The organism is Romboutsia faecis, assembly GCF_014323405.1.
GTDB lineage: Bacteria > Bacillota > Clostridia > Peptostreptococcales > Peptostreptococcaceae > Romboutsia_E > Romboutsia_E faecis.
The window spans coordinates 519,041-627,411 of record NZ_JACRWE010000002.1 but is presented as its reverse complement, the minus strand read 5'-3'; the positions used below and the strand labels follow the sequence as shown (position 1 = coordinate 627,411).

General features: G+C 27.0%; 117 protein-coding genes, 1 tRNA gene, 1 riboswitch and 1 other annotated feature (1 of these 120 cut by a window edge). Of the genes, 37 read left to right on the top strand and 81 right to left on the bottom strand.

The window, feature by feature from the left end; genetic code table 11:
* From H8923_RS06385 to H8923_RS06245, 30 genes are all read right to left on the bottom strand, one after another.
* Positions 1-182 (bottom strand): hypothetical protein (locus tag H8923_RS06385; protein WP_187127864.1); only part of this gene is annotated, 182 nt, incomplete at its 3' end.
* A 13-nt stretch (positions 183-195) separates the two neighbouring features.
* Positions 196-612 (bottom strand): hypothetical protein, encoded by a 417-nt coding sequence (locus tag H8923_RS06380; RefSeq protein WP_153971993.1) that lies wholly within the window; start codon positions 610-612, stop codon positions 196-198.
* Between the two features lie 13 nt (positions 613-625).
* Positions 626-1,783 carry a siphovirus ReqiPepy6 Gp37-like family protein gene (locus tag H8923_RS06375; protein WP_153971994.1) on the bottom strand — a complete coding sequence of 386 codons (1,158 nt, stop codon included), beginning with the start codon at positions 1,781-1,783 and terminating at the stop codon, positions 626-628.
* On the bottom strand, positions 1,762-2,385 hold the full coding sequence (locus H8923_RS06370; protein WP_153971995.1) for a hypothetical protein: 624 nt from the start codon (positions 2,383-2,385) through the stop codon (positions 1,762-1,764). Before H8923_RS06370 ends, H8923_RS06375 begins: the two co-directional genes overlap by 22 nt.
* Positions 2,386-2,395: 10 nt before the next feature.
* A complete protein-coding gene (locus H8923_RS06365; RefSeq protein ID WP_317982814.1) occupies positions 2,396-3,259 on the bottom strand; it encodes a phage tail family protein in 864 nt (287 codons plus the stop codon).
* A 6-nt stretch (positions 3,260-3,265) separates the two neighbouring features.
* Complete coding sequence (locus tag H8923_RS06360) at positions 3,266-6,292, bottom strand: phage tail tape measure protein (RefSeq protein ID WP_153971996.1); 3,027 nt, start codon at positions 6,290-6,292, stop codon at positions 3,266-3,268.
* A 14-nt stretch (positions 6,293-6,306) separates the two neighbouring features.
* Entirely contained in the window at positions 6,307-6,498 is a 192-nt protein-coding gene (locus H8923_RS06355; protein WP_207707764.1) for a hypothetical protein, read from the bottom strand.
* 71 nt (positions 6,499-6,569) lie between these two features.
* On the bottom strand, positions 6,570-6,908 hold the full coding sequence (locus H8923_RS06350; RefSeq protein ID WP_153971997.1) for a hypothetical protein: 339 nt from the start codon (positions 6,906-6,908) through the stop codon (positions 6,570-6,572).
* A gap of 47 nt (positions 6,909-6,955) precedes the next feature.
* Positions 6,956-7,501 carry a hypothetical protein gene (locus H8923_RS06345; protein WP_153971998.1) on the bottom strand — a complete coding sequence of 182 codons (546 nt, stop codon included), beginning with the start codon at positions 7,499-7,501 and terminating at the stop codon, positions 6,956-6,958.
* Positions 7,502-7,505: 4 nt separating this feature from the next.
* Entirely contained in the window at positions 7,506-7,835 is a 330-nt protein-coding gene (locus H8923_RS06340) for a hypothetical protein (RefSeq protein WP_153971999.1), read from the bottom strand.
* Entirely contained in the window at positions 7,825-8,217 is a 393-nt protein-coding gene (locus H8923_RS06335) for an HK97 gp10 family phage protein (protein WP_153972000.1), read from the bottom strand. The genes H8923_RS06340 and H8923_RS06335 overlap by 11 nt, the downstream gene beginning before the upstream one ends.
* Positions 8,204-8,518 carry a phage head closure protein gene (locus H8923_RS06330; protein WP_153972001.1) on the bottom strand — a complete coding sequence of 105 codons (315 nt, stop codon included), beginning with the start codon at positions 8,516-8,518 and terminating at the stop codon, positions 8,204-8,206. Before H8923_RS06330 ends, H8923_RS06335 begins: the two co-directional genes overlap by 14 nt.
* 1 nt (position 8,519) lies before the next feature.
* Entirely contained in the window at positions 8,520-8,807 is a 288-nt protein-coding gene (locus tag H8923_RS06325) for a head-tail connector protein (RefSeq protein ID WP_153972002.1), read from the bottom strand.
* Between the two features lie 9 nt (positions 8,808-8,816).
* On the bottom strand, positions 8,817-10,751 hold the full coding sequence (locus H8923_RS06320) for a phage major capsid protein (RefSeq protein WP_172976731.1): 1,935 nt from the start codon (positions 10,749-10,751) through the stop codon (positions 8,817-8,819).
* Positions 10,744-11,988, bottom strand: a complete 1,245-nt coding sequence (locus tag H8923_RS06315; protein WP_153972004.1) for a phage portal protein — start codon at positions 11,986-11,988, stop codon at positions 10,744-10,746. Before H8923_RS06315 ends, H8923_RS06320 begins: the two co-directional genes overlap by 8 nt.
* Before the next feature lie 20 nt (positions 11,989-12,008).
* A complete protein-coding gene (locus tag H8923_RS06310) occupies positions 12,009-13,730 on the bottom strand; it encodes a terminase large subunit (protein ID WP_153972005.1) in 1,722 nt (573 codons plus the stop codon).
* Positions 13,730-14,197: a phage terminase small subunit P27 family gene (locus H8923_RS06305; RefSeq protein ID WP_153972006.1), complete on the bottom strand. Its 468-nt coding sequence runs from the start codon at positions 14,195-14,197 to the stop codon at positions 13,730-13,732. Before H8923_RS06305 ends, H8923_RS06310 begins: the two co-directional genes overlap by 1 nt.
* Positions 14,198-14,407: 210 nt before the next feature.
* Positions 14,408-14,797, bottom strand: coding sequence for an HNH endonuclease (locus H8923_RS06300; RefSeq protein ID WP_147516490.1), 390 nt, complete (start codon positions 14,795-14,797; stop codon positions 14,408-14,410).
* 34 nt (positions 14,798-14,831) lie between these two features.
* Positions 14,832-15,311: a DUF4236 domain-containing protein gene (locus H8923_RS06295; protein ID WP_153972007.1), complete on the bottom strand. Its 480-nt coding sequence runs from the start codon at positions 15,309-15,311 to the stop codon at positions 14,832-14,834.
* A gap of 234 nt (positions 15,312-15,545) precedes the next feature.
* Positions 15,546-16,007 (bottom strand): sigma factor-like helix-turn-helix DNA-binding protein, encoded by a 462-nt coding sequence (locus H8923_RS06290; protein WP_147516492.1) that lies wholly within the window; start codon positions 16,005-16,007, stop codon positions 15,546-15,548.
* A 15-nt stretch (positions 16,008-16,022) separates the two neighbouring features.
* The gene (locus H8923_RS06285) at positions 16,023-16,391 is read right to left on the bottom strand and encodes a VRR-NUC domain-containing protein (RefSeq protein ID WP_153972008.1); all 369 of its coding nucleotides are present in this window, start codon (positions 16,389-16,391) and stop codon (positions 16,023-16,025) included.
* 42 nt (positions 16,392-16,433) lie between these two features.
* Positions 16,434-16,568, bottom strand: a complete 135-nt coding sequence (locus H8923_RS17470) for a hypothetical protein (protein WP_263457698.1) — start codon at positions 16,566-16,568, stop codon at positions 16,434-16,436.
* Between the two features lie 30 nt (positions 16,569-16,598).
* Complete coding sequence (locus H8923_RS06280) at positions 16,599-16,754, bottom strand: hypothetical protein (protein WP_153972009.1); 156 nt, start codon at positions 16,752-16,754, stop codon at positions 16,599-16,601.
* Between the two features lie 12 nt (positions 16,755-16,766).
* A complete protein-coding gene (locus H8923_RS06275; protein WP_153972010.1) occupies positions 16,767-16,943 on the bottom strand; it encodes a hypothetical protein in 177 nt (58 codons plus the stop codon).
* Positions 16,918-17,067: a hypothetical protein gene (locus H8923_RS06270; RefSeq protein ID WP_153972011.1), complete on the bottom strand. Its 150-nt coding sequence runs from the start codon at positions 17,065-17,067 to the stop codon at positions 16,918-16,920. The genes H8923_RS06275 and H8923_RS06270 overlap by 26 nt, the downstream gene beginning before the upstream one ends.
* Positions 17,054-17,650: a sigma-70 family RNA polymerase sigma factor gene (locus H8923_RS06265; RefSeq protein ID WP_153972012.1), complete on the bottom strand. Its 597-nt coding sequence runs from the start codon at positions 17,648-17,650 to the stop codon at positions 17,054-17,056. Before H8923_RS06265 ends, H8923_RS06270 begins: the two co-directional genes overlap by 14 nt.
* Before the next feature lie 16 nt (positions 17,651-17,666).
* Positions 17,667-18,560: a replication protein gene (locus H8923_RS06260; RefSeq protein ID WP_187127863.1), complete on the bottom strand. Its 894-nt coding sequence runs from the start codon at positions 18,558-18,560 to the stop codon at positions 17,667-17,669.
* 108 nt (positions 18,561-18,668) lie between these two features.
* Complete coding sequence (locus H8923_RS06255; RefSeq protein ID WP_153972013.1) at positions 18,669-18,809, bottom strand: hypothetical protein; 141 nt, start codon at positions 18,807-18,809, stop codon at positions 18,669-18,671.
* Positions 18,809-19,636, bottom strand: a complete 828-nt coding sequence (locus H8923_RS06250; RefSeq protein WP_153972014.1) for a recombinase RecT — start codon at positions 19,634-19,636, stop codon at positions 18,809-18,811. The genes H8923_RS06255 and H8923_RS06250 overlap by 1 nt, the downstream gene beginning before the upstream one ends.
* Positions 19,636-20,625, bottom strand: a complete 990-nt coding sequence (locus H8923_RS06245; RefSeq protein ID WP_153972015.1) for a YqaJ viral recombinase family nuclease — start codon at positions 20,623-20,625, stop codon at positions 19,636-19,638. Before H8923_RS06245 ends, H8923_RS06250 begins: the two co-directional genes overlap by 1 nt.
* Before the next feature lie 346 nt (positions 20,626-20,971).
* On the opposite strand from H8923_RS06245, the gene H8923_RS06240 reads away from it, so the two are divergent.
* Entirely contained in the window at positions 20,972-21,232 is a 261-nt protein-coding gene (locus tag H8923_RS06240) for a hypothetical protein (protein ID WP_153972016.1), read from the top strand.
* 126 nt (positions 21,233-21,358) lie between these two features.
* On the opposite strand, the gene H8923_RS06235 is transcribed toward H8923_RS06240, so the two are convergent.
* The 5 genes from H8923_RS06235 to H8923_RS06215 form a co-directional block, all read right to left on the bottom strand.
* Complete coding sequence (locus H8923_RS06235; protein WP_153972017.1) at positions 21,359-21,568, bottom strand: hypothetical protein; 210 nt, start codon at positions 21,566-21,568, stop codon at positions 21,359-21,361.
* Between the two features lie 60 nt (positions 21,569-21,628).
* Positions 21,629-21,823 (bottom strand): helix-turn-helix domain-containing protein, encoded by a 195-nt coding sequence (locus H8923_RS06230; protein WP_187127862.1) that lies wholly within the window; start codon positions 21,821-21,823, stop codon positions 21,629-21,631.
* Positions 21,824-22,433: 610 nt separating this feature from the next.
* Positions 22,434-22,742, bottom strand: coding sequence for a hypothetical protein (locus H8923_RS06225; protein WP_153972018.1), 309 nt, complete (start codon positions 22,740-22,742; stop codon positions 22,434-22,436).
* A 33-nt stretch (positions 22,743-22,775) separates the two neighbouring features.
* Entirely contained in the window at positions 22,776-23,642 is an 867-nt protein-coding gene (locus H8923_RS06220; protein ID WP_153972019.1) for an ORF6N domain-containing protein, read from the bottom strand.
* Between the two features lie 37 nt (positions 23,643-23,679).
* Positions 23,680-23,895 carry a DUF739 family protein gene (locus tag H8923_RS06215; RefSeq protein WP_153972020.1) on the bottom strand — a complete coding sequence of 72 codons (216 nt, stop codon included), beginning with the start codon at positions 23,893-23,895 and terminating at the stop codon, positions 23,680-23,682.
* A 204-nt stretch (positions 23,896-24,099) separates the two neighbouring features.
* On the opposite strand from H8923_RS06215, the gene H8923_RS06210 reads away from it, so the two are divergent.
* Both H8923_RS06210 and H8923_RS06205 read left to right on the top strand, forming a co-directional pair.
* A complete protein-coding gene (locus tag H8923_RS06210; protein ID WP_153972021.1) occupies positions 24,100-24,570 on the top strand; it encodes a helix-turn-helix domain-containing protein in 471 nt (156 codons plus the stop codon).
* A 20-nt stretch (positions 24,571-24,590) separates the two neighbouring features.
* Entirely contained in the window at positions 24,591-25,031 is a 441-nt protein-coding gene (locus H8923_RS06205) for an ImmA/IrrE family metallo-endopeptidase (RefSeq protein WP_153972022.1), read from the top strand.
* A gap of 45 nt (positions 25,032-25,076) precedes the next feature.
* Here the strand turns inward: H8923_RS06205 and H8923_RS06200 are convergent, their stop codons facing one another.
* Positions 25,077-26,588 carry a DUF4041 domain-containing protein gene (locus tag H8923_RS06200; protein WP_153972023.1) on the bottom strand — a complete coding sequence of 504 codons (1,512 nt, stop codon included), beginning with the start codon at positions 26,586-26,588 and terminating at the stop codon, positions 25,077-25,079.
* 496 nt (positions 26,589-27,084) lie between these two features.
* Complete coding sequence (locus H8923_RS06195; protein WP_153972024.1) at positions 27,085-27,228, bottom strand: hypothetical protein; 144 nt, start codon at positions 27,226-27,228, stop codon at positions 27,085-27,087.
* Positions 27,229-27,420: 192 nt separating this feature from the next.
* On the opposite strand from H8923_RS06195, the gene H8923_RS06190 reads away from it, so the two are divergent.
* The 3 genes from H8923_RS06190 to H8923_RS06180 all read left to right on the top strand — a co-directional run bounded on the left by H8923_RS06190 (position 27,421) and on the right by H8923_RS06180 (position 31,497).
* A complete protein-coding gene (locus H8923_RS06190; protein ID WP_153972025.1) occupies positions 27,421-28,626 on the top strand; it encodes a Fic family protein in 1,206 nt (401 codons plus the stop codon).
* A gap of 93 nt (positions 28,627-28,719) precedes the next feature.
* Complete coding sequence (locus H8923_RS06185; RefSeq protein ID WP_153972026.1) at positions 28,720-30,201, top strand: recombinase family protein; 1,482 nt, start codon at positions 28,720-28,722, stop codon at positions 30,199-30,201.
* A 69-nt stretch (positions 30,202-30,270) separates the two neighbouring features.
* Complete coding sequence (locus tag H8923_RS06180) at positions 30,271-31,497, top strand: glycoside hydrolase family 18 protein (protein ID WP_153972027.1); 1,227 nt, start codon at positions 30,271-30,273, stop codon at positions 31,495-31,497.
* A 62-nt stretch (positions 31,498-31,559) separates the two neighbouring features.
* Here the strand turns inward: H8923_RS06180 and H8923_RS06175 are convergent, their stop codons facing one another.
* Positions 31,560-32,159 (bottom strand): ribonuclease H1 domain-containing protein, encoded by a 600-nt coding sequence (locus H8923_RS06175; RefSeq protein WP_153972028.1) that lies wholly within the window; start codon positions 32,157-32,159, stop codon positions 31,560-31,562.
* Between the two features lie 184 nt (positions 32,160-32,343).
* A riboswitch (Lysine riboswitch) is annotated at positions 32,344-32,516 on the top strand.
* A gap of 116 nt (positions 32,517-32,632) precedes the next feature.
* Between H8923_RS06175 and nhaC the strand changes: the two genes are divergently transcribed.
* Entirely contained in the window at positions 32,633-34,081 is a 1,449-nt protein-coding gene (gene nhaC, locus H8923_RS06170) for a Na+/H+ antiporter NhaC (RefSeq protein ID WP_153972029.1), read from the top strand.
* Between the two features lie 76 nt (positions 34,082-34,157).
* On the opposite strand, the gene H8923_RS06165 is transcribed toward nhaC, so the two are convergent.
* Complete coding sequence (locus H8923_RS06165) at positions 34,158-35,108, bottom strand: calcium/sodium antiporter (RefSeq protein WP_153972030.1); 951 nt, start codon at positions 35,106-35,108, stop codon at positions 34,158-34,160.
* A gap of 165 nt (positions 35,109-35,273) precedes the next feature.
* On the opposite strand from H8923_RS06165, the gene H8923_RS06160 reads away from it, so the two are divergent.
* A complete protein-coding gene (locus H8923_RS06160) occupies positions 35,274-36,125 on the top strand; it encodes a hypothetical protein (protein ID WP_153972031.1) in 852 nt (283 codons plus the stop codon).
* 119 nt (positions 36,126-36,244) lie between these two features.
* Here the strand turns inward: H8923_RS06160 and H8923_RS06155 are convergent, their stop codons facing one another.
* Both H8923_RS06155 and H8923_RS06150 read right to left on the bottom strand, forming a co-directional pair.
* On the bottom strand, positions 36,245-37,846 hold the full coding sequence (locus tag H8923_RS06155) for an AbgT family transporter (RefSeq protein WP_153972032.1): 1,602 nt from the start codon (positions 37,844-37,846) through the stop codon (positions 36,245-36,247).
* A gap of 354 nt (positions 37,847-38,200) precedes the next feature.
* A complete protein-coding gene (locus tag H8923_RS06150) occupies positions 38,201-41,311 on the bottom strand; it encodes a helicase C-terminal domain-containing protein (protein ID WP_153972033.1) in 3,111 nt (1,036 codons plus the stop codon).
* 206 nt (positions 41,312-41,517) lie between these two features.
* Here H8923_RS06150 and pdaA point away from each other — a divergent pair, with 206 nt between their 5' ends.
* Positions 41,518-42,351, top strand: a complete 834-nt coding sequence (pdaA, locus tag H8923_RS06145) for a delta-lactam-biosynthetic de-N-acetylase (protein WP_187127861.1) — start codon at positions 41,518-41,520, stop codon at positions 42,349-42,351.
* Between the two features lie 55 nt (positions 42,352-42,406).
* Here the strand turns inward: pdaA and H8923_RS06140 are convergent, their stop codons facing one another.
* Positions 42,407-42,910 (bottom strand): hypothetical protein, encoded by a 504-nt coding sequence (locus H8923_RS06140; RefSeq protein WP_153972034.1) that lies wholly within the window; start codon positions 42,908-42,910, stop codon positions 42,407-42,409.
* A 124-nt stretch (positions 42,911-43,034) separates the two neighbouring features.
* On the opposite strand from H8923_RS06140, the gene H8923_RS06135 reads away from it, so the two are divergent.
* Entirely contained in the window at positions 43,035-44,021 is a 987-nt protein-coding gene (locus H8923_RS06135) for a zinc dependent phospholipase C family protein (RefSeq protein ID WP_172976732.1), read from the top strand.
* Between the two features lie 98 nt (positions 44,022-44,119).
* On the top strand, positions 44,120-45,562 hold the full coding sequence (locus tag H8923_RS06130) for a CehA/McbA family metallohydrolase (RefSeq protein WP_153972036.1): 1,443 nt from the start codon (positions 44,120-44,122) through the stop codon (positions 45,560-45,562).
* An 11-nt stretch (positions 45,563-45,573) separates the two neighbouring features.
* On the opposite strand, the gene H8923_RS06125 is transcribed toward H8923_RS06130, so the two are convergent.
* From H8923_RS06125 to H8923_RS06110, 4 genes are all read right to left on the bottom strand, one after another.
* A complete protein-coding gene (locus H8923_RS06125) occupies positions 45,574-46,548 on the bottom strand; it encodes a SpoIVB peptidase S55 domain-containing protein (protein ID WP_153972037.1) in 975 nt (324 codons plus the stop codon).
* 163 nt (positions 46,549-46,711) lie between these two features.
* Entirely contained in the window at positions 46,712-46,969 is a 258-nt protein-coding gene (locus tag H8923_RS06120; RefSeq protein WP_153972038.1) for a hypothetical protein, read from the bottom strand.
* A gap of 16 nt (positions 46,970-46,985) precedes the next feature.
* A complete protein-coding gene (locus H8923_RS06115) occupies positions 46,986-47,771 on the bottom strand; it encodes a GNAT family N-acetyltransferase (RefSeq protein ID WP_153972039.1) in 786 nt (261 codons plus the stop codon).
* Between the two features lie 108 nt (positions 47,772-47,879).
* Positions 47,880-48,704, bottom strand: a complete 825-nt coding sequence (locus tag H8923_RS06110) for a MerR family transcriptional regulator (protein ID WP_153972040.1) — start codon at positions 48,702-48,704, stop codon at positions 47,880-47,882.
* 270 nt (positions 48,705-48,974) lie between these two features.
* On the opposite strand from H8923_RS06110, the gene H8923_RS06105 reads away from it, so the two are divergent.
* Positions 48,975-49,127 carry a hypothetical protein gene (locus H8923_RS06105; protein WP_172976733.1) on the top strand — a complete coding sequence of 51 codons (153 nt, stop codon included), beginning with the start codon at positions 48,975-48,977 and terminating at the stop codon, positions 49,125-49,127.
* 74 nt (positions 49,128-49,201) lie between these two features.
* Here the strand turns inward: H8923_RS06105 and H8923_RS06100 are convergent, their stop codons facing one another.
* Both H8923_RS06100 and H8923_RS06095 read right to left on the bottom strand, forming a co-directional pair.
* Positions 49,202-49,852 (bottom strand): Dph6-related ATP pyrophosphatase, encoded by a 651-nt coding sequence (locus H8923_RS06100; protein ID WP_153972041.1) that lies wholly within the window; start codon positions 49,850-49,852, stop codon positions 49,202-49,204.
* Between the two features lie 126 nt (positions 49,853-49,978).
* Positions 49,979-50,407, bottom strand: a complete 429-nt coding sequence (locus tag H8923_RS06095) for a DMT family transporter (RefSeq protein WP_187127860.1) — start codon at positions 50,405-50,407, stop codon at positions 49,979-49,981.
* A 143-nt stretch (positions 50,408-50,550) separates the two neighbouring features.
* Here H8923_RS06095 and H8923_RS06090 point away from each other — a divergent pair, with 143 nt between their 5' ends.
* Positions 50,551-51,093, top strand: a complete 543-nt coding sequence (locus H8923_RS06090) for a hypothetical protein (protein ID WP_153972043.1) — start codon at positions 50,551-50,553, stop codon at positions 51,091-51,093.
* A gap of 111 nt (positions 51,094-51,204) precedes the next feature.
* Here H8923_RS06090 and H8923_RS06085 read toward each other — a convergent pair whose 3' ends face one another.
* Both H8923_RS06085 and H8923_RS06080 read right to left on the bottom strand, forming a co-directional pair.
* A complete protein-coding gene (locus tag H8923_RS06085) occupies positions 51,205-51,774 on the bottom strand; it encodes an ANTAR domain-containing response regulator (protein ID WP_153972044.1) in 570 nt (189 codons plus the stop codon).
* 32 nt (positions 51,775-51,806) lie between these two features.
* Positions 51,807-53,126 (bottom strand): glutamine synthetase family protein, encoded by a 1,320-nt coding sequence (locus H8923_RS06080; protein WP_153972045.1) that lies wholly within the window; start codon positions 53,124-53,126, stop codon positions 51,807-51,809.
* Positions 53,127-53,520: 394 nt separating this feature from the next.
* Here H8923_RS06080 and H8923_RS06075 point away from each other — a divergent pair, with 394 nt between their 5' ends.
* A complete protein-coding gene (locus tag H8923_RS06075) occupies positions 53,521-55,611 on the top strand; it encodes a glutamine synthetase III family protein (protein WP_153972046.1) in 2,091 nt (696 codons plus the stop codon).
* 80 nt (positions 55,612-55,691) lie between these two features.
* On the opposite strand, the gene H8923_RS06070 is transcribed toward H8923_RS06075, so the two are convergent.
* Entirely contained in the window at positions 55,692-57,245 is a 1,554-nt protein-coding gene (locus H8923_RS06070) for a VanW family protein (protein ID WP_153972047.1), read from the bottom strand.
* Positions 57,246-57,441: 196 nt separating this feature from the next.
* Between H8923_RS06070 and H8923_RS06065 the strand changes: the two genes are divergently transcribed.
* Positions 57,442-58,383, top strand: a complete 942-nt coding sequence (locus H8923_RS06065; protein WP_153972048.1) for a TIGR01212 family radical SAM protein — start codon at positions 57,442-57,444, stop codon at positions 58,381-58,383.
* A gap of 55 nt (positions 58,384-58,438) precedes the next feature.
* Here H8923_RS06065 and H8923_RS06060 read toward each other — a convergent pair whose 3' ends face one another.
* Together H8923_RS06060 and H8923_RS06055 are read right to left on the bottom strand one after the other, a co-directional pair.
* Positions 58,439-59,365, bottom strand: coding sequence for a DMT family transporter (locus H8923_RS06060; RefSeq protein WP_153972049.1), 927 nt, complete (start codon positions 59,363-59,365; stop codon positions 58,439-58,441).
* A gap of 174 nt (positions 59,366-59,539) precedes the next feature.
* Positions 59,540-60,106, bottom strand: a complete 567-nt coding sequence (locus tag H8923_RS06055; protein ID WP_153972050.1) for a DJ-1 family glyoxalase III — start codon at positions 60,104-60,106, stop codon at positions 59,540-59,542.
* Positions 60,107-60,354: 248 nt separating this feature from the next.
* Here H8923_RS06055 and H8923_RS06050 point away from each other — a divergent pair, with 248 nt between their 5' ends.
* On the top strand, positions 60,355-60,942 hold the full coding sequence (locus tag H8923_RS06050) for a zinc dependent phospholipase C family protein (protein ID WP_153972051.1): 588 nt from the start codon (positions 60,355-60,357) through the stop codon (positions 60,940-60,942).
* A gap of 8 nt (positions 60,943-60,950) precedes the next feature.
* On the opposite strand, the gene H8923_RS06045 is transcribed toward H8923_RS06050, so the two are convergent.
* From H8923_RS06045 to H8923_RS06035, 3 genes are all read right to left on the bottom strand, one after another.
* The gene (locus tag H8923_RS06045) at positions 60,951-61,736 is read right to left on the bottom strand and encodes an HAD family hydrolase (RefSeq protein WP_153972052.1); all 786 of its coding nucleotides are present in this window, start codon (positions 61,734-61,736) and stop codon (positions 60,951-60,953) included.
* A gap of 18 nt (positions 61,737-61,754) precedes the next feature.
* The gene (locus tag H8923_RS06040) at positions 61,755-62,990 is read right to left on the bottom strand and encodes a competence/damage-inducible protein A (RefSeq protein ID WP_153972053.1); all 1,236 of its coding nucleotides are present in this window, start codon (positions 62,988-62,990) and stop codon (positions 61,755-61,757) included.
* A gap of 189 nt (positions 62,991-63,179) precedes the next feature.
* Positions 63,180-63,253, bottom strand: a tRNA-Cys gene (locus H8923_RS06035).
* A 229-nt stretch (positions 63,254-63,482) separates the two neighbouring features.
* Between H8923_RS06035 and H8923_RS06030 the strand changes: the two genes are divergently transcribed.
* From H8923_RS06030 to H8923_RS06020, 3 genes are all read left to right on the top strand, one after another.
* A complete protein-coding gene (locus H8923_RS06030) occupies positions 63,483-64,382 on the top strand; it encodes a D-alanine--D-alanine ligase (protein WP_153972054.1) in 900 nt (299 codons plus the stop codon).
* Positions 64,383-64,418: 36 nt separating this feature from the next.
* Positions 64,419-65,882 carry a MocR-like pyridoxine biosynthesis transcription factor PdxR gene (gene pdxR, locus H8923_RS06025; RefSeq protein ID WP_330596618.1) on the top strand — a complete coding sequence of 488 codons (1,464 nt, stop codon included), beginning with the start codon at positions 64,419-64,421 and terminating at the stop codon, positions 65,880-65,882.
* A 130-nt stretch (positions 65,883-66,012) separates the two neighbouring features.
* Entirely contained in the window at positions 66,013-66,435 is a 423-nt protein-coding gene (locus H8923_RS06020) for an HIT family protein (RefSeq protein WP_153972055.1), read from the top strand.
* A gap of 90 nt (positions 66,436-66,525) precedes the next feature.
* On the opposite strand, the gene H8923_RS06015 is transcribed toward H8923_RS06020, so the two are convergent.
* Positions 66,526-67,299 (bottom strand): sugar phosphate isomerase/epimerase family protein, encoded by a 774-nt coding sequence (locus H8923_RS06015; RefSeq protein ID WP_153972056.1) that lies wholly within the window; start codon positions 67,297-67,299, stop codon positions 66,526-66,528.
* Between the two features lie 178 nt (positions 67,300-67,477).
* On the opposite strand from H8923_RS06015, the gene H8923_RS06010 reads away from it, so the two are divergent.
* The 3 genes from H8923_RS06010 to H8923_RS06000 all read left to right on the top strand — a co-directional run bounded on the left by H8923_RS06010 (position 67,478) and on the right by H8923_RS06000 (position 70,883).
* Entirely contained in the window at positions 67,478-68,179 is a 702-nt protein-coding gene (locus H8923_RS06010; protein WP_243139954.1) for a M15 family metallopeptidase, read from the top strand.
* Between the two features lie 35 nt (positions 68,180-68,214).
* Positions 68,215-70,137, top strand: coding sequence for an ABC-F family ATP-binding cassette domain-containing protein (locus H8923_RS06005; protein ID WP_153972057.1), 1,923 nt, complete (start codon positions 68,215-68,217; stop codon positions 70,135-70,137).
* Positions 70,138-70,340: 203 nt separating this feature from the next.
* The gene (locus tag H8923_RS06000; protein WP_153972058.1) at positions 70,341-70,883 is read left to right on the top strand and encodes a GerMN domain-containing protein; all 543 of its coding nucleotides are present in this window, start codon (positions 70,341-70,343) and stop codon (positions 70,881-70,883) included.
* An 87-nt stretch (positions 70,884-70,970) separates the two neighbouring features.
* Here H8923_RS06000 and H8923_RS05995 read toward each other — a convergent pair whose 3' ends face one another.
* Positions 70,971-71,786 (bottom strand): tetratricopeptide repeat protein, encoded by an 816-nt coding sequence (locus H8923_RS05995; RefSeq protein ID WP_153972059.1) that lies wholly within the window; start codon positions 71,784-71,786, stop codon positions 70,971-70,973.
* A 249-nt stretch (positions 71,787-72,035) separates the two neighbouring features.
* Positions 72,036-72,256: a binding site (T-box leader), on the top strand.
* Between the two features lie 93 nt (positions 72,257-72,349).
* Between H8923_RS05995 and H8923_RS05990 the strand changes: the two genes are divergently transcribed.
* Positions 72,350-73,729, top strand: coding sequence for a YjiH family protein (locus tag H8923_RS05990; protein ID WP_153972060.1), 1,380 nt, complete (start codon positions 72,350-72,352; stop codon positions 73,727-73,729).
* 222 nt (positions 73,730-73,951) lie between these two features.
* Complete coding sequence (locus H8923_RS05985; protein WP_153972061.1) at positions 73,952-74,596, top strand: isochorismatase family cysteine hydrolase; 645 nt, start codon at positions 73,952-73,954, stop codon at positions 74,594-74,596.
* Positions 74,597-74,670: 74 nt separating this feature from the next.
* Here the strand turns inward: H8923_RS05985 and H8923_RS05980 are convergent, their stop codons facing one another.
* On the bottom strand, positions 74,671-75,261 hold the full coding sequence (locus H8923_RS05980; RefSeq protein ID WP_153972062.1) for a DUF3867 domain-containing protein: 591 nt from the start codon (positions 75,259-75,261) through the stop codon (positions 74,671-74,673).
* A 300-nt stretch (positions 75,262-75,561) separates the two neighbouring features.
* Positions 75,562-76,470, bottom strand: a complete 909-nt coding sequence (locus tag H8923_RS05975) for a S66 peptidase family protein (RefSeq protein WP_153972063.1) — start codon at positions 76,468-76,470, stop codon at positions 75,562-75,564.
* Between the two features lie 113 nt (positions 76,471-76,583).
* Between H8923_RS05975 and H8923_RS05970 the strand changes: the two genes are divergently transcribed.
* A complete protein-coding gene (locus H8923_RS05970; RefSeq protein WP_153972064.1) occupies positions 76,584-77,378 on the top strand; it encodes a M55 family metallopeptidase in 795 nt (264 codons plus the stop codon).
* Between the two features lie 99 nt (positions 77,379-77,477).
* Positions 77,478-77,945: a regulatory YrvL family protein gene (locus tag H8923_RS05965; protein WP_187127872.1), complete on the top strand. Its 468-nt coding sequence runs from the start codon at positions 77,478-77,480 to the stop codon at positions 77,943-77,945.
* A gap of 79 nt (positions 77,946-78,024) precedes the next feature.
* On the opposite strand, the gene H8923_RS05960 is transcribed toward H8923_RS05965, so the two are convergent.
* On the bottom strand, positions 78,025-79,311 hold the full coding sequence (locus H8923_RS05960; RefSeq protein WP_153972065.1) for a Gfo/Idh/MocA family protein: 1,287 nt from the start codon (positions 79,309-79,311) through the stop codon (positions 78,025-78,027).
* Between the two features lie 190 nt (positions 79,312-79,501).
* On the opposite strand from H8923_RS05960, the gene H8923_RS05955 reads away from it, so the two are divergent.
* Positions 79,502-79,846 carry a RidA family protein gene (locus H8923_RS05955; RefSeq protein ID WP_147540003.1) on the top strand — a complete coding sequence of 115 codons (345 nt, stop codon included), beginning with the start codon at positions 79,502-79,504 and terminating at the stop codon, positions 79,844-79,846.
* A 108-nt stretch (positions 79,847-79,954) separates the two neighbouring features.
* Here the strand turns inward: H8923_RS05955 and glpK are convergent, their stop codons facing one another.
* Positions 79,955-81,472, bottom strand: coding sequence for a glycerol kinase GlpK (glpK, locus tag H8923_RS05950; RefSeq protein WP_153972066.1), 1,518 nt, complete (start codon positions 81,470-81,472; stop codon positions 79,955-79,957).
* A gap of 333 nt (positions 81,473-81,805) precedes the next feature.
* On the opposite strand from glpK, the gene H8923_RS05945 reads away from it, so the two are divergent.
* Positions 81,806-82,261 (top strand): hypothetical protein, encoded by a 456-nt coding sequence (locus tag H8923_RS05945; protein ID WP_153972067.1) that lies wholly within the window; start codon positions 81,806-81,808, stop codon positions 82,259-82,261.
* A gap of 50 nt (positions 82,262-82,311) precedes the next feature.
* Here the strand turns inward: H8923_RS05945 and H8923_RS05940 are convergent, their stop codons facing one another.
* Positions 82,312-82,572: a TIGR03905 family TSCPD domain-containing protein gene (locus H8923_RS05940; RefSeq protein WP_153972068.1), complete on the bottom strand. Its 261-nt coding sequence runs from the start codon at positions 82,570-82,572 to the stop codon at positions 82,312-82,314.
* 680 nt (positions 82,573-83,252) lie between these two features.
* Here H8923_RS05940 and H8923_RS05935 point away from each other — a divergent pair.
* Entirely contained in the window at positions 83,253-84,008 is a 756-nt protein-coding gene (locus H8923_RS05935; protein WP_153972069.1) for a peptidylprolyl isomerase, read from the top strand.
* Between the two features lie 68 nt (positions 84,009-84,076).
* On the opposite strand, the gene H8923_RS05930 is transcribed toward H8923_RS05935, so the two are convergent.
* A complete protein-coding gene (locus H8923_RS05930; protein ID WP_153972070.1) occupies positions 84,077-84,487 on the bottom strand; it encodes a CBS domain-containing protein in 411 nt (136 codons plus the stop codon).
* Between the two features lie 174 nt (positions 84,488-84,661).
* On the opposite strand from H8923_RS05930, the gene H8923_RS05925 reads away from it, so the two are divergent.
* Positions 84,662-85,435: a hypothetical protein gene (locus H8923_RS05925; protein WP_153972071.1), complete on the top strand. Its 774-nt coding sequence runs from the start codon at positions 84,662-84,664 to the stop codon at positions 85,433-85,435.
* Positions 85,436-85,519: 84 nt separating this feature from the next.
* Here the strand turns inward: H8923_RS05925 and H8923_RS05920 are convergent, their stop codons facing one another.
* On the bottom strand, positions 85,520-85,720 hold the full coding sequence (locus H8923_RS05920) for a cold-shock protein (RefSeq protein WP_122639566.1): 201 nt from the start codon (positions 85,718-85,720) through the stop codon (positions 85,520-85,522).
* A 174-nt stretch (positions 85,721-85,894) separates the two neighbouring features.
* Positions 85,895-87,016, bottom strand: a complete 1,122-nt coding sequence (locus H8923_RS05915) for an amidase domain-containing protein (RefSeq protein WP_408639060.1) — start codon at positions 87,014-87,016, stop codon at positions 85,895-85,897.
* Between the two features lie 261 nt (positions 87,017-87,277).
* Here H8923_RS05915 and H8923_RS05910 point away from each other — a divergent pair, with 261 nt between their 5' ends.
* A complete protein-coding gene (locus H8923_RS05910; RefSeq protein ID WP_153972073.1) occupies positions 87,278-88,096 on the top strand; it encodes a pyridoxamine kinase in 819 nt (272 codons plus the stop codon).
* Positions 88,097-88,320: 224 nt separating this feature from the next.
* Entirely contained in the window at positions 88,321-88,641 is a 321-nt protein-coding gene (locus H8923_RS05905) for a YlbF family regulator (RefSeq protein WP_153972074.1), read from the top strand.
* A gap of 50 nt (positions 88,642-88,691) precedes the next feature.
* Here the strand turns inward: H8923_RS05905 and H8923_RS05900 are convergent, their stop codons facing one another.
* From H8923_RS05900 to H8923_RS05890, 3 genes are read right to left on the bottom strand one after another with little or no spacing between them, the layout of a single operon-like run.
* Positions 88,692-89,519 carry a metal ABC transporter permease gene (locus tag H8923_RS05900; protein WP_243139955.1) on the bottom strand — a complete coding sequence of 276 codons (828 nt, stop codon included), beginning with the start codon at positions 89,517-89,519 and terminating at the stop codon, positions 88,692-88,694.
* 16 nt (positions 89,520-89,535) lie between these two features.
* Complete coding sequence (locus tag H8923_RS05895; RefSeq protein ID WP_153972075.1) at positions 89,536-90,258, bottom strand: metal ABC transporter ATP-binding protein; 723 nt, start codon at positions 90,256-90,258, stop codon at positions 89,536-89,538.
* A gap of 7 nt (positions 90,259-90,265) precedes the next feature.
* Complete coding sequence (locus H8923_RS05890; RefSeq protein WP_153972076.1) at positions 90,266-91,207, bottom strand: metal ABC transporter substrate-binding protein; 942 nt, start codon at positions 91,205-91,207, stop codon at positions 90,266-90,268.
* Positions 91,208-91,490: 283 nt separating this feature from the next.
* Here H8923_RS05890 and H8923_RS05885 point away from each other — a divergent pair, with 283 nt between their 5' ends.
* Positions 91,491-92,894, top strand: coding sequence for a DUF3329 domain-containing protein (locus tag H8923_RS05885; protein WP_153972077.1), 1,404 nt, complete (start codon positions 91,491-91,493; stop codon positions 92,892-92,894).
* Between the two features lies 1 nt (position 92,895).
* Positions 92,896-93,837 carry a glycosyltransferase family 2 protein gene (locus tag H8923_RS05880; RefSeq protein ID WP_153972078.1) on the top strand — a complete coding sequence of 314 codons (942 nt, stop codon included), beginning with the start codon at positions 92,896-92,898 and terminating at the stop codon, positions 93,835-93,837.
* Between the two features lie 70 nt (positions 93,838-93,907).
* On the opposite strand, the gene H8923_RS05875 is transcribed toward H8923_RS05880, so the two are convergent.
* The gene (locus H8923_RS05875) at positions 93,908-94,315 is read right to left on the bottom strand and encodes a GtrA family protein (protein ID WP_153972079.1); all 408 of its coding nucleotides are present in this window, start codon (positions 94,313-94,315) and stop codon (positions 93,908-93,910) included.
* Positions 94,316-94,512: 197 nt separating this feature from the next.
* Positions 94,513-95,811 carry a hypothetical protein gene (locus H8923_RS05870; protein ID WP_153972080.1) on the bottom strand — a complete coding sequence of 433 codons (1,299 nt, stop codon included), beginning with the start codon at positions 95,809-95,811 and terminating at the stop codon, positions 94,513-94,515.
* Positions 95,812-96,064: 253 nt separating this feature from the next.
* Here H8923_RS05870 and H8923_RS05865 point away from each other — a divergent pair, with 253 nt between their 5' ends.
* Positions 96,065-96,403 carry a hypothetical protein gene (locus H8923_RS05865; protein WP_153972081.1) on the top strand — a complete coding sequence of 113 codons (339 nt, stop codon included), beginning with the start codon at positions 96,065-96,067 and terminating at the stop codon, positions 96,401-96,403.
* 83 nt (positions 96,404-96,486) lie between these two features.
* Here H8923_RS05865 and H8923_RS05860 read toward each other — a convergent pair whose 3' ends face one another.
* The 6 genes from H8923_RS05860 to H8923_RS05835 form a co-directional block, all read right to left on the bottom strand.
* A complete protein-coding gene (locus tag H8923_RS05860; protein WP_153972082.1) occupies positions 96,487-96,996 on the bottom strand; it encodes a hypothetical protein in 510 nt (169 codons plus the stop codon).
* Positions 96,997-97,089: 93 nt separating this feature from the next.
* Positions 97,090-98,112, bottom strand: coding sequence for a DUF4097 family beta strand repeat-containing protein (locus H8923_RS05855; RefSeq protein ID WP_172976734.1), 1,023 nt, complete (start codon positions 98,110-98,112; stop codon positions 97,090-97,092).
* Positions 98,105-98,857 carry a DUF1700 domain-containing protein gene (locus H8923_RS05850; protein WP_153972084.1) on the bottom strand — a complete coding sequence of 251 codons (753 nt, stop codon included), beginning with the start codon at positions 98,855-98,857 and terminating at the stop codon, positions 98,105-98,107. The genes H8923_RS05855 and H8923_RS05850 overlap by 8 nt, the downstream gene beginning before the upstream one ends.
* A 15-nt stretch (positions 98,858-98,872) precedes the next feature.
* Positions 98,873-99,184: a PadR family transcriptional regulator gene (locus H8923_RS05845; protein ID WP_172976735.1), complete on the bottom strand. Its 312-nt coding sequence runs from the start codon at positions 99,182-99,184 to the stop codon at positions 98,873-98,875.
* Positions 99,185-99,370: 186 nt separating this feature from the next.
* Positions 99,371-100,402 (bottom strand): M42 family metallopeptidase, encoded by a 1,032-nt coding sequence (locus tag H8923_RS05840; protein ID WP_153972085.1) that lies wholly within the window; start codon positions 100,400-100,402, stop codon positions 99,371-99,373.
* Positions 100,403-100,457: 55 nt separating this feature from the next.
* Positions 100,458-101,777: a hypothetical protein gene (locus H8923_RS05835; RefSeq protein WP_153972086.1), complete on the bottom strand. Its 1,320-nt coding sequence runs from the start codon at positions 101,775-101,777 to the stop codon at positions 100,458-100,460.
* 147 nt (positions 101,778-101,924) lie between these two features.
* On the opposite strand from H8923_RS05835, the gene H8923_RS05830 reads away from it, so the two are divergent.
* Entirely contained in the window at positions 101,925-103,058 is a 1,134-nt protein-coding gene (locus tag H8923_RS05830) for an MGDG synthase family glycosyltransferase (RefSeq protein ID WP_153972087.1), read from the top strand.
* A 48-nt stretch (positions 103,059-103,106) separates the two neighbouring features.
* Here H8923_RS05830 and H8923_RS05825 read toward each other — a convergent pair whose 3' ends face one another.
* From H8923_RS05825 to H8923_RS05815, 3 genes are all read right to left on the bottom strand, one after another.
* Positions 103,107-103,799: a hypothetical protein gene (locus tag H8923_RS05825; RefSeq protein ID WP_153972088.1), complete on the bottom strand. Its 693-nt coding sequence runs from the start codon at positions 103,797-103,799 to the stop codon at positions 103,107-103,109.
* Positions 103,800-104,048: 249 nt separating this feature from the next.
* Entirely contained in the window at positions 104,049-104,894 is an 846-nt protein-coding gene (locus tag H8923_RS05820) for a M23 family metallopeptidase (protein WP_153972089.1), read from the bottom strand.
* A 112-nt stretch (positions 104,895-105,006) separates the two neighbouring features.
* Entirely contained in the window at positions 105,007-106,905 is a 1,899-nt protein-coding gene (locus tag H8923_RS05815) for a glutamine synthetase (RefSeq protein WP_153972090.1), read from the bottom strand.
* A gap of 306 nt (positions 106,906-107,211) precedes the next feature.
* Here H8923_RS05815 and H8923_RS05810 point away from each other — a divergent pair, with 306 nt between their 5' ends.
* On the top strand, positions 107,212-107,997 hold the full coding sequence (locus H8923_RS05810) for a 3'-5' exonuclease (protein ID WP_153972091.1): 786 nt from the start codon (positions 107,212-107,214) through the stop codon (positions 107,995-107,997).
* 140 nt (positions 107,998-108,137) lie between these two features.
* Here H8923_RS05810 and H8923_RS05805 read toward each other — a convergent pair whose 3' ends face one another.
* Positions 108,138-108,371 carry the 3' portion of a PTS sugar transporter subunit IIA gene (locus H8923_RS05805; RefSeq protein ID WP_153972092.1) on the bottom strand. 279 nt of this gene lie beyond the right edge of the window, so only the last 234 of its 513 coding nucleotides appear in the window; its start codon lies off the right edge, out of view — the gene reads right to left on this strand; the stop codon is at positions 108,138-108,140.

Sequence of the window (108,371 nt, the reverse complement as noted above, 5' to 3'; positions counted from 1 at the left end):
GAACTCCCATCTGGTTTTATTACACATAGAGCTACTATAGCTTTATCTATATTAAATAGTTCTCCGCCTCGTGTTATTCGCATAAAAAAATCAGATGTATCGTTATCAAACTCATCAAACTTCATGACTGAGTTATTACACCTGAATTGTAAATCTAGTCTTAAATTATACTTTCTATCCATCTAAGCACCACCTTTAATAGCCTAATATAAACACCTTGAACCTAAATCTATTATTTGCCACTGTGTTGTTTTCTGTTCTGTAGTAAAATTTCGCACTATTTAAATTCCCAACATCAGCATAAGAAGATGTAAAATATGAAATATAAGTTGAGTCATTTCTAGTTATGTTATAACAACATTTAGCATCAGCGTAAACTACTTTATTAAGTAAAGGAATAGGGAAGTTAAATACAAAGTTACAAGTAACTCCATTTGTAAAGTCAGCTTCAACTTCCCCCCACATTATAACTAGTCCTCCGGGTAACTTCCTATATCCATTAGATTTAAGTGTTTGTTGCTGACCTACTAACATATCTTCACTAGTTTCAAAGTGATAGGTATCATAGTCAACTCCGTTAAATATTTTATACTGAGATTTTATATCAGCCATTTTATCACCTCTTTTATTTAGTCTTTATCCATACTTTACCTTTATAACTATCTGAAGGCATATCTTTGCCTATAAATTGTTCTTTATTTTCAAAATTTCTATTTGATATTTGTTTTAATTTTTTAGAAAAATCTGTAAATGTATTTCCGAATGTAACTTCAACATCAAAATTATCTTCATAAATTTCTTTAACTTCAATGATTTGTGCTTTTTGAGTTACTTCGATTTCATCATTTCTTATAGTTCCATAATCACCAAGTTCCCATAATACTTGATAATCTTTAGCGTTTATAGAACACTCATGTGATTTAACTTCTTTATGCTCAGCAAGTTTTTCTTTTGCTCTGTCTATCAAATTAGTATTTTCTTCCTGATTTTCTAAATCTCTCGCATCAATAAATATCTCTTTCCTATTAATACCTGATAAATTATCATTTACATATTCTATTTGCCTATCAATACCTTCTCCTTGTCCACCAACTATTGCACAATTTTTATAGTCTATATCACTATCTGTGTAAGTTTCACTAAGTATATTATCAAGTTTTCTTGAGAATAAAGCATATGAATTTATATTTTGTTCTGTAGATCTGTCTACTCCCTCTACAACTTTAAATATAAATTGTTTATTTTTATAATCTAAGTCTACTCTAAATCCTAACTCGGATAACTCACTTAACTTTGTAAGTTCATCTAATAAACATTCATATCTAGTTTGAAATATTACTTTACTACCTTTGTTAGAATATTGTTTGGTTGTTAAATAAGGTATTTTTCTATTTATGTGTTCTGGATTTATAGCATTTTTAATTACAAGTTGTATCATTATATTTTCTATGTAATCATTATAATAATCATATGTTTTTCCACTTGGAGGATATGTTACTCTATCAATAAACAATCTTGTCAATCCAAATCCTTTAACTAAGATATCTTTATCATCTTCACTAACTACTTGAATATGCTTAATAACACCAATTTTAGAGGGGTCATTATTTAACATTATTATATTATCTTTTTTAAATAACTCTTTATTATAATTAGTGACATGAAACTCAAACTCATTATATGAATTCCATTTTCTGATATAAAAAAGAGAAGTATAGTTATCTACTTCTCCTATAAAATTTATATCTTTATCAAATATTCTTATATTAATTTTTTTATCCATATGCTACCCACCACCGAATCAATAGGTTTATTTTGTTGAATATAAATATTCCTCCATCCCTTTGACTGCTGACTATTAAACCACTCATCAAATTGAGTTTGAAATTGAGTTACCATATTATTATATTCTGTAAGATTCTTAGGTCTTATAGCTCCACAAAGATCATTACTAAATCTTTCATCAATTATAGATATATCTCCTCCTGAAGTAACTTTTACTTGGCATAAACTTAATTCATAAATAAGGTTATCTCTTTGTAACGATGGAACAACAGGATTACTACCAGCTACACCTAATTTTTGTTCTATAGATACTTTTTTAGAACTTAAATTAAGTCTAAGTACAATTCTATCTATTCTAGTATAATTACTATCTTTAGTTATAATTATAGTTTTATTACTATCATTATATAGATAAAAACCTTTTATTATTGAAAATCCAGGTTCTATTATTATATTATTGCCACTAATATGACAATTAAGAGTCATGTCTCCATTTTCGCTAATAGAAACACCACTCTCGTAAATATTGCTAAAATATCTATTAAATTCATCTTGGCCATATAAATAATCACCATCAAAGAATCCACTATACTCTGCCATAATGCACCTCCTATATTCCTATATATCTATTCCTATATCTTATCTCAACACTTTGAGGAGTAAGATTATTTTCTGTTGTATATTCAATAAGGTTGTCTCCCACCCTCAATTTAAAAAAGGTACTATCTAAGTCTATATAATTAAAAGCATTAGTTCTTACACCATTTCTTTCAATCTCAACTGTCTTATTACTAAATTCAGTATTTATAATTAAAGTATCATCACTTGTAAGTTCTCTATTAACTTTAATAAATTCTCCTGTAGAGTGATTTATTACACAAGGATTATTTGCTGGACCTTTAAAATATATTTTTATAGGTGTCTCAACATGCCCATTATTGTAAATATTTTGCTTAGTTTCGCCACGCTTTTTAAAACTAAGAGGCAGACTAAATTTAAAACTCATTCCTCCTACCCAAGTACATATCTCTTCTCCATATTCCATTACATCTTTCATATAAGGATCATGTGCTAATAGAACAACCTCGCATTCAGCAAATTTGGTATTAGATTTTATAGGCATAGTTGGGGATTCATCAGGTACAAGTTTGATACTTCTTTGTATATCTCCATATGAGTATATTAGTTCTCCTTCTCCAGCTTTAGGATTGATAACTCTTAAGATTTTATTTCTGTAATTAATATAATCTTCATGACTATTTCCGATAAGTAAAAATTTTATTACTATTTCTTTTTTATTTAAATTACTTTTCTCATACTTTTCACCATCTTGATTTATGTATTTAGTAGTTGTATGCTCAGCTTTAGTTTCACTTAAGCCAGTTATCGATTGTAATATTATAGGTTCAGAATTTTTAAAGTCTATTTCTCCTAAAGATGATATATATTTTATTTTTTGATAAATATTACTCACCTCCACTTAAATATTCATTTCTAAAACTAATCTTCTTTGTGCATTCTTAGTTTGTCTAGCAATTTCATTTGGAGTAAGAGGATTAGGACTGTATATATTTTGAGTTATACTAATATCTCTATTTCCTTGATTATCATTTATATTACTATTTATATTATTCATTAAGTTCGGATATAGTATTGAACTTTTAATGTTACTGTCATTAGTTAAACTTTGTACTTCAGATACCATAGATGTAAGTTTTGTCTTTAAATTTGTGTATAGATTAGGCATTTCATTATCCATACCACTATCAACACCTTCAATTATTCCTCCACCTACAGGGTACATTACTTTTGCAGGTGAATTTATTTTTAATGCTGATTTAAACCCGTTTACTATACCAGAACAAAATCCACTAATTTTATCTTTTATCCATCCGCTAGCGCCTGTTATACCATTCCAAATACCTTCGACTGCTGATTTACCTATATTGACTAACTTCCCAGGTAAAGAAGTAAATCCATTAACAATAGAATTAACAACATTTGAAGCAGCAGTTTTACCTTTACTTACCATGTTCGAACCCATTTGAACGATTTTTTGAATCGCTTGGCTTAACCATGACCATAAACGACTTGGCAGTTTACTAAAATAATTAACTATACCATTTATAGTGTTACTAGCAGAAGTTTTAGCTTTGCTATAAGTTTGAGAACCCCAACTAGTAATCTTTTGTATGGCTTTAGATAACCATGACCATATACGCCCTGGTAATTGGCTAAAGTATTTAACTACATTATTTATCCAAGTAGGTACGTTTGTTGATAGATAAGTCCATGTATTAACTCCCCAATTAATTATATTAGCTAAAATAGAACCTAACGCAAATCCAATTTTATATGGTAATTGATTGAACCATGTAACTATATTAGTTATTAATTGCGGAATAGTTGTTGTAAAAAATGTACTTACATTAGTACCCCACTGATTAAATATATCCATTGTCATAGTCCATAAATTACTAAACCAATTCGGAATTCCTTGTAAGAAAGTAATACATGAATTCCAAGCATTAGGTATAGTTTCTGTAAAAAAGTCACATATAGATCCCCAGCATTTAGACGCAGATTCTTTTATAGCTTTCCATGCTGAAATAACTTTATTCCTAAATTCTTCATTTGTATTCCAAAATACTATAAGCCCAGCTACAACCCCAGCTATTGCTGCTCCTACCCATACCATAGGATTTGCTAACCAAGTACTATTAAATAATTTGGTCGCTGCATTTGCAAGTGTTAATCCACCTTCGAGTGCTTTTATTCCTTTAACAAAATTAAATATTTTTTCAGCTACAAGTATACCCTTTAATATCATAAATGAAGTTGCTAATCCACCAAGTATACCTGCTATAGTAGGTCCATTGTTTACTATAAATGATACTATGTCGCCGATTACATCAGCAATATCCGATAGAATATCTTTTATAGTTGGAGCATTATCTTGCACATAGCTTATAGCTTCCTCTACAACAGGTTGCAGTTCCTCCCCAAGAGGTTTTATAACATCAGTATTTAAAGTCCGTCCAAGTCCAGCAAGTGCTGACCCTATATCATCATATTTTTGGCTATTAATAGTTTCTAACGTATTAGATGCTCTGTCAGCCTCCCCTTGAATATTCATTAATGCTTCTATACCTTTAGGTCCTAAGTCTTCAAACATTGTCCCAAAAAGAGCTACGCCTATTTCATTTTGTTTTAAAGGATCCTTGACTGAGAACAACGCATCTATGATTTCTTCCATAGCATCTGCTCCAACTTCTCCGCCTTTGGCGAATCGTTTGGTAACACTATCTACGTTTAAACCTAATTCTTTAATAGATTCTGATGCACTACCATCTTTCATTCTTATTCCAAATTCTTTTACTGCATCCCCTAATTTATCTACCGAGAAGGTGCCTGCATCAGTCCCATTTTTCAATGAATTAAACATCTCTTCTGCACTATACCCAGCTTGCTCAAAATGAACAGAGTATTCATTTATTGTATCTAATAAGTCTCCATTTTTATCTAATCCCATTTGTGCACCTTGTGCAATTAGGTTATAAGCTTCATCTGAAGATAGTCCAAATTGGTCCATTAACATTTTAGCTGCTCTAGTAGACTCATTTACTTCAAACTCAAAAGTATCTCTTAATAAGAGTGCATTTTCTGTAGCTTTTTCAAGTTCTTTTCCTGCTAGATTTGTAGTAACTTTTACTGTCCCCATACTTTGAGCAACATCTTCTATTGATTCTCCAAAATTGTTTTTATAGATATTTTCCATAGAAGTATTCAAACTATCAAATTCATCTTTACTAGCACCAGTTCTTGTTATTAGTGTATTAAATGCTTTATCAAATTCTGTAGATAACTTTAAAGCATACCCTGCTCCAGTAGCAGTTGCCGCTCCAACTGCTAGAACTCCTGCACCAATAACTTTAGCTGAATCTAATAGTTCATCTTTTTGCTTTTCTAGTTCTTCAGTTGACTTTTTAACAGCTTCTGCATGCTCTTTTTGCTCTTGTTCTGCACGTTTTAAAGCTTCTTTTTCTTCTGCTAATGCTTTATTTTGTTCTTCAATAGTTCTAGAAAGTTTTTCAGCTTCTTCTTTCGCAACTCCGTTATTATCTCCAAATTCTTCTAAATTGCGAGTAGCTACTTTATATGAGTCTTTAATATTATTTAATTCTTGTTCTGTCTTTATAAGTTCTCTTTGAAACTCTCTATATTGTTCCTCGCCTATATCTCCTTTTTCAAATTGAGCTTGTACTTGTGCTTGCGCTGCTCTTAGTGAATTTAATTTTTCTTCTGTAGAATTAATAGATTTTCCTAAAAGTTCTTGTTTCTGAGCTAATAGTTCTGTATTTGTAGGATCTAATTTAAGTAACTTTTCAACCTGTCTTAATTCAACTTGTAAAGATCTACTTCTTTTATTTACATCTCCTAGCGCTTTATCTAAAGGTGCCGTATCTCCTCCAATTTCAACTGTAATTCCTTTAATTCCTTTGGCCATACTATTCCTCCTTTCTATAAAAATTGTTTTAACTTCTGCCTATCTGGCTTTGTTTGTTCTAATCTAAAAGCATTCTCCAAATACTCTACACCGCTCTCAGTTTGAGACTGTTTATATATAAATGCATCTCTTCTATACTGTAAATAATCTATATAATCTAACTCTTCTACATCTAGCATATTTAATCCAGTATATTCAGAAACCATATGTTCCCAAAATGTTGTGATATCATAATTAAATCCCCTATTATCATCATCAATTGGATAATAAGGGATTTTTAGTTTTTTCCTTTAATTCTAGAGCCGACAAACTCCATATATTTACTTAAGAAAAATTGAACATCATCTATATCAAATATTTCTTCTAATAGATCCTTTCCAATATTTATTCCACCTTTGTTTCTACTCATTACTACTGAACAAGTTTCATATAATATATTTATCTGTTCATCTTCAGATATATCATTAGATTCATCATCAATCAAATCTTTTATCTCTACTAACTTATTCATCACCTTTTTACTAGGGCTTAAAATCATAATAGTTGTTTTTTTATCATCATTAAGTGTTATAGTTAAATACTTTTTTTCTCTTGAATTAAAATCTATACTGCTCATAAATTCCTCCTAAAGTAAAATAAAAGAGGGATATCCCTCTTTTACCATTATTCTGTTATTGTACTATCAAATTCTTGGTATTTTATTAATGTTCCTTCACTATCCTGTGGTAGTGCTTTAAATTCAGCATCAATTACAGTTTCTTTATCTTTAGCAAAAGCCAATGAGAAACCAGCTTGGTTTTTACCTACTATAGTAATTCTTATATCTCCATCAACTGGATCTTTATGTACAAAGTGAATTATATAAGATTTCCCATTAGCATTTCCTGGGCCACCAATTTTTACAGTTCTTATATGTTTGGAACTATCTTCTGTAACTCTACCAGTTTCGCATAATACTTCTAGTGTTTTTCCGTTAAATGTCATTATCCCGCTTTTTAAAATAACTTCTTCCTCTGTAAGTATAGTTTTAACAACTACACCTAAATCATCTTTAGCCTCATAGTATGTAGGCTTATATTCTAGTGTCGCACCACCACTTATATATCCAAGTCTATTTTGCTCTGTTTCTATAGTTTCATTTTCAGGTATTTCTCCTGTGAATTCTTTATAATATAAATTTCCGCTTCCTAATGTTATTCTTTCTGACATATACTTATCTCCTTTTCTTATCTGAGAATTCAAAATCATATACAGTTAAATAATGTTCTTCACTGTCAATCCAATCTCTACGTCTCCTATAGTCAGTCCCTAATATATTTAATATTAAATTCTCAACTTTATCTGAGGACTCATCTTGATTTATTGTTTTAGTATATAACTCAAGAGACACAGTGTGTTTAATAATAAGAGCTTTCTTATTATCTGAACCATAACAATGTTGTTCATCATTAAACACGATATATGGATAACCAGGTGGTTTTAAGAAACGAATTTCTTTAGACTTTATATTAGTTTCATCTGTAATAATATCTTTAAGATCCATCCTTAACCACTCTTTCTATTTTAGTTTCTAATTCTTTAATTGCTATTTTTTCATTTTTAGTTATATGGTTATCTCCTTTTACAAAACCGCCATCTTTACTTTTATGACCATGATTAAGAAGATGTGCTAATCTATGTTCAGGTTGTTTAACATACCAAACCTTAATTTTTTTATATTTATTTTCATATTTAGTTTTACTAGCTATAGCTTTTTTATATTTACCTCTTCTTCTTCCTATCTTTGCATCCGCTTTAGTTCTCTTAACTAAGTCCACCGCAACTTCTTCGGTAATCTTTTTTACACTTTCTGTAACATCTTCACTATAGCTTTTAAGCTCTTTATATAAAGTATCAGCTAAACTATTTAAATTACATTTGCTCATGCCTTCCAGCTCCTAAAAGTTTTACATTCTTATGTTTTAACATATAATCATCATAATCTTCTATATCATAAATAACATCTTCAAATACTATTCTGTATTGTTGTGTATTTAACGATATTTCTTTTAATGGAGTACAGTATCTCACATTAAAAACAAGTTCCTGAGAATATTGAACTGTACCTGATGATAAATATTCAGAGCCTTTTGATTTATTAATAGAAGAGCGGAGCCTTAAATAATCGCTCCACTCCTCTGTATCTTCATTGAGTTTTTGTATTATAATCGGTCTATTATAAACCATTTTAACCCTTCTTTCGCTTCATATCACACTTTATTTGTAAAGAAAAATCATTAATTAATCTTCTTACATTTCCACTTACCTTATCGTTAAGGCTATGATTATCATAGAGATCTTCAATTATAATTAATGCTATTTCTTTAACTCTTTCATCTTCTTGAGGATAATCTATACCTAAAGCACCTTCTAAATACAGATCAGCTACTCTTTTTAGATGTTTTAGTCTAATTGTTATAGCTAAATCTTCATAATCTATACCAAGATAATCTTTTATATCTTCAATAGTAATCATAGTTTATACCTACTCAGCAATAGTTATATATCCATTTACAATCGAATCTTTATCTTTAACTTTATAATCATCTCTTATGATAGCTCTTAGTAAGGTCATATTTTTAGCATATGCATTAAATGAACCTAAAGTTGCTACATTAGATGCCATTATACTCATAGATTGGCGATCAAACTTTTTTACATAATCAAATAAATTACCAATTATAAATGGTACTTTTTGTGTGTTAGTTGGAAATACTTTATTAGGTAGTACTTTAATATTTAATACAGTAGTTCCGCATCTTAATTGCATTTGTGATGGTGCAGTTGGATCTGGGTTTAATAAAGGGCGACCAGTAGTATCTTTTAATGTGTCCAAATAATTTAAACCATCATCGTTAGTATATATTTTAGCTCCATTCTTATAAGCTTGCCCTAATGTAACATTAAGCGCTTTTTTAATACCATCAACGTCCTTTAAGTCTACTTCATCTTTAGTAGCAACTAATTCTAATATTTTTTTATTAGACGTTGCAACATCCGCTTTACCTAGCCACTGTGATACTATATCTATAATATTAGAATCACTATCATTTATTAAGTCATTTGATACAGGCATAAATCCAGCTCTATCTTGTATAGTATAATTTAATCTTTCAAAAGTAGGTGCTTCAATTTCTTCTGTTATTTCTCCATTTTCATCTATATCAACAAAAGTATCTACTTCTCCTTTCTTTTGATAAGTTCTTGATCCTTTATTAGTACTTACTTTTTCAACATCTATGTCTTGTAATAAAGAATAATCAACATCCTTATAGTACTCTACTTTAGTAGACACATCTACAGGTACTGTATAACCACCATTAGCATCTACACTTTCTACCAACCCTTTACCTGTAATAAAACTTCTTAATGCTTTTGTAAAATTCTTTAATTCATCTTCTTTATTTTTATCAGATTTAACTTTTTCTAAATCATCATCTGTCGGTGTATTTTTTTCTTTTTCTGATTCATACATTTTTTTTGCTAGATCGAATTCTTTTTTTAGCTCCTCAACTTCTTTCCATAAAGTATCTGCCTTTGCTAAGTCTTTATTTTCTCCATCTTCCATAAATCCTTTTGCCATTGCTTCTTTTTGCTCTATTTTAGCAAATATTTCTCTCATTTTCTTATTCATAACTAATCCCTCCGTATTATTTTTTATAAATAAAAAAGAATCTAATGCTTTAAGTTTTAACTTAAGTTCAGATTCTTTGTTTATATCATTATTTTTTTTATTTTCTTTTTCATTTTCATCAATAAAATCTTTAATTTTAGCACCATAGTTTTTAGTTGTACCAGCTCTTGGTTGGGCTGGAACTGCAACTAAAGATAACTCATATGCTTCTTTTGCACCATCTAAGGTAAAATAACATATTTTTTTACCTTCTACCGTATTGTACTCTTTACCCCAATAATGATTACAATAGGTTGTAACATTATCAGTTCCACAAATACTACAATAAGCATGTTTTGCTTTACATCCAGTAGATACTTCTTTTTTAATTCCACCTTTAATTTCTGCTATTAGGTCTTCATTCTTTGAAGTTTTTATCATATATTGCTTTGTTACTAATTTAGTATATATTTCTCCTGCTCCTGTTAATTTTGAAGCATCTTGAATTAATTCTGTGTCAAATATCCTTGCAACTTGATTATCTGCACTTCTTCTATGATCTTTTATTACTGTTTTACCAATATATAATTTCTTTAAATCTTTTAATGCATTTAAATTAAATGGTTCAAAGTTTCTATCGTCTAACTCATTATCTCCTACTACAGTTTTAAATACATATACTTCCTCTGCAGTCACTGGAGATAGTGTAAACTTATTTATTTTCTTTAGATCTTCTTCTGTAACTTCACAAGTTTCCACATTTGCTGCTTTAAAAATAAAATCTTTTTCTATTTTTTCATCATTCATTTGTATCATCTCCTTTCTGGTACTGTATTCCTGCTAAATTAACAGGTATACTCGCTCCATTTCCTAGTAATTTATCTCCACCTTCTTTCGCTTCCATGTCTAATAGAGCTCTAGCTTCATTTGGTGTATATATAAAATTACCTACTGCAGTACTCAACGTTTCTATTTGAGTTTTTAAGTCTGCTCTTAGTATTACAGATATATTAAACTTAAAATGTAACCCTTGATCTAGTTCATACTGACTTAATAATTTATAACTTATCTCTTCTTCATACTGTTTAAGAATATATAACAAAGTATCAACGTAAAAACTTAATTGTTGTGCTTCAGCACTTGCATAACTTGACTTTGTATAATCTCCTATTTGGTAAGGTTTAATTCCAAATGCACTAGCTATTTGAAGCGCACTATATTGCTTAACTTCTATAAATTGATTATCAGCAAGTTTAATATTTAATGGTGTAAGTGTTGCTCCAAGTGGCATAGGTATTATATTTCTAATACCTTCATTTTCGAGTTTGCCTGTTGCATAGTCTTCTATACCTGATATAAATGTTTTTACATTATCATCACTTAAAGAACCTGTATATTGTACTACTGCCTTCGCGGTAAACCCATTTTCATACATTTTATTAAGTAATTCTTGAGATTTTAAGTTCCCTTGTATGCTTGTTTTTAATTGTTGTCGTACTGATACACCTGTTATCCCATCAAATGTATGACTTGTCTTAAAATGGAGTATCTCTTCTGAACCAAATTTATAAAACTTAGATCCACTTGAATATAAATAATAAATATCAGCATTTTCACCTAATAATCTAGCATCATCATACCAAATTTGCATTTTTCTATCATCTAAAATCCATAGCTTGGTATCTTCTCCTGCTCCATCTATTAATATATAAGCATTCCCAAAGTGATTTCTATTATACTCAACTGTACTCCAAAATGTACTTGCAGTCATATATGGATTAGGTCTTTCTTTTAAAATTCTATATAATGGATGATCTCTAGCGGCTGTAACACCATTTTTATCTGTATATTTTAATAATTTCAATGGGAGTTTCCCTATTGATTCACTAAGTACTTTAAGACATGCAAAATATGTAGCTTCACTTAGATCATCTTTATTTACACCTTTTAACCCTAAAAAGTCTAAAAGATGCTCTAGTTCTATATCTGCTGAATTATTTTTAAATGCTTTATAGGCATTCTTAAACCTTTTAGTAATTTTCATTTTATTCACCTCCTCTCAAATTATTTTTTCCATCCCATTTTTGCTAAGTACTTATCAAGTTCTGTCTCAACATTAACAACTTCTTTAGTCTTAATTTTCATTTTCACTGTTCTAGCATCTATACACGCATCGACTGGGTCTATACGCTTAAACTTCGCTCTAGGTTCTTTATCTACTTTGATTTCTCCAAATGAGTTTTTAACTGTTTTGGCATTAGTAAAACTCCATGTTAGTAGTTCGTTACGCCTATCATACTCAACCTTCCCACTTTTTACAGCTAATTGCATATCTACAGTAGCATCATTTAAAAATTTAGCTGACTGAGTAATCAATAGTACTGGACATCCAAACTCCTCTAAATCAGAAAGTATACCATCAGCATTGTGAGGATCTACTCCTATCCCCATAAATTTTAAGCCATACTCTTCTTTGATTTTTTTCAAATGATTAATAATAAACTTATAATCATTTTTATAATCTGAGCTACCACCTGTTACCGTTAATAACTCCATCTCTTCCCATAGATCATATGGCGCTAAATCTGTCTCTACATGTTCCTCTAGTCTTCCTCTTGGCATAAATGAATGTGAATATAAGTAACTATTTTCATCTTCATCATCAAATTCAAGCGATAATGTAGTTAAGTCTCCCCCACTTGATAAATCTAGTCCTACCCAACATTCTTGTCCTCTAAAGTCATCTAAAGTTCTATCTGAGCCACATTCTTTCCATTTGTCTACATTTATAAATTGGTCATCTGTATTTTGCACCCACATATTAAGACATTTAACCAAGAAGTCCCTTAAATCAGAACCTCCCATATCTCTAGCAGTTTGTGCATCTGTTCTTAATGTTTCAAGCCCTTCTTCAGTTGATGCTAAAAAAGGATTTGCTTTTATCCAGTTATTTTCGTCCCATATATCATCATTTTTATCTAAACAATATATATCAACAAAAAAATCCTCCGCGACAGTTAAGCCTTGAAGGATCTTTATACAGTAATCATCCATTTCTTTACAGAAACTATTTAATTTATCACCTCTAGTAGTTATCATACTAACTAAAGTTTCTTTTAAAGATCTAGTTCCATTATATATTGCCTTATATATTTTATTATCTCTATGTTGATGTAACTCATCTATTGAGCTATATATAGACCTAAAACCATCATCTAATCCTGCTTCTTTAGATAAAGCTTCTATTGTACAGTCTGTTTTTAATGCAGTTATTAAAGATTTATAGTCTTGTACCTTAAATAATTCGTTTAGGTCCTCATCTATAGTTATAAACTTAGCCATTTCCTCCCAAGCAAGCCGTGCTTGTCTCTTTTTTGTAGCTACTGTAAATAATTTACCGAATCTATAACTACTAAACCCTGCTACATATGTACCAGTTATACCATTTTCAAAGGTTTTACCATTTTGTCTTGCCATAGATTTATATTTACGTCTAAATCGTCTGTTCCCATTTACTTTAAACCATCCAAATGGAACTGCTAAATCAAAAGCTTGACAATCTAATAATCTTACAGGTTTAGGTTCAGAACCTTCTGCAATAGTTAGCGTTTCTGCATAGTCTATTATTCTATTTGCTTGTTCTTTTGACCAATAATAAGGAAATTCTTCTGTATTTTGCCTTTTTAAATCATTTAGATGTCTTTTACAAGCAAGAATATGTAACTCTCCAGCCTTTACCTCACCATTAACAACTCTTTTTGCATATTCTGTAGCTCTATCTCTCATCATGTTCCACCGAACTTAGCAAATTTATTTTTTTTAGGTTCTTCTGGAGGTTTAGGAACGACTAATTTACATCTACTTGATATAGTTAGTCCTAAATCTATTGCATGGCTCCTACACTGTTTTGTATATCTATCTTCTAATATAGATAATTTATTATAAGTATCAAAATCTTTAACTGGATCCATATTTATTAATGTTTCAGAAATTTTAACATAATTTCCATATGCTCTTATATACATACCTAATGAATTACAATCTAAGTTAGACATTATATCTAATTCAACTAATTCATTTGCTATCTTTTTGAATTCTTTTTTCTCTTCTTTTGTTAGGTTTTTTGGTGTCTTTATTTTATCAGATTTAGCTTTTATTTCAGAATTTTTTCTAGCTTCAATTTCTGCTTTTGTAAGATGTTTCTTACCTTTAGCCACCACTAACTCAATAGGTTGTCTTTGACCAGCCACCATAATCACCTCCAAATTATTTTTGAATTTCTCCGTGGGGAGTTTTTTGTATAAAAACCTCCCCTTGTATCGTTATCCCCAAAACCATTCATAGAATTTCACCCACCCCTACCCATGTGAGCCATTCTAAGAGGTTTTATTTTATCCTTAATGTATTTATACCTTTAATATGTACACACGGCTTTAAATAGGTCATATTGATATGGCTTTTGGTTATTTTTTTCTTCTTTTAAACCTATTATGCTTCTTGTTATGACACTCTAGGCACTGACAACGAAGATTATTATAGTCTAATCTTAATAGCCATCCTTCTTCTGTTTGTATAGCTTTGATATGATGTACTTCACTAGCTATAGCTCCACAGTCCTCACACTTATACTTCTTATCCTGCAAGTACTTCTTAGATAGTATCTTCCACTCCATAGAGTTATAGAACCTAACATACTTAGGATCTCGTTTTTTATTATATCTACTATTGGCTGCTTTGCTATACTTAACTTTAGCTTCTTCCTTATCTTTATCTACTATCTCTTTACAGCGATCACAGTATGTTTGAGGATACTGTATTGTTACTTTACATCTTGCACATAGTTTAGTAATCATATATATCCTTTCAAATAAAAAAGGAATCCTACTCTTAAGATTCCTTTATATCCTTATCCTTTAATTGTTTTAATCCTTGCCATTTTATAAATCTTCCCATGATATTCGTTAAGCATGCAAATAGTATAGCCACTATAGATAGTAAGAATACAAATGCTCCTAAAGGAAATGCTGCTATAAATAATAATATAGCTATTATAAAAAGAGCTTTACTTATACGTTTATACTCATTAGATCTCTTTAATACATTTTCTTCTGTAAGTTCAAGCTCACTTACTAGAATGTTACTTTTATTATTATTAGTAGTATTATTGCTTTTCCCTTTAGATATATTACTAGTTGATACATAAGAAACGCCTGTACCCGGAATTCCTACAGATGTTGTCTTTCTACCTTTCGAGTTAATAGATACTCTTGCTCCTTTTACTCCTGCACTTATACCTACACTTTTCTTACTTACATTTAACTTAACTCCACCACCAAGGTTTATACTTTTTCTAAATCTTAATCCCATTATTATCTCCCCTAAATATTTTTCTATTAAATACTATTATACTTATTAATACTAAAAAAGACTAGATATCTTGTAATCTAGTCTTTTTATCTTAGGGATTAAAGGGTATATAGTGACATAAATCACTTAATTTATATAGCTTTTTATTATTGCTATATTAACATATTAACACATTTTATTTCCACTCTGCTTCCCATGTTTTTCCCATGTTTTTCCCACGAATTTCCCATAATATTATACATAAGTAGCTTCTTCTCCATATATATAAAATGCAAGTTTCTCAATCGCTTCATCATGCATCCTCGCCACTTGACTCTTTGAATACTTTAATTTCTCTGCTATATATTCAAACGATCCATTTTTTCTTTTATTCTTTAAGTATCTTAAGTTTATTATATTCTTTTCAGTATCTGTTAACTCTCTAGAGTATATTTCATACATTCTCATAGAAAAATCTATTTTATCTATTTGAGCTTCTCTGTGAGTAATTTGAGTATCATAACTTTCTATTAAGTCAGCTATGCTCTTATAGCTTGAATTTTGTATTGAACACCCATATTCTATTCCATCATTTAAACTTTGTCTTTCCTTTAATATTTCTATCTCATCTTTCAACATATCCTTTTTAGTTAATTTAACTCTTAAATTTTTCAAGTATTCTTTTGTCTTTTCTATATAATCTTTTTTTATGTTCAACTCAATCACCCATCTTTATGTCATTTTTATATACGATTCTATAGTCGCTTTAGCTTCATCAAATCCGTTACATACTACTGCGTAATATCCTTGCTTATTTAGTTCTATTATCCATTCTCTTTGTTTAGGAGTTGCCTTATTATTACCATATTTCATTTCTATAAATAAACCATGAAACTTCCCTCTAGCTACTGGTAAAAATAAATCTGGAACACCAGCCTTAACTCCTTCTGTCTTTAACCTTCTAGCTTCTGTTTTATTCCTTTGACCACCATTAGGTATATGAAATATTAATCCTAACTCTGGCCATACACATTTATTTAAATTACACCATTGTATCAGTGTTATCTGCTCTGTTGATTCACTTCTCTTTTTATGTATCATATCTCCACCCGCTCTTATGGTTCATTTTATATCCTAAAAAAATTATTGTTTTATCCTTATCTTGTTTTCACAAAATAAACATTCAACTACAACCTCTTCATTATCTTCATTGTATCGTATAATTATAGTTGTACTTCTACACTCTTTGCATTTTATTTCAAATTTACTTTTACCCATAATTTAAAGTCTCCCTTTTATTTACTTTTCTTAGTCATCACCATAAAGATCAAGTGCTAATGGTCCTTCTTGATATTTTTCATAACAAAGTTTTTCATCTGCAACGTAGAACATACATTGATCATCAGTCATGCTACAATAATATCTTCCTTCTTCACAATCAAATTTAGCAAATCTACAACTCATAATCTCCACCACCTACTTTTGATAATAATATCTTTCAAGCTTATTTTCTTTTACATTGAATACTTGAAAATATTTGTATCCAAATTCATCTACTACATCTTTTCTTTCTAAAAGATAATCCTTATAATCTATCCCTCTTTTACTAAAATATTCTTTTATTTCTCTAGTTAATTTTCTTAGTTTTTTCATTTCTGCTACCCTCTATATTCTTTAATTCATTTTCAGCTTTTATTAACACATCTAATTCATTACATCCTATTTCCATATATGCTATAGCTAAATATATCAATTCTTTTAATCTATATAACTCCATAAGGATCTCCTTGTATATATCTACTATGATTAATATTTCTTAAATTACAAATTATACAATCTAACCTTTCTTGTAATGATATTTCTACTCTTGCACGTTTAATTTTACTTGAAACAGCCTCTTGAGAAATTCCTAATATTCTTCCAATTTCACTCTGAGAGTATCCTAAAAAAGCTAATTCAACAATTTTATCTATATTTTTAATCTTAACTTTTTTAATTTTACTTACATAGTAATCAGAAACTTCTGAGAAATTTTCTTCATATCCTATTAGTTCTTCAAGCTTTATAGTATTATCATTATAAACTTTAGATTCTAAACTCATATAGCCGTTATTATAGTGCTTATTGAAATATCGATTTATATAGTTGTACATTCCTCCATATATGCATTTAATTGCTATTGTAGAAAATTTACCTTTCCTCTCATCATATGTATTTGCAGCTTTAAATAAATATATATACCCTTCTTGAAATAGGTCTTCTTTAAATTCTTTATTTATATTGATAAAAGCTTTAAAGTATTTATTAGCTGTAAATGGAACTAACTTCATATTTTCCTCGAATAATGTATTTTTGCTCACTAAATATCCTCCCTAATTATTGAAATTTACCTTTTTGGCTTTCTCTTAAAAGTTTTTCCAGTTCATCCGGATCATAATTCATAAAAGTTTGATTTATATTATGAAATCTAGTTTTAACTTGAGGTATAAAACATTTAGCATTGTTAATACTAAATTTATAATCATTTGTTATAGCTGATATTAAGTAACCTGCTGCGTTATTTGTATTAGCTTTTTTTGTCATATCTATCTTTTCTAATAAGTAATTTATATCTTTTCCTTTTTTCTTAAAAGAATCTTCTATTGCTTTAATAGTTTTATCATCAAAAGAATTAAAAGCTTTTTTTATTTCATCAACAACAACATTTATTTCTTCTTTGTTATTATTATTATTGTTATTATTATTATTGTTATTGTTATTATTATTGTTATTGTTATTATTATTGTTATTGTTATTGTTATTGTTATTCCCTTCGTCACATTCTCCGTCACGTAACTCGTCACATGGATTATTAAGAAAATCATCAAATATTGCTTTAATTTTCTTATTCTCAATTTTTTCTCCAACTAACTTTATAAGCTCTTTATCTTTGATTTCTTTAAGTTCCTTTTTTACACAATTTTCTATAGGTGTTCCAGCTCTTGGAAAATTATACTTACCCCAATTTAAAATCGCTAACTCTCTAGTTTCCTTGTTATATTTGATATTCTTATGATGATTAATAAATCTATCCATTAAAGCATTTATACTTTCTATTGAATAACCTAACTCAAAGGATATTTGTTTTTTAGTTATCTGATAAATCCCTATCTGTGTTGTTTTTGGATTAGTTATCAAATATAAATAAAATAACTTATCTTCTGGAGTCATTTCTTCTATTACCTTAGGATCTTGCCAAAAAGTTACATGTACCGGTCTATATATTGCCATGTGTATCACCTACTATCTTTTAATTAAAAATTTTATACCTAGCCAACATCCTAGAATTATTAGAATTACTAGAATGTCAGGCTAATATTGTCATGTATATTAATTGCATTAATTTAACTCCTCTAATACAGTTAAGTTTTCTATATATTCGTCTCTGCATTCTCTACTACAAAAGTTAAATTCTTGATTACATATTCCTAAAATTACAGCTTCATATTCTATCTCTTCTTCACATTTTTCGCAGTACATTATTTTTCAACTCCTTCAAAAGTAGCTTGACCTTCTGGGATATCTTCTTTTACTTCATAGTCAACTTCTAAGGAATTTGTTTCATCATTTACCAAACTCATATCTTCATCTATTTGAGTTTTTACCGTTCCATCACTTACCATAGCTCTTTGCGCTTCTATAGACATTGGAGCATATTTTAAAAGTTGTTTTATAACAGTCTTCTTTGCCATTGCATCAAAATCAGTTTGCCAAGGACCTTTATTAAAAGATGCACTCTTAGATTTAGCATGTTCTAATACCTCTTCTTTAGTCATAAACACAAAACTATGACCTCCTGTATCTAAGTGGTATACTGCATAATACCCTATAACATCACCTCTATTACCTTTTAAAACTGGTTCATGTATTAAATCTTGATGTAATCCATATTTAACTTGAAATGTGTCATTTTCTCTAACCTCATGAGCATACAAAGTCTTCATTTTACCGCTTCTTAAGGCTAAGTCTAGCAATCCTTTATATCCAACCTGGAATTGTACTTTATTACCATATGGTATTAAGTAAGCTTGACCTAATGGTGTATTTGGCTCTAGACCTAATTGAGCACTATCCATCATTGCAGCTAAGAAACTCATAGGTTCACAATTTAAAAATTTAGGATTACTGCTAAATGCAGTTAAAGCAACTCTCTGAAATCTTTCACTCGACATATGTTCTGGTAAAGCTTTCTTAATTTGTGTTGCCATCTTTTCCATAAGTTGTTCCATGGCCTTATTAGGGCTTACTTGTTTTACTGAATTTCCTCCTGATGCCTTTGCTTGTAATTTATTTTTTAAATCTGCCATTATTTTAATCCTCCTATTTTAAAAGTTCTTGATATACTTGTTTTCATATATTGCTCAGCTATGTTTGGCATTTCTTGTTTCAAACGTTTAGAATCTATTGTATTTCTACTTGAAGTTTTCCAAGTTATCTTTCTATCTCCTACTTTAGCAACTTCAAACTCTTGCATTTCACTTTGTATTTCCTGCTCTATTAATTTCTTTTCACTTTCTAATTCTTTTATATCTGAAACTATCTCGTCATATCTTAGTAATTTAGCTGGTCCATCTTTTAAGAAATGTAATTCAATTTCTTGACCATTGGACTGCTTATACTTTTCTTTAAGGTATAATGAGTAAGCATCACTTCCATCTGGTAGAGGAACTATATCTTTTAATATGTTTTCTTCCCAGAACTCTTTTTCTATTTGCATAAGATAATCAATTGTTTCTTGATCTCTTTCTATTTTGTGCCATATAAAATCACTATTTCCTATTAAAGCTGCGATATAGCAATGTGTTGCTCCCGTTATAGCCATATAGTGTAAACACTGTATTTCATAGTGTGGAGGTATACCATCTTGCCATTCTTTTAATGCATAACTATTTGTAGTCTTGCACTCTAAAAATGCTTTTTCTCCAACTATAGCTCTATCTATATTCGCTAGTGCAAATGGATACTTATCATTTTTTAATATCCCATTTACATTCCTTACTTTCAATCCTGTTTCTTCTGTAAATAATTCCGCCACTAATCCTTCCAGTCTATTTCCTAGCTCCATTTTTAAACTTTTAAGTTCCTTTGGATTTTCTTCTTTTTTATCCATATATAATTGTATTGAACTTTTCCAAGGGTTTAATCCTGCTATGCAACTAGCATCACTTCCACCTATTCCAGCTTGTCTATGTTTAAGCCATTCTTCTTTTAGCATATCTTTTGTATCTGCTACCACCTTTGCATCTAAATACTTTCTAAATTTTTCATTCTGAGATAATATTGCTATTTTGCTCATTTTGTGTTATCCTCCTATTTAAATCTATTAGAATTTTTATTTTTGAATTAGGCCTATTGCAGTAGGCCTTTTTCTCTGCTAAATCCTTTTAATTTTCCATCTTTTATTATGAAACATATGCTCATTTGTTCATATGTTTTGTTAGTTTCTTCTAAGGTTATGCTCAAAATATCCTTGAACAACATAATCTTTTCCTTTCTACTAGATTAATTTATTATATATAATTATTTCATTTAATCATTTCTTCAGGTTGTTTATTGCATTTTTAATGCTTTTTAAGTATATTCTTGTCATTATTCTTCTTTTTTTGATATAATATCCTAAATATTTTGAAGGTGGTGATATATTGAATTTATTTATAATACAAATTAACATCAATAAAAATAATAAAAATTATAATAAACTATTACAAACTATAAAAAATTCTGGTCAATGGTATAAGTATAGTGATTGCTCTTATTTGTTAAAAAGCACTCTATCTATAGAAATTCTCACTTATGCTATTTCAAAATATGTAAATATTCATAAAGATGCAAGTATACATCCATTTGAAAATAATAATTCAATTAATTTGGAAAATTTTAAATTCGAAAATGGCGTATATTAAATACTAATTTCCACACCATCATATTTTATAGAGTATGATGGTTTTTAATTTTGAATATAGATCTATACTTGTCCTATTTTTAATGTTTCAAGGCTTATCGCCTTTTATCTTTCGATTATCATATTTTTAAATATTATCTTTTTCTTTTTGTTTTTTTAATGCTATTGACTCATATATTCTACTTTGATTTTTAGATACATCTTCTAGTACCATTTTTATTTCTTCATCAGTCATTTTTCTTCCTAATACAGTCTCAGGAGATACAATATAAACCTTTGCTCTACCAATTTTATATTCCGCATCATAATCATATTTCACATCATGTTTATGTCTCATGAGAACCCCCCCTTTAATTAATTTTATGTTGTTCAAGTTTTGTCCTATACTAAGTAATACCTATTTTAATAATTCATCTATTGTTAATCCTAAATAATCAGCGATTTTCTTTACTGTATATACTCCAGGATTTTTATTCTTTGCTTTTAAAATTTTGTATAAATTTTCATGCGCTACACCTGCTCCTCTAGATAACTGATGTACATTCATACTTTTTCCTTTCAAAATTCGATTTAAATTGTCATTTATTTTCACCTTCTAACACTCCTTATGTTATAATTTTTATATGGAATATAATTCCACTCATATCGGTAAGGTGGTGATGCTATGAATTATTATTATTTTAATGATAATGTTGACAATAATGGCAATCATGAAATTCATACCTTTAATTGTTCTTATCTACCTTCGTACTTTAACAGAACATATATAGGTTCTTTTTCAAGCTGTGAAGATGCCATTAATGCTGCAAAATTACAATATCCTTATAAATCATTTGATGGTTGTTTTTGGTGTTGCCAAAAAATTCATAAAGACTAATATTGACAGATAGTAGGATTATTCCTGCTATCTTTTTTTATTATTGAATTCCATCTTACTTTATTAATTCATCAACTATTAATCCTAAGTAATTAGCAATTTTTTTACAATTTTTATCGCTGGATTCATATTCTTTCCGCTTAAAATGTCATATATATATTACCTTGACTAACTTCTATTTCTTTCACCATTTTATATGGTTTAATTGTTTCTGTTAAATCTTGTAGTCAATGTAAGTCGATAATATTATCTTCTGATAAATAAACTAGGCTTACCACACCAATATGTATACTGCTCTTGAACTTGACCTTCTTGAGCAGTTTTCTTACACTCTCTTTTTTTCTAGCTCTTCAACTAATTTCTCTGTTGATATATTATCTAAAACAATATTACTAAAATTCATATGATTATTCGATTGAGTATCTATTCTACCGAAACTATTTTCTTGCTTCCACCAATTAAAATCTTCATTTCCAAACATTCTAATATTTTCATTCATTGACTTCATAAACTCACACCAATTTCTTATCTCTTTACTCACTTCTACAGGATTTGTATTTTCTAAAACATTCTCATATTGTATTTCTTCTAATATATCTATTTGATCCTTTGCTATTTTTATTAAATCTTTCATTCCATTACCTCCTACGCTCACTGGCTCTTTATTTTAATTTTTAGAAATACCATATTTTATAGCCATATCTTTTACTATTGCTACATAGCCTTCTATAAGCTTTTTATCTTCTTCTATAACATCTAAGTAATTAAGTCTATCTCTTTTACTTTTAGATACTCCTTCTTCTGCCATTCTTCTACGTTTATTTGTAAGCCTTGTATCTAACTTAACACCAAATCTTTTATTTAAGAGCTCATAACTTTCTGATTTAAGTAAGTTTATATGTTCAAATCCTCCTTGGTTTATTGCTATTTTTGCTATCAATGTTTGAGTTTCACTTCTCCAACTTGTAGTATCTAATTGCACTATTTCTCTTATTTCTTTTACCTCTGCTTTTGCTGATAAAGCATGATGTGTTGCTCGGTTGAGCTGTTGCTTTATAGCCTTCATTTCTTGTAATGACGATATTAGTACATCTTCTATACAAGATGGTTTATGTTCTTTAATTTGTTTCCTCATTGCAAAATACTCTCTTCTAAATTTCTTTCTAAGTTCTTTCGCTTTTTCAGTTCTCATAAGACTTACTAATGTAAAGTATCCTTGCTCCGATAATATGTAAATATTTTTTGAATTTGCTATGGATTGCTTCGTAAATCCTAGTTCTAAAAGTGAACCGATGCTGTCGGTTGAGTTTTTTAAATCTAAAATATCAATACCTTCCTCAAATTCATCAATATTTTCATTTATTAATGACTGAATGTCATTTGGTCTTACTCCATGTATTTCAGCTATTGTCTTAGCTAATACAACTTTTTCACCTTCTCCAAAACCACCTTCTATAACCGGTATTTCTTTACCTAAAAATTCTTGAACTCCTGCTATTTCTATTTCTGTTTGTGCTATTGCTAAATTACTCATTTTATTCCTCCTAATTAATCCATTTCAGTTTAGCTTTCTAAACTTTCTGTTTAAAAAAATATTCTGGTATTTCTTCTTTTGACAAATCCAATAATACATATGCCCTATTGATTTCTTTCTGGGTAAAATCCATACGATTATTAAGCCTTAAGCTTAACCCAGTCCTACCTATGTTTAAAGCTTTTGCAAAATTATCTTGAGTATCATAATATTCTTTTATTCTTCCTTTTAGTTTTTTATAATCAAAACTCATTTTCTCCCTCCTTGTAAAAATATTTCAGTTAGTTTAGTTTAGTTTAGTTTTCTAAACTTAACTTGATTACATTCTAGCACCTCTATTTTTTAATGTCAATAACTTTTTTTCAGTTTTCTAAACTTTTTTCAAAATTATAAACGCTTTTTGTTGTGTTTTCTAAACATTGATGTTATATTTAACCTATATGAAAGGAGGTTTTTAATGAAAACTATATCTGAAAGAATAAAAGAAGGCCTTGAAATTAGAGAATTAAAACAAGCCGATTTAGTTAATTTAACCGGAATTTCAAAAGGAGCTTTAAGTTCATACATTTCTGGTAGTTATGAACCAAAACAAAAAAATATATATAAAATAGCTAAAGCACTTGATGTTAATGAAGCTTGGTTAATGGGGCATGATATTCCTATGGAAAGAAATATACAAAAAGAAACTAAATCAAGTTACAATCCAAATGAATTAACTAAAAAAGATGAAAAAAGTATTCAGAAAGATTTAAAACAAATTATGGATGATTTCAAAAGCGGTCAAGATGGCCCTGCTTTCTACAATGGAGTTGAGTTGGGTTATGAAGAACTTGAACTTATAGAACAAGCTATGGAATTAGCTTTAAAAAGCGCTAAATTAAAAAATAAAGCTAAATATACACCTAAAAAGTATAAAAAAGAAGAATAAGGAATATAAGGGGGAGTTTTATGAGTTTTAGCATTCCAAAAATAGTTTCTAGCTTAATAAAAAAATATAAGACTAGAGACCCTTATTCTCTAGCACAATATTTAGATATAGAAATAATAGAACATGATCTATCTAACGCTTATGGAATGTACCGTCTAATTAAAAGAAATAAATTTATATTTATTAATAATAATTTAGATAATGCAACTAAAAAATTTGTATTAGCCCATGAGCTCGGACATGCTGTACTTCACAGAACTAGTCCTGGGTTCTATTTTAAAAATCATACTATGATTAATACTTCTATATATGAAAAAGAGGCTAATACTTTTGCAGCTGAATTAATTATATCTGATGATGATTTCAAAGAGGCTCTATATTGCGGATATACAATTCCTCAACTAGCTTCTACTCTCAATGTAACAGAAGATTTAATAAAATTAAAACTTGATAATTTATAATAAAAAAAGATGTGGTTTATACTACATCTTTTTTTATTATAACAACTACATTAATTTACTTTGTCTATATTCTAGCGCTTCTGCTAATTTTGTAAATTTGATACTCGCACCTGTTATATTATTAACTTCTTCTTCTATCTCTGATAATTTGACATTAAAAAATTCTTTTCTTAAATTAATTTTATTTAATCTTTTCTCATTAAACTTATTATGTAAATCTTTTTCAAGAGTTGGAGCATCTTCACTATATATCATTGCATGAACATCAAAAGAGAATGGTACTGAAGCATCACTTAATTCTTTTACTCTATCCATAGGCTCTAATCTTCTAGTCATACCAATTTTATATACATCTTCTCCAAATGAACCTATATTAGATATTATATATACATATCCTGCTCTTGTTTTTTGAGCCATAGATTCAGCTCTCTTCATTTTTTCTTCTGCTTCTTTTAAATTTTTCTCTAAATTTTGTATCTTTAATTCTAAAATACTTTTCTCTTCTAAACTCGCTTTTTCTAATTCTGCTTTAACTTTTTCTAGCATTTTTTCATACATGAGCTGTTCTTTTTCAGCTTCTTTTTCAAGTTTATTAATTTCTGCTTGTATCTTCGCTTCTTCTCTCATTCTTTCCTTTATTTCTCTTTGCTCTTCTCTCTCTTCTTGTATCTTTATCAAGTATTCATATTGTAATTGCAACTCATCTACTTTTAATTTGTAATATTCCATATTTATAGAAATTCGTAAAATTAATACTAATTTATTAATTTGTTCTTTTGCACTTTCTAATCTTTTTCTACTATTTTCTATATTAGCAACTGAAAGTTTATTAATTATAATATCACATTCATTGTTAAATGTTCTAATTATAAGTTTATGTATATTATTTATATATCTTTTCTTTTCTGAGTCTTTAACACTATAACTAAATATGTCATTTATATCTTTTGTATTTAATGCTTCACCTTTTTTTACAACTTCTTTTTGCTTGACTCTATTTAATTTCAACTGCTCATTATATTCTTCAGATAATTCATATTCATATTTCTTATCAAACATACCTACTTGAAATGTATATAAATCTTCTTCTAATTCTTGATAATTTAATACTTCTGTCGTTAATTCAAGTTTATTAGAAACGTTGTTTAATTCTTCTTCTAACTTTTTAATATCCCCTTTGAATTCATTCTTTTTTTCCTCTAAATTTACTATATCTCTTATGATACTATTGTTATTTTTTAAATCTTCAATTTTCCTCTCTTCCTGTCTTTTCGTAATTCTAGCCCAATCAATATCTTTATCTATTTTTTTTAATTCGGATACTCTTTTTGATTTCATTAAATTAAATTCTTCTTCTAATTTATTCATTTCTTCTTTATTATTTTTTATATCATTTTCTAAATCTAGTTTACTTTGCTTTAAATCAATGTTCTTTTTAATTTGGTTATTTAATATAATTCCTAATATTCCTGTAATAATCCCCATCCCTGGTGTTACTCCAGATATAAAACATAATATTATCAATACAATAAACAAAGTTTTAATTTTTTTGTTCATATTTTCCCCCCCATTAAAGTTAAGTTTTCACGACATATTTTATCATAACTTGAATTAATTTGTAAAATATTCCAATTAATTACTATTTCTTTTTTGTTCGGATTTGATTCCACTTATGCACACTTAATGACCACTTATGAAATGCCACTTTTTCAACATTCGCATTTATATACTTTCGTTAAAAATTTTAAACGAAATAGTTCTTTATATAACGAATTTTATGCTTTTTTTAACCTAAAATTACATTTTTATATAATTAAAATATATGTTATTATATCTAAAGTATATTAACTATTTTGATTATGGAGGTAAGGAAATTTTTATGATTATATTAATATTAATATTTATTTTTATTTTCATCACTTTTATCTTTATTCTCAACTTAATTAAACTACAGACTTATTTAAAAGTATTAGATAAACAAATTAATATAATTCGATCTAAAAATAAAGAACTCTATAAAAAACTTGATAAATAAAAAAGACTAGGTTAATTCCTAGTCTTTTTTATTTTCAACAAATTCTTCTATGTAATTTAATAATTCTTCTGCTTCTTCAACTTCTTCATTCTTTACTTTTACACATGAATATCTAGCATTTCTGCTTAATTCTTCTAAATATTCAGATTTACTTAAAATCACGTAATATAAAAAAATATATTAGAATAATATATTAAATATAGATAATAATAACTAGTATCTATCTGTTATTAAGATTTTAAGTATTAAAATATATTATTTTTAATAAGCATATACAAAATTTTATTGTGTACTTATTAAATATTATAAATTATAATATTTATAATATTTTATATATAGAAAGGAAGTGATATTATGAAATATAAATTATTATCAAGTTTATACTATAGCGATAAACAACTGTATGAAGAAACATATAATATGCGATGTAATAGTGAGTCCACATATAAATTCAATTTTAAAATAAAAAACAATAATGCTTTTGTTGTAATTAATAACGACATATTAAGTAAAATAAGTACTATTTTAAGTCTTGATAAAAGCTTATTTACAGCATCAAGTTATGTTCCACCTATTGCGCTATCAGAATATCAGCAAACATGCCTAATCGATGAAATAAGAATGACAAATGAAATAGAGGGCGTAAATAGTACTCGAAAAGAAATAAGCGATATTCTAAATGATAAAAAAAATGAAAATCCAAATAAAAGACTTTTCGGAATAGTAAAAAAATATGAAATGCTTCTGGAGGACAGTGATTTAGATTTATCTTCATGTAAATCTATTAGATCACTTTATGATGAACTTACATTGACTGATATAATAAATGAAAATCCACAACATGCTCCAGATGGTGATATATTCAGAAAAGAAAAAGTATATGTCTATAATAAGCATCAAAAAGTATTACATACAGGTTTGACGCCTGAATCAGAAATTATAGAGTCTATGTCACAAGCATTAGATATTTTAAATAATGATAATTATAATTTTTTAATTAGAATAGCTGTATTCCACTATTTATTTGGATATATACATCCTTTTTATGACGGAAATGGAAGAACTAGTCGTTTTATTAGCAGTTATTTACTATCAAAGCAACTAGAACCTTTAGTATCTTACAGAATAGCTTATACTATAAAAAATAATATAAATAAATATTACAAAAGTTTTGAAATATGCAACGATGAAAAAAATAAAGGTGACCTAACTCCTTTTGTTTTAACTTTTTTTGATTTTATAATAAAGTCTATGAAAGAACTATGCATTAACTTAACTGATAAATGCGAGAAATTCTCCCACTATAGTAAAATAGCTCATGATATATTTATTTCAGATGAAAAATTATCATGTATTGCATATATACTTGTACAAAATGCTCTATTTGGTGATGATGGATTAAGTATATCTGAATTAGTATATCATTCTGAATACGGATTGAGTACAGTCAGAAAAAAAATAAAAATACTTGAGGATTTAAAATTACTAGAATCATATAAACTAGGAAATAAAAATATATATACTATAAATCTTGAAAAACTTGAAAGCATACAAGAATAATTTTAAAATTTATTTTAAACCACTCTTTATTAAAATTTGAGTGGTTTTTATTTTTTTTAACATGATATAATTATCATGAAAGGTGGGTTTAAAATGAATACTTGTATATATTTAAGAAAATCTCGTGCAGATATTGAAGCAGAAAAAGAAGGTCAATTCGAAACCCTTCATAGACATAAGACTACACTCCTTAAAGTTGCTAAAGAGAGAAATTTAAATATAATTGATATAAAAGAAGAGCTTGTATCTGGTGAACATATTGAACATAGACCTCGTATGATGGAACTTCTCGAAGAAGTAAAAAATAAAAAATATGATGCTGTACTAGTCATGGATCTTGATAGACTTGGAAGAGGCAACATGCAAGATCAAGGATTAATCTTAGATACATTTAAACAATCTAAGACTAAAATTATTACTCCTCGTAAAATTTATAATTTAGATGATGAGTTTGATGAAGAATATAGTGAATTTGAAGCATTTATGGCTAGAAAAGAACTAAAGCTAATTAACAGACGTTTACAACGTGGTAGAATAAAAAGTATTGAAGAAGGAAAATATATATCTCCTGATGCTCCTTATGGATATGTATTTAAATATGATGATAAGGGAAAAAAGAACCTTGTTATAAATGAAGAACAAGCTAAAGCAGTGAAACTTATATTTGATATGTATCTAGAAGGTAATGGCGCAACCAAAATAGCTAATAAATTAAATAGTTTAGGTTACAGGACAAATAATAATATTGAGTTTAAAAATAAGGCCGTAAGAGATATACTTTCTAATATAACATATACCGGTTATGTTAAGTGGAAAACTGTAGATAGAAAAAATCATAGTAGAATTAGACCTGCAAGTGAACAGATTATATCAAAAGGCAATCATGAAGCAATTATAGATGAGTTTACCTTCAAAAAAGCTCAGGAGATAAGAAAGAGTAAATATATTAGCCCTACTAAAAAGAAGATCTCTAATCCTCTTGCTGGTATTCTTATATGTAAGAAGTGTGGTCATAGTATGATTCAAAAAATCTCTAGAGATAAATACTATTTAACATGTAGGCATTGTGATAATCGTTCTTCATATTCTAAATCTGTAGAAAAGTCTATAGTAGAATCTCTTGAAAATTATTTATATGATTATAAGATAAGAATAGAACCAAATACAAATACTCAAGAAATTGATAGATTAAAATTTGAATTAAAAAAACTACAAAAAGAATTAAAAGATACCGAGACTCAAAAAGGTAAATTATTTGATTTTTTAGAACGTGGTATATATGATGAAGACACTTTCTTAGAAAGATCTAATGTTCTAAAACTTAGAATAGATAATTTAAAAAGTCAAATATCAGAATCTAATCTAGCTATAATTTCTTATAACGAAAGTATACTAGCTAATAAGTTAATAATACCAAATATAGAAAAAGTTTTAGAAAATTATTATATTGCTACAGATGCAAAAGAGCAAAACTCACTCTTAAAATCTGTATTAGAAAAAGTTTTATATGAAAAAGATAAAACAGCAAAGGCTGATGATTTTACTTTGGAGCTTTATCCTAGATTACCAAAATAAATTTACAATGAAGTAAGTACTAGATAACCATTTTGCAGTTATAATATAACATCTAACTGGTTACCTGGTATGCCAGTTGTTTTACCTCCACCTAAAACATGTAAAGAGTTAAAAAACAGAGTTAAGTCTTGTAGCAAAGAATATCAATGTATGGATTGGTACTTATGTTTTATGCCCGAAGATGACTCTAAAAAATCAGGTACTTGTGAGGTTATGAATTACATGAATAGACCTCCAATAAATGCACCTGGTGAACAACAAGAAGGTAATCCTAATTGTCCTAATCTATCTCCTATAGTTATGGAATATGTATTTGGTAACCCTAAGAACGTTGATCCTAGATTTTTAGATGCGGTTATTTATGCTTTTGTTGAAATCAATCCAGATGGTACTTTATTAGTTCCAACTCCAAGATATTTAGATTATCTAGTTTCATTAAAAGAATCAAAGCCATCACTTAAGGTTATAGCTGCTATAGGAGGATGGGGTGCTGAAGGTTTCTCTGATGCGTCTTTAACACCTCAATCTAGATATGATTTTGCAAGAAATGTAAATCAACTTATAAGTGATTATGGCTTAGATGGAATAGATCTAGACTGGGAATATCCTGGAAGTAGCGCTGCTGGTATAAAATCTAGACCACAAGATAGAGAAAACTTTACTCTTTTAATAACTGCAATTAGGGATGTTATTGGGGATGATGCGTGGCTAAGTGTAGCTGGAACTGGTGATGTTGGATATACAAATAGAAGTCTGGAAGTAGATAAAGTAGCCCCTCTTATAACTTATTTCAACCTTATGAGTTATGACTTTACAGCTGGAGAAACAGGTGAAAGAGGAAGAAGACATCAAGCTAACTTATTTGAGTCAGATCTATCATTGCCTGGCTATAGTGTAGATGGAATGGTACAAAATTTAATCAATAATGGTATGCCTTCTCAGAAAATATTATTAGGTGTTCCATTCTATGGAAGATTAGGTGCTACAACAACAGTATCTTATGATGAACTTAGAAGAAATTATATAAATAAAAATGGATATGAATATAGATTTGATAATGTGGCTAAGGTACCTTATCTTGTAAGAGACGGTCAATTCGCTATGTCATTTGATAACGATCTTTCAATCTATTTTAAAGCACAATATGTATTAAACAATTGTTTAGGAGGAATATTCTCTTGGACATCAACTTTCGATCAAGCTAATATACTTGCTAGAGCTATGTATGAATCAATAAATAATCCACTTAACTTTAGAAAAGAATTAGAAGATATATACGGACCATTTGAAGATTAATTTATAAGAGTCTATATATTTAAAAGCCCCACAATTGTATTTGAATTGTGGAGCTTTTATTTTTATAATCCTATTGCTTTTTTTGCTAATTTATCAGCTTCTTCATTATATTTATTACCTGAATGAGCTTTAACTTTAACAAACTTGACATTTAATTTATCTTTTATGCTGTCATAGTATTTTTTATAATTTATAGTACCAATTTTATTAGTTTTCCATACTCCTGTACACCATTTTTCTATACCTTCATAGTCAAAATAAAGAATTAAATTTCCTATATTATTATCAAGGCAGTAAGCCATAGCTATTTTTGCTGCCTCTATTTCACCGGCTACATTTCTCATAGTTACAAGAGATTCTTCATTACCTTTTTCACTATAAGTTTTTTGAACTTCTCCATTTTTAAGAATAACAACACCAGATCCATATTCTCTTATGCAGTGTTCATAACTTCCGTCAACATATGCTTCTACTAAATTACTTTCATCTTTTATAACCATTTCTTTTTTTCCATAAATATAGTCTTTTGCTTCATCCATAGTTAAAAAACTCTTATACTCTGCTCCTGAAAATCCATTAACCTGAGATTTACACTCATCCCATGTATTATATATACCGACACACTTACCCTTTTTTACAGCATAAAACTTCTTTTTGCTCAAATTTAATCACTCCTATATTTTAATAATTATTACTATAATAATCCGTATTCAATCACTAAATATTTTAACTTAAACTCATATATTTTTGAAGTTTTATTTCTTAACTATACTATTTGTTTATTTATCTATTTGAATTTTTTTCTATTTATGTTATAATATATTCTATAATTTAATATCGAATATAACTAATGATAGAGGTTGCATTGTTAATAAGTAGTTTTGCAGAGTTAAGCACAGTGAAGCAAAATAAAAGGTAACATTGCCGAAATATATAAGTGACGCTTTAAGCTTATATGTTGGGGTTATGCATAATATGTATAACACTGTCACAATAATTTGTGGAGTGCTATCTTTAGATTAAGTCATATACTATATAAAAATGATTAAGTCTAGAGTAGAAGCTTCTACTCTATTTTTTTATCCCTATTTTAAATATCAGGTTATATTCAACAAAAAATTAAGGGAGGTCTATTATGACATCAACAAGAGAAAAAAAACAAGCAACATTGTTTGACGCTATATTATGTGTAGGCTTTTTAATCGTTACTTTAGTTACATGCTTAGTCATACTAAAAGATTACGAAATTTCAGCACATATACCTTTAATATTAGGAGGTGTATTTGCAGGTTGTATATCTATATTTAAATTAGGATTTACATGGAAGGAATTAGAAGAAGGAATTTTAGAAACTATTAATACCACTATGCAATCAATTTTGATTCTTTTAGTAGTAGGCATTTTAATAGGAACTTGGATTATAAGTGGTATCGTCCCATCAATGATATATTGGGGCCTTAATATATTATCTCCTAGTATATTCTTAATTGCTACAACTATTATATGTGCAATAGTATCTATTTCAACAGGTTCATCTTGGACAACTGTAGGTACAATAGGTATAGCATTATTAGGTATAGGAAGTGCATTAGGTATACCAAGTAGTATAATTGCCGGTGCAATAATATCTGGAGCATATTTTGGAGATAAGATGTCTCCTTTATCTGATACTACAAACTTAGCTCCTGCAATGGCTGGAACTAATTTATTTGATCATATAAAGCATATGTTATATACGACTGTACCTGCTTTAGCAATATCACTTATTCTTTATGGAATAATTGGCATGAAATATGCAGGAAGTCAAATAAATACATCACAAATAACAGAAATACAAAATGCATTACTTAACAGTTTTAATACTTTATCTCCATTTTTATTCTTAGTTCCTGTGGCTGTTATAGCTATGGTTATTTTAAAAGTACCAGCTATTCCAGCTCTTATGATTGGAGCTTTACTTGGAGGTTTAGTAGCAGTAGCATTTCAAGGAAACTCAGTTGCTGATGTAATAGTAGCAGCTAAAGTTGGATATACTTCAAACAGTGGTATGGTCTTTGTAGATGAATTACTTTCTCGTGGTGGACTTGAAAGCATGCTAGATACAGTAGCACTTATGATGTGTGCTTTAGTTACAGGTGGTATCCTTGAAAAGTCAGGTATACTTCAAGCACTTGCTGTTGCAATTCTTAAAGTAGCTAAAGGAACATTTGGATTGATTGCAGCTACAATATTTACTGCTATAGGAACTAATTTAGCTGTGGCTGACCAATATCTAGCTATAGTTATCCCAGGAAGTATGTATAGAGATGCATTCAAAAAACAAGGGTTAGCTGCTAAAAATCTATCTCGTGCTTTAGAAGATAGTGCAACAATAACTTCACCACTTATACCTTGGAATACTTGTGGAGCTTATATGTCTGCAACAATGAATATAGGATGTTTTGCATTCTTACCATTTGCATTCTTTAACTTGCTTTGTCCTATAATCTCATTATTCTATGGATTAACAGGATTAACTATAGAACAGCTTTCAGAAGAAACTGTTGAAGAATCAGAAAATGAAAAAGTAAAAGAAGTTATATAAATTTAATTATTCTAAAAATCCCTATGAAATAGATGTTATTAATCTAGTTCATAGGGATTTTTTATTTTCTAGTATCTTATTTTCTAATAATTATAAATATCATATATAAAATATATAAAGTTATAAGAACTACACCTTCACCTTTTTTAATAGTTCTTTTTGTAGATGCAAATATAAATGTAATTAAACTGATTAAAAGCATAACAAGCATATCTGCAAATACAATAGGATGAACTGCTATGTTATGAATAAACGATGATATCCCTAAAACAAATAATATATTAAATATATTAGAACCAACAGCATTACCTATAGCTATGTCACTTTCTCCTTTTCGTGCTGCTACAATACTAGTCACAAGTTCAGGTAATGATGTTCCCACAGATACTATAGTAAGACCTACAAGATTCTGACTCATTCCCCATGTTATTGCAATATCACTTGCAGAGTTTACTACCATATCTCCACCTATTATAATACCTGAAACTCCTAATATACTATATAAAATACTTTTACCTAATGGCATAATTTTAATTTCTTCTTCTGCAACATCATCCTTAGCTGTAAAAGCCATTTCTATAAGATAGTACATAAAAATTATAAATAATGCTAATAACATTAATCCATCTGCCCTTGTCAATGCATTTTCACTATATCCTTGAAATCTAGTATCATGTGCTAATATAGCTAACACAATAGACGCTAACATTACAAAAGGAAACTCTTTAATTATAGTACTTTTTTGAACTTTTATAGGATGTATCAATGCAGTTGCCCCTACAACAAAACTTAAGTTAAAAATATTAGACCCTACAACATTAGCAATTGCCATATCATTTTGTCCACTTAATGCTGCTGTAATACTTACAGCGGCTTCTGGTGCACTAGTACCAAATGCGACAATAGTAAGACCTATAATCAAACTCGGTATATTGTATCTCTTTGCTATAGAAGATGCTCCTGATACAAATCCATCTGCTCCTTTTATAAGAAGAACAAACCCAATTAATAATAATATATATACCATATAAAATTGCTCCTTTATTATACTTTTGATGATAATTCATATTCTTTCTTATTTTTTCTTATATATCTATTATTATTCAATACAATATATATAAGTATATTTTTCATAGTATTTTTAGATACTATTCATATAAATTACATCTATAAAAAAGGAGATAAATATGTTATGAAAAAATGCATTATATGTATATTATTTTTTATATTATTATTGACAACAGCTTGTACTATGAATAATTCAAATAATTCATCTTCAAATAATAATTATATAAAACAAGCTAGTGCTGATACAACAAAATTAATAGGTACCAAATCTAAAGATCTAGAAACCTCATTAGGTATTCCATATTCAGCAATATATTATATTGATTCAAATAAGATTAAATATATAAATACAGAAGATGTAACATTAAAAAGCCTAGAAGACAGTATATCTGTAATTGCTACTTATAAAAATAATAATAAAGAAAATCCATTTCTTCATGTATATTTTGAAGATGGTATAGTAAAAAATTCTATATCAGGTGATTATAACTTAAGAACATCAAAAGATTTTATTTCATCTAATAATCTAACTAATTCAGATTATAAAGTAGAGTTTTATAATCATAAAGGTATGATATGCAAAAGTGATTTTGTAGTAAGTTATGCTGCTAAAGAATTTTTTGGCAAAAGTATTAGCGATTTTAATACTGAATTCAATCTAAATTCAGCTAACTTTATAGCCTCTACAATAAATAACAAAGAAAAGCTTTATTTTTATCCTTTAGTGCCTCACAAACAACATCCAGATAAAAACCACAACTATCCTAAATATAGTTCTAACAATAATGCAAAACTGGATACTGTTAACCCTGTAAACAACAACTTAAGTAACACCAACAAAACAAACAACAAAGACCTAAGTAATTACTCAGACTCATCAGTAGTAATATATACAAAGGATAATAAAATACAATCAATAACAATAGAAGGAAAAGACTTCGTTCTAGGACTAATAAACAAGGCATTTTCCAAATAATACACTCCACTATAAAATAAAAAAATTCCCAGTTATGCAGCATATTTCTATATGCATAACTGAGAATTTTATTTTACTGCCCCGATATCTAAATAGATTTATAGAAGCTATTATTTATTTTATAATCCGTAAACTAGTCCAGCTCCTGGCCCTAGTGGTAATTTAAAAGTCATCCATAATATTAACATTAATATCCATCCTGCTAAGAATACTATAGTATATGGTAACATTGTTGATATTAATGTACCCATACCCGCTTTCTTATCATGCTTTTGAGCGAATATAACTATCATTGCAAAATAAGTCATAAGAGGTGATATTATATTTGTAGTTGAATCACCTATTCTGTATGCAACTTGAGTTAATTCTGGAGATATCTGCAGCTTCATGAACATTGGTAAAAATACCGGAGCCATTATAGCCCATTTAGCTGAAGCTGATCCCATGAATAAGTTTATAAATCCTGCAAATAGTACGAATACTATCATAAGAACTATAGAGTTCATCTTCATAGATTGTAATAAGTTAGCTCCATTTATAGCTAATATAGTACCTAAGTTAGTGTATGAGAAGTAGTTAACAAATTGAGCCATTACGAATGCTAATGCTATATAACTTCCCATAGAAGCCATTGATTTCCCTAATTCATTACCAATATCTTTTTCATTTTTAAATTGACCAGATACTTTACCATATACACAAGCAGCTACGAAGAATATTATAGCTATTAATAATACGAATCCATTCATTAATGGCGAATGATCTATTATTGAAGCCATGAATCCTTGTTCTTGCTCTATTGATACGTTTCTTAATGGTGAATTTGGAAGCATTATTGCTATAACTATACCAACTAACATTGCTAAAACTGTTAAGTTAGTTATCTTTAATGCTTTCTTTTCTTTATCACTTAAATTTTGTAAATCTTGATCTTCTTTAGATAATGTAGAGTTTCCAGAATAAGCCCCTAGTCTTGGCTCTACTATTTTATCTGTTACAAACCATCCTAATAGTGTTATTAAAAATGTTGAAGCAACCATGAAGTATAAATTTGAAGTTGCTTGTACTGTATAAGTTGGATCTATCATTTGTGCTGCACTTGTAGATATACCAGCTAACATTGGATCTATTGTTCCTATTATTAAGTTAGCACTGAATCCTCCAGAAACTCCAGCAAACCCTGCTGCAAGTCCTGCAAGTGGATGTCTACCAAATGACATAAATATTAATGCTCCAAGTGGAACTAATACAACATAACCAGCATCACTTGCTATATTTGACATAACCCCTAAGAATACAACCATTGGTGTAACTAATGCTGCAGGAGTTACTGCAACTGTCTTCTTAAGTAAAGCAGATATATATCCACTTCCTTCTGCAGTTCCTATCCCTAACATACCAACTAAAACCATTCCTAATGGTGCAAAGTTAACGAAGTTAGTGATAGCGTTTTCTAACATATATACAATACCATCTCTTGAAAGTAAACTAGTTGCCGCTATTGTAGAAACTTCTAATTCTCCAGTAGTTCTATTTACAAGTTCTCCTTCTACTGAAAGCCCCATAGCTGCAGTTATTGCAGATATAATTATAATTGCTAAACAAAATAATGAGAATAATGTAATTGGATGTGGAAGCTTATTTCCCACTATTTCTATTCCATCAAGACATTTTTGGAATAGACTTTTTTTCTCTTGCGATGATTTTACAGCGCTATCCATATTTGTTCCCTCCCTAATAATAATTTCTTATTAAATATAAATTAAATTTTATATACTAATTATATCAATACGCAAATAAATGTCAACTTTATTTTTTAAAATTTTCTATAAATTTAAAAAATAATACTTTATTTTTTAAATTTTGTCATTATATCATAATTCCTTTTTTTTCTGAAAATTCGTTTTTTTATTTTTTTTATAAGTTATATTAATAAACCCTAGTAAATTACACATTTATCTAGGGTTTATTTTAATTTAAAATAATTCAATATCTAAATTATTTTAAGTTTTTTTTGAAAGTTAAATATATTTTTTTTCATTTTTATAAAAAAAACAGATTTTATTATTAAGTTTCTAAATTAACTTATCTTTATTTATTAAATAAGTTATGTCAAAGTACTTTATTTTAAAAGTTTTTTCAAAATTGTTCATATATTGTACTCGACTCATTAATGTTCTATTTTTTATTTCTTTATTTATATACTCCTCTACCTTTTTCATATCTTCAAAATTTATATTTTTTAAGGATTTTGATATATCTATTATTGCTGACTTTATAACTTCTTGCCTAGATTTTTTAAGATGACTTTCAATGTTCTTATACATATTAGCTCTATTCATACTAAGTATCTTACATCCATGTAAATCTCTTTCTAGCATTCTTAAAGTTGCTAAGTTACTACCACTATTAAATATAACAAAGCATCCATAATCATATTTACTTCTTAATATTCTTCCTAAGGCTTGTTTTACTTTAATAGCTAACTGAGGATAGTTTATTGCATGATAAGGTATATTGTATTTATGCATTATCGTTGAGTATAGTGGGTCTTTTGGATTTAAATTAGGTATTTTATCCATTGTCGCACATATTAATCCATCACCTGGTACATCAACACCTTCAAAACATCCTTTAGATCCTAATACTACACATTTTTTATCTATATTTTTAAGTACCTTAATACCCTTTTTATCATTATATATTTCTATATCTTTTTCATGTAAATAGCCTTTTAATATATCATAGGTTTTTTTCTGCCTATCTTTACTATTAAAAAGACATAATGTATGACCATTGGTAATATCACAAATATCACTTATTATTTCACTCATATCATCTATAAAATTATCATTCTTATAACTAGATATATCATTTATACTAATTACTGATAGTCTCTTTTTATAATCATAAATAGGGTCTATAATTTTCTCAACATTACCTACTCTATTTATTCCTAGAGCTCTTTTAAAATAGTCCATTTTATTTCCAATACTTAATGTAGCAGATAAAAATATACCACTAGATAAAGTACTTAATATATTTTCCTCAAATAAGTCTGCTAAATTAAGTGGTACAACTCTAAATTCAAAATGCCTAAAATCTCTATCTATATCTACAATCCTAGCAACTTCATCCTCTTCACTGTACTCTAAGAAAGCTTGCATAGTAGTTTTTATACATTCCATATCCATAAACCTAGATTTTCCAAACTTATATATATCTGATTCTTTATCACAACTATCATCGTCCATATTTCTATCAATAATAACTAACATTGAAGAAAGGTTTCTTATTATTGTTTCGCAACTAAGTTTAACTCTATCAGTATAAGCTTTATATGTTAAACTAATATAATCATTATCCTTTCTTACTTTACTTGCAACATCATTTTCCTGAAGGTTTAGTTCCCACCTTAAATTGTACATACTAGCATTTTTATAATCACTACTTTCTCCGTACATAAGCAATGAATCAATTTCTTGTACAATTAAATTTATATTTGTACTTATCTTATCTTTTTGAGTTCTATCTAACCTTATGTGATTATAAAATTTATCAAACATTTTCATTTTTCTAAGTTTTTTGTTGTAAGCAAATGGACTGTTATAAATATTTTCATAAGGATACATTTCTTGTAAGAAATATTTAAATGATCTTGAATCTACTATACTAGAAAAGAATTCATATCCTTTTTCAGTTAGGTTATGAGCCTCATCTACGATTAAATTTTCTATAGGTTTTTCTTCTTTATATGGCCATTTAGCAAGTAATGAGTGATTAATGACTGTTATGTCTTCTTCTTTTAATTCTTCAACTCTTCTTTTATACAGGCAGTTTTTAATACATTTTTTAGGCCTACATAAATTAGGATCACAACTTGCATATATGATATGATTTTCAATACCTGCGAAATGATTTATAACCCAATAGTTTATTTCTTCTATATCTCCATAATTGCCTTCCTCTACTAGTCTTTCTAGATAAATAATACCAAGAACATCTAAGACAGTTGTGTCTTCTGAGGTATAATCAGACTTATATCCTTCTAGTTTTTCTACGCAAATATAATTATTTTTACCTTTTATATATCCATAACTTACTTTATTATTTAAACCTAATGAATTTAAAATATTAGGAATATCCTTATTTATAAGTTGTGTTTGTAATTCTTTTGTATCAGTTGATATTATAATCCTTTGACTTCTTAATCTAGCTTCTAAAATTGCAGGTAGTAAGTATCCTACGCTTTTTCCGATTCCTGTAGGTGCTTCAATACACGCAACCTTAGCAGAACCACTATTACCTCTAAAAGTTTCTCTTATTGTTTTAGTAAGCTCGTGTTGTCCTGGTCTAAATTCATATATAAAACCTTCTTTATTTGCCCATATGCTTTCATCCTTCAATAAATCTTCGTAAGGACTATGTTTTGAATGAATTTTATTAAAAACTTCCTTTTCTTTTTCATTATCTCTCTTAATGTTATTATTTTTATCATTTTTATACCTTACACAATCATCAGATACATTGTAATTTCCATTGTCTATATGTTTACTCCAGTTCCAATTAGGTAAACCAAATTTATTTAAATAAGAATTTATTTTAAAACTTAAGGGCTCTAAAGTAATCTCACTCTCTTCTTTATTAAGTCTCATTAATAATGAATTTACAATCTTTATTGTATCCATCGCATCATCTAAAGCTCTATGGCTTTCATTTTTCTTATCATTAGTTATAGTTTTCTTTAAATAATCTAAATTAAATTCTCTATGATACGGCTCTAAAATAGCTGCTAACTCCATAGAGTCAATAATCTCATTTTTTAATTCAGGTATATATATATCAAAAAAACTTTTCTCAAAAAGTGCATTATGACAAATAATAGTTTTATCCTCAACAAATTCAATAAGCTTTTTTTTAACAATATTTAACTCTAAAGCATTCTTAAAATCTTCTTTTTTTAATCCAGTACATAAAGAAAATATTTCTAAAGGTATCTCTCTTTTATTTTTTATTAAAGTTTCAAATGTAAATTTATTTGTACCCTCTATTTTGATAGCACCAATTTCTATAATTTCTGATTTACTTGGATTTAATCCACTAGTTTCTATATCTAAGAAAACAACATTATCTAAAACACTTATAATATTGTTTTTAATTTTGATTATATCTGTAATTCCCTCCATCTTTCGTCCTTTCAAAATTACCAAATAAACAATATATGCTTATTTTATATAATAATAACTTTACTATACATTTTAGAAAATTAAAATCCCTTATAAAAATTGACAAAATTTTATAATTTCTTATTGTCTATATTTGTAGTATATAATAACTAATATTTATTAAAACTATAATGAAGTAAAATTTATTTATATATTGAGGTGGTTTTGTGAATAAAAAAAGTTATAAAAATTATTATATATTAGGTATATTTTTACTCGTTTTTTCTTTATTGATAATACCTAATTTCTCATTATTTAATAAAATTAAAACTCAAATATCTTCTCCTGATCTTAGCACTCATGAATATAGCTGGTATTTTAATCCAAGAGAAGATGGAAAGCAACCTACTGCTATACAAGAAGCTAGCTTTTTTAATAAATACAGTTCATATTATGTAGGGGATCCTAATGAGAAGGTAATATACCTAACTTTTGATTCGGGATATGAAAACGGATATACAAATACTTTATTAGATGTTCTAAAGAAACATAACGCTAAGGCACACTTTTTTGTTGTAGAAACATATATAAAATCTAATCCTGATATTATAAAGCGTATGGAAAAAGAAGGACATTTGGTATGTAACCATTCAAAAAGCCATCCTTCCATGGCTAGTATACATGACTTTGATAAGTTTAAATCAGAAATTATTAGTGTTGAGGAAGCTTATAAAGAAGTAACGAATAAAGAAATGCCAAAATACTTTAGACCCCCAATGGGTAAATTTAGTGAAGAGTCTTTAAAATATACACAAGATTTAGGATATAGTTCTATATTTTGGAGTTTTGCTTATGTTGACTGGTATAACGATAAACAACCTACACATGAATTTGCGAAAAATAAAATTTATTCAAGAACACATCCTGGAGCAATAGTTTTACTACATTCTAACTCAAAAACTAATAGTGAAATACTAGATGATGTGCTAACACACTGGGAAAAAGAGGGTTATAGACTAGAAACGCTTGATTATTTAGTTAAAAATAAAACTAAAAAATAAACTATTAGAGGTGGTTATAATCAACCACCTCTAATAATTTGTATTTAAAGAAATTTTATGCATCCACAAATATATTTTTACCATTATAGTTAGCAACCCAATAAGGTTTATATATACTTTTAACCTCTATTAATTTTATATTTTGAATATTCATATTCTCTAATAAGTCACTTTTATATTTTTTTCCTAAAAATTTAAAAATTTGATTTTTAACTTCTTCTATAATCTGGTACTCATCAACCTTAGATTTTTTTATACAGCTCTTTGGTATATATCTCTTTACTGTATTAGGAGCATCATCTACAGACTCAGAATATCCACTATATGTATTAACTATCATTGTAATATTAAAGGTTTTAGAATTATTTCTAAAAAAATTAATGCTGCCTTTCTTGCTTATTATCTGATATGTCAGAACCTTAAACTCAATATATTCTAAATGTATATCTTGGGCTTTATTATTAAATTGTATAATTTTACTTATCAAAGGAGTTTTAGTAAAAATCTTTTTCATAGCATCTTTTTTATTTACATTTACTTTTATAGAATCCACTAGCATATTAAATCCTCCTAGGATGATTTTTATATATTTATAAATTATATTATCTATAAGCTTGTTCTAATGTATATAGATTTTAAATTTACATAAGCTAAGAATTATATATTTTATGGGAGGATTAGAAATGCCTAGAGCCATTACACATTATTTATTTGCATTGGACTGTTTAGATATATTAGATAGTTATACGAAAAATATTATAAATGAAAATTATGATATGTATATATTAGGATGCCAAGGTCCTAATTTCTTCAATTATTATAATGACTTTTCATTCTTTAATAATAAAAATATCTCTCAATTAAGTGCTATTATTCATAATAAAAATATTAACCGTTTTATAAAAAATATGATTATGTACTCAAAAAACAAAGAAAACTTAAAATATGTATTTAATGATATAAACTTTTCAAATATTTGTATTTCATATATATATGGTTATCTAACTCATTACATTTTAGACAAAGAATCACACCCTTATATATATAATTTACAAAAAAACTTAAGAGATAAATATAAATATAAAAGCTCTATAGCTCTTCATAAAAGTATAGAAACGCATATTGATAGTTTGCTTCTTCTTAAATTTAAAAACCTAAAACCTTATGAATTTAAAGATTATTTGAATATAAACTTAAAAAATAATGAGCTTTTAATACTTTCTGATATGTATAGCTACCTAGTATGCTCAGTTTATAATAAAAATGTATCCTGTAATGATATAAAAAAATCTTTTCATACCTTTAAGAAAGTAGAAAATAAAATAAATTCATCACCAAATATTATATCTAAAATTTATTTGAATATAAAAAATAAAACTGCTAAAAGCAGCTATATAGATAATGAAGTATATTCTAATTACACACATTGTATTAATGATTTACTAAATGAAAGACATAATAAATGGATTGATCCTTTTTCTAAACAAGAATCTAATCAATCTTATTTAGATATATATATAAATAGCCTAAAACTCTATATAGATTTAATAAATGATTTAAATCTATATTTAGATTGTAAAATTTCATTATCTTCTTTACTACTAAAATTAGATAATAAATCATTTTTAACAAATCAAAATTGCAATACTGATAATGTAATTTCAATATAACATATTGGTTTTTATTTACAGTAATTTATGATTTAAATATGCTAAAAATATTATAGAAAATATTTATTAATATAAAATTATTTGCTAGGGATGGTATTATGAAATTAAAAAAAATAACATTATTAATAATTTCAATAATTTTAGTTAGTATTTTTATTTTTAATGATAAAGGAATTATAAAAAGCAAAACTCAGGATTATTTTGTAAATGCAATAGTTGAAGAAAATATTGATTTAACACCTCCAGATATAATTGAAATTAACCCTAATAAATGTCAAAAATATATAATTGGAAAACCTAAAATCAGTATTAATTTTAAAGATTCTAGTGGTGTGGATTTATCTTCAATAAAACTTTATATTAATTATAAAGATGTAACAAAGGAATGTAATATAACAGATAATAATATAACTTATCTGCCAAAGAAAAAATTTAAAAGAGGTAACCAGATAGCCAAGATAGAGCTTTCTGACTTATCTGAAAATAAAAACAAAAAAGTATTAGAATGGTATTTTACTGTTGGTACACCTATATATACTCATTATAGAGGGTTGCTTCATGCTCATACATCTAATAGTGATGGACAAGGAACTTACGAAGATGCTTATTACTTATCTAAGTATGAAGCAAAATTAGATTTTTTTGCTATAACTGAGCACTCAAACAGCTTTGACAACGACTTAAAATGTAATCTAGATAATGCTAGTCCTAGTAAAAAATGGACTAATTTATTAAACTGTTCAAAAAAATATACATCAAATGGAGAGTTTATTGCATTAGATGGATTTGAAATGACATATAGTAATAAGGTAAATCCCCCTAAGGGTCATATAAATATATTTAATACTGATGGCTTTGTTTCTAGAAATAATGAAAATTTAGATTTAAAAAGCTTTTATTCACTTATATCTAACTATGATGATTTAATTGGGCAATTTAATCATCCAGGTACTCAATTTGGTGATTTCGAGGATTTTAAATATTCTCCTCAAGCTGATAGTGTAATGTGTCTTTTAGAAGTTGGAAATGGAGCTAAAAAGGACATTAGTAAAAATAAAAGAACTCACGATATGTATCAAAAAGCTTTAGATAAAGGATGGCATCTTGCTCCAACATGTAATCAAGACAACCATAAAATGGATTTTGGTATAGCCAATGAATATAGAACTGTAATTTTATCTACTGATCTTAGTAAAGAAGCATTATATGATGGTTTAAGAAATATGAGAGTTTATGCTACTGAAGATAAAAATATAAAAATAGACTATACACTTAATGATTCTCCTTTAGGATCAACACTAAATAAACCATCAAAATTAAATTTTGCTATTTGTGCAGTTGATAAAGATTTTCAAGATAAAATTAATGAAATTCAAGTCATAAGTAATCAAGGTAAAATAATTAAAAGCAAAAAATTTAATTCTAACTTAGCTAAGCTTGAATTTAATTTACCATCTAATGAAAATACATTTTACTATGTCAAAGTAATTCAAAATGGCGATAAAATTTCAGTTACAGCTCCAATTTGGGTAAAAAAATAGATGATGGAAAATTATTTTTCCATCATCCACTCTATATATAATCCTATACCTTCTTTTGGATTTGTAGCAATTACATGAGATAAAGCTCCTATTATTTTACCATTTTGAACTATTGGTGAACCACTCATACCTTGTAATATACCACCATATTCTTTTATAAAAGCTTCATCCACTACTTCAAATTCAAAACCTTGTGTACTTGGTTTATTTTGTTTATTTATTTTAGTTATATTAATTTCATAAAACTTTTTACTTTCTTCATTACTATTATTTATTACTAAACTCGCACTTCCTAATTTAACATCTTTAGCTTTACAAACTTCATAAATTTGTTTATCTTTAAATCCATCTAAACTAATATTTCCTTTTGCACCATATTCATTTACTTTATTAATTTTACCTTGAGAAGAATCATTAATTCTTCCATGTATACTTCCAACTTCATATTCATTAGATTTTTTTATCTCTAGCATATTACATAAATAAATTTCTCCATTTTGAGTTAGAACATTATTAAAATCAGGTACCCTAATATTATGAGCAACTGCTCCAAAAGAATAATCCTCTGGATTTATATAAGTTAAAGTAGCAGAAAAAGGTATATATTCTGTAAAAAAAGATGGCTTTAAGTCACTTAATTTTAAGTATAATGTTTCATACTTATTATTTCTTAATACTATTGTTTGAACTTTTTCATTCTTTTTATTTGATATAATATACTCAAGTATGTCTTCTCTATTATTTATATCTTTACCATCTACTTTACATATTAAATCATAATTCTCTAATCCATTTTTTTCATTTTCATTTCTGTAATACATAACTTTATTAGTATTCATATTTATTTGTAAAAGTTCCCCTCCTATAATGACCTCAGAAGGAATTTTTTCTTTTTTTTGCATTGAATAAATGCAAGTTGGAAATAATACTACTAATAAGAAAATAATTAAAAACATCTTAGTGTTAATTCTAAAGGATTTTTTCATAAAGTTCTCCTTTGAAATTAAATATTTTTAATTGCAATATTATTATATGTAATTGTATAAGCCTTTATAATGGTAAGTAATTTAATGAACTTTACTATTTGCATATACTTCATTTATTTTACTTATAAAAAAACGAGTATTTTCACTCGCTTTTTAAATAACTTTATTTATTCTCTTTTTTTGTTTTTATATCCATTTCTCCATATGCATAATTAACAGCATATGCAATTATATAACAAATAAATAATAAAATTAATATTGGAATAGTAGCTTTAAAACCTATATTAGATAATATTACCGAAAATATAGAGTCATCAAACTTAATAACCAATATAATCAATATTAAAATTATTGAAAATACCATAGATGCTTCTTTTAAAGCTTTTAATCTATAATATTTTTTTCTTTTGTTTTTTTCCATATCCGTCTCCTGATGTTTACTTTAATAGCATGCTCCAATTATCATCTATTTCATATCCAATTTTTTTATATATTCTACCTGCAACTTCACTAGAATAAAATAAGCAAGGTATCTTACCTTCATTAACTAATTCTTTTGATAATGTATAAGTCATTAATGTAGCTAAACCTTGATTTCTATAATTTACATCTGTACATGTACCACATACCATAGCTAAAAAACTAGTTTCTATTCCTGTAGATGTAGTACTTACTATTTTATTATCTTGTTTTACAAAGTATATCCTTGTATTTTTTTCTTTTAATTGCTTACTTTTAGATTCTATATAATCTTCAGTATACATATCTTCTATATTACATATAAAATCATTTAACTCTTTCAAATCACTAATTTCTGCTTTTTCTATTTTATTTTCTTTCAAGTTTAAAATATCTATTTCTTTTAAAGATTTTAAACTGCAAAAGTAAGTTTCTTTGCACTTTTTAAAATCCTTATATTTTGTCAATAACCTATCAATAACTATTTTTTTCCCACAAATTTCTTTTATATCTAAGCTATTTATATGATCTATCATTTCATCTATATTATAATCATTTTCATAACTATAAATAATTAAAGATTTATAGTATCTCAACATTACTGCTACAATTTTCTCATTATCCATTTGAAACCAAACATCTTGAAAGTCAGTTTCAAATCCATAATTCTCTACATCACCTATAATAAATAAATTTATACGCTCTTCATGAGATACATATTCCCAAAATGCATTTTCTAAGCTTTCATTTACTTTGGTAATCAAAAGTTTTACCCCCTTATATCTTTAAAACCAATAACTCTATTAATTATAAAAAAGTTTTGGTGAGACTTGATTTAATTATAAAAAAATCCCCCTTTGTTTGTCAAATACTTATGTCTGTTGTAACCTTTTCTTTATCGGTATTTGAATTTCTGTAATAAATTCTTCCACTTTACCTGTTTCATGTACATCTATCTTATATATTTCTATAGGATCTCCGATTATATCATAGTTTTCTTCATCGGAATATTCAATCATTCTATTTATATATTCTTTATTATTACTATAACTTCCTCTATAAGTCATAGTAATATAATAATTTCCATCAAAAGTTATATTGTATATACTTTCATCTTCATTTAAAAGACAAAATACTGAATTAAATTCATTATAAATATGATTTTTTATAGAATCTAAAGAATATACAGCTCCTATGTTATTATTTCCTAGAATATTAAACCTATTTTCATATTCCTTTTGAAGCTTTTGTATTAAAAAGTCCACATCCTCATCTCTTTTTATATTTGCATTTAACTTTAATGCTTTTCTTTTTTCAATATACTCTACTTTTATTTCATTAAATTTAGTATTATTGACAGTTTCTTCAATGGACTTTAGTCTTTGCTGAATATCCACTCTATGAGATAAAAGCTCGGATATTTTTTTATCAATTAGTTCTATTTCTTCATTTAACATTTTATTTGTTGATTCAATGCTTCTATTTACTAGATACTCTTTTATTTTTTTCATTGGGAAATTCAAACTTCTTAACTCTTTTATTAAATTTAACCTCCATATATCTGAAATGCTATATAATCTATACCCATTTGTATCTCTATAAGGATTTAATATCCCAATTTCCTCATAATACATAAGCGAGTCTCTTCCTATTCCATATATTTTTGATATTTCTCCTATTTTATAATAATCCTTCATATATTCCTCCTGACTAATATTCTAGGATAAATTATTTGTCTTTGGTATTATATCACAGTTTAATATTTGTATTATTATGTCTAGGATTTAACGTATAGTAATATTAATAAAACTTATTTCTTATTTTCAATATACTTTAAAATTATCTATAATTTAATTATAAAATTTTCTATAATTCTTTTTTATTTCTAAAAATGCAAATTATCTATTGTTATACTTTTACCTTATTTTCATAAAATATAAATAACATATTTTAAGGAGGACTTAATTATGGAACATAATTGTGGATGTGGTTGTAATCATAACAATTTTGAAATAGCTAATCTTGATAGTAAAGAACAAGACGCTATAAAAAAGGCAGAAGCTCAAGTAAAATCAGAAACTGGTAAAGATATTATAATGATTGCATGGGAAAAGAAATAAAATTTAAAAGATATAATTTGTAAAAGTAAAAAAGTCAGTTCAAAATAAATTAATTGTTTTGAACTGACTTTTTATTAAATAATATGTAAATGGCCATAATTTTCATCTAAAGTAACTTTACCTTGTTTAAAGCTTATGGGATTTTTAAATAAAGGCCCATCACTTACAAAAGTATGGTATTCTCCATTTTCCCCACACGCATCTGAACCTGTTGCTTTTATTTCTTGTATTAAATTTCTAGTTAGAACTTTACCTAAGAAATCGTCTCCCAGATTATTTAAATTTACCTTTTTAATTGTTGCTTTAAATCCACTATCAATAAATTCATATACTAAATTTTCTCTATTCTCTTGCCACAAAGGAAACTCTGCAACCATACCAGTTGCATTGCATCTATCTACTCCCCATTGTTTATGATGCTCTATATCAATATCTCCATATACACATATACTTGCACCCTTTTGCTTTGCTACTAATAATTTTCTTTCAAACTCTTTTTCATATTCATTAACGTCACATTCTACAGTAATAAGCTCTATTCCTAAACTATCACTTACCTTTTTTAGAAAATCATGGTTTATTCCATGAGTCCAAGACTCGTCTTCATTTTTCTTTACCGTCGTTAAAAGCGCTAATGGAGTATATCCTTTTTTGATCATTCTATGTAAAGCTAAAACACTATCTTTTCCTCCACTAAATGAAATTACAAATTTTTTGTTTTTCATTCTAACTCTCCTCCAATTATCATTTGTTTAAATTCACTTTTTTGAGTCACTGAGTTGTCATATTATTTTTTATAGTCTATATTATGTATCCATTATAAAAAGTAATTAAATATGTAATTTATTCATCTAATTTAGCATAAAGAATACGCCTATAAATATTAATGCTGCACCTATATAATTATACAGATGTATAGTGTTTTTGCCTAGTATAACACTATCAATTATAAATCCTAATATAACTTGAGAAATTACTATTAATGTAAGTGTATTAGATACTCCTAGTGATGGTATTGCTTTTACTGTAAAGTAAATTATTAAACCTCCAAATACTCCTCCTAGCAATAATGTAGGTTTTATCGGACCTACTCTTATTAAATCTTTAAAATCACCTGCAATTAAAATACTTATCAAAAAAAATAATGCACCTACAACTAAACTAATAAAAGTTGCTATTAGAGCTGTAGTGTTTTTCTCTAATTCTCCATTTAAAAAAGCTTCCAAAGTAGTAGAGAGGCCAGCAAGCACTGCGAAAAATATAGCTACCACATTAGACACATTCAAACCTCCTTATAAATATAGTAATTAATAAATTTTATGATACAAACTATCTATTAATTACTACTCTTGTCCTTTGAAATTAACTATTTTATGTTATAATGTTATAAAATAATCATAAGTATTTTTAAAGAGGTGAATTTATGTTTCAATTTTTTAACATCAACTTTAATGGAGTTAATAAAAAAGAAAATGCTAGTAAATTTATATCAATAGGTCTAGTTCTAATTGTTTTAGGAACACTTTCTCTATTATATAAAAACCTTGGAATCAAAATAGTGTCTTGGCTATTAGGTCTATCACTATTATTTATAGCATACCTAAACTTAAAAAACATTAATGAACTTTCAAGATATGCTTCAAAAGAAGAACTTAAACCACACAAACGTAACCAAGCTATCCTTTTATTCTTCGTAGTATTATTATTTATATTTCCTACAAAGATTCAAGGATTTATTTCTTCTATTATAGGTGCATACTTAGTCGTTAATCAGCTATTAAAAATTGCTGCAAGTAAAAATAATCCTTATTTTAAATTTGGTTTATCTAACATGTTTACATTTTTATTTGGTATAACTTTAATTATATCTCCCTTATTTTTATCGAAGTTTATATCATCTATAATGTCATTTATAGTAGTAATAATAGGTTTAAACCTATTTGCAATGGGAAATCGTCTTAGATAAATTATACTAAAAGTATAAAAAATGTAGAGTTAGTGTAGAGTTAAACTCTAACCTTTCTCTACATTTTTATATTTATATCAACATTTATATTTCTATATTAGCTTCTAATTCTTAATTTTCATAAGTTTTTAAAATATTTTGTGCCACATCTTTTTTAGTAATTCTTCTATCCATAGCTTGCTTTTCTATATATCTATGAGCTTGGGGTTCTGTCATGTTTAGATATTGTATTAAAATACATTTTGCTCTATCTATTATCCTTATTTCTGATATTTTATTTTTTAACTTTAAATTCTCTTCCTTTAATTTCAAAATACTCTTTGTTGATTTATTTACTAACTTTATAGCCTGATATAAAAGCTGTTTATTTAATGGTTTTTCAACAATAAATACACCAAAATCTTCAACCTTTGAAGATACGCCATCTGCCATATCACGCTTTACCATAAGTATAACGCCTGATGAGGTATTAGTAGTTATGTTTAATGCTAAATCATGCCCAAACTCATCAAATAAAGGAGCATTTATTAATATTAAATCAAAATTATTATCCATCAAAACTCTTCTTCCTTCGCTTCCACTACTTGCTGTATCGATACTAGAAAATCCACTCATTTTTAAAATATCTGAAAGGATATCCTTGCCTTTGTCTGAACTAGATATAATCAGCGCACTTACCATAAAAACCATCCTTTCTTTAAAAATGCATTTAGTTAGATATTTGAGAAGTACAATTCCCTTTCAACTTTCTCTTTATCTGTTCTAGCATCATACTTTCTCCACTCTTGCTCTTTGCTATCTATATAATTTGTTATTGTCTTTTCTGATAAAATAGATTTAATAAATTCATTATTTTTAGATAGGTTTATTGATTCATACATATTTTTAGGTAAAGTTTCTATATCCTTTAATTCTCCAATATGCGATTTGCTTAAATTTGTATTACATGGTTCACAAAGAGATAAGTTTTTTTCAATACCCTCAAGTCCAGCCCCTATTAATAGAGCCAATGCTAAATAAGGATTACATGATGGATCTGGAGAACGAAGTTTTATATTTTTATACTCATCATTTCTTATAGTAAGTTTTATAAGCTGAGATAAATTTTTATGAGACCAAGTTATATACTTTGGAGCATTATAACTTCCAAATCTACTATATGAATTGGTAATAGGGTTTAAAAATAAAGTAATCTCTTTAATTCTATTCATAATTCCTGCGATAAATTTATGCACAATTTCTTTATCTACCATTTTAGGTTCTTCAAATAAGTTAATTTTGTTATCACAAATTATGAAATTAAAATAAAGCCCACTTCCATTTTCATTTATAAATGGTTTTGGCATAAACGATGCAAAAAGTCCACTAGTTGATGCACTAGTTTTTACAACAGACTTAAAGTTAATTATATTATCAGCCGCAGACAAAGGTCCTACATAATAAAAACTAATCTCATTTTGTCCTGGACCTTGCTCATGATGTGAATTTTCTAATTCAATTCCCATTTCATCAAGTATCAAACATATTTCTCTTCTTATATTTTCCCCTTTATCTATAGGTGCTATATCACAGTATCCAGCATAGTCTTGTGGAATATTTGTAGGATTACCGTTCTCATCTTGCTGGAAAAGGTAAAATTCACATTCTGATCCTACTTTAAAAGAATATCCCATATCTTTTCCCTTTTTTATAACCTTCTTAATTATATGTCTTCCATCTCCCTCAAAATGTCGCCCATCTGGATACTTTATATCACAAAAAAATCTTAAAACTCTTCCATGTTGAGGTCTCCAAGGAAGTATAGATAAAGTTTTAACATCAGGATGCAAGTATAAATCAGAATCCTCTGCATTCATAAAACCCTTTACAGAAGATGCATTAAAACAAACGCCTTCTTTTAATGCTTTTTTTAACTCATTTGGCATTATAGATATATTTCTTTGAGTTCCAAAAATATCACAAAATGCAAGCCTTATAAATTTAACATCATTTTCTTCAATAAACTCTAAAACTTCATTTTCACTATAATCCATAAACCCCTCCTATATTAATTATGATTAATAACTTAAAATAATAAAAGGTGCTCATCAAAAGATAAAATATAGAGACTTTTACCTCAAGATGAACACCTTTGTTCATTATAATATGTATAATTGTAATTTCCACCACCTCAATTGTCAATATTTTCTTAATTTATTTCATTTTAGAAATAAATGAATTATCAAAATTATTTTTTTCATTTTTTTATTTTTTTGCGTTGACAATAAAAAATCATTTGAATATAATGACACTATAAATAATAATAACAACAGCAAAGGCGCTGTAGGTTAGTCTAACCTACTGCGCCTTTTTTAATTTCAAAAAATTTATATAAGGATACAATGATGTCTTCTTATATCAGTTACTAAATTATTGGAGGGATTGATAATGAGAAATGTACCAGAATTATTTGGAAGTATGGTTTTTAATGACAAAATAATGAAAGAAAGATTACCTAAAGATGCTTATAAGAAATTAAAAGATACTGTTCAAGAAGGTCTTGCACTTGATATAAATATTGCAAATATAGTTGCAAATTCAATGAAAGATTGGGCTATTGAAAAAGGTGCAACTCACTTTACGCACTGGTTCCAACCAATGACAGGTATTACCGCTGAGAAACATGACAGCTTTATATCTCCAACATCTGATGGAGGTATAATAATGGAGTTTTCAGGAAAAGAATTGATAAAAGGTGAGCCTGATGCTTCAAGTTTCCCATCAGGTGGATTAAGAAGTACATTTGAAGCTAGAGGTTACACTGCTTGGGATCCTACATCTTTTGCATTTATTAGAGATAATACGTTATGTATACCTACAGTATTTTGCTCTTATTCTGGAAATGTATTAGATAAGAAAACACCTTTACTTAGATCTATGGAAGTAATAAATAAATATGCATTAAGAATACTTAAATTATTCGGAGATACAACAACTACTAGAGTTACTACTACAGTTGGTCCAGAACAAGAATATTTCTTAATAGATAAAGAACTTTATAATAAAAGAAAGGACATACAATTAACTGGTAGGACTTTACTAGGTGCAAGAGCACCAAAAGGTCAAGAGTTGAGTGATCATTATTTTGGAGCAATAAAACCTAGGATTGCTGCATATATGGAAGATTTAGATGAAGAACTTTGGAAATTAGGTGTTTTATCTAAAACAAAACATAACGAAGTTGCTCCTTCACAACACGAACTTGCTCCTATATTTACTAATAGTAATGTAGCAAGTGATCATAACCAAATTGTAATGGATTTAATGAAAACTATTGCAGATAAGCATGGTTTAGTTTGTCTTTTACATGAAAAACCATTTGCAGGATTAAATGGTAGCGGTAAACATAATAACTGGTCTTTGATTACTAACACAGGAAAAAACTTATTAAATCCTGGTAAAAATCCTAGAGAAAACACTCAATTTTTATTATTCTTAGCTGCTGTAATTAAAGCCGTAGATGAATATCAAGATTTACTTAGAATATCTGTTTCTAGTGCAGGAAATGACCATCGCCTAGGTGGACATGAGGCACCTCCAGCAATAGTTTCTATGTTTATTGGTTCTGATTTAGAAGATGTTTTAGAATCTATTGAGAATGATATTGAGTATTCAAATAAAAGTACTGCCAAAATGGAAATTTCAGTGGATGTATTACCATCATTTAAAAAGGATACAACAGATAGAAATAGAACTTCTCCATTTGCTTTTACAGGTAATAAATTTGAGTTCCGTATGCTAGGCTCAACAGTTTCTATTGCTTGTCCTAATACAATTTTAAATACTATAGTTGCTAACTCTTTATGTGAATTTGCTGATAAACTTGAAGGATCTTATGACTTTGACAATGATGTAAATAAATTAATAAAAGATACTTTCTTAAAACATAAAAGAATAGTATTTAATGGAAATAATTACTCTGATGAATGGATAAATGAAGCCGAGAAAAGAGGTTTGCTAAATCTTAAAACTACAGTTGATGCTCTTCCATACTATACCATAGATAAAAATATCAAATTATTTGAGAAATACAGTATATATACTAAAGAAGAAATTCAATCAAGATACGAGATACTTTTAGATGAGTATTCTAAAACTATAAATATAGAAGCTCTTACATTATGCGATATGATAAAAAAAGATATCATACCATGTGTTTGCAAATATATTAAAGAATTAAGTGATACTGCAGCATCTAAAAAGTTACTTTTAGCTGATATCGATTGTAGCGTTGAGATAGATTTAGTATCAAAACTGTCTTCTTTAAATAGTTGTTTAGCAAAAAGAGTTTATGATTTAGATAATAATCTTATAGACTCTAAAAATACTGAAAGTACTTTAGAAATGGCAAAATTCTATAAAAAAAATATATTACCTGCAATGCAAGAAGTTAGAGCTATTGCAGACGAATTAGAATTAATGGTTAGTTCTAAGTATTGGCCTTATCCAACTTATGGCGATCTTTTATTCAGCATATAATTTAATTTCTAAGGCTAAAATGAAATTTAATATCATAAATAAAAAAGTATTACTGGATATATATCCAGTAATACTTTTTCTTATCTATACACACTTGTATCTATATGCTTTTCATAAACTTTATTTTTATTAGAATCATACCCATAAAGATACGTATTTGCTACTTTTCCATTTGCATAACTTACTGCCTCATAAGTTATACCTTCTGTTGCATTTTTATTTGACCAAAATTCTATATATATTCTTCCTCCTGATGTATATGTATTTATTACTAATGGGTAGTCATAGGTATTCTTAAATTTATAATCAATACTTCCAGTTGCCAAAGTTGCATCTAAACCTCTAGGTACATAACTTACTGCCTTTGAATGATTTCTTCTCTCGGTTGGAAGTATGCCTGCTTTTAACTGTGCATTATACATTGTACTAGAAACCTGGCATACTCCACCTCCAATCCCCTGTACTAAGTTTCCATTAGATATTACTGGTGCATATGTATATCCATTTTCTTGCGAAACAGGTCCTACTGTATTTTCATATGAAAACTCTTCTCCTGGCATTAATAACAAATCATCTATTTTACTTGTTGCTACTTCTATATTTTTACCTCTTCCTCCTCCAGTTCCATATTGAGTTGAATAGCTAGATATCTTTGTATCAATTTTTTCTAAATCTAAAGTACTAATCTTAGGTTCTTCTTTTATATAATTTACAGTAACATTATTCTCTATATTTTCTCCATTATAATCTTCAATAGTAGATTTTATTTCATTTATCAAACTATCTCTATCTACTACATTTCCATTTTTACCCTTTATAACTTTAATTTCATTCCCGCTTATTTCCACACTCGGTTCTATGCTACTTTCACTATTATCTTCATAAACTTTATCTACAAATTCATTTATAGCCTTATCATCAATTACTATATCAAATTTATAATCTCTACTTGTACCTATTGTTATTATTCCAAACTGTTGTAGCTTATTTCCATCTTTTCCATAAGACATAACTTCCTCTGTTAGATTCTCTTCATTATAACTTTTTATTAATTCACTAAATTTTATATCATACTTGTTATTTTTAGTTTCTATATTAATTTTACTATTCCCCATAATATTTTTAACATTATCTATTTCATCTTTTAGGCTACCTTCATCAAGCTTCGATATATTACTTTCATATAATCTAGCTCTTGGATACACTATATTTTCATACTTAGAAGCAACATTATTAGCTACTACTCCTAATATTACTGCTACACATAAACATACACCTGTAATGATTTTCTTTTTCTTTGTAAATCTACTTTTATTAATACTTTCTTCCACTTCAGGCTGATTTGATTTTTCTTTTGAATCTAATTCATCCAAATCTTCTACTGGCTCTATTTTATCCTTTGAATTTTCAACATTTGATATATCTTCTTCACTGTAATTGCTATCTTCTTTGTTAGATAATTCACTATTGCTTTGCTCTGGTACTTCATCGCTTATTTCTAATTCCGATAAGTCATCAATATCTAATTGACTATAATTTACAGATTCATCGTCATTTACAAAAGCATTTTCATTAAAATTAGAACCTTTATTTTCATCTGATCGATCATTTACCCCATCTTTTTCTTTATCCAACTTAATCCCCCCAATACTTTAACTAATGCTAGTTAATTTTACTTATAATTCTTTAGTGTCTATACATACATTCTTTAAAGTATATGATAATAATAAAACAGGTATTTATAGTTTATTAATTTGTATATATAATTTTTTTATGGTAATATATCTTTAATATAATTACAATTAATAACTATTAGAAAAGGTGATAATATTGACAAAATTTAAATATGCATTTGACAATAAAAGATATCATACATGGAATTACTACCTTAGAAATACATTTGGCGAAAAAATCTTTAAAGTATCTATAAATGCAGGATTCACTTGCCCAAATATTGATGGAAAAATAACTTACGGTGGGTGTACTTACTGTAGCAAGGAAGGTTCTGGAGATTTTGCAGGAAATCCTAAGGATGACTTAATAAAGCAATTTTATGAGATTAGAGAAATGATGCTAAAAAAATGGCCTAAAGCTAAGTATATCGGATATTTCCAAGCTTATACTAATACTTATGCTCCCCTTGAAGTTTTAAAAGAAAAATATGAAACTATTTTAGAATTAGAAGATGTTATAGGTTTATCTATTTCAACAAGGCCCGACTGTCTTCCTGATGATGTAGTTGAGTATTTAGGAGAACTTAATGAAAGAACTAACTTATGGGTTGAACTAGGTCTTCAAACTATACATGATTCAACTTCTAAGTTAATAAATAGAGGTCATGATTATCAAACCTTCCTTGAAGGTGTTGAGAAGCTAAAAGCTAAGAATATCAAGGTAATAGTTCATATAATAAATGGACTTCCTGGTGAGGATTATAATATGATGATGGAAACTGCTAAAGCTGTTGGTAGGCTTGGTGTAGATGGTATAAAAATACATCTACTTCATGTTATAAAAAATACTCCTATGGAAAAAATGCTTGATAATGGTATGTTAAAACTTATGAGTCAAGATGAATATATTAACTTAGTATGTGATCAACTTGAGGCTCTTCCTGAAGAAATGATAGTCCATAGACTTACTGGTGATGGTAAAAGAGAAGATCTTGTAGGTCCTTTATGGAGCTTAAAAAAATGGGAAGTGTTAAATCAAATTGATGCAACCCTAAAAGAACGTAATACATTCCAGGGGGCAAAATATACTAAAGAGTAAAATATATAAAACAGGGTGTTATAGTATCCATAACACCCTGTTTTTAATATATACCTTAGCATATATCTTGAAAATCTATGCTAGAGTCTTCAATTCCTTTATTGCTAGTTCCTTTTATTGCAATTATTGCTGACGCTATCATAAATAGTAATCCTAATAGTTTTATTACTAAAAATTGTTCTCCTATTATGAACCATCCTATTAATTGAGCAAAGATTAATTCAACTGAGGCTATTACTCCTGCTACTGATAACTCTACTCCTTTTGATATACCATTCATATATAGTATATATGCAAATGCCGCAGGTAAAAGCCCTAACGCTAACATATTAAATAATATGAATAGATTGGACATTTGGCTAAATACTTCTATTGGGTTAGATATTGGTATCATAAATAATGTTCCAAATAAAAATGAATATATAACTAATGTTATACTTTCATTTTCTATTAATGCATTTTTATTTAGTATTGGCATTAATGCATAAGTTATTGCTGACAATATACCTATTCCAATACCTATTGGGTTTAAATTACTTAAATCTAATTTTCCACCTGTTACAGCTAGTATTGCTCCTATAAAACATAGTATTAATGATAATATTTTATTTTTATTTATATCTTCTTTAAACGCAATCCTAGAAAATACTGCTAAAAATAATGGTGAAGTATAAAGTAATACTGCAGCTACAGACACTCCAACACTTTGTATCGCGTTTAAGTATGATACGTTAAATAATGCTTGACATATAAGTCCAATTACTACTGAATACATTAGTCCTTTTTTGCTTATTTTTAATAAATGAGGCTGTTTTATTGAACTATATATAATCAAAAACATACAACCTAAAAATAATCTTATAAATGCAACTTGTTGTGGGTTTAGTCCGCTTTCCATTAAATTGTTAGAAAATAGACCGATTGTTGACCATAATAACCCAGCTATGGCTATTAGCATGTAGCCTAGATTTCTTTCTTTCATTGATATTCTCCTTTTTGTCAAAATCTTTTCTAATTATACCATATACATATATACAACGTTATCCCTAATTTTCTTGATATTTTTGTACATTCATATAAAAAAATTAAGTTTCTTATACCATAATATAATCAGAAATTTAAAGTTAATATCAATGATAATGTTTATATTGAGCATCTATTTTACATTTTGATTATAAAAATTAACCATCATACCATCTTTTATTTCTTCTGCTTTACTAACCTCTCCTAGCTCTTTTAAAACCTCCAATGCAAATAAAATTGCAGTAGCAGGACCTCTACTTGTGATTATATTATTATCTACTACAACAAGTTCATCTTCTATATAACTTACATTAGCTCTATTTTTAACAAATCCTGGGTAAGATGTGCATTTCTTATTTTCTAATAAACCAAATCCTTCTAGAGTTTCTGGCGCTGCACAAATAGCAGCAACTATTCTATCTTCTGCATTAAATCTTTTTACTATTTCTTCTACCATCTTGTCTTTTAAATTATCAGCCCCTGGTAGTCCTCCTGGTAAAACAACCGCATCATATTCTGTTACATCTATAGAATCTATATGGCAATCTGATTTTATTATAATATTATGAGTCCCTCTTACATACTCTTCATTTATTGTACACATATGACATGTTATATCTGCCCTTCTAAGAACATCAACTACTGAAATTGCTTCTATTTCTTCAAATCCATCTGCCAAAAATACCAATACTTTTTTCATATTATACCTCCGATTATTATATTTCTTTATTATTTTAATATTGATTATGTGAGTATCTTATATTTTGTATACTTATTTGGAATTTCTTGCTTATTGCATCATATAATACTTATTGATATTATTAAGTTAGCTATAAAAACAATAGTAAAAAATATGAACTATTTTTCTATTCTTTATAATAAATATTTAATTAAAGTAAACCATATATTATGTAGAGTAAATTTTAGTTTAGCTAATGAGGTGTAATTATGTTTGTAAATACTCACATTTTAATAGGTAAATCTATAGTTGAAAATATAAATGAAAATAAATCATTTTTCATGAGTGATAAAAACTTTATTTATGGAAATATAAAGCCTGATATATCTTCAAAATATGTACTTCAAAAGCACTATCTAGAAGAGTCCCTTGAAATGATATTTACTAAGGTAGAATACTTATGTTCCTTAAATTTAGATTGTATAAGTAAGTATTTTTCAATAAGCAAATTCAGTCAAGAATTAGGAGTTATATGTCATTTTTTATGTGATTTCTTCTGCGTACCTCATAGTAGACGTTGGGAGATGACTCATAGTATGAATAAGCATATTACTTATGAGAAAGAACTATCTATAGTTGCTAAGGAAACTGATTTAAAAAAATTCAAAGGAGATAGTATAGAAGCTAATAGCTTTCGTGAATTTTTTAATTCCATTTACTTAGAATATCAACGTAAAACCGAATACAAAAATGATTTATTATTTTCAAATTATGTATGTAATAGTGTTGTTAATTATATTCTTGATTCTATATTATCAAATACAGCTAAATCTTATAACTTAATAAATTGTGGTTAGGTGTTGAATTAATTTTCAACACCATTTATTTTATCTACAATTTCTATTACATCGCTTACACTTTTAACACTATAACTTGCACTTTCTTTAACTTCTTTTCTTCCATTATCCATTGCAAAACTATACTTAAATCCATATAACATTGGTATATCATTTTGTGAATCTCCTATTGTAGCAACTTCATCTAAAGTAACATCTAATATATCACATACATGTTTTATACCATTGCCTTTCGATATATGCCTTGGTGTAATACTTAAAACATGCGGTCCTGATAAATAAACATCTAAAATATCGCCAAATTCACTTTTATAATACAGCTCCATTCTTCCTAATTCATCTATATTTCTAGATAAAATTCCTATATTACCAACTAAATTGTCATATTTATCTCTTTTAAAAAATTCAGTATCTACTATACATTCTTTATCATACTTATCTAATATTTCTAATCCCCCAGATATAACTATATCTCCATCATACATAACATAAATAAATGAATCTTCTGATTTAAATCTATTTATAACTTTTCCAACTAAATTATCATCAATAACTTCCTTCAAAATTATATTTTTGTCCTTATCGTATACAAACGCTCCATTTTGACATATATAATATCCATTTAAGCTGAGCTTATTTTCAATCATCTTAGATGCCTGCTTTAAAGCTCTACCCGTTGCTATATGAAACTTAACTCCTTTAGATTCTATATATTCTATAGACTTTATATCCTCTTTACTAATTCCATCATGATAAAGAGTTCCGTCTAAGTCACAAAATATATGTTTTATCATAATTCCCTCCAAGATTAACTAAATATTTATTAATTCTAATCTTAAATCGTTTAATATAGTCTTCGTTGCTCTTAGTCTTATTTGCTGTCTATTTCCATTAAATACATATCTCTTAACCATTGTTTTTCCATTTATATAAATACCTAAATAAACTAAACCAACTGGCTTTTCTTCACTTCCACCCTCTGGACCTGCTATTCCTGTTGTTGACAATCCTATATTCGTATTATGTCTTTTTGCTATTCCTTCTGCCATTTCTTTAGCTGTTTCTTCACTAACTGCACCAAATTTATCTAGAGTTTCTTTTTTTACACCTAAAGACTTCATTTTAGCTTCATTAGAATAAGTTACGCAACCTTCCATAAAAACAGATGATATCCCTGGATAATTTATAAGATTAGATGATACCATTCCTCCTGTACATGATTCTGCTACACCTATAGTTAAATTTTTACTAACTAAAATCTTAGCAACAGTATCTTCTAATGAAATATCATCATCTGAGTATATGTACTTTCCTACTTTGTCTTGAATTTTATGAACAACTGGATTTATTAAATTTATAGCCTCTTCTTTGCTAGTAGCTTTTGCTGTAATTCTTAAAGTTACTTCCATATCCTTCGCATATGGAGCTACAGTTGGATTTGATTGCTCTTTTATTATATCTATTATTTCTTCTTCTAAAGAAGATTCACCAATTCCATAGAATCTAAGAGTTTTAGATTCTAAAATTTCAGTTGTTAGACTTTTTAAATATGGCTTAACACTTTCTTCGAACATTGGCTTCATTTCCCTTGGTGGTCCTGGTAATACTATTATTATTTTTTTACCTTTTCTTAAAATAGCTCCTGGTGCTGTACCATTGTTATTTTCAAGTATTATAGCATCTTTTGGAAAGTATGCTTGCTTTTTGTTATTCTCAGTAGGTATTTTTCCTAGTTTATTAAAATATATTTCTATCTTATTCCAAGACTTTTCATCAAGTACTAACTCCTGATTAAAAAACTTAGCTGCAGTTTCTTTAGTCAGATCGTCCTTAGTTGGACCAAGCCCTCCTGTAGTTATTACCATATCACTTCTATTTAAACTCTCTTCAATAGACTGTAATAATCGATCTTCATTGTCACCTACAGTGCCTTGATAATAAACCTCTACTCCTAAATCTGCTAATTCTTTTGCCAAATATTGCGAGTTTGTATTTACTATATCTCCTAAAAGGATTTCTGTTCCTACAGTTATAATTTCTGCTTTCATTGTCATTCACCCCTTCAATAATAATTTTTACTATATAAGTTTAATATATTTTTATATTTAAATGCCTTTATATAAAACAAAAGGGCCTATTTCAAATAAGTTTGCTTATCTAAGAAACAAAGCAGAAAATATGAATTTTCTACCAGATCCTATAAATAAACCAACATATTCAAAACAGCCCATTTTCATTGGAGGCGACACCCAGATTCGAACTGGGGATCAAGGAGTTGCAGTCCACTGCCTTACCACTTGGCTATGTCGCCTTATTGATTACAAGTAAATTATATATATCTTTTATAGTTTGTGCAACATAATTAATAAATATACTAAAAGATTTTATTTATAATCTCAACCACTCCATTCATAAACTTATAAAGTAGTGGTACTTTCAGTTCAAATATTAATTCAATATAATTAACTATAAGAAAAATATAAGAAATGAAATCGTCAATTTGATTTGAAGATTTAATAAATATATTGGGAGTGATAAATATGAAAATAGCAGTTATTATGGGTGGTATATCATCAGAAAGAGAAGTTTCGTTAAATTCAGGTAATGAAGTTTTTAATAACCTTGATAGAAGTAAATATGAAGTAACTAAAATTGTTATAAATAATACAGAGGATGTTTTTACAAAGATTTCAAATGATATTGATTTTGCATTTATCGCACTTCATGGTAAATTCGGTGAGGATGGGCGTATACAATCTATACTAGAAGCAAAAAATATACCTTATTCAGGATGTGGACCTTTATCAAGCGGAATTTGTATGGATAAGAATATTACTAAAAAAATATTAAAACATTCAAATTTGCCTACTGCTGATTGGATTGTCACAAATTCTATAAATAAAATAAATTATGATAAAATCGATAGTTTTGGGTATCCAGTATTTATAAAGCCTAATAGCGGAGGCTCAAGTGTAGCAACATTCTGTGTACGCTCAAAGGAAGAAGTAAAAAATGCTGTTGAAAAAGTTTTAGAGGTTGATGAGTATGCAATAATCGAAAAATATATACCTGGAAGAGAATATACATCATTTGTATTAAATGGTGAAGTCTATCCAACAATATCAATAAAAGCAAATTCTGATTTCTTTGATTATACTTCAAAATATAATGATAATGGAGCTATCGAAGAAGTCGTATACTTAGAAGATAAGCTTCAAGAAGAAATTAATAAAATTTCAGAAATCTGTTGGCGTATTTTCTATTGCAAAGCTTATGTAAGAATTGATATGATTATACATGATGGAGTTCCTTACGTTTTAGAATTGAATACTCTACCTGGATTGACTAAGACTAGTTTAATTCCTAGAAGTGCAGCTGCTAAGGGATTAAACTTTAGTGTCTTATTAGATAAAATAATTGAGTATTCATTACCACAGTAAAGTTCATACATCAAATTACTAAAAAATTGAGGTGATATGTTGTTATTCTCAAATCTTAAGATTAATGACAATGATCCGATTTATACGCAAATAAAAAATCATATATCTGATATGATATCTAAAGGATTGATACCTGATAAAAGTAAGCTCCCTTCAACAAGGGAGCTTAGTCAAATTCTTAAAGTAAGTAGAAACTCTGTAGTTCTAGCTTATGAAGAACTAAAATCAGATGGATATATATACTCTGTTTCTGGAAAAGGTACCTTTGCAAACTCAAAAAAAGATGTTGCTAAAAGTAGTTGGTGTGTAAATTGGAATAATCTTGAAAATAATTATTCAAAAACTGCAACTAAAATGGATATAATAAAAAATGAAATTTCTTGGAAGTCTAATTTAATATCTTTTAAAAGCATATCTCCTGATGGTTCTATGTTTGATATAGATGAGTTGAAAAAATCTTTTTTAAATAGAATTTCACTAGAAGGAGATAAACTTCTTAATTATGGATATGCCCAAGGATATAAACCATTAATTGATTATCTATTGGAATATATGAATAAAAAAGGCGTGGATACTTCTAATAAAGATATCCTTATAACAAACGGATTTACAGAAGGATTAGATATCATCCTTTCTTCTTTTACATCCCCTGGAGACTATATTATTTGTGAAAATCCTACACATAATACTACTATAAAAATTATGAAAGCATTAAATTTAAATATAATTAATGTAGATATTGATGAAAATGGATTAAATTTCAATATGTTAGAAGAAAAACTATCTAAGTATAAATATAAAATCAAGTTTGCTTATATAACACCTTCATATCATAATCCTACAGGAATAGTTATGTCTCCTGAAAGTAGATATAAATTTTATAATCTAATGAAAAAAAATAACATTGCTATTATTGAAGATGGGTTCAATGAAGAACTTCTTTACTCTAGTTCTCACATCTTCCCTATTGCATCACTTGATAATCTAAATAATGGTGTTCTTTACATAGGTAGCTTTTCAAAAATTTTATTTCCTGGTTTAAGAATTGGATGGGTGCTTGCTGATAAAAATGTTATTTCTAAGTTAGAAAGCGTTAAAAGATGTAAGACAATACATGTTTCTTTTTTAGATCAAGGCATTCTTTATGATTATTTATACAATGGTGGATTTGAGAAGTATATGAAGAAAATTCGTAAGTTTTATGGTGATAAGTTTAATTTTGCTTATGAGTGTGCTCACAAATATATTCCTAATGAATATATTCTTGGCGATGGTGGTCTTCATATTTTTGTAAAATTAAAAAATATTAATTGCCGTGAGCTTTTAGATAAATGCTATGAAAAAGGCGTTATATTTATGCCAGGTGATATTTTTTATGTAAATGATTATAAACATGATACTTTAAGGCTAGGCTTTTCTAGATTATCTTTTGATGATATTGAAAAAGGTATTAAAGTCATAGGTCAATGTGTTAGAGATATTGAAAATCCTAAAAGTTAAAGGTCAACTTTTAGTATTTTTTATACTTTACTATAAATTATCTACAGATTAATCTTAATTTCGTGCAGTTACATTATAATTATGATATAGTATTAATTGGAAATATATTAATCATAAAGGGGAATAAAAAATGATAGACAAAAATTGTGCTTATTGTGTGGAAGGCGAATTAGTAGATAAGTTTGGAATTAAAATATGTGAATTAGAAACATCAAAAGTTTACTTATTTAAAGAACAAAGCCACAAGGGACGTGTAATTGTTGCACATAAAAAACATATTGGTGATATGACAGTGTTGAGTTCAGACGAAAGAGCTGCTTATTTTGAAGATATATCAAAAGTATCAAAAGCTTTACAATCTGCTTTCAAACCAAATAAAGTAAACTACGGTGCATATGGGGATACTGGATGTCATCTACATTTTCACTTAGTTCCAAAGTATTCTGATGAATTTGAATGGGGTACTACTTTCGCAATGAATCCTGATAGAATAACTCTTACAGAAGATGAATATCAAGAGTTAATAAATCAAATTAAAGAAAATTTAAAATAATAACTAATTAGAGCTATCATTTAAATGATAGCTCTTTATTATTAAATATAACTAATACTTAAAATTATCATATAAAATTTATCTATACATCTATCTTCTACTTATAAATCCATCTTCACACAAGACTTCCAAAGATTTTTTAAGTTCATCTACATCTACTATCTCCAAAGAAATACTAACATCCTTATTATTCTTTTCCACTAATCCAATAATTTTTTTAACATCAATATTTCCTTTATCTATTCCAAAGTGGCTATCTTCTTCACCATAATTATTATGAACATGCAAATGACCTATTTTATTATCTAAAGCCTCTATCCATTGTTCTATAGCTAACTTAGAATAAACATTAGTATGTCCTAAATCCAAACACGCATTAAAATTCGCTTTATTAACTTTATCTATAGTCTCTTTAATAAGAAAATAATCCCATTCTAAAACATTTTCTAGATGATAAATTATATCATTACTTTTATCTTTAAAAAACGTCTCCCAAAACTTATCAGTATTTTGTAACCACTCTGTGTAAGTATATAATCTAGGTATATAACTATTATGATATACTATCTTTTTTGCATTGAATTCTTTAGCAACTTCATAAGCTTGGTTATACCTTTTACTAGTTATCTTAGTTATTTCTATATCTCTACTTCCTGCTGATAAATCTGCAAATGGTCCATGTATGGAAATATCTATTTCATCTAATAAACTTCCCCATTCTGTTTTATATTCTTTTATAAATTTTTCTTTATTATCTAATATAAACGGATTAGAAAACTGAACTATCTCAAGTCCTACATTATACTTTTCTATTATAGGAATTATCTTTTTATTTTCATCTAATTGCGATATATAAAAGTTCATTTTATACTCCTTATTTACTTATTTTTATTAAAATACATCCTAGCATTTTAACTATTAGATTAAATTTACAATTTAGGTTATAATTAATATTGTATCTAAAAAACTTTATTTAAAAATATATTTACTAATTTCATAGTAATATATTTTTCTAGTAATATCTATAAATAAGGAGGATAATTTGTCAAATAAAATTAAATACATAGCTTTTTTTATTATATTAATTAGTTCTATTGGTTTTATTGGATGTAAAAGTAATGAAGGTATTATTGATTCTACTGATAAAGTAAAACCTATATCTGAAAAAGGACCAATATTTTCTTATTCTGAAATTTCTACTGATATCAAAAGTAAAATGTTAGGCTCTTCCATGCCTGAAAATGAACCTATAAGCTTTGATAATTTATCTTATCTAAAATTAACTTACTATGGATTCGATGAAAAATCTCACGTTGGTGAAATGATTGTTAATAAAGACGTTGCAGCTGAAGTCGTAGAAATATTTAAAGAACTTTACGATGCAAAATATCCTATTGAAAAAATAAAATTAATTGATGAGTATAATGCTAGTGATGAGCTTTCCATGAAGGATAATAATTCATCATCTTTTTGCTATAGAACTATTGCAGGAACTGATGTAGTCTCTAACCATGGAAAAGGTGTTGCAATTGATATTAATCCTCTTTTCAACCCTCATGTTAATACTTCTACAAATAAAGTTAGCCCTGACACTGCTTATGATTATGCGAATAGAAATACTGTGCTAAAGGGTATGATTGTAAAAGGAGATGCATGCTATAATGCGTTTATTAAAAGAGGATGGTCTTGGGGTGGAAACTGGAAAAACCCTGACTATCAACACTTTGAAAAAATAAATAATTAAATATAAACTTAAAATTATAACAAAAGGTGATTTATATGAACTTAATGACATTAGAAAATATAAGCAAGAGTTATTCTGAGAAAACTTTATTACAAAATATATCTCTTGGTATTAATGAAGGTGAAAAAATAGGTTTAATCGGTGTTAATGGTACTGGTAAATCTACACTTTTAAAAATAATTGCTGGAGCTGAGGAAGCTGAATCTGGTACTATAACTAAAGCTAATAAGGTTAGAGTTGAGTATTTACCTCAAAATCCAGAGTATGATGAAGAAGCTACAGTACTTGAACAGGTATTTAAAGGTACTTCTGCTGAAATGAAGTTACTTGGTGAATATGAAGAAGTTTTAGAAAAAATAAATACTTCTTATGATGAAAACTTAAATAAAAAATTATTATCTTTACAAGAAAAAATAGATGCACTTAATCTTTGGGATTTAGAGAGTGAAGCTAAAACTGTTCTTACTAAACTTGGTATAAATGATTATACTCAAAAAATAAAGGAATTATCAGGTGGTCAAAGAAAAAGAGTCTCTCTTGCATCTGCTCTTATAACACCTTGTGAATTATTAATACTTGATGAGCCTACCAACCACCTGGATAATAATACTATAGACTGGTTAGAAGAATATTTAAACGCTTCTAAGTTTTCGCTACTTATGATAACTCACGATAGATATTTCTTAGATCGTGTTACTAATAGAATCATAGAACTAGATAAAGGTAGGTTATTTAGCTACGATGGTAACTATTCTCTTTTCCTAGAAAAGAAAATGGAAAGAATAGCTATAGAATCTAGTATGGAAGAAAAACGTCAAAACTTAATTAGAACAGAGCTTGCTTGGGTAAAACGAGGAGCAAAAGCTCGTACTACAAAGCAAAAAGCTAGACTTCAAAGATTTGATGAATTAACTAATAGAGAAGTTATTACTCCAGATGAAAGAATGGATATATCTGTCGGTTCTTCTAGACTTGGTAATAAAATAATAGAAATTCACAATATCTCTAAAACCTTTGGAGATAAAACTGTAATAAATAACTTGGAGTATACTCTTACTCGCCATGATAGAATCGGTATAATTGGTAAAAATGGTCAAGGTAAGTCTACTCTTATAAAAATCTTAAACGGAGAATTAACTCCTGATAGTGGAGAAATTGAAATAGGTGAAACTGTTAAAATAGGATGCTTTACACAAGATGATGCTCATATGGATTTAAGTATGAGAGCTATTGATTATGTTAAAGAAGCTAGTGATTATATAGAAACAGCTGATGGAACTAAAATATCTGCATCTCAAATGTGTGAGAGATTTTTATTTAACTCAACAATGCAGTACACTCTTATAGGAAAACTATCTGGTGGTGAAAGACGTAGACTTCATTTACTTAGAACTTTAATGTTAGCACCAAATGTTCTTTTACTAGATGAGCCTACAAATGATTTAGATATAGAAACTCTAAATAGACTAGAAGATTACCTTGATGAATTTAAAGGTGTTGTAATATCTGTATCTCATGATAGATATTTCTTAGATAGAATTTGTAATAAGATATTCGCTTATGAAGGTAATGGTAATATTCATATATTTACAGGTAATTATAGTGATTATTTAATTTACAAAGAAATTCAAGGTATAGAATTTGAAGAATCTCAAAAAAACACTAAAAAAGAAACTGAGCATAAAGAAGTAAAAAAAGAGAAGCCTAAAAATGATAAAAAACTTAAGTTTTCTTATAATGAACAAAGAGAATTTGATTCTATAGATTCTGATATTGAAAAACTTGAAAATAAAATTGCTGAACTTGAAGAAAGCACATCAAAATTTGCTACTAACTTTACTAAACTACAAGAAATATTAGATGAAAAAGCAAATCTTGAAAAAGAATTAGAATATAAATACGAAAGATGGGAATATTTAAATAACCTAGCTGAAGAAATTGCAAACTCAAAAAATTAAATAATTAAACTAAGTCTATCTGAAATTATATGATTTTAGATAGACTTTTTTATATACTAAATCATTGTACAAGATTTGTTTTTATTTAATTTATAATTATTCAAATTTATATTTTAGTCATATATTTATATCATAAATCATACTCTGATACTAGTCTATTATCTTTTAATTGAGATAAATAGATTAATTAAGGAGGTGTTTATTTGAAAAAATCTATATATTTTTTTATAATGCTTTTTTCTTGTATATTATTAGTTTCTGGATGTTCTAATACTTCTTCTGATGAAAATAAGGACAACAATAACTCAAAAGGAGAAATAAGTTCTACTAATGATCCCAACGATACTGATGAAGATTCTAATGTAACTGCTACTATTTATGTATCCGATTTTGAAAGTGATTCCATTGTTAATAAAGAGGTCAAATTAAAAGAAATCACTGCGAATACTATATTTGATGAATTAAAAATTGAAGATATAGTTGTTTCTGATGCTACCGTGAAAGATTTTACTACATATGAAGGTCAAGACAATAAGACAATAGGTGTTCTTAATTTATCTAAAGAGTTTTATAACTTTAATTTAGGTGCTGGATTTGAATCTATGATGCTTAATTCTATTGCTAAAACTTACATAGAAAACTTCGATTTAGATAAATTTAAAATATTAGTTGAAGGTGAAGAATATGAAAGTGGACATATATTAATAGAAAAAGATGAATACTTCACTAAAGATTCTTTAGAGTAAAATAAAATTTATCTTTAATAATAAAATAAAAATGGTCTTAGTATATTCAAGATACAACCTAAGACCACTTTTATTTTTTATTTGAAATTACAACTTTTCTACTATATCAAAACTATAAATAATATGATCTATTATTTTTTCATAGCTTGAGTCTAAGTATTTATCTACAATTACTCTAACATCATATACTCCTCTTACTCCCTTACTTATAAACAAGTAGTTACAAGTACCATCCAAGCCTTCTCCACAAATTAACCTTCCATCACAGTGTCCATTATTGAATACAACTGATTCTATACATCCCATATTATTTGCTACCCTATCTAAGTCTACACAGAAAGACATATTTTCTGGGATTTCTATTAAGAATACTTGCATTTTTATATTGAAAATAACGTCTCCATCTACTTTGTCTATTGCAACTGTATCAAAACAATTTTTATTCTTTGATTCAAGCCTAATCCAATTCTTTGGCATATCAATTATATATCCTAAATCACTTTGTACAGTCTCATATTCTGTATCAGCTATTTTACTTTGTTTACCAATATCTTCATATCTCATTTCTCTTAGTAATGCTCCTGATTTTTTAAAACCATTTTTATATGAGTTAATTAAATATTTTTTCGCCAATTCCTTATCAATTTCTGTTCCTAGACCTTCTTTTAAAATTTTGCCCAATTCGTATTGAGCACCTGCATTATCTTTATCTGCACACTTAGTTAGTAATGGTATCGCCTCTTTGTAATTCTCTATTTCTAAAAGTTCAATAGCTCTGTCATAGTCATTTATCATAGACCCCTGCTCCTCTAATGTCTTTCTTAATATTTCTTTTTGATATTCTAGCTCATTTTTTCTTTTTTGCTCCTTGAACATCTCTCTAAATATCTCATTTATGGCCATACCTTCGCCCCCACTTTTAAACTATAAACATATACTATATTTTATTTTTTTTAGTTATTTATGTTACTAGGATTATGAATATTCATAATACTTTATAAGAAGTTAATTTTGTACTCAAAGATACTTAATATAATTAATAATACTTATGCTTTTAATTTGTCATAAAATTTAAAATATAAATTCTTTTTAAATAAATTATTGACTTTTTATATTAATTAATTTATATTTATATCTAACAAGTTAATATTTACAAATTCTGAGAAAAAGAGAGTAAGTTAAATGAATTTTATAGAGAGCTAAGGATGGTGGAAGCTTAGTATTGAAGTTTAATTGAAGAGAGCTTTGGAGAATATTATTTGAAATACTAGTATGATAATAGGTTATCTCGCCTTAAGAGATTGAGTGGATAAAATTGTATTTTTATATAATTTTATCAACGAGAGTGGTAACGCGGAAATTTCGTCTCTTGGTTTTTAAAACCAAGAGACTTTTTTATTTGAATTTTATTTTGCAAAATACAAATCAATAACCAATTATTAACATTTTAGGAGGATATAATTATTATGGAAAAGTCAACTCACAATAGTATTGAATCAAAAAGCAATAATATACTTAAATTTTTAATACCATCATTATTAGGATTATTTTTATTTGTTATACCAATACCATATGGAAATCTTATACATTTAGATGGTTTATCTACTTACAATATAGGTATCGGATTTTTAGCCGAACTTATAAAAATAATGGCTTCTGGTCACTTAGAAAATATAGCACTAGTTGTTATTGTTACATCTGCAGTTTTATCTATACTTAGCAAATTTATGAATATAAAAAATGAATTTTTAAGAGATTTATTAAATGTTTCACCATTTTGGTTAGTATGTAGAATTTTAGGTGCTATATTTATAGTTATGACATTATTTAATGTTGGACCCGAGTTTATAAAATCAGATGTTACTGGTGGTACAATGATAGGTCTTTTACCAAGTTTACTTGCTATATTCTTAGTATCAGGATTTTTATTACCACTAGTAGTAGATTTTGGTCTTATGGACTTATTTGGTACTATGATATCTAGATTTATGTATAAATTATTCAAAGTTCCTGGTCGTTCTGCAATAGATGCAGTTTCTTCTTGGTTAGGAGATGGTACTTTAGGAATTATGATAACTAATACTCAATATAAACAAGGTTTTTATACTGCTAAAGAAGCTGCTATTATCTCAGTTTGCTTCTCATTAGTATCATTACCATTCTCAACAGTAATAGCTGATCAACTTGGCTTTATGCCTTTATTTGTTCCTTTCTATGCTACAGTTTGTATAGCATCATTAGCTTGTGCATTAATAATGCCTCGTATATATCCTTTAAAAGGATTTACTAATGAGACCTACAATAATGTTGAGCATTTAAAAGAAGAAATAGTTCCAAAAGGTGTTAATACTTTCAAATTTGGATTAGACAAAGCTATAAAAAGAGCTGAAACTGCTCCTACTGTAAAAAATATATTAATCAATGGATGTAAAACTGTTATAGATATGTACTTAGGGCTTTTACCTTTAGTAATGGCTTGGGGAACTTTAGCTTTAATAGTTGCTGAGTTTACCCCTTTCTTTAATGTAATTTCTATACCTGTTGTATTTGTACTTAATCTACTTCAAATACCTGATGCTCAAGCTGCAGCACCAGCTGTATTAGTTGGATTTACAGATATGTTCTTACCATCAATCATGGTATCTGGATCTGATATAAGTCAAGTTACGCAGTTTATAATAGGTGTTTTATCTATAACTCAGTTAGTTTACTTAACTGAAACTGGTGCAGTTATACTAAAGTCTGATATACCTCTTAAGTTAAAAGATTTATTTATTATTTTCTTAACAAGAACTATAATTGCACTGCCAATAATAACTATAATTGCAAAGCTTATATTTAAATAAATAAAAAGGTTAGTTTTGAAAATATCAAAACTAACCTTTTTATTATTTTCATAAGTAAAATTAACATCTGTTGTAATATATATTTTACTTAATTCTTCATGCAATGTATTGCTAATATTATTGTTAGTATCTTCTCTATAAAAATAAATACTTCTTCTGTCTTTACACTAGTATTTACTTTAATGTATTATATATATATATAATTGTACGCAGGGGGTTTTTATGAATAACTTATTAAATGAATTAGAAGCTTTAAAAAATAATTTAGATAATTTACCAGTAGAAAATATATCTAATATTCAGCTTAACAAAACAGATTTATTTATAGTAGATATAAATAATGGCTTTGCAAAAGGTGGAGCCTTATATTCACCAAGGATAGAATCACTTATTAATCCTATCACTGAATTTTCAAAAAAATTATCACCTAAATTACATAGAATTATTGCATTTACAGATTGTCATCCTAAAGATTCTATAGAATTTTTAAGCTATCCTCCTCATTGTTTAGAAGGTGATGCTGAAAGTGATATTGTAGACGAGCTAAAAACTATTGAAAATCTTAAAGTGCTACCTAAAAATTCTACTAATGGATTTTTTGCATTAGGAAATATGAACTTTGATAATGTAGATAATATCATAGTAATAGGAGACTGTACAGATATTTGTATTTACCAGTTTGCAGTCACTCTAAAAACATATTTTATACAAAACAATATAAATAAAAACGTAATAGTTCCAATGAACTTAGTTGATACATATGATATTCCTAATGTTCATTGTGCAGATTTATCTAATATCGTATTCTTAAACAGTATGATACAAAATGGAATAAATGTTATAAAAAGCTTTTCAATAGATGAGTAAGTATAATAAAAAATGGTGATGCTAGATAAGCTCACCATTTTTTATTTTATATATTATATTCGTATTCGATATTTTTAATAATCGTATTCTGTACAATTTTCACATAAAACTACTCTTATTTTATTATTGAACATATTTTTATAAGATAGTAAAAATTCATTTAATTCTGCATCAACTAAATTTATTTTTTTATTACTGTAAAGCATAACCTTATCTTGATCTATCATTATAGTAATATCATTAACATCATTTTTTATAGTTGCATAAATACAGCTTTTAGGTTGTATTTTTGATCCATATCTTTCATAGAAACCAGCAGCTTTTCTTATGTTATTTAATTGGTCTTCATTCATATTACTAGGATCTAAGTTTCCCATATTTATAGTTGATGGATCAATTCCAAAATTCTTTAATTGCTTTTCTATCTCTTGAGAATCCATTCCGTATCTTTCCATAAACTTCTTTTGTATATTCATAAACTTTTCTTGAGATATATTGTTATCATTCATATAATCAAATATTTTTCTTGAAAATTCAGACATACTCATACTTCCATCCATAACAGAAAAATATAAATTATAAATGTACTGTTCGAATTTATCTACATCAGTATCTTTAACTTTATTTTTCAATTCATTAAAATCAATAATTCTATCATCAGACATATCTATTCCTCCTAGCAAAGTTTTACTTGTATAAGATTATATCATATTTACGACAAATAAATATATATTCATATCTTTTTAACATAAAATTATTTCTACTCAAATATATTTTATAAAAATATATTATAGGAGGAGCTAAATGTCTTTTAGATTATTACTAGTATTTGCAATATTACTTTTTTTTGTTATTCCATAGCAGAGTTTTAATATTTTATATTAATCTTTATAGTACTTTATCTTCAGGCATAAATATTATATATAATATTTATGCCTATTTGTAATATATTTTATACCTTTACTTTAGTTATTAAATTTGATTATTGATTGACCAGATTTTATAGTACATTGTACTCCTAAAGGAATTGTTACCATTGGTGTGCAGTGACCTGACTTAAGGTTATATACTGTAGGCTTTTTATATTTATTAGCAATTTCTTTTAATAATTCAATAAGGTCACAGTCCTTTTCTGTGCTTTTCCTACAATCTGCAAAATCACCAAATATAATTCCTTTACAATCTCTAAACTTATTTGCTAATTCTAAATGCTTTAATAATCTATCTATCCTATATATATATTCTCCAACTTCTTCTATAAATAATATTTTATCCTTAGTATCTATTTCATATTCTGTTCCTAGCGTAGAAGTTATCATAGATAAATTTCCACCTATAATTTGCCCTGTAGCATTCCCTTTATACAATGTATAAATGGGTATATTATCTGGATTAGTTACCCAATATTCTCCTTTGAAGTTTAATGCTTCTAACAATGAATAATAGGAAGATTCATCCCATAAACTTGCTTTATTTGCCATTATTCCGTGATAAGTTATTAAATTGCATTTTTGATTAAAAGCTATATGCAAAGCAGTTATATCTGAAAATCCTATGAATATTTTAGGATGTGTTTTTATTATATCGTAATCTATCATATCTAAAATTCTACTACTTCCATATCCTCCCCTTAAACACATTATTGCATCTACTCTATCATCTAAAAACATATTCTCTAGATCTAATACTCTCATTTCATCTTGACCAGCTAAATAACCTCTGTAGTTTAAATAACAACTTCTACCTATTTTTACTTTATAACCATAACTCTCTATAGAACTTTTTATTCCTTCAATAGTATATTCTCTTAAATCCCCTGCAGGAGCTATTATACCTATAGTATCTCCTTGTTTTAGACATTTAGGTCTATTCATATTAACTCCTCCTATTTAATATTATTAGTTTATATTTAGTCATAAATATTCTATACTTAAAATTGAGATGATATTACTATAATAATATCAATTATTAAATTAGGAGGATATTTATGAAAATATATATAAGTGCAGATATAGAAGGTACTTGCGGAATCGTCCATTGGGATGAAACAGAACTTGAAAATAATCTCTCAACTTATAATAAAGATCAAATGACTAAAGAAGTTAATGCTGCTTGTCTAGGCATTAATGACATTGAAAAAAGCGACATCATTATTAAAGATGCCCATGATAGTGCTAGAAATATAAATCCTATGAATCTACCTGAAAATATAAAAATACTTAGAGGCTGGACTAAAGATCCTCATGTTATGATGGGTGGTATTGATAAAAGTTTTGATGCATCATTATTTGTAGGTTATCACAGTCCAGCCACATTTAATGGTAATCCTTTGTCCCATACCCTAGATACTAAATTTGATTATATAAAAATAAATGATGATATTGCCTCTGAATTTACTATAAATGCTTATACTAGCGCTTATTATAACGTTCCTGTTCCCTTCTTAAGTGGAGATGAAATGCTTTGTGAACATGCAAAAAAATTAAATCCTAATATTATTACAGTTCCAGTTTCAAAAGGAATCGGAAATGCTTCTATATCAATTCATCCAACTCTTGCTGTAAAAAATATAAGGTTAGGCGTTAAATCAGCTTTGTCTGGTGATTTATCTAGGCATTTGATAAAATTACCTGAATCTTTCAAGATAGAAATTAAATTTAAAGAACATTATAACTCCTATAAAGCTTCATTTTATCCTAATATGAAAACTATAGATTCTCAAACCTTGGTATTTAAAACTGATGATTACTACGAGGTTTTAAGAATGTTACTTTTCATATAAAATCCATTCAATAAAATATTTTAAGTTTTTACTATTTTTATGCAATTTTCTCTTCTTTTTATAGTAAACTATTATAGAATATAGTTAGTTAAAGGAGGGATTAAAATAAATAAAAAAGATAAAATTCCTTTTTTTGAGATAGCTTCCTTAATTTTATTTTTTATTGTATTTTTCGGAATATCTTTTTTAGTCTTTACCTTTGTAGGTATTGGTTTCTTATCCTTTTTAGGGTTTGAATATAATTCCGTTGGTGCTGTTATATTATTTTTTGCAATATATTTCTTAATAGGAAGTCCTATAGATTTTTTATGTACATCTTTATTAGATGTATTTAGATATGTAAATAAATTACCTTATCCTATATATAAAGCACTTGAGGCTTTATTAGATATATTATTAACTTTTATAACTATGGATATTATAGATAAATTTATGACATCTATAAGTATTCCTTCTCATACAGAAATACTATTTGCAATTTTATCATATGCACTTTCTCAGTGTGTAGATTTTTTTGACTTTGGAAAAAATAGTGACCCTAAAAATCCAAAAGATAGTGATGAATAATTAAAAGGAAGTGGCTTAATGTAATGCTTTAATGTAAACATTATTTTAAAACACTTCCTTTTAATTCATTTACATGTAATTAAAGTAATGTACTTTCTATCTCATTAGTCATTCTTATTGCATTTTCAAAGAATTCATCTATATGTACAACTTCTTCGCTCACTCTTGAATATTCTGCTGCAAATGCCATTACATGACTTTCTATTGCTTCTTTTATATTATTTCCATCCTTGTTAATATTATCTTCTGATACTAATCTTATAAAACTTTTTATAAGATTTATATTTCCTTCATTTTGACTTAAATCATCCTTATAAGTATTTATTAACTCTTCCTTATCTTGCCCAAATTTTTTTATTCTAATTTCATTATCCTTAAAACTTCCACCTACTTCTCCATTAGTAAACATCAACTTAATCGTTCTATTGCATTCTTTAGTAAATGCAGATAAGTTAAATGTAGCTGTTACATCATTTTCAAATTCTATTATACTTACCATATTATCTACTACATTATTATCACATCTATATACACATCTTCCATAAGGTCCTTCTTTTAAGATATTATCTAAATTCTCTTTTGTAGGATTTATATGTACTGCATTATTTAATATCCTAGTATTTTCTAGATATATTTTTTTACAAGAATAAGGACAATGCTCTTCTTCACTACAACGATAACAATTTTCACTCATTGTTAATTTAAAACTATCGCTATTAAAATGCTTTAACTTACCAAAAGATGCGACTTTTCTGCATTGGCTTCCTGTAAGATATAGAAGTATATCCATATCATGACAACTTTCTGTCAAGATAATAGGACTAGTATCACTACTATTTCTCCAATTTCCCCTTACATAACTATGAACAAAATGCCAATACCCTATATTTTCATTATGTTGTATACTAACTAACTCACCTAATTCTTTACTATCAATTATATCTTTTAATTTTTTAAAAAATTCTGTATATCTAAGTACATAACAAGTCATCAAAATTTTATCATTATATATTTCTGATAACTCTTTTAAATGAACTAATCCATCTAAGCTATTCGCCATTGGCTTTTCTAAAAGAACATGATATCCTTTTTCTAAAGCTAATTTTGCATAGTTATAATGTCTATCATCACTAGTGGTTATTATTACTGCATCTGCTATTTTTTCAGATTCAAAGAATCTTTCAGCGCTTTCAAATACTGATCCGTCTTTTAAATTATATCTTTGAGAAAATAAGTCTCTTCTTCCCTTTTTAGTTTCAGCTACTGCTACTATTTCACATAAATGAGGATTCTCTAAAATATATGGAGGATATGCATAAGTCCCCCTAACTCCTGCACCTATTACTGCAACTTTTACTTTATTCATCTTGATTACCCTTTCTCTAATATAATGTTTAAAATTATATTACTTATCCTTACAAGTTTATTATAGTATATTTTTTATATTAGCTACATCAACTTATCCTTTTTATTTTTATTAACCTAGATTATTATATTATTTTGTATTATAATCTTAATTGTTACAATTAATGATAATATTTTAGGAGGCAAATCTTATGGAAATCAAAAGATATGAAAACAACGGTAGAATGAGTTCTGTAGTAGTACATAACAACACACTTTACTTATCAGGTCAAGTTCACGCTGAAGGTGATGTAAAAGAACAAACTGCTGGTGTATTAAGTAAAATAGAAACTTTACTAGAAAAATACAATTCAGATAAGAACCACATATTATCAGCTACTATATACTTAAAAACTATGGATGATTTTGCTGATATGAATTCAGTTTGGGATAACTGGACTGAAGATGGACATGAACCAGCAAGAGCTTGTGTTGAAGCTAAAATGGCTAGAGAATGCTTATTGGTTGAAATATCAGTAGTTGCTGCTACTAAGTAGTAAAAATTAATATATAAAAAAGGAATTTTCGTTGTCATAGCTTTGCTACTACTTACTTAAATTCCTTTTTTATAATAAGTTTTTACATATTAATATAGAAATATTTAATTAATCTTGGTCTTCTGTATCTTCAAGTTCCCATTGAATTGCTCTTGAAACAGCTCTTTTCCAACCTTTATATAATTTTGTTCTTTTATTTTTATCCATACTAGGAACAAATTCTTTTTGTACTTTCCACTTTGATGTTATTTCATTTTTATTTTTATAAAAACCTACTGCTAGTCCTGCTAAATAAGCTGCACCTAGGGCTGTAGTTTCTATTATTTCTGGTCTATCTATATTTACATCTAATATATCTGATTGGAATTGCATTAGGAAATTATTGCTACTTGCTCCTCCATCAACTCTTAAATCTTTTACTTTTATATCAGAGTCTTGCTCCATTACAGTTATTACATCCTTAGTTTGATATGCTATAGATTCTAAGGTTGCTCTTATCATATGTTCTTTTTTAGAACCTCTTGTAAGTCCTACTATTGTTCCCCTAGCATACATATCCCAATAAGGTGCTCCTAATCCTGTAAAAGCAGGTACTACATATACTCCATTAGTGTCCTCTACTTTGTTAGCATAAGTTTCACTATCTTTTGCCGTTTTAATCATTCTAAGCTCATCTCTAAGCCACTGAATTGATGCACCGCCCATAAATATACTTCCTTCTAAAGCATAGTGTATTTTATTATCTATACCCCATGCTATAGTTGTTATAAGTCCATTTTTTGATTCAACTATTTTCTCACCTGTATTCATAAGTAAGAAACATCCTGTTCCATAAGTATTTTTAACACTACCTTCTTCAAAACAAGTTTGACCAAATAATGCTGATTGCTGATCTCCTGCACAACCCGATATTGGTATTTGTGCTCCTGCCAACATTTGCTCATCAGTATGTCCATATATATAGCTAGATGGTTTTACCTCTGGCAACATATTTATTGGTATGTTTAATTCTTTTAATATATCTTCATCCCATTTTAATTCTTTAATATTATACATCATAGTTCTAGATGCATTTGAATAATCCGTTACATGAACTTTTCCATGAGTCAGTTTCCATATAAGCCATGTATCTACTGTTCCAAATAATAAATCACCTTTATCTGCTTTTTCCCTTGCACCTTCTACATTATCAAGTATCCATTTTACCTTAGTAGCTGAGAAATAAGCATCTATTAAAAGACCTGTTTTATCTTTTATAGTTTTCTCCAACCCCTTTTCTTTTAAATTATGACATATATCTGAAGTTCTTCTACATTGCCAAACAATAGCATTGTATATTGGCTTTCCTGTATTTTTATCCCATACTATCGTAGTTTCTCTTTGATTTGTTATTCCTATGGCTGCTATCTCATCTGGAGTTATTCCTGCTGTTTCTATTACCTCTCTCATAACTCCACTTTGTGATCCCCATATTTCCATAGGGTTATGTTCTACCCATCCTGCTTTAGGATATATCTGAGTGAATTCTTTTTGAGCCGTCTCTAGTATTTCACCTTTATTATTGAATAATATAGCTCTAGAACTTGTTGTTCCTTGATCCAGTGCCATTATATATTTCTTTTCCATATTGTCCTCCTTAAATGAAATATTGCTTATTTAATTATTTACACTTTATTTTACCATAAAATAAAATTAGTTATAGTGATACATAATTAAATTACTATTTTAAATACGCTTATATATAATTTAAGTATATTTATCTAAATATTATTAAAGTTTTCACTTACATTTATTTTCATTTCTAATTTTTTATGTTAAAATATTAGATATATTTTCATTTGCTTATTGTAAATTTAAATGTAAAGATTGAACATAATAATAATGTTAAAGTAAATTTTTAGTTTCAATCGTAAAAAACGTTATTATAACTAAATATTTATTGAAATTAGGAGGATTAATATGGGCTTAAAAGACAAATTTGCAGAATCATTTGCTAGATCAAAAACTATGAGTGGTCCTGAGAAAAAAGCTAATGAAATTATGGGGAAATTATTAATGAAGAAAGCTATTTTACCTTTAATAATAATGTTCGCTGTAGTTATAATTGGTTCTATTAGTAAAATTAATGGATGGATTATATTTGGATTAAACATAGCAATAGCTGTAGCAACTTATTTCTACATAAAAAAAGCTGGGGATAAATATCAAAACTTTAAACCATATGTAGGTAACTTAATTAGTTTAGAGAAAAAAGGTAAAAAAGAATACGTAGCAATAATCAAGCAAGGTAAATTACCTGTAAAGTTGCACATAGCTCATGGTGGAGAAGATTTAGAACATGTTAGAAAAAATCAACTAGTTCAAATAAGCTACAACCCAGACGAAAAAATAGCTATATTAGTTAATAAACAATAATATATAAAAAGAGAATGTCAGCTAAGACATTCTCTTTTTATATGTAACTACTATTCTTTTTTTAATACATATTCTTTATATATTTTAAGAGCATTAGCAAGTTGATCTGGACAAGATGTTCCTCTATTCATGCACGGTATATTTTCTAGATGTTCTATTATTTCATCGATTTTTTTCCCTTCAACAAAGTATTTTAATGCAATTAAATTACCTGCACAACCACCTTCAAATACTACATCCTTTATCACTTCATCTTCAATATCCATTAAAATAGATTTAGCACAAACTCCTTTTGTATAATATCTGTACATAAAATTCCCCCTTATTTTATATCTTAGGTTAAAAATATTTTATTAATGATATATCTATAAAATTGATCATACTAAAATATAATCCTAGTATTTAATATATATATATGCTTTAATTTATTTATAGATAATTATTATTATTTTAGAAAGGGTGTGAGAAGTTGAATAAAGAAGTTTTCTTCGAGTATTACTTCAGATTTTTAACATTATTCTTTTGGCCAATTATTTTCTATAAAATTATATTCATACAAAACTATACTTTAGAAACTATTTTATTTTACTCGTATACTTTTGTTGGAATAATTTATATAGCTTTATTAATTTTTTATTTTATGGGTATGAAAAAATTAAGGAATATAAACTTACATTATAGGATAAACACTATATGTTCATACATACTTACATTATCAACTTTTTTACTATTTCCAACTAATCTTACTCTTTTATATTTAAAATTTATCTTCATACTAATATATTTTTATTTTTCATGTAGAATGGTTTTTAGATTTAAAAATGAAGAGGGCGTTGTTGGTATAATATCATCACTATTATTAATGGTCATTGCAATTTGGTATTAATATATTTGCTTATACTGGAAAGATTAGACATATTGAAATTTTTTTGATATTATTTATATTAAAGGCTAATATTAATAATGAATACAAATAAAGGAGTTAATTATTATGGAAAAAAAAGTTTTAGCTACAGTTGGAGAAAAAGAAATAACTAACTTAGACGTTGAAGGTATATTAGGTGGATTAGACCCTTATCAAGCTTCTCACTTCAACTCTGAACAAGGAAAAAAACAAATATTAGAAGATTTAGTTAACCAAGAATTACTATACATAGAAGCTAAGGAAAATAACTTAGATCAAGATGAAGAATTCAAAGCTGAATTAGAAAGAGTAAAAGAAAATATGTTAAAGCAATATGCTATGAACAAAGTATTAACTAGCGTTACTTTAACTGAAGAAGAAAAAGAAGCTTTCTTCGAAGCTAATAAATCTAGATTTACTAAACCAGATACAGCTTCTGCTAAGCATATATTAGTAGATACTGAAGAAAATGCAACTGACATATTAAATAAAATAAATGCTGGTGAGGTTACTTTTGAAGCGGCTGCAACTGAACATTCTTCTTGCCCATCTAAAGATGCTGGTGGAGATTTAGGAACATTCGAAAGAGGACAAATGGTTCCTGAGTTTGATGAAGCTGTATTCACTATGGATAAAGGTTCAATAACTGGTCCTGTTAAAACTCAATTTGGATACCACTTAATTAAGTTAGAGGATAGACAAGAAGGTGGACAATCTGAATATGCAGAAGTTAGAAATGAAATAGAAAAAGCTTTAACTTATCAAAAACAAAGCGAAGCTTACACTAATAAATACAATGATTTAAAATCAAAATACAACAATATAGTTAAATTCAATGACTAATATATAAATATATAAAGCCTAGTAAAAATACTAGGCTTTATATATTATTTAATTATTTAATTATCCTCTTAATCTTCATTATTCATTTTATGGTAGCAATAATCAATTATGTCTCTTCTTTTTATTATGCCTATAAAAGTCTCTTCATCATCTATTACTGGTACAAAATTTTGATTCATAGATTTTGAAATTAAATCTTCTATGTTTGCCTCTACAGACACTGGAGCATTATCTTTACGTCTTTTAACATTCATAATAGGTACATCTTCTACTGACTTTAAATCTAATGAAAAATCATTTTTTAATGTCCATAGCAAATCACCTTCAGTTAATGTACCTACATACTTCCCTTCTTTATTAATTATAGGAATTGAAGAGTATCTGTGGTACTCCATTTTTTCTAATGTTTGCCTCATAGTGTAGTCTTCATATATGTATGCAACTTCACTTTTAGGTGTTAAAAAAAATAATATGTTCATCACACTACACCTCCCAATACTTAATGTAAGGATTTATACATATTTGTTCATAAAACATATATTTTATTTCTTTTTACATATTAATTCTACCATATTTATGCTTTTATTTAAATTTTTATTTTAAAATTTTTTTTCTGGGTATAAATTTATTATATTCATTGAAGGAGGCTCAATATGAAATATAGCTACAACTATAATACCGAATTAGAAAATATACTTAATGAAATATATAAACATAAAATATATAATATAGCTGCTAAAAATAACATATCTGTGATAAATGAAACTAACCTAAATAATATTATTAACATATTTACATCCACACATGTATACCTAGGTAGCGATTTAGATAGTTTTATAATAAACCTAATGCCTACAGGTGATGCAGGTTACTTCTATAGAGCTGAAATATCAAAACATTTTAATCACTCTTACCCTAGATTATTTGATTATTTAGGTAACCCTATAAAAAGTGAAAGTTCTAATAAGTTTGCCTTAAAATTATGGCAGTCTAATGCAGAAGAAATGTTTATAGAAGATATACGTAGTAAATTCAGCAAAGAGAATTTTGATAACTTCGTAGAGAGTAACTTATTAAGTATGGCTGACGATATAGCTTCTTTTATAAATAAGTTAAATAAAGAAAAAGAAATTATAATACCTATTTTAAATAAATCTGAATTACTTTCTAAAGTTAAGTCTATGATACTAGATAATAAATTAGACTCATCTTGGATTGAACTCTTAATAGATATTGATGAATTAAGAAATAATATGCAACAATATGCCGCAGAATTCGATATATATAGCGAGTTTGATAAACTAGAAGATGACTTAGAAGAATGTTTAAATCAGTTCTGCAAATATACATCTGAAGATTTATATGATTTTTTAATAAAAGAAAAAGACTTCTACTTCATTGAAAATGTTGGCTTAGTTAAAAGGTAATAAAGTAAAAAAAGCCGCAATAAGCGGCTTTTTCACATACAACTAGATTTATAACTAATAAAACTAATATATATGAACTTTTAATTATAATCTAACTACATTAGAAGCTTGAGGACCTTTTGCACCTTCAACTACATCAAATTGAACGCTTTGTCCTTCTTCTAAAGACTTGTATCCATCACCTTGTATAGCTGAGAAATGTACGAAAACATCTCCTTCACCTTCTACAGATATGAATCCAAATCCTTTTTCGTTGTTAAACCATTTAACTACACCAGTTTTCATTTAATAAATCCTCCTAAAAAAACACAATTATTCAGCTAAACTTTAGCTTTGTTATCACTTTACCATATATAATCAGTTTTGTCAAATTTTATTAGTTTTATACATTTTTATAAAAACATCCTAAACCTAGTATCCATGCACATTTCAGCATATCCTGAGTTCTAGGAAAACATTTTAGTAGTTAACTTTTATTAGATGAAATTTTATGGCTTTATTACTCCATCCTAAATCCCAAGGTACCAATAGTCTGTCTGTATTATGACAAGTGACTAAAGGATATCCTTTTGAATCCTGCCCAGTTACAGTGGAAACATGAGTAATTCTTCCTCCTTTTTCATAACCGACAAAATCTCCTGGTCTTAGATTATAAGCTTCTTTATAAACATCATGATATGAACCTTTAGCGATTAAGCTACCTCTTCCACTATTTAACATATAATTTTTAAACCCTTGAGCATTAACCCATGCTTTAGTTCCATCTCCATTGCAATAATTCCAAGTTGCATTCTTCTTAAATCTTCCACTTTCAAATAGTATCTGAGATGCAAAATTAGCACAATCTCCACCGTCAGGATTAAAATCTTTATACTTATTATTAAATTTAAGGCCGAACTCTTCATCTGCAGCTGCTCCACAATACTGATGAGCATAATTAATAGCTTTTTCTTGCTCCTTAGTTAACTGAATTTCTGCTTTTTCATGATTTTCTATATAGTTTCTTATTTCATTAGAATTAATATTTTCTAAGTTTAAAGAATCTTCAAAAGGATCCGTATACCATTCTTTAACTATCACATATTGATTATCTCTTATTACTACATTCAAATAATGATATGTTCCTATCCTAAATGTATTTATTACATCCTTCTGATTTTCATATGAATATTTATATTCTGTAGAAACAGTACATATAATTCCATATAAATCTTCCTCTTCTTCTTTTTCTTTTATTTTTTTAACAATTACTTTAGTTTTAATATCTTTAAAATCTACACCTTGTTTATCTGACCAACTCTTTATATACTTCATTTTTTTTACTTCATGCTCATATGCCCAAAGACCAAATTTTTTACTAGTATCATAAAGCTCTTTTAATATTTCTTCATTTTGATCTAATATAGCCTTATTTCTATAATCAAATAGATGCTCTAGTAATAATTTATATTGATTATTTGTTTCATCCGTATTGGTGTCGGTATCAATTTTACTAGCTTCTAATACTTCTTCTTTTATATTTTTATTATCATCATACCTTCCTTTATTTATAAATACACTTCCTCCTAATGATATTGTCAAACATAAACATATCACTATTTTTTTGATGTACTCATTTTTATTTTTGAGTAATTTCAAACAAAGCACCTCCCAACGAATAGTACACCATTTTTTATAAAATTCATTTCTCTTATTATGTCCAATAAGTTATCAAATAATTTTAATTATTGTTTAATTGTATTGGTACATTGTATTATTTCTACTTTTTTTTAATAGAGTATATTTTTTTGTATATTTTAGTAGTAATATATATTTATAGATTTAACATTATGGAGGAGTATTATGCTAAAAAAAGTTGCAGCAATAAATGATTTATCAGGGGTTGGTAGATGCTCTCTTACTGTAGCAATACCTATACTTTCAGCTTTAAAAGTCCAATGTTGTCCTTTTCCTACTGCTATACTTTCTAGCCAAACTGACTATCCAGAATTCACATTCTTAGATTTTACAAAGGAAATGGATGAATACAGAAATGTTTGGAAAAGACTTCATATTGATGTTGATTGTATATACAGTGGTTTCTTAGGATCAATTGAGCAAATTGAAATTGTATCTAATTTTATAAAAGAAACTAATACTTCCCTAGTTGTAGTAGATCCAGTTATGGGAGATAACGGCTCTTTATATTCTACATTTACAGAAGAAATGTGCTATAAGATAAAAGATTTAGTAAAACATTCAACTTTAATAACTCCTAATTTGACAGAAGCATGTATATTAACAAAAAAAGAGTACCATCATAATTATTCTAGACTTGAACTTATTAATATAGCAAAAGACTTATCAAATCTAGGTCCTTTAAATGTTGTCATTACAGGTATCGTTGAAGGTGATAATATACTTAACTTAGCTTATAATAAATCTAGTGATGAAGCTTATTTTACATCTGTAAAATATAATAATCGTTCTTATAGCGGAACAGGTGATATATTTACATCTATTATTTGCGGTCTTTTAACAAATAATTATGATTTAAACTTTGCAGTTGAAACTGCCACTAAATTTATATATAAAACTATAAATTATACATCTCAGTTTAATACTGATAGAAATGATGGTGTAATGTTTGAAATGTTTTTAGGTGATTTGATATCTCTTTAACTAACTATAAAAAAGGGTGCGTCTCTTAATGTAAACTAGAGACATCACCCTTTATTTCCACGCTGTCATTATTCTGTCTTGTCTTTTTTGATACATTATATATTATTATACAAATATTATTTTTGCTACACTTTTCATACTAGTTTTAAAATAAAATATGTAGTCTATATGTTCTCTTTATTTTATACAATATAATATACTGGATTAATTAAGGAGGGTATACAATGGATATTAATCAAAAAGCTAAAGAATTTGCTAGTTGTATAAAAAATACTAATGAATTTAAGTATATGAACAAGTGTAAGGCAGATATTGAAAAGAATAGGTCTTTAAAAAAACAATTTGATTCTTATATTAATAAAAAGAATAATATTTACTCAAGATATAGTATAGATGATGCTTCTTATAAGATTAAGAGCTTAAATAAGGAGTATGATACATTTTTTAATCTTCCTCTAGTATCTAATTATATGAAAGCCACTCAAGAATTTAACAATATGATGGAAAGTCTATATAAAATAATAGAAAAAGAGCTTATAAAATAATGCTAGCGGTCTCAGACGCTAAAATGCTTTGAGGCCGCTATTATTGTTTCTCAATTATTTATTACTTTTTCAATTTTTCTTTTATCTATCTTAGTTTTATATAAACTTACTATCATTAGTTGTAAAATACTTACTATAACTATTATAGCACCTGGTGCTACATCCATATAAAAAGATAAAATAACACCACTAAGTATTGATGTTTCTCCAAATAATATTGAATAAAATATTGATTGTCTAAAACTTTTAGCTACTCTTAAACTTGTAGCTACTGGTATTGCAATTAATGACGATACTAATAAAACTCCAACAATTCTAAGAGTCATTGTGATACTTGCTGCAACTAATATCATAAAAATAATATTTATAATTTTTACTGGAATATTTGATAGTTTTGCACTTTCTTCATCAAATGTAATATATACTAGTTCTTTAAAAAATAAGTTTATAAATAACAAAACTATTATTGCAGTTATTATTATTATAGTAATATCTTCTTTTGTTACAGTTGCTATACTCCCATACATGAAAGAAAATAAATCAAAGTTAACATTTGATACACTCATAAGTATTCCTGATATACCTACCCCTAAAGCCATTATTATTGCTATAGACAAATCTGCATACTCTTTAAGGCTACTTCTTAATCTATCTATTATAATAGCTGCTAAACTTGATGCTACTAACGAACCAATTATAGGATTCCCGTTAAAAATAGTTGATGCTGCTATTCCCGATAATGCTATATGTGACAAACTATCACCAATTAGAGATAACCTTCTTAAAACTATAAACATACCCATTAAAGGACATATTAATCCTACTATAGAAGCCGCAATTAATGCCCTCACCATAAAATCATATTGAAATATTTCCAATTTTACTGCCTCCCTTTTATATATCAAAAAGGTCTAGTAATGTATTTTTTGTTAATTCATCATCTATATTTTCTATTACCTTAATACCTTTATTTTTTATTACTGCTAATTTCTTTACTTCTTCCTTAACTAAAAATAAATCATGAGAAACTATTACTATCGTAAGCTGTAAGCTTTCATTTAACGTCTTTAAAAGATGATAAAATTCTTTTTGACCATTTAGGTCTATACCTACTGTTGGTTCATCTAAAATCAGTATTTTAGGATTTCTCATAAGAGCCCTACATATAAAAACTTTTTGCTGTTGACCTCCAGATAAACTTCCTATTAATTTATCTTTAAGATCATATATTCCTACTAATTTTAAAACATTCCAAACCTCTTCTAAGTGTTTTTTCTTTATTTTCTTAAACAATCCTATCTTAGGTGCTAAGTCCATAGATACAACTTCAGTTACTGTTGCAGGAAAAGAAGTTGAGAATGAGTTTGATTTTTGATTTACATATCCGATTTTTTCCCAATTATTGAAATTTGTAATTTCTTTATCTAAAATCTTAATTTTACCTTTTGTTGGATTTAGCTCATTAATTATAAGCTTTAATAATGTTGTCTTTCCAGAACCATTAGGTCCTATAATTCCTATGTAATCTCCTTGATAAATATCAAAATTAACATTTTCTAGTATAGTTTTATCTTCATATCCGAAACTAACATCTTTAAACTTAATTACATCTATCATTTTATACCTACTTTAACACTATTTTAAGTGTTTCTAAATTTTTTTCCATCAATGATATATAGTCTTCATTATCATTAAAATCATCTTTAGTTATACCATCTATTGAATATAAAATTCCTGTATCTATTTTTGCCTCATTAGCTATCGTTTGAGAAACTTTTGGATTAACTAATCCATCAAATAATATATATTTAATATTATTATCCTTTACATAGTTTGTAAGTTCTGCTATTTTGTTCATAGAAGGCTCTTGATTTGGATTTATGCCTGTTATTGATATTTGATTTATTCCATATTGCTTGCATAAATATCCATAAGCATCATGAGAAACTAATATAGTTTTATTTTTTATATCTTTTAAATTTATATTGTACTCTTCTTGTAAGTCTTTTAATTCTTTTACATAGTTATTATAATTTTCTTCATAATATCCTTTATTTTTGCTATCTATTTTTATGAATGCATTTTTTATATTTTCACATTCCTTTATGGCATTGTTTATATTCAACCACACATGAGGATCATACTTACCATGTTCATGTTCTTCTTCAATTTCATCCTCATCATGACCTTCTTCTTCATATGTTATTTTTTCAATTCCTTCACTTGCTATTATAATATCTAATTTATCTGATTCCGACTTTATATTATCAGCAAATCCATCTATTCCTAAACCATTTTTTATAAGTAAATCTGCATTTTGTATGTCTTTTATGGTTTTTGCACTTATTTCATAATCATGTGGTTCCGAAGATGGTGGCACAATACAATTTAATTCAATTTTATCTTTACCTATATTTTTAGCAAAATCATATACAGGAAAAATAGTCGCATACACCTTAATTTTACCATTAGACTCATTGATCTCTTTTTGTCTCGTATTATTAGAACATGCTATCAGTCCTAAACTCATCATCATAGCTAATACAGCTATATATACCTTCTTCATAATTTACCTCCTATAAATTTCTTAAATTAATATAAATTAGATTTATTAATACCTAAATCATTTCACAGTATATCTATCCCCCTATAATTTTATATTATTAATATTTTTAAATAATCATGTTAATAATCCTCTTCTTGATTGGCATTATTAATTAACAAATTATCTAATTGTATTTAATATAGTTATAATTTTGTAGTTAACTAGCTTTAAAAAGTGCCTCCAATTATGTATAATATAAAATATTGATTAAAATATTTTATATTTCAAAGTAGGAGGAATAGTTTTGAAAAGAAATAACAATTCGTTAAATTTTAAAAGTAATATAAATAATACTGAAACTAACTCTATTGGTAATGTAATTTGTTTCTCCCTTATTTTATTGTTAACATTTGGAATGATGTATATTCTTAATAAGAATACTCATTTTACTTCAGATGATTTTCGATATAATTTTATGTATGAATCTTTTATGCCTACTAATAGTGTTCAAAGAATATCAAGTTTCAGCGATATATTTAAATCTATGTATAACCATTACTTTATGTGGGGTGGTAGAATTACTGCACATACCTTAGTTCAATTTTTCTTAATGTTCGATAAGCAATTCTTTAATATTATTAACTCAATTGCTTTTGTTGGACTAGCTGTACTTATTTACTTACATTCAAATGTTTCAAGAAAAATAAACATACAATTATTAATAGGTATAATATTATCATTATGGTTCTTTATACCTCAATTTGGGCTAACTGTACTATGGGTATCAGGTGCAGGTAACTATTTATGGTGTACTGTAATTATATTATTATTCTTACTGCCATATAGAAAATATCTTGAAAATGAAAATTCTTTTAACGATAGTACTTTCAATTTTATACTTATGATTTTTATAGGTATATTAGCAGGTTGGACAAATGAAAATACTGGTGGAGCTATGATCTTACTAACTATGTTATTTATAGCTTATTATAAATTAAAAAATTTAAAAATACCTAATTGGGCATTTTCTGGATTTATATCTAGTTGTATCGGATTTGGATTTTTAGCTCTTGCACCTGGTAATAACGCGAGAAAAGAATATTTAGTTAATAAAACAGTAAATATAGTAAAAAATATAGGAAATGTATTTGGTACTTCATTTACACTTATGTTTGGACTTACTATTCTTTTATTAGTTATTTTAGCGTTCTTCTTAATAACGAGTAGTAATACACAATTAATAAGTAAGTCACTTACAATATCTTTTATGTATATATTCTCTGCACTTGCAGGAATAATTGTTTTAATTGTATCTCCTCAAATACCTGCTAGAACTTGGTTTGGACCTATAGTATTTATTATAATTGCAATAGGAAATATTTATTCAAATATATCTATTAATTCTAAATCATTAAATATTATTTTAGTAGCTTGTTTAATAGGATTTACAATTAAATTTGCAGATAGCTACAGTATCGCCTATAAAGATATTGTTAAAACTTATAATAGTATAAATACTCAAATTTCTACTATAAATACTGAAAAAGAAAACGGTAAATTAGATATAGAAATTAAAAATATACCAAAATCTCAAAGTGAATATAATGCATTTAGAGGTAGTAGATATGTTAGTGACGATAAAGAATCTTGGATTAATAAATGGATAGCTAAATACTATGGCGTAAATTCGATAGTTGGAGTTGATTAATATGAAAAATAAAATATTGTCTATTATAATACCAATGTATAATGAAGAAGAATCTCTTCCTCATTTATATAGTAGATTAGTTGCTTTAGGAGAGCAAATAAAAGACTATGATTTAGAATTTCTATTTGTAAATGATGGTAGTAAAGATAGCTCTTTAGAGATAGTTAAAGCACTACGTAAGGCAGATAAAAGAGTTTGCTATGTAAACTTATCTAGAAACTTTGGTAAAGAAGTTGCCATGGGAGCTGCCTTTGACTATGTTACAGGGGAAGCTGTAGCTATAATAGATGCTGACTTACAAGATCCTCCTGAATTGATAGTTGATATGATTAAGTTATATGAAGAAGGATACGATGACGTATATGCTAAAAGAAGAAGTAGAGATGGTGAAACTTGGTTCAAAAAATTCACATCTAAAGCCTTCTATAGAGTTTTACAAAGTGTATCAGATGTACCTATTCAAAAAGATACAGGAGACTTTAGACTATTAAGCAGAAGGGCTATAGATGCTTTAAAATCTTTTCCCGAAAAGCAAAGATACACTAAGGGAATGTTTAGTTTAATAGGTTTTAAGAAAAAGGAAATAGAATTCGATAGAGATTCAAGAGTTGCTGGACAAACTAAATGGAATTATTTTAAGTTAATGGACTTAGCAATTGAAGGGATAGTTTCCTTTACTATACTTCCACTTAGAATTTCTACAATAATGGGGATAATAAGTGGTATTGCTTCTTTCTTGTACATGATTTTTGTATTCTCTAAAACTTTAATTTTTGGTGTAGATGTTCCAGGGTATGCAAGTATTGTTTGCATATTATTGTTCTTGAGTGCTGTTCAACTAATATCATTAGGTATTATAGGTGAATACTTAGGAAGAATTTTCATAGAAGTAAAAGGTAGACCATTATACTTTGTTGAAGAGTATTCAGGATCTATAGAATAGAAAAAAGATGTCCTTAACTTGGACATCTTTTTTATTTATATTTGATGACAATTAAAAACATCTCTATTATTTATACCTGTATCTCTTTTTTAAATATAATTAATTTACTAAATATAAAGTTTAAAACAATAACAACTATATTAGTTACTATCTTTACAAATAAATCATTTATTCCCATTAAAGTTGCCATCACAAATATTATCCCTAATTCAACAATCCCAGAAAATAGTCTACAACCAACAAATGCTCTAAATTCTTTTAATATATATTTAAAATCAGTTTCTTTACTTTTAAAAACAAAAAATTTATTTGTAATATAAGCAAATAACACTGCTGCAATCCATGCAATACAATTTGAAACTAAAACATCAGCTTTAACAACTCTAGTAAAAAGTACATATGTAATCATATTTACAAGAAAAGTTAACCCACCAAATATTAAATAAAGTATACTTTCTTTATACTTTTTTATATCCATTCTATTAATCACCACCTAATATATCTTTTGTTTTCCTATATAAAATCTATTATTTAATATACCATATAATTATATAATAGTAAAATTTAATGTTAGTTTAGTATGTTTTAATTTTAATTAATATATTCAGTTTGTATAAAATACTTAATATGTAAAAGAGAGCCTAAAACTTAAGCTCTCTTTCTAACTTATAATTATTACATTTCATCAAAAGGCATCATGTTTTGCATATACATATTTTGCATATACATATAATAGTTCATCCACATATCATTCATGTCTTGATATTGATCAATATAAGCATTCATATATGGTTTATCTAAAGATGGATATTTACTTGACATTCCTCCTGTACATTGCATAGGAGTCATATCATACATAGGACTTACATAAGTTGAACATAAATTACCTTTACAAAGATCACAATCTTCAATATATACTATATCTTCATGTTTAGTTGATTTTTTACAAGAATTCATGTTGTAGTCATTCATTTCGTAGCAAGGGTTCATTTTATACTTATTATCTGAATAGCATGAATCAATTTTATCTTCATAGTCTCCATTACAAGTATTCATCTTGCATGGATTTTTGTAAACAGGTTTATTACATCCGTAAGATTTTTTCTTTGGAGGATTACAAGAGTAATCATATTCTTCATATTTACAAGTAGAGCTTGGTTTTGTAGTATTACACATATTTGTAGTATTGCACATATCTGTAGGTTTTACATATTCGCAAGGCATTTCTTTTTTACAATTAGCCTTACTTGAACATTCATTTAATGCAGTCTCACATTTAGAAATCATATCTTCACACTTTTTAGATTTCATTTCATACTCTTTTATTTTTTCTCCTGCACTTTGATAACATTCTAGTGCTTTTTCATCACATTTCATTGCTTGAGCATATAATTCTTTAGCTTTTTCATTTAAACATTGTGCTTTTTCAAATAAACATTTTGCACTTTCACAGTTCGCTTCTGCCTCTTGTTGTATCTTTTTCCCCTCTTGATATAAACATTTAGCTTTAGCAGAAAGTTCTTCAGCTTTTTCTAGTAATTGCTTAGCTTTACACTCTGCTGCTTTAGCTTCTTTTTCAGTACAACATGCATTTTGTAATAAATTATTAGCTTTTTGCTCTAATAATTTTGCAGACTTTTCGCACTCTTTAGCTTGATTATAAGTTTCTACTGCTTGAGCATCACACTCACATGCTTTAGCAAATAACTCCTCTGCCTTCTTAGCCAAATTTACACATTTATCTACACATGTTATCTCATAATCACCACATAAATCGTCTACATATTTTTTTACTGGTTTTTTACATGGATTACATGGATTACATGTATTGCATGTATTAGCTGTGTTGCATGTACATGTATTAGTCGTTTTAGTTTGTTTAGCTGGTTTACATGAATTCATTTTTTCTTCGCATGGATTGCATGCATCATACTGAGGAGCGCATGAATAAGATTGTTTTTTTTTCTTTCTCATAATATGTCAAAACCCCTTTGCTGTATATTTTAAGTTTCATAAGCATGACTTATGTTCTTTACTATAATTATATGATAGCAATTTAAACTGGTTACTAATTATTTGTGTGTTATGTAATATATGGTATATTTTAGTATTTTTTGCTTTTTAATTTTAGCTCTATACTTTAACATATTTTATTAATTATAATTTTCTCTTTATTGCATAATCTATAAACAAGGATTTTCTAAATTTATAATACTGGAGTGATTATATGACTTCTAATGAATTAAATGATATGAAAAATGATTTTAATAACTCTTATAGCAAATCTTGCTGTAAATGCGCTTCAAATTTTATAAAAAATTACCCAGCTTTAAGTACATTAGTTATTTCTGGAGCTATAATATCAGCAACTACTTTATTTAGTTCAAAGTCAAGAAAGGTTCTATTTCCTGCAGTTAAATATATAGGAAAGCAACAGCTAAAACTATTTGCAGGTATTGGTATTTTATCTATAGCAACATATATAGCAAGCGATAACGTAGATTTATATGATGAATTTGATAATAATGAAGACGACGAGATAATATTAAATAATCATATGAAATAAAAAAAGGGCTACTCAAAATAACTTTGCATAATATTTAATTTAAAATCAAATATTATGCAAAATATATTTTGATTATAGCCCTTTTAATCTAATGTAATTAATTTATCATTATAATATATTCGCACATCTTTAATATATGAAATTTCAGATTTAAATTTATCTTCTATTATATTTTTTACTATAAGATTAATCGTATTTTTCTTGGAATATTTATTTAAATAATCATCCTCCCAAGAAACTTTCTTTTTTTCATCATTGTATTCAGTTAATTCTATCTCAACCACATTATTATTTACAATAGTTGCTTCAATTGGTAACCCATTAAAACATTCTTCTGATATATTATCTAAGATTCTATTTATTTTTTCTTTTGCACTACTGTTTATATCTAATTCTATCTCTAATACCTTGGATGGATCCTTTGAATCAGTCTGGATAGTTATAGTCTCTAAGTTATCATCAATAACTTCACTTTTTCTAGACACATCTACATCTTCTAAAGATCTTGCGCTTTCTATATTATTAACATTTGCACATGCTGTATTAAATAAAATAGTTGTGCTTAAAAATATTGTTGCTGTTAATTTATTCATAAGCATCCCTCATTACTATAGTTTTTCTCCATTATATCATAAGGGCTTATTTTTTTCTATTTTTTTACAATATAAATAAACTTATAACATAGTTTAGTTTATTTCAAGATTATCTGATTTTATATTCACATTATACTGTTGATCTAAATCTTCCAGATCTTTATTTAAAATTCCTTTTATTTTTTTAACCTCTCCTACTATGGCATTTTCAGTAAACATATTATTATTTAAATATATATTTTCAGATACACTTATATCAAAATTCATCTTATATTTTTCTATAGGTATTTGCAAATATACAGAATTATCATTTCCTTTTATATTAAGGTTTTTTGCAACAGGTATATTACTCTTTATATTAACATTAGAATTATATCCATCACTATCATATTGACTTATATTTAAATTTAATGGTATATAATTTTCAATATTATCAACAAACATATAATTTTCATTAGAATATATAGTCAAGTAATTACATTCTATATCTACATCTTTAACTCCTAAAAGCTCTATTACATCTAGATATATACTATTAGAACTTAATATTTGTAAATTCTCGATATTTTTAACTTCCTTAGGCAAAGATATCCTTCCTACAGATGTTTTAAATATTATTTCTTTTGTCACAATATCACTTTCTACTCTTAAATCACCACTAGCTGTAACTACTTCTAAATCTATATTGTCTGGTAAATAAACTATGATTCCCTCATTTTGTATTGAAACTAATGATTCTATCACATTGTTAAATAATTTCTTAAAATCTAATTGCTTAATATAATTTCTTTTATCATTTTCAATTTCTTTTATCGTTAATGTATTTTTATTATTATTAACATCATATCTTACAAAATCTTGATTACCTATTCTATTCACCGTTATTTTGTTCTCATTATTTCTTTTAATTCTAACATTGCTATTTATTGTATAAATAGTAACTTTTTTAATATCAACTATATCTTTATTATATATAGTCTCTTCTTTCATAGCTTCTTGCTCTGCTTTTGATATTTCACTCATAAAGTAAGGCATTGTATTAATACCTGACCAAATAGTACCCACTAATCCAATTATAATTAATATTATTGCAAATATGGAAAGTTTCTTATTCATAATCATCATCTCCTTTTCCATCTTCTTCGTAGTTATCTTTTTCTAATCTATCTTTTTTCTCACTAGCATTTATATAAATATTTCTTGTCTTTATCCAATTTATATATCTTTTACTTAACTTAATAAATAATCTTATAAGGAATATAAATATTTGCCAAGCAATTATTTCACATCCTATAAATAATATGGATGTAAATATAATAACTGCAGTTACTTCTGGCACAGACCAAACAAAATTAACTACAAATGGTATAGCTACTATAAAAGCTACTAAAGATATTATTAGTGATATTCCTATTGGTATCATTACAACAATAAACATAAATGCAGGTATTAAAAGTACTAGTGATAAGATTTTTAATATTATCTTTATAATCTTTGTGGATAATCTAGAACTTTCATTATATAAATTAGGTGTAAGCTTTTCACTCACATAATTCTTTCCTTTTTTAAATGTATCTCTTACTTTTATTTTTGACTGTTCATATTTATCGCTAATACTATCAGTAAATTTACTATTTTTATATCGCTTATTTTCATCATTTTCCTTCATTTGAGATACTAACTCTTTTGCTATTGATTTTGGAGAACCAAGAGCTGATATTATTTCCATATCGCTTTTGCCTTCTATTATTCCATCCACAAAATATTCTTCATAATCTCTCAATATATCATTAACTTCATCCTCTGAAAAATCTTTTCTAAGATAATCTTTTAATATCTCTAAAAATTCATTTTTATTCAATATTGGTACCTCCTTCTAATATTCATTTAAAATAACATCAACTGCACCTACAAAATCTTTCCATTCTCTTACTAGTTTGTTTAAATTATTAATTCCATCTGCAGTTATTTTGTAGTACTTCCTTGCTGGACCTTCATTAGATTCTAATATATATGTTTCAAAGTATTCATCCTTTGTAAGCCTTCTTAATATTGGATATATAGTTCCCTCATTAACATCTATAACCTTAGAAATACTTTGAACTATTTCATATCCATACATATCTTTTTTAGATATTAAAGCTAAAACACAGATTTCTAAAACACCTTTTCGAAATTGAGTATTCATTGAATCCCTCCTTTCTTTTTTACATAGTATTATGTAATACACAATAGTATTTTATACACATATATTAACACAGTATTGTGCGTTACACAATACTATATTTTTATATAAATAAAAAAACGAATTCTTTGTAATATTTATAATTACAAAGAATTCGTTTTTTTATCCGATCAAATATGCATTATATATTTAATTTGAAATATATTTTATAATTAACTTTATAGTTTCTTCTAAGGACTTTATATGAGTTCTTTCATAACCATGAGAAGCATATATACCAGGGCCAAATAAAGCAAATTTTGCATCTAATCCTGATCTTATAGCTGATATAGCATCTGACCCATAATTATCATATATATCTAATTTATAGTTAATGCTATCTTCTTTACATAAATTAATAAAGTAATTAATAAGCTTATAATCATATGGTCCATTAGAATCCTTTGTACATATGCTAACATCATACTCCGTTGAATTTTGTTTTTCTCCGAGGCACCCTAAATCAATAGCAATAAAATTCATTGTATCCTTTGGTATAAATGCAGATGCTCCATGCCCTACTTCTTCATAATTAGTAAATAAGAAATTTATAGTATGACTTAGACTTATTTCATTCAATATTATATAATCTATGACATATAACATTACTCCTACAGCTGCTTTATCATCTAAGTATCTTGACTTAATAAATCCTGAACTTGTTATTCTTGTTCTTGTATCAAATGATACCATATCTCCTACATCTATACCTAAATTATTTATATCTGCTTTACAAAATACCTCTTCATCTATTACTATTTCATAATTTTCTGTTGATCTATCTATTTGTTTTGATTCATTTGCATATGCATGAATAGATGGTTTAATATTTTGTAAAGTTCCTTCGTATTTTTTATTATTTTTAGTGTGTATTGTACAACATTCACCTTCTACGGAGCTAATTACATAGTCACCAATTAGGCTTACTGATAATCTTCCATTCTCTTTTATTTCTTTAACCATAGCTCCTAAAGTGTCTACATGAGTTGAAAAAGTAGTAACATTTATTTTATCTTTCCCTTCTATTGTAGCTATTACACTACCTTTATTGGCAATTTTATACCTAATATCTCGAGATTTAAGAAAATTTACTACATACTTTTCAACGTCTTCTGTATATCCTGTGGGGCTTGGAATACTTAAAAGTTCCTTAATATATTTATACAATAAGTTATAGTTCATAGAACCTCCTTAAATACAAGTCTTCCCTTCCCCTAAAGTATTATATTCAAAAATTCTACATTATGTAACCTTTATAAAAATAATATATTGCTGAATATAAAAATAATATAAGTAATACTCTTTCTAAAAATATTATAATAAAATATTTTTTATCAATTTCTATTGATGAGCTACTTATATAAGCTATATTTGAAGTCAGAGATGTGCATTTTATAACTAATAATATTCCTATTATAAATCTAATGTTGTAATCTACACTTTTATTTATTAAATCTATAGCTATTATTTCATTATAAAATCCACTAACAATTGACTTGCTAATTAAAGATACATCTGAAGTTTTTAATAAATTAATAATAGGGTAAAATAACTTACTAAAAAGTTCTAATATATATTCATTATTTAATATTAAGTCTCCAAAGAAAAATATTAATACAATATTTGGAATTAAATTCATGGTTAAATTTATAGTATGTTCTAGATTATCTAAAATATGTATAAATATTTTCTTATTATCTTTACTCTTCAAATATTTGTTTATACCTTTTTTTAACTTATCTTTTCTATGTATACTTTCTTTATAATTACTTTTTACTGAGTATGACTTTTTAATTTTAATCATTGGATATAATCTACATAAAATCATATTACTAATTATTAGTATTAGCAGATTTGTAAAAATAAAAATACTACTATTTAAATTTAATTCATTATATATATATTTAGTCATAGGAAATGAAATTATTGAGAAATTTAACAATAACATATATAATTCATTTAACCTAAGCCTCCCCTTAGAATATAGTATATTTGCCATGTAGTATCCGCAAAAACAATCTGTAAAAACAAATACCATCATATTAATCACAGTCTTTCCACTCACTTTGAATAGTTTTTTTGTAATTGGATGAAAGTAAGATTCTACAATATCTAATAATCCATATTCTATTAAGAATGGCATAAATATGGAACTTATGGGAAGAACAGTAACCAGATTTAATATAATTTCCTTTATAATCAAAATAGTATTATCGTTTTTGAAAAATATATAGCTTCTACCATAAAATATATTAAGTATTATTAAAACACTTAAAAATCTTAAACTTAAAAAAGTTTTACTTCTTTTCTTATCAATAAATAATTTTATACTTCCTAAAGAAATAAATATGATTATACATACTTGTAAAAAGTTATTATAGTTTAATTGAATTTTATCAACTATATGATATAAAATAGTTTGATTCTGATTATTTATATTTATAGGTATAAAAAAAATTCCTACTCCTATTATAGAGTAAATTATCATCTTTAGTATGTATATAGAGTCACTATTACTGTTTTCTTCATAGTTCTTATTCTTATTTATCCCCTCCATATTACCACCTCTGTATAATTTTTCAACTTAAACTACTTATATCCTTCTTTGATAATAAATTTTATATCATTGCTTATACTAGATATCATAAGGTATAATACTGTAAATGCTATAAATATACTATACAGTTTTTCTAGAGGTGATATTTTGGATACAAAAAAAGGTAAAAAAACAATTTTAATTTTGACAGCCCAATTTGGCGCTGGTCATATAAGTGCTGCAAATGCTATTAAAGATTACATAAATGAAAGTGACGATAATTACAATATAGTAATACAAAATTTTATAAATGCAAGTGTGCCTAGAATAAATAAGCCAATGGTAAAGATGTATGAAAATAATACTAAATACATGCCTGAACTATACAACTACTATTATTACTTAAAGAAGTCATTTAATCCTATATATGATATCTCCCATATAATATATACCCCTAAGTTATCTGAGTATATATTAGAAGTTCAGCCTGATTTAATTATATCTACATTCCCACTGGCAGCTTCTTGTGTATATAATTTTAATTTAAAGCATACTGATAAGCCAATCCCTTGCATAACTGTCATAACTGATGTTGTAGATAGCTTAGAGTGGATTTATCCTAATACTGATATGTATTTCGTACCAAGTACTGAAATAAAAAATAGATTAGTACATAAAGGTATATCTCCTAATTCAATAAAGGTTACAGGTGTTCCTATTAATAAAAATTTTCAAATAGCAAAAAAAAATTATATACAAGGAAAGTATAGACTTTTACTTCTAGGAGGTGGACGTGGTTTATTTGACTTTGATGAAAGCTTTATGCACTGGATTGATAACTTTGTAGGAATATATAGAGATATTTTAGAAGTTACAATAGTAACTGGTAAGAATAAAAAACTTTATGATAATTTAACTGAAAAAAAACCTTTACTGAATATAAAAGTTCTTGGATTTGTAAATAATATGCAAGATTTAATAAAAGAATACGACTTAATGCTTACTAAACCTGGTGGTGCTACATTATTTGAAGCAATACACTCACAAATACCTATAATAGTAAAATTGCCAAAAGTTGGTCAAGAAATAGAAAATGCTAAATTTATTGTAGATAAAGGAATAGGCATTATTTACAATGATGATGAAAACCTTAAAGAAATATTTGAATCTATTGTTTCAAGTAAGTTTAATTCTTTAATTAAATTCATGTCAGATAATATATTAGAATTTAAGAAAACTATACATCCTGAAAAAATATATGACTATATACAAGAATTGTTAAATGATTCTATTTCTGAATAAAATAGTAATATAAGGGGGCCCCCCTTATATTACTATTCACTTTAATATTTATTTGTTTACACGTTTATATTGACTTAAATCTATAACTCTTCCGTCATTAATATCCTTATCATTTTTTTTATTTGAAAAAGCTTTATCTGACATTGTCTTTACAATAATTTTATATATAGTATATAACTCTATAATCGTAAATATAATAAGATTTAGTATCTCTAAACTATAAACCTCAATATATCTACTTGCTCCATAATATAAAATCCCATAAAACCTTATCAATATAGAAATTAATAGGTGTAAAGCTATTAGCGTTGTAAGAAAGTTAAATTCATTTTCTAACTTTCTTTTTCTTATAAGGCTATTTATTGATATGTCGCTATTAAATTTTGTATTTAATATATCTGTATATATCTGGCTGCAAATATTTCTGTCAAATAAATTAAGTATCAATATAATAGAAAGACTTAACCCTATTATATAAGTTGCATAAATATATAAATCAAAACTATTTTTTTGATTCCTTGAAAAGTAAATATATAACGTTAATAACGTCATAATACCTAATCCTGATATACTAGTCCTGTTTTGCTTATATTTAGTATAAAGTGTGTAACAAATACCACCTAATATTAAATAAAATACATAGGAATTGGAAATGCCTACGCTACTTAATTTGTATAATATTATTGGTAATGCAATATAGATAATTGAATCTATTAATATTTTACGCTTTATTTTAACCACTTCCCCCTACTCTTTATTTTATATATTAAATAAATACTATATAAACTTTATCTAAGAATAAAAATTCTATTTAATATTTATAAATCATTTTTTAACTACCGATTATAATTTCTAAAGTCTTCTTATATTTATCTATATGATTCGTACTATTAAAAATTTCATTTATATATTATTTTTTAAAATTATATCTCTTAATAAAAAATAAAGCATATAATAACATTGAAGTTACTATATGCTTTATTTGAACTTTTATTTTATTACACCCTCTATAGGATTAATATTTTTTTCATTTATTATTATTTCAAAGTGAACATGATTTCCAGTTGAATTACCAGTTGTTCCAACTTTAGAAATAACATCTCCTTGCTTTACTATATCTCCTTTTTTAACTACATTTGAGTTATTATGTGCATATACAGTAGTTTTTCCATCAAAATGTTTTATCTTAACAACATTTCCATATCCATTTTGGTAACCAGAAAAACTGACTATACCATCATCAATAGCCAACACATCAGTATCTTGTGGAGCAGGAATATCTATCCCCTTATGAAAGCTTTTTACATTTGTTATTGGATGAATTCTATAACCATATCCAGAGCTTATATCTTTATAATCATTCAATGGCCATATTCCAGTCACAAATTCAATATTTTCTGATTTTAATTTTGCTTTAACCTCTTCCTCAATTATTTTTTCTAATTGGACACCTTCTATTATTGCATCTTGCAATTCTTTATCCAAGATATTTCTATTTTCTTCTAAAGCAACAATCTCAGAACTTATCTCATCAATTTTGCTGGTTTCATACTCTTGAGGAACAAAGCTAATAGTTACTACTTCTAATGATTTACTATCATCAGAAGATACATATTGACCGTTTTCAACTTTTAGATCTTGATTTTTACTTTCTAATATATTATCTAATTCATTTATTTTCTCTTTCAATTCCTCTTGCTTTTCTTGGTTTTGTATTAGTATATCTAACTTATTTACTTCCCCAAATGAATAAGAGGTATTATATAAGTTTAAGGAAATTAATAATACAAGTGATATAGTAAACCTTAATATCACTTTATTTAAATCTTTATTCATTTTTTATCCTCCTTTTACAGCTACCAATTAATATTGACTAATTTTACAATATTTATTCAGTTTTATCAAAAAAGAAAGAGATTCCTCAAAATTGAGAAATCTCTTTTTCTTACTAATATATATTCTTTTTATATTGCATATATAACTTTTCTACATCTTCCATATTTCTTTCTAATTCTAATTGTAATTTTGAAGCTATTTGGTAATCTTCACTTTCTATTGCATCTCTTATTTGAGTAAATATTGAACTTCTAGTCAGTGTATCCTTCATTACATTAAATTTAATATCTGAAATTGCATTCCAATTAACTTCATCTAATGCATCCATATTTTCTTTTGTATGTAATTTCACATAGCTTCTTATTCTATCTGAATATTCTTGTATTATTCTATTTCCTAATTCTTTCTTCCATTTATCTATTGAACCAACTTTAAAAGAGTTTATAATTTTATCATTAAATACTCCACCTTGTTTTAATGCTTCTAATTTATCTTTCTCAATATCTAAGTTTCTTACATTTTCATAAACAGTAGCTGGTGGTGCTGAGAATCGTTTATTTCTTTCTTCTAATGTATAAAACTCAAATACATCATTTTCATCTCTATATGCTCTATCTTTATCTAAGTAGAAGCTATCTTCTCCTACATCCTTAGAAAGTTCTTTCTCTAATTCTTTTGTAGAAAGCTTACTTTCTGCTACTGCCTTTATTCCATGTAACATAGTTTGGTAACACCCAGCTATAACTAAGTATGCATTTGATAATGGGTTTGGAGATCTTAATTCAAATCTTAAGGTTTTTGGATTTTTAGCATCTCTTACTAGTCCAACAAGTACTGATCTATTTCTTGAAGGAATTTCATAAGTATGGCCTAGTGAAGTAACTATACAAACTGGTGCTTCAAACCCTGGAACTAATCTGTTGAATGCATCATTGGTAGATGTTACAAATGGATTTAATACTTCATAGTTATTAAGTAATCCCATTAAAGCTCCGTACCCAATTTCACTTAAGTAATCTTCTTTCATATCCATAGGTGCAAACAAGTTCCTTATGCTTCCATCTTTTAATTTTGCACTTACACCCACATGTGTATGTTTTCCACTACCTGCAACTCCATGTATAGGTTTAGCTTTAAATGTAACTTCTAGCCCATTAGTTGTAAATGTATCTTCTATTACTTCTCTTACTACTAACTCATTATCTGCAGCTTGAAGAGGAGATGAGAACTTCCAAGATACTTCTAATTGCTCCATTGCATGATTAGTTTTACCTTCTATACTTATAGTACTTTGTATACCACCAACCTCTTTATGCGCCATTTCTGGACATATTCCTTTAGCTTGAAGAGTTATTAATGTTTTTTCTAAACAAGTTCTTATTAGGCCATGAGTTCTCTTCCAATATTGTTCCTTTAGACTTTGAGATACAAATAACTTCTCTAAATCAGCTTTATCTTCTGGAGTATTTACCCAGAATTCTAATTCTGTTGCCGAAGTTAGTAGTATATCATCTATTTCATTTATATCATTTATTCCTATATTATTTATCATATGTGGATATTGTTCAAATATCTCTAGTAATGATGTCTTAAAGTAGCTATCTGCTTTTTGAAGTATCCCTCTTGAACATACCTTTTTATTATCATGTATTAAAAATGCTGGTATTTTTAATGTACCTATTGGCAAGTTAGTCTCTACATCTATGTGTTCTAAATTATAATCTACATACCATCTACTACTTTCATCTGGCATTAAATCGACCTTTGCATTATTTAATGTAGCTATTTCATAAAGCTCAACACTTGAACCATCAGTTTGCACTGCTGAAGATAAAAAACTTTCTATATCATCTAGAAATAATTCCATTGGTATTTTTTCATCAGTTGCATTTCCACCTAAGTCTACCCCTACTAATGAAACAAATTTTATGTGTTTATGTTCTCCTAATAATGATTTTAATTCATTTGCATTATATCTTTCTTTTTCAATTACATGCAGTAAATTACTCATAGCTCCTCCTTACGATGTTAATCCCCCGTATTTTTTTATATTGTATTATTTTTATTCGTTTTAATCTTTATATTATTATATCTTATGATTTGAAAGTTCGCAATATTTAATATTCTTTTATTTCCTTAATATTATCAAGCAAACTTTTCTATAATAAATTCTATTCTTTTTACAGTAATATTTTAACTTTTTATTAATATAGGGTATACTAATTATAAGAAACTTTTTATTGTAATAGTCTTATTTTTTTAATTATATAAAGAATTTTATGATAAAAAATTCTAAGAAATTTTAGGAGAGAAAAATATGGAATATATAGTCTTTGATTTAGAGTTTAATCAGGGATTTGATAAAACTCTTAATAAAACTGTGTCTAATGAACGATGTCCTTTTGAAATTATTCAAATTGGAGCTATTAAATTAGATTCTAACTTTAATATGATAGATACTTTTAATGCATATGTAAAACCTGAAATATATAAGGATATTCACCCATTTATACAGAAAATGACAGGTATCACTAAAAGTGATGTTAAAGATGCCTCAAATTTTACTCAAGTTTATAAAGAATTTAAAAAGTTTATATCCTCAAAAAAGTCTGTATTATGTGTATGGGGAACAAGTGATTTGAAGGAATTATATAGAAATGTAAATTATTATAATCTACCATCAAAAACTTTACCTAAATCTTATATTAACATTCAAGAATATGCTTCTAGGTATTTTAATAATCCTACAGGAAAAAGTATTGGACTTCAAAATGCAATTTCAATACTAGGTGTAGAACAAAATAAATCCTATCATGATGCATTAAATGATGCTTATTATACAGCGCAAGTATTTATAAAAATAAATAGTCCAGATATTGTTCCTGATGTATATATTTATACACCAGTAAAACCTGCACAATCAAAGCGTAAAACAAAAAAGGAAATTGATTACGAGAAATTATTTAAAGAATTCGAGAAAATACTAGAACGCCAATTAACAAAGGAAGAAAAAAAAATAATTGATTTAGCCTACAAAATGGGCAAAACTAATCAATTTGTAATAGAAACAAAAGATAATAAAATAAATTATAAAAAAAGATAAAGAAAACTTTTGTATGCTTTTCTACTTCTTATATGATTTATATAAAGAAAAGCGTAAAATATTAAACCTCTGAAATTTACAGTCTTATAGTATCTGTTATAAAAGAATTTAATATTTTACGCTGTATGTTCAAGTCAAAATTAAACTAATTCTATTCTATTTTCTTCTTTTACTTTTGCTTGACCTGTAATTAATTTTACAGATTTACAATCTTCTAATGATGTAAATATAACTGGAGTTATATCAGACTTAGCATTTTCTTTTATATATTCAACATCCATCTTAGCTAATCTATCGCCTGATTTAACTTTATCTCCAACATTTACAAACACATCAAAACCTTTACCATTTAAATTTACAGTATCTATACCCAT

Coding starts and splice junctions, on each gene's coding strand:
- H8923_RS06280 (WP_153972009.1), bottom strand. CDS start 16,754: ATGAGTTGTAGATTTGCTAAATTTGATTGTGAAGAAGGAAGATATTAT.
- H8923_RS06100 (WP_153972041.1), bottom strand. CDS start 49,852: ATGAAAAACAAAAAATTTGTAATTTCATTTAGTGGAGGAAAAGATAGT.
- H8923_RS06085 (WP_153972044.1), bottom strand. CDS start 51,774: ATGGTAAGTGCGCTGATTATATCTAGTTCAGACAAAGGCAAGGATATC.
- H8923_RS06190 (WP_153972025.1), top strand. CDS start 27,421: ATGAAATATAAATTATTATCAAGTTTATACTATAGCGATAAACAACTG.
- H8923_RS06180 (WP_153972027.1), top strand. CDS start 30,271: ATGCCAGTTGTTTTACCTCCACCTAAAACATGTAAAGAGTTAAAAAAC.
- H8923_RS05815 (WP_153972090.1), bottom strand. CDS start 106,905: ATGAGTAATTTACTGCATGTAATTGAAAAAGAAAGATATAATGCAAAT.
- H8923_RS05860 (WP_153972082.1), bottom strand. CDS start 96,996: ATGAATAAATTAACAGCAACAATATTTTTAAGCACAACTATTTTATTT.
- H8923_RS06205 (WP_153972022.1), top strand. CDS start 24,591: ATGAGTTTTAGCATTCCAAAAATAGTTTCTAGCTTAATAAAAAAATAT.
- H8923_RS05820 (WP_153972089.1), bottom strand. CDS start 104,894: ATGAATAAAGATTTAAATAAAGTGATATTAAGGTTTACTATATCACTT.
- H8923_RS06160 (WP_153972031.1), top strand. CDS start 35,274: ATGAAAAAATGCATTATATGTATATTATTTTTTATATTATTATTGACA.
- H8923_RS05875 (WP_153972079.1), bottom strand. CDS start 94,315: ATGGATATAAAAAAGTATAAAGAAAGTATACTTTATTTAATATTTGGT.
- H8923_RS05960 (WP_153972065.1), bottom strand. CDS start 79,311: ATGAATAAAGTAAAAGTTGCAGTAATAGGTGCAGGAGTTAGGGGGACT.
- H8923_RS06120 (WP_153972038.1), bottom strand. CDS start 46,969: ATGGAAAAAAACAAAAGAAAAAAATATTATAGATTAAAAGCTTTAAAA.
- H8923_RS05935 (WP_153972069.1), top strand. CDS start 83,253: ATGGAAAAAAAAGTTTTAGCTACAGTTGGAGAAAAAGAAATAACTAAC.
- H8923_RS06020 (WP_153972055.1), top strand. CDS start 66,013: ATGATAGACAAAAATTGTGCTTATTGTGTGGAAGGCGAATTAGTAGAT.
- H8923_RS06125 (WP_153972037.1), bottom strand. CDS start 46,548: ATGAAAAAATCCTTTAGAATTAACACTAAGATGTTTTTAATTATTTTC.
- H8923_RS06330 (WP_153972001.1), bottom strand. CDS start 8,518: ATGGTTTATAATAGACCGATTATAATACAAAAACTCAATGAAGATACA.
- pdxR (WP_330596618.1), top strand. CDS start 64,419: ATGTTGTTATTCTCAAATCTTAAGATTAATGACAATGATCCGATTTAT.
- H8923_RS06320 (WP_172976731.1), bottom strand. CDS start 10,751: ATGAATGATGAAAAAATAGAAAAAGATTTTATTTTTAAAGCAGCAAAT.
- H8923_RS06340 (WP_153971999.1), bottom strand. CDS start 7,835: ATGGATCTTAAAGATATTATTACAGATGAAACTAATATAAAGTCTAAA.
- H8923_RS05905 (WP_153972074.1), top strand. CDS start 88,321: ATGGATATTAATCAAAAAGCTAAAGAATTTGCTAGTTGTATAAAAAAT.
- H8923_RS05970 (WP_153972064.1), top strand. CDS start 76,584: ATGAAAATATATATAAGTGCAGATATAGAAGGTACTTGCGGAATCGTC.
- H8923_RS05925 (WP_153972071.1), top strand. CDS start 84,662: ATGAAATATAGCTACAACTATAATACCGAATTAGAAAATATACTTAAT.
- glpK (WP_153972066.1), bottom strand. CDS start 81,472: ATGGAAAAGAAATATATAATGGCACTGGATCAAGGAACAACAAGTTCT.
- H8923_RS05880 (WP_153972078.1), top strand. CDS start 92,896: ATGAAAAATAAAATATTGTCTATTATAATACCAATGTATAATGAAGAA.
- H8923_RS06090 (WP_153972043.1), top strand. CDS start 50,551: ATGTTTCAATTTTTTAACATCAACTTTAATGGAGTTAATAAAAAAGAA.
- H8923_RS06275 (WP_153972010.1), bottom strand. CDS start 16,943: ATGAAAAAACTAAGAAAATTAACTAGAGAAATAAAAGAATATTTTAGT.
- H8923_RS06285 (WP_153972008.1), bottom strand. CDS start 16,391: ATGATACATAAAAAGAGAAGTGAATCAACAGAGCAGATAACACTGATA.
- H8923_RS05930 (WP_153972070.1), bottom strand. CDS start 84,487: ATGAACATATTATTTTTTTTAACACCTAAAAGTGAAGTTGCATACATA.
- H8923_RS05895 (WP_153972075.1), bottom strand. CDS start 90,258: ATGATAGATGTAATTAAGTTTAAAGATGTTAGTTTCGGATATGAAGAT.
- H8923_RS06300 (WP_147516490.1), bottom strand. CDS start 14,797: ATGATTACTAAACTATGTGCAAGATGTAAAGTAACAATACAGTATCCT.
- H8923_RS05865 (WP_153972081.1), top strand. CDS start 96,065: ATGACTTCTAATGAATTAAATGATATGAAAAATGATTTTAATAACTCT.
- H8923_RS06335 (WP_153972000.1), bottom strand. CDS start 8,217: ATGAGCAAATGTAATTTAAATAGTTTAGCTGATACTTTATATAAAGAG.
- H8923_RS05995 (WP_153972059.1), bottom strand. CDS start 71,786: ATGGCCATAAATGAGATATTTAGAGAGATGTTCAAGGAGCAAAAAAGA.
- H8923_RS06245 (WP_153972015.1), bottom strand. CDS start 20,625: ATGAGCAAAATAGCAATATTATCTCAGAATGAAAAATTTAGAAAGTAT.
- H8923_RS05810 (WP_153972091.1), top strand. CDS start 107,212: ATGGAATATATAGTCTTTGATTTAGAGTTTAATCAGGGATTTGATAAA.
- H8923_RS06270 (WP_153972011.1), bottom strand. CDS start 17,067: ATGGAGTTATATAGATTAAAAGAATTGATATATTTAGCTATAGCATAT.
- H8923_RS06135 (WP_172976732.1), top strand. CDS start 43,035: ATGCCTAGAGCCATTACACATTATTTATTTGCATTGGACTGTTTAGAT.
- H8923_RS05975 (WP_153972063.1), bottom strand. CDS start 76,470: ATGAATAGACCTAAATGTCTAAAACAAGGAGATACTATAGGTATAATA.
- H8923_RS06225 (WP_153972018.1), bottom strand. CDS start 22,742: ATGAAAGATTTAATAAAAATAGCAAAGGATCAAATAGATATATTAGAA.
- H8923_RS06250 (WP_153972014.1), bottom strand. CDS start 19,636: ATGGCAGATTTAAAAAATAAATTACAAGCAAAGGCATCAGGAGGAAAT.
- H8923_RS05840 (WP_153972085.1), bottom strand. CDS start 100,402: ATGAACTATAACTTATTGTATAAATATATTAAGGAACTTTTAAGTATT.
- H8923_RS17470 (WP_263457698.1), bottom strand. CDS start 16,568: ATGGGTAAAAGTAAATTTGAAATAAAATGCAAAGAGTGTAGAAGTACA.
- H8923_RS06295 (WP_153972007.1), bottom strand. CDS start 15,311: ATGGGATTAAGATTTAGAAAAAGTATAAACCTTGGTGGTGGAGTTAAG.
- H8923_RS06185 (WP_153972026.1), top strand. CDS start 28,720: ATGAATACTTGTATATATTTAAGAAAATCTCGTGCAGATATTGAAGCA.
- nhaC (WP_153972029.1), top strand. CDS start 32,633: ATGACATCAACAAGAGAAAAAAAACAAGCAACATTGTTTGACGCTATA.
- H8923_RS06050 (WP_153972051.1), top strand. CDS start 60,355: ATGTTTGTAAATACTCACATTTTAATAGGTAAATCTATAGTTGAAAAT.
- H8923_RS06360 (WP_153971996.1), bottom strand. CDS start 6,292: ATGGCCAAAGGAATTAAAGGAATTACAGTTGAAATTGGAGGAGATACG.
- H8923_RS05910 (WP_153972073.1), top strand. CDS start 87,278: ATGCTAAAAAAAGTTGCAGCAATAAATGATTTATCAGGGGTTGGTAGA.
- H8923_RS05945 (WP_153972067.1), top strand. CDS start 81,806: ATGGGCTTAAAAGACAAATTTGCAGAATCATTTGCTAGATCAAAAACT.
- H8923_RS06080 (WP_153972045.1), bottom strand. CDS start 53,126: ATGGATTATAGTGAAAATGAAGTTTTAGAGTTTATTGAAGAAAATGAT.
- H8923_RS06255 (WP_153972013.1), bottom strand. CDS start 18,809: ATGTACTGCGAAAAATGTGAAGAAGAGATAGAATATGAAGCTGTAATT.
- H8923_RS06055 (WP_153972050.1), bottom strand. CDS start 60,106: ATGAAAAAAGTATTGGTATTTTTGGCAGATGGATTTGAAGAAATAGAA.
- H8923_RS05845 (WP_172976735.1), bottom strand. CDS start 99,184: ATGAATACTCAATTTCGAAAAGGTGTTTTAGAAATCTGTGTTTTAGCT.
- H8923_RS06200 (WP_153972023.1), bottom strand. CDS start 26,588: ATGAACAAAAAAATTAAAACTTTGTTTATTGTATTGATAATATTATGT.
- H8923_RS06045 (WP_153972052.1), bottom strand. CDS start 61,736: ATGATAAAACATATATTTTGTGACTTAGACGGAACTCTTTATCATGAT.
- H8923_RS06215 (WP_153972020.1), bottom strand. CDS start 23,895: ATGAGTTTTGATTATAAAAAACTAAAAGGAAGAATAAAAGAATATTAT.
- H8923_RS05940 (WP_153972068.1), bottom strand. CDS start 82,572: ATGTACAGATATTATACAAAAGGAGTTTGTGCTAAATCTATTTTAATG.
- H8923_RS06235 (WP_153972017.1), bottom strand. CDS start 21,568: ATGAGACATAAACATGATGTGAAATATGATTATGATGCGGAATATAAA.
- H8923_RS06110 (WP_153972040.1), bottom strand. CDS start 48,704: ATGAAGGATTATTATAAAATAGGAGAAATATCAAAAATATATGGAATA.
- H8923_RS06315 (WP_153972004.1), bottom strand. CDS start 11,988: ATGAAAATTACTAAAAGGTTTAAGAATGCCTATAAAGCATTTAAAAAT.
- H8923_RS06150 (WP_153972033.1), bottom strand. CDS start 41,311: ATGGAGGGAATTACAGATATAATCAAAATTAAAAACAATATTATAAGT.
- H8923_RS06140 (WP_153972034.1), bottom strand. CDS start 42,910: ATGCTAGTGGATTCTATAAAAGTAAATGTAAATAAAAAAGATGCTATG.
- H8923_RS05985 (WP_153972061.1), top strand. CDS start 73,952: ATGAATAACTTATTAAATGAATTAGAAGCTTTAAAAAATAATTTAGAT.
- H8923_RS05835 (WP_153972086.1), bottom strand. CDS start 101,777: ATGGAGGGGATAAATAAGAATAAGAACTATGAAGAAAACAGTAATAGT.
- H8923_RS06130 (WP_153972036.1), top strand. CDS start 44,120: ATGAAATTAAAAAAAATAACATTATTAATAATTTCAATAATTTTAGTT.
- H8923_RS06380 (WP_153971993.1), bottom strand. CDS start 612: ATGGCTGATATAAAATCTCAGTATAAAATATTTAACGGAGTTGACTAT.
- H8923_RS05980 (WP_153972062.1), bottom strand. CDS start 75,261: ATGTCTGATGATAGAATTATTGATTTTAATGAATTGAAAAATAAAGTT.
- H8923_RS06310 (WP_153972005.1), bottom strand. CDS start 13,730: ATGAGAGATAGAGCTACAGAATATGCAAAAAGAGTTGTTAATGGTGAG.
- H8923_RS06155 (WP_153972032.1), bottom strand. CDS start 37,846: ATGGATAGCGCTGTAAAATCATCGCAAGAGAAAAAAAGTCTATTCCAA.
- H8923_RS06260 (WP_187127863.1), bottom strand. CDS start 18,560: ATGGCAATATATAGACCGGTACATGTAACTTTTTGGCAAGATCCTAAG.
- H8923_RS06105 (WP_172976733.1), top strand. CDS start 48,975: ATGGAACATAATTGTGGATGTGGTTGTAATCATAACAATTTTGAAATA.
- H8923_RS06075 (WP_153972046.1), top strand. CDS start 53,521: ATGAGAAATGTACCAGAATTATTTGGAAGTATGGTTTTTAATGACAAA.
- H8923_RS05855 (WP_172976734.1), bottom strand. CDS start 98,112: ATGAATAAGAAACTTTCCATATTTGCAATAATATTAATTATAATTGGA.
- H8923_RS05955 (WP_147540003.1), top strand. CDS start 79,502: ATGGAAATCAAAAGATATGAAAACAACGGTAGAATGAGTTCTGTAGTA.
- H8923_RS06040 (WP_153972053.1), bottom strand. CDS start 62,990: ATGAAAGCAGAAATTATAACTGTAGGAACAGAAATCCTTTTAGGAGAT.
- H8923_RS06325 (WP_153972002.1), bottom strand. CDS start 8,807: ATGATTACTATTGAAGATATAAAAGATTATCTTGGTATAGATTATGAA.
- H8923_RS06305 (WP_153972006.1), bottom strand. CDS start 14,197: ATGGTGGCTGGTCAAAGACAACCTATTGAGTTAGTGGTGGCTAAAGGT.
- H8923_RS06030 (WP_153972054.1), top strand. CDS start 63,483: ATGAAAATAGCAGTTATTATGGGTGGTATATCATCAGAAAGAGAAGTT.
- H8923_RS05890 (WP_153972076.1), bottom strand. CDS start 91,207: ATGAAGAAGGTATATATAGCTGTATTAGCTATGATGATGAGTTTAGGA.
- H8923_RS06345 (WP_153971998.1), bottom strand. CDS start 7,501: ATGTCAGAAAGAATAACATTAGGAAGCGGAAATTTATATTATAAAGAA.
- H8923_RS06220 (WP_153972019.1), bottom strand. CDS start 23,642: ATGAGTAATTTAGCAATAGCACAAACAGAAATAGAAATAGCAGGAGTT.
- H8923_RS05920 (WP_122639566.1), bottom strand. CDS start 85,720: ATGAAAACTGGTGTAGTTAAATGGTTTAACAACGAAAAAGGATTTGGA.
- H8923_RS06355 (WP_207707764.1), bottom strand. CDS start 6,498: ATGGTTTCTGAATATACTGGATTAAATATGCTAGATGTAGAAGAGTTA.
- H8923_RS06375 (WP_153971994.1), bottom strand. CDS start 1,783: ATGGATAAAAAAATTAATATAAGAATATTTGATAAAGATATAAATTTT.
- H8923_RS06350 (WP_153971997.1), bottom strand. CDS start 6,908: ATGAGCAGTATAGATTTTAATTCAAGAGAAAAAAAGTATTTAACTATA.
- H8923_RS06210 (WP_153972021.1), top strand. CDS start 24,100: ATGAAAACTATATCTGAAAGAATAAAAGAAGGCCTTGAAATTAGAGAA.
- H8923_RS06015 (WP_153972056.1), bottom strand. CDS start 67,299: ATGAACTTTTATATATCGCAATTAGATGAAAATAAAAAGATAATTCCT.
- H8923_RS06005 (WP_153972057.1), top strand. CDS start 68,215: ATGAACTTAATGACATTAGAAAATATAAGCAAGAGTTATTCTGAGAAA.
- H8923_RS05990 (WP_153972060.1), top strand. CDS start 72,350: ATGGAAAAGTCAACTCACAATAGTATTGAATCAAAAAGCAATAATATA.
- H8923_RS06370 (WP_153971995.1), bottom strand. CDS start 2,385: ATGGCAGAGTATAGTGGATTCTTTGATGGTGATTATTTATATGGCCAA.
- H8923_RS05870 (WP_153972080.1), bottom strand. CDS start 95,811: ATGAGAAAGAAAAAAAAACAATCTTATTCATGCGCTCCTCAGTATGAT.
- H8923_RS06165 (WP_153972030.1), bottom strand. CDS start 35,108: ATGGTATATATATTATTATTAATTGGGTTTGTTCTTCTTATAAAAGGA.
- H8923_RS06060 (WP_153972049.1), bottom strand. CDS start 59,365: ATGAAAGAAAGAAATCTAGGCTACATGCTAATAGCCATAGCTGGGTTA.